The 114,241-nt window shown below is 62.4% G+C and carries 109 protein-coding genes and 1 pseudogene (1 of these 110 cut by a window edge); 51 read left to right on the top strand and 59 right to left on the bottom strand.

Going from position 1 to position 114,241, the window contains the following annotated elements; genetic code table 11:
- Window positions 1-34: the start of a hypothetical protein gene (locus CK227_RS36480; protein WP_142877206.1), read on the bottom strand. Its footprint begins 245 nt before the window's first position; only the first 34 of its 279 coding nucleotides appear in the window; the start codon lies at window positions 32-34; its stop codon lies beyond the left edge, outside the window.
- A 155-nt stretch (window positions 35-189) separates the two neighbouring features.
- Here CK227_RS36480 and CK227_RS37900 point away from each other — a divergent pair, with 155 nt between their 5' ends.
- The 3 genes from CK227_RS37900 (at window position 190) to CK227_RS32780 (ending at window position 1,286) form a co-directional block, all read left to right on the top strand.
- Complete coding sequence (locus CK227_RS37900) at window positions 190-324, top strand: hypothetical protein (protein WP_280951258.1); 135 nt, start codon at window positions 190-192, stop codon at window positions 322-324.
- 50 nt (window positions 325-374) lie between these two features.
- Complete coding sequence (locus tag CK227_RS32785) at window positions 375-896, top strand: hypothetical protein (protein ID WP_245318375.1); 522 nt, start codon at window positions 375-377, stop codon at window positions 894-896.
- An 87-nt stretch (window positions 897-983) separates the two neighbouring features.
- On the top strand, window positions 984-1,286 hold the full coding sequence (locus CK227_RS32780; protein WP_095775909.1) for a YdhR family protein: 303 nt from the start codon (window positions 984-986) through the stop codon (window positions 1,284-1,286).
- A gap of 881 nt (window positions 1,287-2,167) precedes the next feature.
- On the opposite strand, the gene CK227_RS32775 is transcribed toward CK227_RS32780, so the two are convergent.
- The gene (locus CK227_RS32775) at window positions 2,168-3,604 is read right to left on the bottom strand and encodes a S8 family serine peptidase (protein WP_095775908.1); all 1,437 of its coding nucleotides are present in this window, start codon (window positions 3,602-3,604) and stop codon (window positions 2,168-2,170) included.
- Between the two features lie 186 nt (window positions 3,605-3,790).
- On the opposite strand from CK227_RS32775, the gene CK227_RS32770 reads away from it, so the two are divergent.
- The gene (locus CK227_RS32770) at window positions 3,791-4,108 is read left to right on the top strand and encodes a hypothetical protein (RefSeq protein ID WP_095775907.1); all 318 of its coding nucleotides are present in this window, start codon (window positions 3,791-3,793) and stop codon (window positions 4,106-4,108) included.
- Window positions 4,109-4,135: 27 nt separating this feature from the next.
- Here CK227_RS32770 and CK227_RS32765 read toward each other — a convergent pair whose 3' ends face one another.
- Entirely contained in the window at window positions 4,136-5,842 is a 1,707-nt protein-coding gene (locus tag CK227_RS32765) for an adenylate/guanylate cyclase domain-containing protein (RefSeq protein WP_143750555.1), read from the bottom strand.
- A gap of 219 nt (window positions 5,843-6,061) precedes the next feature.
- On the opposite strand from CK227_RS32765, the gene CK227_RS32760 reads away from it, so the two are divergent.
- Window positions 6,062-7,252: a YcaO-like family protein gene (locus CK227_RS32760; protein ID WP_179296575.1), complete on the top strand. Its 1,191-nt coding sequence runs from the start codon at window positions 6,062-6,064 to the stop codon at window positions 7,250-7,252.
- A gap of 844 nt (window positions 7,253-8,096) precedes the next feature.
- On the opposite strand, the gene CK227_RS37585 is transcribed toward CK227_RS32760, so the two are convergent.
- From CK227_RS37585 to CK227_RS32695, 14 genes are all read right to left on the bottom strand, one after another.
- Window positions 8,097-8,225: a hypothetical protein gene (locus tag CK227_RS37585; protein ID WP_348628982.1), complete on the bottom strand. Its 129-nt coding sequence runs from the start codon at window positions 8,223-8,225 to the stop codon at window positions 8,097-8,099.
- Between the two features lie 373 nt (window positions 8,226-8,598).
- Window positions 8,599-9,510, bottom strand: a complete 912-nt coding sequence (locus tag CK227_RS32755) for an ABC transporter permease (RefSeq protein WP_095775904.1) — start codon at window positions 9,508-9,510, stop codon at window positions 8,599-8,601.
- Complete coding sequence (locus tag CK227_RS32750; RefSeq protein ID WP_095775903.1) at window positions 9,507-10,607, bottom strand: ABC transporter permease; 1,101 nt, start codon at window positions 10,605-10,607, stop codon at window positions 9,507-9,509. The genes CK227_RS32755 and CK227_RS32750 overlap by 4 nt, the downstream gene beginning before the upstream one ends.
- Window positions 10,604-12,127, bottom strand: a complete 1,524-nt coding sequence (locus CK227_RS32745) for an ABC transporter ATP-binding protein (protein ID WP_095775902.1) — start codon at window positions 12,125-12,127, stop codon at window positions 10,604-10,606. The genes CK227_RS32750 and CK227_RS32745 overlap by 4 nt, the downstream gene beginning before the upstream one ends.
- A gap of 4 nt (window positions 12,128-12,131) precedes the next feature.
- Window positions 12,132-13,229, bottom strand: coding sequence for a BMP family ABC transporter substrate-binding protein (locus CK227_RS32740; protein ID WP_179296576.1), 1,098 nt, complete (start codon window positions 13,227-13,229; stop codon window positions 12,132-12,134).
- 27 nt (window positions 13,230-13,256) lie between these two features.
- On the bottom strand, window positions 13,257-14,636 hold the full coding sequence (locus CK227_RS32735) for an amidohydrolase (protein ID WP_095775900.1): 1,380 nt from the start codon (window positions 14,634-14,636) through the stop codon (window positions 13,257-13,259).
- A 1-nt stretch (window position 14,637) separates the two neighbouring features.
- Window positions 14,638-15,297: a glutathione S-transferase family protein gene (locus CK227_RS32730; protein WP_095775899.1), complete on the bottom strand. Its 660-nt coding sequence runs from the start codon at window positions 15,295-15,297 to the stop codon at window positions 14,638-14,640.
- Window positions 15,294-16,139 carry an aromatic ring-hydroxylating dioxygenase subunit alpha gene (locus CK227_RS32725; protein ID WP_095775927.1) on the bottom strand — a complete coding sequence of 282 codons (846 nt, stop codon included), beginning with the start codon at window positions 16,137-16,139 and terminating at the stop codon, window positions 15,294-15,296. Before CK227_RS32725 ends, CK227_RS32730 begins: the two co-directional genes overlap by 4 nt.
- A complete protein-coding gene (locus CK227_RS32720; RefSeq protein ID WP_095775898.1) occupies window positions 16,139-16,789 on the bottom strand; it encodes a Rieske (2Fe-2S) protein in 651 nt (216 codons plus the stop codon). The genes CK227_RS32725 and CK227_RS32720 overlap by 1 nt, the downstream gene beginning before the upstream one ends.
- A gap of 170 nt (window positions 16,790-16,959) precedes the next feature.
- On the bottom strand, window positions 16,960-17,229 hold the full coding sequence (locus CK227_RS32715) for an acylphosphatase (RefSeq protein WP_095775897.1): 270 nt from the start codon (window positions 17,227-17,229) through the stop codon (window positions 16,960-16,962).
- 233 nt (window positions 17,230-17,462) lie between these two features.
- Window positions 17,463-17,663 carry a hypothetical protein gene (locus tag CK227_RS32710; RefSeq protein ID WP_095775896.1) on the bottom strand — a complete coding sequence of 67 codons (201 nt, stop codon included), beginning with the start codon at window positions 17,661-17,663 and terminating at the stop codon, window positions 17,463-17,465.
- A gap of 70 nt (window positions 17,664-17,733) precedes the next feature.
- Entirely contained in the window at window positions 17,734-18,168 is a 435-nt protein-coding gene (locus tag CK227_RS32705; protein ID WP_095775895.1) for a peptidylprolyl isomerase, read from the bottom strand.
- A gap of 174 nt (window positions 18,169-18,342) precedes the next feature.
- Window positions 18,343-18,675 carry a hypothetical protein gene (locus CK227_RS32700; RefSeq protein ID WP_095775894.1) on the bottom strand — a complete coding sequence of 111 codons (333 nt, stop codon included), beginning with the start codon at window positions 18,673-18,675 and terminating at the stop codon, window positions 18,343-18,345.
- A 655-nt stretch (window positions 18,676-19,330) separates the two neighbouring features.
- The gene (locus tag CK227_RS32695) at window positions 19,331-20,236 is read right to left on the bottom strand and encodes a LysR family transcriptional regulator (protein ID WP_095775893.1); all 906 of its coding nucleotides are present in this window, start codon (window positions 20,234-20,236) and stop codon (window positions 19,331-19,333) included.
- Window positions 20,237-20,355: 119 nt separating this feature from the next.
- Here CK227_RS32695 and CK227_RS32690 point away from each other — a divergent pair, with 119 nt between their 5' ends.
- The 11 genes from CK227_RS32690 (at window position 20,356) to CK227_RS32640 (ending at window position 32,045) form a co-directional block, all read left to right on the top strand.
- Complete coding sequence (locus tag CK227_RS32690; RefSeq protein ID WP_095775892.1) at window positions 20,356-20,778, top strand: DoxX family protein; 423 nt, start codon at window positions 20,356-20,358, stop codon at window positions 20,776-20,778.
- Between the two features lie 96 nt (window positions 20,779-20,874).
- The gene (locus CK227_RS32685) at window positions 20,875-21,693 is read left to right on the top strand and encodes an NmrA family NAD(P)-binding protein (protein ID WP_245318374.1); all 819 of its coding nucleotides are present in this window, start codon (window positions 20,875-20,877) and stop codon (window positions 21,691-21,693) included.
- 906 nt (window positions 21,694-22,599) lie between these two features.
- On the top strand, window positions 22,600-23,589 hold the full coding sequence (locus CK227_RS32680; protein WP_095775890.1) for an ABC transporter substrate-binding protein: 990 nt from the start codon (window positions 22,600-22,602) through the stop codon (window positions 23,587-23,589).
- Window positions 23,590-23,740: 151 nt separating this feature from the next.
- Entirely contained in the window at window positions 23,741-24,553 is an 813-nt protein-coding gene (locus tag CK227_RS32675; RefSeq protein ID WP_245318373.1) for an ABC transporter permease, read from the top strand.
- A gap of 13 nt (window positions 24,554-24,566) precedes the next feature.
- Entirely contained in the window at window positions 24,567-25,370 is an 804-nt protein-coding gene (locus tag CK227_RS32670; RefSeq protein WP_095775888.1) for an ABC transporter ATP-binding protein, read from the top strand.
- A gap of 10 nt (window positions 25,371-25,380) precedes the next feature.
- Complete coding sequence (locus CK227_RS32665; protein WP_095775887.1) at window positions 25,381-26,985, top strand: GMC family oxidoreductase N-terminal domain-containing protein; 1,605 nt, start codon at window positions 25,381-25,383, stop codon at window positions 26,983-26,985.
- A gap of 143 nt (window positions 26,986-27,128) precedes the next feature.
- Window positions 27,129-28,403 carry an NAD(P)/FAD-dependent oxidoreductase gene (locus tag CK227_RS32660; protein WP_095775886.1) on the top strand — a complete coding sequence of 425 codons (1,275 nt, stop codon included), beginning with the start codon at window positions 27,129-27,131 and terminating at the stop codon, window positions 28,401-28,403.
- A 44-nt stretch (window positions 28,404-28,447) separates the two neighbouring features.
- Window positions 28,448-28,864 carry a RidA family protein gene (locus CK227_RS32655; protein ID WP_095775926.1) on the top strand — a complete coding sequence of 139 codons (417 nt, stop codon included), beginning with the start codon at window positions 28,448-28,450 and terminating at the stop codon, window positions 28,862-28,864.
- A 4-nt stretch (window positions 28,865-28,868) separates the two neighbouring features.
- On the top strand, window positions 28,869-29,543 hold the full coding sequence (locus CK227_RS32650; RefSeq protein WP_095775885.1) for a DUF1028 domain-containing protein: 675 nt from the start codon (window positions 28,869-28,871) through the stop codon (window positions 29,541-29,543).
- 25 nt (window positions 29,544-29,568) lie between these two features.
- A complete protein-coding gene (locus CK227_RS32645) occupies window positions 29,569-31,059 on the top strand; it encodes an aldehyde dehydrogenase (protein ID WP_095775884.1) in 1,491 nt (496 codons plus the stop codon).
- A 50-nt stretch (window positions 31,060-31,109) separates the two neighbouring features.
- Window positions 31,110-32,045, top strand: a complete 936-nt coding sequence (locus tag CK227_RS32640) for a LysR family transcriptional regulator (protein ID WP_095775883.1) — start codon at window positions 31,110-31,112, stop codon at window positions 32,043-32,045.
- 12 nt (window positions 32,046-32,057) lie between these two features.
- Here CK227_RS32640 and argE (CK227_RS32635) read toward each other — a convergent pair whose 3' ends face one another.
- Window positions 32,058-33,224, bottom strand: coding sequence for an acetylornithine deacetylase (gene argE, locus CK227_RS32635; RefSeq protein WP_095775882.1), 1,167 nt, complete (start codon window positions 33,222-33,224; stop codon window positions 32,058-32,060).
- Window positions 33,225-33,505: 281 nt separating this feature from the next.
- On the opposite strand from argE (CK227_RS32635), the gene CK227_RS32630 reads away from it, so the two are divergent.
- Window positions 33,506-35,575: an NAD(P)-binding protein gene (locus CK227_RS32630; RefSeq protein ID WP_095775881.1), complete on the top strand. Its 2,070-nt coding sequence runs from the start codon at window positions 33,506-33,508 to the stop codon at window positions 35,573-35,575.
- Between the two features lie 343 nt (window positions 35,576-35,918).
- Here CK227_RS32630 and CK227_RS32620 read toward each other — a convergent pair.
- A pseudogene (locus CK227_RS32620) lies at window positions 35,919-36,053 on the bottom strand (transposase); the annotation flags it as partial.
- Window positions 36,054-36,437: 384 nt separating this feature from the next.
- Here CK227_RS32620 and CK227_RS32615 point away from each other — a divergent pair.
- From CK227_RS32615 to CK227_RS32590, 6 genes are all read left to right on the top strand, one after another.
- Window positions 36,438-38,879 carry a response regulator gene (locus CK227_RS32615; protein ID WP_095775880.1) on the top strand — a complete coding sequence of 814 codons (2,442 nt, stop codon included), beginning with the start codon at window positions 36,438-36,440 and terminating at the stop codon, window positions 38,877-38,879.
- A gap of 5 nt (window positions 38,880-38,884) precedes the next feature.
- A complete protein-coding gene (locus CK227_RS32610) occupies window positions 38,885-39,271 on the top strand; it encodes a response regulator (RefSeq protein ID WP_095775925.1) in 387 nt (128 codons plus the stop codon).
- Between the two features lie 255 nt (window positions 39,272-39,526).
- On the top strand, window positions 39,527-39,919 hold the full coding sequence (locus tag CK227_RS32605) for a response regulator (protein WP_095775879.1): 393 nt from the start codon (window positions 39,527-39,529) through the stop codon (window positions 39,917-39,919).
- Window positions 39,919-41,661, top strand: a complete 1,743-nt coding sequence (locus CK227_RS32600) for a YaiO family outer membrane beta-barrel protein (protein WP_095775878.1) — start codon at window positions 39,919-39,921, stop codon at window positions 41,659-41,661. The genes CK227_RS32605 and CK227_RS32600 overlap by 1 nt, the downstream gene beginning before the upstream one ends.
- A 2-nt stretch (window positions 41,662-41,663) precedes the next feature.
- The gene (locus tag CK227_RS32595) at window positions 41,664-42,701 is read left to right on the top strand and encodes a HEAT repeat domain-containing protein (RefSeq protein ID WP_095775877.1); all 1,038 of its coding nucleotides are present in this window, start codon (window positions 41,664-41,666) and stop codon (window positions 42,699-42,701) included.
- Window positions 42,698-44,125 (top strand): glycosyltransferase family 2 protein, encoded by a 1,428-nt coding sequence (locus CK227_RS32590; protein WP_179296574.1) that lies wholly within the window; start codon window positions 42,698-42,700, stop codon window positions 44,123-44,125. The genes CK227_RS32595 and CK227_RS32590 overlap by 4 nt, the downstream gene beginning before the upstream one ends.
- An 8-nt stretch (window positions 44,126-44,133) precedes the next feature.
- Here CK227_RS32590 and CK227_RS32585 read toward each other — a convergent pair whose 3' ends face one another.
- From CK227_RS32585 to CK227_RS32545, 9 genes are all read right to left on the bottom strand, one after another.
- Entirely contained in the window at window positions 44,134-44,505 is a 372-nt protein-coding gene (locus tag CK227_RS32585) for an Hpt domain-containing protein (RefSeq protein WP_095775876.1), read from the bottom strand.
- Between the two features lie 70 nt (window positions 44,506-44,575).
- A complete protein-coding gene (locus CK227_RS32580; protein ID WP_245318376.1) occupies window positions 44,576-45,193 on the bottom strand; it encodes a DNA ligase in 618 nt (205 codons plus the stop codon).
- Window positions 45,194-45,393: 200 nt separating this feature from the next.
- Complete coding sequence (locus tag CK227_RS32575; RefSeq protein WP_095775874.1) at window positions 45,394-45,732, bottom strand: hypothetical protein; 339 nt, start codon at window positions 45,730-45,732, stop codon at window positions 45,394-45,396.
- A 17-nt stretch (window positions 45,733-45,749) separates the two neighbouring features.
- Window positions 45,750-46,310 carry an ATP-binding protein gene (locus CK227_RS32570; RefSeq protein ID WP_179296573.1) on the bottom strand — a complete coding sequence of 187 codons (561 nt, stop codon included), beginning with the start codon at window positions 46,308-46,310 and terminating at the stop codon, window positions 45,750-45,752.
- Window positions 46,311-46,313: 3 nt separating this feature from the next.
- Window positions 46,314-48,680 (bottom strand): SpoIIE family protein phosphatase, encoded by a 2,367-nt coding sequence (locus CK227_RS32565; protein WP_095775922.1) that lies wholly within the window; start codon window positions 48,678-48,680, stop codon window positions 46,314-46,316.
- Complete coding sequence (locus tag CK227_RS32560; RefSeq protein ID WP_095775873.1) at window positions 48,677-49,855, bottom strand: class I SAM-dependent methyltransferase; 1,179 nt, start codon at window positions 49,853-49,855, stop codon at window positions 48,677-48,679. Before CK227_RS32560 ends, CK227_RS32565 begins: the two co-directional genes overlap by 4 nt.
- Window positions 49,852-50,373 carry a ubiquinone biosynthesis methyltransferase UbiE gene (locus CK227_RS32555; protein WP_095775921.1) on the bottom strand — a complete coding sequence of 174 codons (522 nt, stop codon included), beginning with the start codon at window positions 50,371-50,373 and terminating at the stop codon, window positions 49,852-49,854. The genes CK227_RS32560 and CK227_RS32555 overlap by 4 nt, the downstream gene beginning before the upstream one ends.
- A gap of 160 nt (window positions 50,374-50,533) precedes the next feature.
- On the bottom strand, window positions 50,534-52,183 hold the full coding sequence (locus tag CK227_RS32550) for a bifunctional diguanylate cyclase/phosphodiesterase (protein WP_095775872.1): 1,650 nt from the start codon (window positions 52,181-52,183) through the stop codon (window positions 50,534-50,536).
- Between the two features lie 396 nt (window positions 52,184-52,579).
- Window positions 52,580-53,722 (bottom strand): helix-turn-helix domain-containing protein, encoded by a 1,143-nt coding sequence (locus CK227_RS32545; RefSeq protein ID WP_095775974.1) that lies wholly within the window; start codon window positions 53,720-53,722, stop codon window positions 52,580-52,582.
- Window positions 53,723-53,954: 232 nt separating this feature from the next.
- On the opposite strand from CK227_RS32545, the gene CK227_RS36475 reads away from it, so the two are divergent.
- Window positions 53,955-54,257, top strand: a complete 303-nt coding sequence (locus CK227_RS36475) for a hypothetical protein (RefSeq protein WP_142876677.1) — start codon at window positions 53,955-53,957, stop codon at window positions 54,255-54,257.
- Between the two features lie 115 nt (window positions 54,258-54,372).
- The gene (locus tag CK227_RS32540) at window positions 54,373-54,624 is read left to right on the top strand and encodes a hypothetical protein (RefSeq protein ID WP_095775973.1); all 252 of its coding nucleotides are present in this window, start codon (window positions 54,373-54,375) and stop codon (window positions 54,622-54,624) included.
- Between the two features lie 798 nt (window positions 54,625-55,422).
- On the opposite strand, the gene CK227_RS32535 is transcribed toward CK227_RS32540, so the two are convergent.
- Window positions 55,423-56,544: an FAD-binding oxidoreductase gene (locus CK227_RS32535; protein ID WP_095775972.1), complete on the bottom strand. Its 1,122-nt coding sequence runs from the start codon at window positions 56,542-56,544 to the stop codon at window positions 55,423-55,425.
- A gap of 236 nt (window positions 56,545-56,780) precedes the next feature.
- On the opposite strand from CK227_RS32535, the gene CK227_RS32530 reads away from it, so the two are divergent.
- The 5 genes from CK227_RS32530 to CK227_RS32510 all read left to right on the top strand — a co-directional run bounded on the left by CK227_RS32530 (window position 56,781) and on the right by CK227_RS32510 (window position 63,501).
- Window positions 56,781-57,680 carry a LysR family transcriptional regulator gene (locus CK227_RS32530; protein ID WP_095775971.1) on the top strand — a complete coding sequence of 300 codons (900 nt, stop codon included), beginning with the start codon at window positions 56,781-56,783 and terminating at the stop codon, window positions 57,678-57,680.
- A gap of 89 nt (window positions 57,681-57,769) precedes the next feature.
- On the top strand, window positions 57,770-59,848 hold the full coding sequence (locus tag CK227_RS32525) for a hydantoinase/oxoprolinase family protein (RefSeq protein ID WP_095775970.1): 2,079 nt from the start codon (window positions 57,770-57,772) through the stop codon (window positions 59,846-59,848).
- Window positions 59,849-59,852: 4 nt separating this feature from the next.
- Window positions 59,853-61,838 (top strand): hydantoinase B/oxoprolinase family protein, encoded by a 1,986-nt coding sequence (locus CK227_RS32520; RefSeq protein ID WP_095775969.1) that lies wholly within the window; start codon window positions 59,853-59,855, stop codon window positions 61,836-61,838.
- Window positions 61,835-62,137: a (2Fe-2S)-binding protein gene (locus tag CK227_RS32515; RefSeq protein WP_095775968.1), complete on the top strand. Its 303-nt coding sequence runs from the start codon at window positions 61,835-61,837 to the stop codon at window positions 62,135-62,137. Before CK227_RS32520 ends, CK227_RS32515 begins: the two co-directional genes overlap by 4 nt.
- Window positions 62,134-63,501 (top strand): FAD/NAD(P)-binding oxidoreductase, encoded by a 1,368-nt coding sequence (locus CK227_RS32510; protein WP_095775967.1) that lies wholly within the window; start codon window positions 62,134-62,136, stop codon window positions 63,499-63,501. Before CK227_RS32515 ends, CK227_RS32510 begins: the two co-directional genes overlap by 4 nt.
- Window positions 63,502-63,539: 38 nt before the next feature.
- Here CK227_RS32510 and CK227_RS32505 read toward each other — a convergent pair whose 3' ends face one another.
- Window positions 63,540-64,865: an FAD-binding oxidoreductase gene (locus CK227_RS32505; RefSeq protein ID WP_095775966.1), complete on the bottom strand. Its 1,326-nt coding sequence runs from the start codon at window positions 64,863-64,865 to the stop codon at window positions 63,540-63,542.
- Between the two features lie 223 nt (window positions 64,866-65,088).
- Between CK227_RS32505 and CK227_RS32500 the strand changes: the two genes are divergently transcribed.
- Window positions 65,089-65,565, top strand: a complete 477-nt coding sequence (locus CK227_RS32500) for an Lrp/AsnC family transcriptional regulator (RefSeq protein ID WP_038644676.1) — start codon at window positions 65,089-65,091, stop codon at window positions 65,563-65,565.
- A gap of 76 nt (window positions 65,566-65,641) precedes the next feature.
- On the opposite strand, the gene CK227_RS32495 is transcribed toward CK227_RS32500, so the two are convergent.
- The 8 genes from CK227_RS32495 to CK227_RS36955 all read right to left on the bottom strand — a co-directional run bounded on the left by CK227_RS32495 (window position 65,642) and on the right by CK227_RS36955 (window position 74,361).
- On the bottom strand, window positions 65,642-67,297 hold the full coding sequence (locus CK227_RS32495) for an ABC transporter ATP-binding protein (protein WP_095775965.1): 1,656 nt from the start codon (window positions 67,295-67,297) through the stop codon (window positions 65,642-65,644).
- On the bottom strand, window positions 67,294-68,145 hold the full coding sequence (locus CK227_RS32490) for an ABC transporter permease (protein ID WP_095775964.1): 852 nt from the start codon (window positions 68,143-68,145) through the stop codon (window positions 67,294-67,296). Before CK227_RS32490 ends, CK227_RS32495 begins: the two co-directional genes overlap by 4 nt.
- Window positions 68,142-69,092 (bottom strand): ABC transporter permease, encoded by a 951-nt coding sequence (locus tag CK227_RS32485; protein ID WP_095775982.1) that lies wholly within the window; start codon window positions 69,090-69,092, stop codon window positions 68,142-68,144. The genes CK227_RS32490 and CK227_RS32485 overlap by 4 nt, the downstream gene beginning before the upstream one ends.
- Window positions 69,093-69,178: 86 nt before the next feature.
- Window positions 69,179-70,789 carry an ABC transporter substrate-binding protein gene (locus CK227_RS32480; RefSeq protein ID WP_095775963.1) on the bottom strand — a complete coding sequence of 537 codons (1,611 nt, stop codon included), beginning with the start codon at window positions 70,787-70,789 and terminating at the stop codon, window positions 69,179-69,181.
- 64 nt (window positions 70,790-70,853) lie between these two features.
- Window positions 70,854-71,576 (bottom strand): HAD-IA family hydrolase, encoded by a 723-nt coding sequence (locus CK227_RS32475; protein WP_095775962.1) that lies wholly within the window; start codon window positions 71,574-71,576, stop codon window positions 70,854-70,856.
- A 237-nt stretch (window positions 71,577-71,813) separates the two neighbouring features.
- Entirely contained in the window at window positions 71,814-73,187 is a 1,374-nt protein-coding gene (locus CK227_RS32470) for an aspartate aminotransferase family protein (protein WP_095775961.1), read from the bottom strand.
- A 13-nt stretch (window positions 73,188-73,200) separates the two neighbouring features.
- Window positions 73,201-74,040, bottom strand: a complete 840-nt coding sequence (locus CK227_RS32465; protein ID WP_095775960.1) for a GNAT family N-acetyltransferase — start codon at window positions 74,038-74,040, stop codon at window positions 73,201-73,203.
- Window positions 74,041-74,220: 180 nt separating this feature from the next.
- Entirely contained in the window at window positions 74,221-74,361 is a 141-nt protein-coding gene (locus CK227_RS36955; RefSeq protein ID WP_179296578.1) for a hypothetical protein, read from the bottom strand.
- Here CK227_RS36955 and CK227_RS32460 point away from each other — a divergent pair.
- Window positions 74,360-75,028, top strand: coding sequence for a haloacid dehalogenase type II (locus CK227_RS32460; RefSeq protein ID WP_095804220.1), 669 nt, complete (start codon window positions 74,360-74,362; stop codon window positions 75,026-75,028). The two genes, CK227_RS36955 and CK227_RS32460, sit on opposite strands and share 2 nt — an antisense overlap.
- A gap of 16 nt (window positions 75,029-75,044) precedes the next feature.
- Complete coding sequence (locus CK227_RS32455; protein WP_095775958.1) at window positions 75,045-76,319, top strand: FAD-binding oxidoreductase; 1,275 nt, start codon at window positions 75,045-75,047, stop codon at window positions 76,317-76,319.
- A gap of 35 nt (window positions 76,320-76,354) precedes the next feature.
- On the opposite strand, the gene CK227_RS32450 is transcribed toward CK227_RS32455, so the two are convergent.
- From CK227_RS32450 to argE (CK227_RS32425), 6 genes are all read right to left on the bottom strand, one after another.
- A complete protein-coding gene (locus CK227_RS32450; protein WP_095775957.1) occupies window positions 76,355-77,815 on the bottom strand; it encodes an NAD-dependent succinate-semialdehyde dehydrogenase in 1,461 nt (486 codons plus the stop codon).
- 17 nt (window positions 77,816-77,832) lie between these two features.
- Window positions 77,833-78,876, bottom strand: coding sequence for a tartrate dehydrogenase (locus CK227_RS32445; RefSeq protein ID WP_095775981.1), 1,044 nt, complete (start codon window positions 78,874-78,876; stop codon window positions 77,833-77,835).
- Between the two features lie 10 nt (window positions 78,877-78,886).
- Window positions 78,887-80,350, bottom strand: a complete 1,464-nt coding sequence (locus CK227_RS32440) for an aldehyde dehydrogenase family protein (RefSeq protein ID WP_095775956.1) — start codon at window positions 80,348-80,350, stop codon at window positions 78,887-78,889.
- Window positions 80,351-80,517: 167 nt separating this feature from the next.
- Window positions 80,518-80,871, bottom strand: a complete 354-nt coding sequence (locus tag CK227_RS32435; protein WP_095775980.1) for a cupin domain-containing protein — start codon at window positions 80,869-80,871, stop codon at window positions 80,518-80,520.
- 23 nt (window positions 80,872-80,894) lie between these two features.
- The gene (locus tag CK227_RS32430; protein ID WP_095775955.1) at window positions 80,895-81,818 is read right to left on the bottom strand and encodes a glyoxylate/hydroxypyruvate reductase A; all 924 of its coding nucleotides are present in this window, start codon (window positions 81,816-81,818) and stop codon (window positions 80,895-80,897) included.
- An 11-nt stretch (window positions 81,819-81,829) separates the two neighbouring features.
- A complete protein-coding gene (gene argE / locus CK227_RS32425; protein WP_095775954.1) occupies window positions 81,830-82,954 on the bottom strand; it encodes an acetylornithine deacetylase in 1,125 nt (374 codons plus the stop codon).
- A 247-nt stretch (window positions 82,955-83,201) separates the two neighbouring features.
- Here argE (CK227_RS32425) and CK227_RS32420 point away from each other — a divergent pair, with 247 nt between their 5' ends.
- Window positions 83,202-84,101: a GNAT family N-acetyltransferase gene (locus CK227_RS32420; RefSeq protein WP_095775953.1), complete on the top strand. Its 900-nt coding sequence runs from the start codon at window positions 83,202-83,204 to the stop codon at window positions 84,099-84,101.
- 496 nt (window positions 84,102-84,597) lie between these two features.
- Here the strand turns inward: CK227_RS32420 and CK227_RS32415 are convergent, their stop codons facing one another.
- Entirely contained in the window at window positions 84,598-85,527 is a 930-nt protein-coding gene (locus CK227_RS32415) for a LysR substrate-binding domain-containing protein (RefSeq protein ID WP_095775952.1), read from the bottom strand.
- A gap of 123 nt (window positions 85,528-85,650) precedes the next feature.
- On the opposite strand from CK227_RS32415, the gene CK227_RS32410 reads away from it, so the two are divergent.
- The 9 genes from CK227_RS32410 to CK227_RS32370 all read left to right on the top strand — a co-directional run bounded on the left by CK227_RS32410 (window position 85,651) and on the right by CK227_RS32370 (window position 96,268).
- Window positions 85,651-86,691 (top strand): aromatic ring-hydroxylating dioxygenase subunit alpha, encoded by a 1,041-nt coding sequence (locus CK227_RS32410; RefSeq protein WP_095775951.1) that lies wholly within the window; start codon window positions 85,651-85,653, stop codon window positions 86,689-86,691.
- Window positions 86,688-87,815: a 2Fe-2S iron-sulfur cluster-binding protein gene (locus CK227_RS32405; protein ID WP_095775950.1), complete on the top strand. Its 1,128-nt coding sequence runs from the start codon at window positions 86,688-86,690 to the stop codon at window positions 87,813-87,815. The genes CK227_RS32410 and CK227_RS32405 overlap by 4 nt, the downstream gene beginning before the upstream one ends.
- 47 nt (window positions 87,816-87,862) lie before the next feature.
- The gene (hisC, locus tag CK227_RS32400) at window positions 87,863-88,984 is read left to right on the top strand and encodes a histidinol-phosphate transaminase (protein WP_095775949.1); all 1,122 of its coding nucleotides are present in this window, start codon (window positions 87,863-87,865) and stop codon (window positions 88,982-88,984) included.
- Window positions 88,981-90,474, top strand: a complete 1,494-nt coding sequence (locus CK227_RS32395) for an FAD-binding oxidoreductase (RefSeq protein ID WP_095775948.1) — start codon at window positions 88,981-88,983, stop codon at window positions 90,472-90,474. Before hisC ends, CK227_RS32395 begins: the two co-directional genes overlap by 4 nt.
- A 22-nt stretch (window positions 90,475-90,496) precedes the next feature.
- Window positions 90,497-92,512 (top strand): DUF2817 domain-containing protein, encoded by a 2,016-nt coding sequence (locus tag CK227_RS37895; RefSeq protein WP_095775947.1) that lies wholly within the window; start codon window positions 90,497-90,499, stop codon window positions 92,510-92,512.
- 73 nt (window positions 92,513-92,585) lie between these two features.
- Window positions 92,586-93,383 (top strand): transporter substrate-binding domain-containing protein, encoded by a 798-nt coding sequence (locus CK227_RS32385; RefSeq protein WP_095775946.1) that lies wholly within the window; start codon window positions 92,586-92,588, stop codon window positions 93,381-93,383.
- Between the two features lie 77 nt (window positions 93,384-93,460).
- Window positions 93,461-94,174 (top strand): ABC transporter permease subunit, encoded by a 714-nt coding sequence (locus CK227_RS32380; protein WP_095775945.1) that lies wholly within the window; start codon window positions 93,461-93,463, stop codon window positions 94,172-94,174.
- Complete coding sequence (locus tag CK227_RS32375; protein WP_095775944.1) at window positions 94,171-94,896, top strand: ABC transporter permease; 726 nt, start codon at window positions 94,171-94,173, stop codon at window positions 94,894-94,896. The genes CK227_RS32380 and CK227_RS32375 overlap by 4 nt, the downstream gene beginning before the upstream one ends.
- A gap of 607 nt (window positions 94,897-95,503) precedes the next feature.
- Complete coding sequence (locus CK227_RS32370) at window positions 95,504-96,268, top strand: SDR family NAD(P)-dependent oxidoreductase (RefSeq protein WP_245318383.1); 765 nt, start codon at window positions 95,504-95,506, stop codon at window positions 96,266-96,268.
- A gap of 153 nt (window positions 96,269-96,421) precedes the next feature.
- On the opposite strand, the gene CK227_RS32365 is transcribed toward CK227_RS32370, so the two are convergent.
- A complete protein-coding gene (locus tag CK227_RS32365) occupies window positions 96,422-97,306 on the bottom strand; it encodes a GntR family transcriptional regulator (protein ID WP_095775942.1) in 885 nt (294 codons plus the stop codon).
- A gap of 165 nt (window positions 97,307-97,471) precedes the next feature.
- Between CK227_RS32365 and CK227_RS32360 the strand changes: the two genes are divergently transcribed.
- From CK227_RS32360 to CK227_RS32340, 5 genes are all read left to right on the top strand, one after another.
- Window positions 97,472-98,524, top strand: coding sequence for an ABC transporter permease (locus CK227_RS32360; RefSeq protein WP_245318382.1), 1,053 nt, complete (start codon window positions 97,472-97,474; stop codon window positions 98,522-98,524).
- Entirely contained in the window at window positions 98,521-99,306 is a 786-nt protein-coding gene (locus tag CK227_RS32355) for an ATP-binding cassette domain-containing protein (RefSeq protein ID WP_095775941.1), read from the top strand. Before CK227_RS32360 ends, CK227_RS32355 begins: the two co-directional genes overlap by 4 nt.
- Window positions 99,307-99,401: 95 nt before the next feature.
- Window positions 99,402-100,316, top strand: coding sequence for a sugar ABC transporter substrate-binding protein (locus CK227_RS32350; RefSeq protein ID WP_095775940.1), 915 nt, complete (start codon window positions 99,402-99,404; stop codon window positions 100,314-100,316).
- Window positions 100,317-100,387: 71 nt separating this feature from the next.
- Window positions 100,388-101,413, top strand: coding sequence for a zinc-binding alcohol dehydrogenase family protein (locus CK227_RS32345; protein WP_095775939.1), 1,026 nt, complete (start codon window positions 100,388-100,390; stop codon window positions 101,411-101,413).
- 101 nt (window positions 101,414-101,514) lie between these two features.
- Window positions 101,515-102,678, top strand: a complete 1,164-nt coding sequence (locus CK227_RS32340) for a mannitol dehydrogenase family protein (RefSeq protein ID WP_245318380.1) — start codon at window positions 101,515-101,517, stop codon at window positions 102,676-102,678.
- 125 nt (window positions 102,679-102,803) lie between these two features.
- Here the strand turns inward: CK227_RS32340 and CK227_RS32335 are convergent, their stop codons facing one another.
- Genes CK227_RS32335 through CK227_RS32330 form a run of 3 tightly spaced genes read right to left on the bottom strand, consistent with a single transcriptional unit; the run spans window position 102,804 to window position 104,819 of the window.
- Window positions 102,804-103,343, bottom strand: a complete 540-nt coding sequence (locus CK227_RS32335) for a dihydrofolate reductase family protein (RefSeq protein WP_095775938.1) — start codon at window positions 103,341-103,343, stop codon at window positions 102,804-102,806.
- A 1-nt stretch (window position 103,344) separates the two neighbouring features.
- Window positions 103,345-103,656: a DUF1611 domain-containing protein gene (locus CK227_RS36470; protein ID WP_143750554.1), complete on the bottom strand. Its 312-nt coding sequence runs from the start codon at window positions 103,654-103,656 to the stop codon at window positions 103,345-103,347.
- Window positions 103,650-104,819 carry an MFS transporter gene (locus CK227_RS32330; protein ID WP_095775937.1) on the bottom strand — a complete coding sequence of 390 codons (1,170 nt, stop codon included), beginning with the start codon at window positions 104,817-104,819 and terminating at the stop codon, window positions 103,650-103,652. Before CK227_RS32330 ends, CK227_RS36470 begins: the two co-directional genes overlap by 7 nt.
- A gap of 80 nt (window positions 104,820-104,899) precedes the next feature.
- On the opposite strand from CK227_RS32330, the gene CK227_RS32325 reads away from it, so the two are divergent.
- On the top strand, window positions 104,900-106,303 hold the full coding sequence (locus CK227_RS32325) for a PLP-dependent aminotransferase family protein (RefSeq protein WP_143750553.1): 1,404 nt from the start codon (window positions 104,900-104,902) through the stop codon (window positions 106,301-106,303).
- Window positions 106,304-106,648: 345 nt separating this feature from the next.
- Here CK227_RS32325 and CK227_RS32320 read toward each other — a convergent pair whose 3' ends face one another.
- The 5 genes from CK227_RS32320 to CK227_RS32300 all read right to left on the bottom strand — a co-directional run bounded on the left by CK227_RS32320 (window position 106,649) and on the right by CK227_RS32300 (window position 109,620).
- Complete coding sequence (locus CK227_RS32320; RefSeq protein ID WP_095775935.1) at window positions 106,649-106,897, bottom strand: DUF982 domain-containing protein; 249 nt, start codon at window positions 106,895-106,897, stop codon at window positions 106,649-106,651.
- 25 nt (window positions 106,898-106,922) lie between these two features.
- On the bottom strand, window positions 106,923-107,243 hold the full coding sequence (locus CK227_RS32315; protein ID WP_095775934.1) for a DUF982 domain-containing protein: 321 nt from the start codon (window positions 107,241-107,243) through the stop codon (window positions 106,923-106,925).
- A gap of 84 nt (window positions 107,244-107,327) precedes the next feature.
- On the bottom strand, window positions 107,328-107,558 hold the full coding sequence (locus CK227_RS32310; RefSeq protein WP_095775933.1) for a hypothetical protein: 231 nt from the start codon (window positions 107,556-107,558) through the stop codon (window positions 107,328-107,330).
- A gap of 58 nt (window positions 107,559-107,616) precedes the next feature.
- The gene (groL, locus tag CK227_RS32305) at window positions 107,617-109,245 is read right to left on the bottom strand and encodes a chaperonin GroEL (RefSeq protein WP_095775932.1); all 1,629 of its coding nucleotides are present in this window, start codon (window positions 109,243-109,245) and stop codon (window positions 107,617-107,619) included.
- A 60-nt stretch (window positions 109,246-109,305) separates the two neighbouring features.
- Window positions 109,306-109,620, bottom strand: a complete 315-nt coding sequence (locus CK227_RS32300) for a co-chaperone GroES (RefSeq protein ID WP_095775977.1) — start codon at window positions 109,618-109,620, stop codon at window positions 109,306-109,308.
- Window positions 109,621-109,961: 341 nt separating this feature from the next.
- Between CK227_RS32300 and CK227_RS32295 the strand changes: the two genes are divergently transcribed.
- On the top strand, window positions 109,962-110,309 hold the full coding sequence (locus CK227_RS32295; protein WP_095775931.1) for a hypothetical protein: 348 nt from the start codon (window positions 109,962-109,964) through the stop codon (window positions 110,307-110,309).
- Between the two features lie 263 nt (window positions 110,310-110,572).
- Window positions 110,573-110,887 (top strand): DUF982 domain-containing protein, encoded by a 315-nt coding sequence (locus tag CK227_RS32290; protein ID WP_095775930.1) that lies wholly within the window; start codon window positions 110,573-110,575, stop codon window positions 110,885-110,887.
- A 498-nt stretch (window positions 110,888-111,385) separates the two neighbouring features.
- Here CK227_RS32290 and CK227_RS32285 read toward each other — a convergent pair whose 3' ends face one another.
- The 5 genes from CK227_RS32285 to CK227_RS32265 all read right to left on the bottom strand — a co-directional run.
- On the bottom strand, window positions 111,386-111,619 hold the full coding sequence (locus CK227_RS32285; protein ID WP_179296579.1) for a hypothetical protein: 234 nt from the start codon (window positions 111,617-111,619) through the stop codon (window positions 111,386-111,388).
- A gap of 118 nt (window positions 111,620-111,737) precedes the next feature.
- A complete protein-coding gene (locus tag CK227_RS32280) occupies window positions 111,738-112,247 on the bottom strand; it encodes an Hsp20/alpha crystallin family protein (protein ID WP_095775929.1) in 510 nt (169 codons plus the stop codon).
- Window positions 112,248-112,334: 87 nt separating this feature from the next.
- On the bottom strand, window positions 112,335-112,802 hold the full coding sequence (locus CK227_RS32275; protein ID WP_095775928.1) for an Hsp20 family protein: 468 nt from the start codon (window positions 112,800-112,802) through the stop codon (window positions 112,335-112,337).
- A 307-nt stretch (window positions 112,803-113,109) separates the two neighbouring features.
- Complete coding sequence (locus CK227_RS32270) at window positions 113,110-113,904, bottom strand: HdeD family acid-resistance protein (RefSeq protein WP_245318378.1); 795 nt, start codon at window positions 113,902-113,904, stop codon at window positions 113,110-113,112.
- 210 nt (window positions 113,905-114,114) lie between these two features.
- Window positions 114,115-114,241, bottom strand: a 127-nt coding sequence (locus CK227_RS32265) for a L,D-transpeptidase family protein (protein ID WP_143750518.1), incomplete at its 5' end; no start/stop codon positions are given.

Below are 114,241 nucleotides of genomic sequence, written 5' to 3'. Positions count from 1 at the left end.
CTAGTGTCGTTTGCATCACGTTACGCCTGGTCATGGTAAACCTCCGTTGGCCGGGTTGCTCGAATGACGATCACCGTGACGGCAGAAGGCGGGAAGGCGCCAGGGCAGCTTCGGAAGCGCTCCGCTTCAGATTGTGAACTGGCCTTAGTCCTCCGCAAGGCCTAACTTGCGGCAAAGGAGCGCTCAGCGATGACGCGACGGCCTTACGGACTGCTCTGCCCGATCTCGCGCGCCTGCGAGTTCCCGGAGCCGCGCTGGACGATCCAAATCCTGACCGAGCTCTGGAACGGCTCGACCCGCTTCAATGACATTCGCAGGGGGTAGGCAACATCTCGTCCGCCCTCTTGTCGAGGCGGCTCAAGGAGATGGAAGCGTTGGGCCTGGTCGAGCGCGTGGAGGACGAGGCGTCGGGCAACGTCGCCTATTTCCGCACCGAGAAGTCGATCAAGCTCGAGCCGGCGATGAACGCGCTGGCGGAATGGGCGCAATGCAACATCGAGGCCGAGATCGCGCTCGCCGACGTGGATGTTTCGACCCTCATGTGGTTCGTGCGGCGAAAGATCGACCTCGCTGAACTGCCGCGGCGGCGCGCCGTCATCCGCTTCCATTTCCGCGACGATCCCCCACCGAAGTGCCCCCACTACTGGTTTGTGGTCGAGCCGGGCGCGGACTTGCCCGAGCTATGCTCGCTCGACCCCCGCCGAAACGTCGACCTTTACGTCGAGACCGGCGTTGTTTCGCTGGGGGCCATCCTGGAGGGCCGCTCCAGCATCGAGCGTGAGAAAGAAAAGGGCGGCCTTTTCCTGAGCGGCGACCCCGGCCTTGCACGCAGCATGGACCGTTGGCTGCGAACCTTGGTCTATGCGGCGCTCGAGGGAATCGTCCCGCTTTCTTGAAAACCACACTGAGGTTGCAGGCTCACGCGCGGAGGGTCGTTCGTAGCCGCGCAACGCCTACTACAGAGGAAATAAGGGAGGGAAGACATGTCGGCCAAAATCCTGCAAATCAACTACAAGCTCACCGGCCCGAGGGCCGAGTATGAGCGAGAAAACCTGCCCTATGCTCAACCCATCGCGGACCTACCTGGCCTGCGCTGGAAGGTCTGGATCATAAACGAGGCCCAAAGCGAAGCCGGAGGGATCTATCTTTTCGACGATGGCGCCACAGTGCAAGCCTTCTTGGACGGGCCAATTATTGCGGAGATGAAAGGTGATCCGACGTTGAGCATCAAGGCGTTTGACGTGATCGCGGGACTCACGACCATCACACGTGGCCCGGTGAAGTAGTGTTCTCGGAGGTTAGGATGGCGCAAGCGTCACTTAAGATAACGGGACGAGCGCCTCCCGCTGTCGCGCGTAGGTAAAGCCAGTTCAAGCCAATTTGAGGTTGTCGAGAACGGTGACATCTATGGGACGGCGGCATGTTGCAGCATGTGGCGAGAGCATCGCCAAGCCTGGAGGCGTCGCGCTGCCCCGCTGTGGTGCGAGACCAGCTCGGTAGTCGGCTCCGAGAGTCCGGTTAGAGGCGCAAAGGGGTCACCCGCAATCCGGTCGCGAAGGCCGGCTTTGGGCCAGAAGCGGATCTCTCGCAGTGGAATTCCACAACCGATATTCTCCGACTTTGATGGCAGCTTTGCGCCGAATGTCGGCCGTTGAAGTGAGCTCTGCCGACGCCTGAAAGCGGACATTGACTGCGACCAGGCTGGAGGTCGCGGTTGCGCCACGTGTCGCGTTGAGTTCGGCCCTCGGAAAATCAGTTCTGCGCCCCTGAAGGGGACATTCGAGAGTCACCTCGCTCTGTGGAACACCCTCGACAACCGTGTGGCGTGGGCCTAGCATGGGCTCATCGGGCGGAGACCGGCAATGCTCAGTCGGCGCGACTTATTCTCACGGTTCCTTCGGGGTCTCGGAGCCATATCGGTTATCAATTTCGGGGCGGTTGCTTCCGCACTCGCCGGCTCGCGACCCCGGTTGCGCGTTGGAGCTGCCCTCCAGGCACCTGTGTCGTGGGCCGAGGACTGCTCATTCGTCATCGGCGTTCGGTCGAGCCTGCAAAATTCGGATGATCCGATGTCGCCAAACAATGTGCGGACCGCACTCTGCCCGTTGTGCAACAGCTATGTCCACATCACTGCGACCGAGGCGACACGCGTCCCGTCACCAACAGCTTAGGGCTTCGTAGCGATTGGATCTTGCCTGGCAACGCTGTAGTCACTCGGCTTGTCGCTCCCCGGAAGCTTGCCAGGAATAAGCGCAGACGGATCGAAAAGGGCGCTCTTGTCGGGCTTTGGAATTCCGTACACCAGCAAGCCCGAAACGTGTGCGGCTGCAAATGAGGTTCCCGAGCAAACATTTGTCTGGCCATTCGGGTTCGCGACGTTGCCAGGCCATAGCGATCGGATCTTTACGCCGGGCGCAGCGAAATCAGGCGGTCCTATCTGGATGCCACTAGTCATGTCGATGTTGCCGTTTCCATAAGCGGAAAAGTTCCAGAACACGTCCGTCTTCCTCACCGCAGAAACGGTGATCACTGCTCCAGTCGGAGTGCCCGTGGAAGGAAACCGGTATCCGCCAGCACGAGCGGGAGAGATGGTCTGCACGTATCCCGAGCCGCCAATGACGTCGGTATTTCCGGCAGCAACCGAAATAAAAAGCTGCTTGTTTTGCGCAAGGTCCCGCAGAAGGGCTTCAACCTTCGATTCCGGACTGGGCTCTGTCGTTCCAGACGTTGCCCCGGGTATATACAGCGGATTGTAATAGGCTCCAAAGCTCACGTTCACAACATCGCCTGCTGCGGCGTATGTCTTGACATACTGAAGGGCCGTGAGCGCATTGCTTAACAGGTCGACCGGATATGATGCGGTAAATATTCGCAGCGCGCGTATCTTGATCCCCGGAGCCACTCCAATCAGTTCTAGATTGTTTCCTTTTTTTGCGCCGATTATCCCGGCCACCATGGTTCCGTGTCCGATTGGATCGGCGGCCGTTTCGGAAACGCAACTCGCTGTGCAAAGTCGCTGCTCGACGATCTGCAATTCGTTGGCGATATCTGACCCAGGGCCGATGCCGCTGTCGACAATCCAAACGGTTTTCGTCAGCGCGCTCGCATCCACAGGACTGGGGTTGACCCGCTTGATGTTCTTAGGGAGAGACTCCGTAGTGGAGATGGCTTTTTGATCGTCTTCGTCCCCGCACTCGGAGCCCATGCCGAAAATCAGCGAATTTGAGCTGATCTCGCCTACTTCGAGGATTTTCTCTTCAGCCACCCGAGCGCGGGCGGTCGCGGCTGATATGGGAAGTGTGAGCGCGCTGAGCGAATACAGATTGCCTACGTTATCGGAGAAATACTTATCGCCTCCGTTTTGATCGATGAAGGCTTCCCCGAGAATTGTTCGCGCTATCTGGTTGACGTCAGCCTCGGTGTAATCCTTTCCGCTTTTGAGCCATATGATTGACGTGTTGTCAGCCTTGGCCTGCATCTCGGAAATCACGGTGCCAGGAATAGGCTCCAGCGGGGTCCCGCCAGATGACTCCTCACCTGCGTTCGCAAGCGGCGCGTTTGCAAGGATCAGGCATGCGACGAACAGAGTCGGTAAGCAGCGCATGCCAATCTCCAACCGGGCCGATTGCCCAAGTCGCCAATTCACAATAGAGTAATTTGAAAAGGTGGGCGTGGCAATAATGTCTCACCGTCCTTGCCCGATTTCTCAAGCGGCGGCTTGGGGGATATTTCAGCGGGGCGCTCGTTTGACGGGCTCATGGTGTCTGCCGGTTACAGATAGGGGGATTTGATGGCACGGGCGAGGGCAAAACGTAATCGGCAGCAGACGGAAATCGCGCAGGCCATAATCGCGGAGTGGTTTCGAGTACTGCCGGAAAGTTCCGGGTCCATCGGAGCCATGGACGAGTACTCACTCACTGCGGCCTTTAATGACATTCTTGACAGGCCAGCACTGGCCATAATCGATGATCCGACCGTCGTGAAGATAGTCGTGCCGCTGCCCCCGGCGGGCATTGCAACGCGTGACCAACTCAGTGACTACCTTGCACGCAATCAGGATTTCGTTGCCGGAATGAGCGCGGCAGCCCTCTTCGGCTGCGGTCGATAGAGCGCGGATACCCTGTGAGGCCGGCTTCTATCTGGGAAGGCCGGCCTTCTCCATGTCTCTCGCGAACGCGGCCAGCAGGGCTTCATCCGCAAATGGCCTGCCGTGCGACCACTCCGTCACCGTGAATTTCGGGTCCAGGTCCAGCACACGGCTCGCCGCCTGAAGCGCTTCACTGACCTTGTCCTGACGCACCAACGCGACCGTTAAAGCAAGCCACGCTCTAACGTAACCGGGATGCGATGCGACGACCTCGCGGCAAATCAGTTCAGCCTCTTTGGCTCTCCCCACCGCCAGATTGGAGAGTGCAAGATTGGCCGATATCCAAGGCGAGACATGGTGGCTCAGCGAAGCCGCGCGATTGTAGGCCCGAATGGCGGCAGGGTAGTTGCCGAGCAGATCCATGAGCGCGCCCTGGTATCCTACGATTTCTGGACTGTGACCCGCGACCGCGACGGCATCATCCATGGCCCGCTGCGCCTCCTGAGGCTTCCGTTGAAGCAATCGCAAGAATGCCAACAGAGCCAGCACGTCCGAATGGCCGGCGTCAATGCGCGAGGCACGCTCGTATAGAAGTTCGGCCTCGTGGATCGCTTCCTCGTCGTTCTCTGCCCAGCCCAGACGCACCTCGTCGAGATAGCAGAACCCGAAAGCCACCAGGGCGCACAGGTAGGTGGGATCCATGGTCAGTGCACTGGAATAGAACTCCTTCGCCCGCCGATGCCCCTCCCGTGTGTATCGGCGCTCCTCGTCATGACCTCGCTGAAAGGTCTCCCACGCCAAACCACTGCGTGTTCCACGTTTCCAAATCTGCGCCTGTTCCCCGTCGGTCAGCGCCAATTGCAAGGCAGATACGACTTCCGAGGCAATCTGGTCCTGGGCATCGAAGCTGTCGCGAAGATCGTAGTCATATCGCTCGGCCCAGATGGTCGCGCCGTCAGACACCGAAATCAGCCGAGGCATGATCCGGAGATGCTGGCCGCGCGTGCTGATGCTCGATCGCAAGACATAATGGGGCTTGCCTCGCGCCACGGCGGTCGCATCTCGAACCGAGATCGAATTGGTGAGCCGCGCCAAGACAAGATGAATCTCATCTTGCAGAGACGACGCGACGAACCGCGCCGATTGCGAGTCGTCTTGCGGCTCAAACGGTTGAATTTCAACAATCGGCTTTACAATATTCTCTCTATATTGCTGGATGTTCCTTAGAAAGTCGGAGGTATACTCATCCGATTTAGAACTTACAACACAATATATGTGAACGCTATCGCTAATATTCTTCAGGCGCTTAGAGCCAATACTTTCGGTAACCACCGAAAACCCATCAGGAAATCGCCGAACGACATCGTCGGACATAAGTATCTGGCCGGGCGCTGCTACTCCCTGAATGCGGGACGCAACGTTGACTGCATGTCCATAGATGTCGCCATCGATTTCAAAAACCTCTCCGAACGCAATTCCAACCCGCCAGCGACTATCTTGCAGCCTATTTTCGAGAAGCGCTGATTGTGCTGCTATGCCAGCAACCGCTGCATCCGAAGCAGACTCGAAAGCTGCCAGGACGAAGTCACCCGGAGTTGAAACTATCCGTCCGCCATTTGCCTTGAGCGCCTTCACAAACGCGTTGCGCGACGTGACGAGATTACGGACGCCCGTCTCGGGGTTCCGGAAGACGGACTCGCTGTATCCGACCATGTCACCGGCAAGGATGAAGAGTTCTTTCCGCGTCTCGGCCACGATCGTATCGGACGCCGTGGGCTGGGCCAGAGTTCCACCCGAGGCGGCCTCGCCAGATACTATCGTTTGCACGTCAGCCCGAATTGTTGGTTATGTTGCACCGCAGAAGTCATCCTACCTACAAATCGGCGTATTAGCCAGTTGGAATGCAGCGTCGGCATGCCCGGGACATCGCCGGCGAAGCTCCACATGAGGTCGCGAAAGGCGCCGAGGTTCCCTTTGATCACGTTCGCCAGCCCGCCTGCAGTACTGCCGCTGCCCACGGGATGTCCCTTTCACGTCGCCGCCGCCGTATTGGCACCGGACCACACCGGCCGCCGACGCCTGGTTTCTGGGCGCGCCCGGACCGCAGACGGGGCCTTCAGTCGGACGGTGATGGAAGGCATCGAGCGCAGCAGTGCCGTATATACCGGTCGCGAACAGGTCGTGGTGGCCACCTTCGATGAGATGCAAGGTTCGGCAATAGATCCTCGGGATCTCTTGAAGTATTCGCCCCGACAGTTGGCCCATGCGGAGGTTTGGAACTCCAGCGCTGATCGAGACCAATGGATACCCGGGCCTTTCAACACTGGGCGAGCGATATCATGGTTGGAGATCGAGCATGTCTCAACAGGAAATCGAGGATATGCGCCGGCAGCGTATTGTCTGCTTTCATACCCGAATTGTTACGATATCGGATTTTGTTTGGCAGACAGTTCGGGGCTTGCCGCTGGCCTAAATAGAGAAGAGGCGACGCTACGTGCGGTTCTCGAGCTTGTTGAACGCGATGCGGTATCCATATGGTGGTATAATCGCCTTAAATTGCCGGAAGTCACGATACCGCAAAGTCAGGAAGAGTTGGTGAGGTTGTTTCGTAGCTGGTTGCGGACACTTCATCGGAAGCTTCATTTGATTGACCTAACCAATGATCTTGAGATCCCGGTTGTCGCAGCGCTGGCATATGGCGAGGATGGCAAAGGATTCTGGTTTGGTTCCGCTGCTGGCCCGGATCTGCATCAGGCCATTGAGGGTGCTCTGGGAGAGGTCTGCCAGTTCATGCTTTCCGCCAATTTCGCACGGCCGATGTCTGCCGCAAGGCAGGCCATCCCACCGAATTTCGTCGCTTGGGCTGCTGCCGCGTCGTTGCGACGAAACCGCCATTTGACGCCCTCAGGTCGGCTTGACCATCGCCGTGAGCACGCCGGGCCGGAGGACGTTCTCGGCAAACTCAGGTCAAAGGCCGTTGACCTGTTCGTTGTGTGCTTGTCCCGCGACGATGCGCCAACCGTCGTCCGCGTCCTCGCACCTACGCTTCGCCCGATCTGGCCCCGATACGCCGAGGGCCGGCTGTTCGAGGTTCCGGTAGCCATGGGCGCGCGCAAGAGACCTATTTCAGAATCGGACCTTAATCCGACGGCTATTTTGTACTGACCTCAGCCCGCGTTGTCGAGGAGTTCACCGGCTTTGGACAGGTCACGCACTCGGACCGTCAGCGTGTTGCTCACTTGGTAGCGACGAGTTTCGTCTTTTGCGTGCCCTCGCGCTTTTTCAGATAGCCGTAGCGTGCCGGGATCGGGGCGAGACGGGCGCGGCCCGCGATCTGCTCGCGCCAGTTCATGAGTGGTTCACGGAAGGGCGCGTGACTTGCCGGACCCAGAGGCGTTGCTCGCTGGGCGCCGAATAGCTGCTCGGGCGCCCCTTTTCCTCGATCAGCCCGTTGTAGAGATAGACGACGTGGCTCGCGACCCCAATGCGTTGGGCATCCATCCACACCGCCTCGGCGGGCTCGCGCGTCGAGAAGAGGTAGTTTTCGTCCTAGACCGGCGTCTTGGCATGCAACAGCCACATGTTGTTGGTGCCCCTTGCGAAGCTTGCCGGCGGGGTAGCCGCCGCGACGACCGGAATGCCGCCCAGCGGGTCGGACAACTGGCGTAGAGGATGTGCGAGGATCGGCAGACTGTCTAGCTGCCGCCTCCAAATCGTGGTCAGTTCGAACAAGAAAGCGTGGCAAACCCGCCCGTGCCGATAACGCTCGTTGCCCATGGCCGGGGGTGTCGGAGGAAGAGAAGCGAGGATACGAAAACGTCGCGTTTGCCAAGGCCGCCGATTCTCAGTTGCCCTCTATCATTTTCGCCGGCTCCAACTCCATCGACGCCTTCACCGCACGCAGATCCGCCAGCATGTTCGCCCACATGAACCGCTTCTCCTGATCCGTCATCACCTTGAAGCGCGCCGAGCGCCTTCATCCTCGTTCGCCTTCGGCGCGTCCAGGCCTTCACCGTGGCGGGGCGATTAGCCCGTCGATGATCTCGCGATGGGCCTTCAGCGTCGTAAGCGTCGCCTCCTCATCCTTGCCCATAAGTCGGCTATAGCCGACGACGTCGGCTGCAAGAATGGCAGCCATTCTACGGTTGACGCGCTCCACAGTTCTGCCCACTCTCGTCGGACGTCCTTCGCTATCCTAAGTCACAAAACGGTCGATAGGGAGTACCAAGGCGTCGACTTTGACGCGCCTTCAAATCCGAATTTCGGTGTCCTTTTCGTCCACGATATCCAACCATTCCTGCTTGACAGGTGACCTACTGCTTCTGGCCCAACGCGGTCGGCACTACGTTGGAGAAAAGGTCGGCTTTCCAGCCCCATCATCCCGAAAGCGGACGTTCAGCTGTCGGCCCCAATGCGGCCGCGCTCATAGCGCCGTGGTTAAAATGCATTGATTGACCCGCTTTGGGATAAAGCTGAGCCACAACTCGCATGGAAACTAAATTTAGCTGTTGTTAATGCTCGAAGGGGTGACCGAGCGAGGCGATGCCGTTGAGCTGCATCATGCGGCGGTCTGATGAAATGATGCCGAGTACGATGATCGTGACCAGGTAGGGCAAGCTTGAAAGCAGTTGCGACGGCACGTCCAGTCCCGTTGCCTGCGCGGCGAGAGCCAAAAGCGACACCGCGCCGAAGAGGCATGCACCCAGGAAAATCCGACCGGTGAGCCACGTTCCGAAAACGACGAGGGCAATGGCAATCCAGCCGCGCCCGGCGATCATTCCATCTGCCCAAAGCGGCGTATAAACCACTGCGGCGTAGGCGCCGGCAAAGCCTGCCATCGCGCCGCCGAACGTGACTCCGGCGAGGCGGACGGCGATGACCGGATAGCCGATGGCGTGCGCCGCCTTAGGGTTTTCACCGACGGCCCGGATGACGAGCCCGGCCTTCGTATAGGCAAACATCGCCCAGATGGCCAAGGTCGCCGCAAGGGAAAGCCAGACGACGACATCCTGCGTGAAAAGCCCGCCGACGACCGGGATATCGGAAAGCCAGGGCAAGGCGAGCTTTGGAAGCCCCCGGACAGTAAGGCTTTCATAGGTCTTGCCGAACAGCGCCGAGAGGCCCTGGCCGAGGATGCCGATGGCGAGGCCAGTCGCCACCTGGTTTGCACGAAACCCGAGCGTGACGATGGCAAAGACGAGGGACAACGCCGCGCTGCCGGCGCCCGCGGCGAGGAAACCCAGGAAATGCCCGCCGCCATGATAGACGATGATGAAGGCGAGGACCGCGCCGAATGCCATCAATCCTTCCACACCGAGATTGAGCACCCCGGTGCGTTCGGCCACCAGCTCGCCCAGCGACGCGAGAAGAAACGGCGTTGCGGCCGCGAGCATGCCGGCAAGGACGAACTCGACGGCGTTCATGATGGGCTCCGGTGGGCGGGACGGCGCCATTCGAGACGGTAGCGCACGAAGGCAGCGGCGATGAGATAGGCGAGGAGCAGGCTGCCTTGGAAGACGCGCACCGCGGCGACCGGCAGATTGGCCGACACCATGGCGTTGTCGCCGCCGATATAGAGCGCTGCCATGATGAGCGCGGAAAAGACGATGCCCAGGGGATGCAGACCGCCGAGATAGGCGACGATGATAGCCGCGTAGCCATAACCCGTCGAGATCGAGCGCTGCAGTTGACCGATAGGGCCGGCCACCTCGGCCGCGCCCGCCAGTCCCGCGGCGAAGCCGCCGATGAGCAGAGAGAGCCAGATCGCCCGTCCCTCGGCGAAACCGGCATAGGCGGCAGCACGCGGCGCGAGCCCGCCAACCTGCAGTTTGTAGCCGGTGAAGCTCTTCTGTATGAATGCCCATGCCGCGATGGACAAGGCAAATGCCAGAAGCAGCGAGACGTTGACGCGGGTGCCGGGGATCAGGATCGGCACCATCGCATCGTACTGGAACATCACGGATTGAGGAAAGTTGAAGCCATTGGGATCCTTCCACGGGCCAAGCAGCAGGTAGTTGAGCACCTGTACGGCAACGAGGCTCAGCATCAGGGAGACAAGAATCTCGTTGGCGTTGAGCCGGACGCGCCAGAAGGCGGTTATCGACGCCCAGAGGGCGCCGCCTATGGCCCCGAGGAGCAGCATCGATGGCCAGATCCAAAGGCCCGTTGCCAGCGGAAACCATACGGGAATGGCCGAGGCGAAGATGGCGCCGAGGATAAACTGGCCTTCGGCCCCGATGTTGAACACCTTTGCGCGAAAACCAATCGCCAGCCCCTGCGCGACGAGAAGCAGCGGTCCTGTTTTGAGCAGCACTTCCGAGAATGAGGCCCAGGACAGGAACGGCTCGAGGAGCATCGCATAGACGACTGCTGCCGGGTCCCGGCCGATCAGCACGTAGAGCCCAAGATTGAAAAGGATCGCCACGGCGAGCGCGGCGGGAGGGGCAAGCAGCGTAGCAGCGAGCGAGGCGTGCTCCCGGCGCACAAGGGCCGGGAGGATAGACACTGGAAAAGCGTTCATGCGGGAACCTGACCGGCGGTTGCAGATGCTCCGATCATGTATCGCCCGATGTCCTCCGGCCTGGTGTCGTTCGTGACCAGCGGCGGGCTCAGCCGGCCGTGATGGAGCACCTGGATGGAATCGCAGAGTTCGAAGAGTTCCTCCAGTTCCTCGGAGATGACGAGGATCGCCATGCCTCCGTTGCGCAGTGTGACGAGGCGCCTGCGTATGGCGGATGCGGCACCGATGTCGACGCCCCATGTCGGCTGCGCCACGAGCAGCAGTTTCGGGGACAGCATGATCTCGCGGCCGACGATGAATTTCTGCAGATTGCCGCCCGAAAGCGCGCCGGCCTCCGCGTCCGGGCCGGGCGTGCGCACATCATATTGCCGGATGCAGTCATTGGTGAACGCCGTCGCCCGCGCCTTGTCGACCAGACCGCGTCTCAAAAGCCCGAGCGGATGAGCCGTCAGCAGGCTATTGCGGACGAGCGACATCTCGGGTACCGCGCCGCGACCGAGCCGGTCTTCAGGGACGAAGGCAAATCCGAGTTTTCTGCGCGAGGCCGCGTCGAGCGCGCTCACATCCTTGCCCATCATGTGGATATGGTCGCGCTGTCCCTTCGGCAGCAGCGTCTCGCCGGAGACGAGCGCGGCGAGCTCGCTCTGCCCATTCCCCGAAATGCCGGCTATGCCGAGGATTTCGCCGGAACGCAGCGTGAGGTCGACATCTGAGAGCGCAACGGCAAAGAGGTCGTGGGGCCGATAGTCCAGGCCGATAATCTCGAGCCGCTTTTCCCCCCGGGGCATGGGAAGTGCCGGCGCTGGCTCCGGCATGTCGCGGCCGATCATCATGCAGGCAAGGTCGTGCGTATCGTGATCGCGCGGGTCGACGTTTCCGGTCACGCGCCCGCCGCGCAGGATGGTCGCCCGGTCGCAGACTGCACGGATTTCGTCCAGTTTGTGCGAGATAAACAGGACGGAGACGCCGCCGTCGCGTAGCCGGCGCAACGTCTCGAAAAGCTTGCCCACCGATTGCGGGGGCAGGACAGAGGTTGGTTCGTCGAGGATCAGCAGCTTCGGATTGGTCATCAGGCAACGGATGATCTCTACCCGCTGCCGCTCGCCTACGGAGAGCGCATGCACTTGGGCGAGTGGATCGACCTCCAAGCCGAACTCGTCCCCGAGCGCGCGGGTGCGCTCCGCCAGGCGGGCTTTCCGGCCTGGCACGACCAGTCGAATGTTCTCCACCACGGTCAGGGTTTCGAAGAGCGAAAAATGCTGGAAAACCATGCTGATCCCCTTACGCCGCGCCTCCGCGGGGGAGGCAAGGCGCAAGGGTTCGCCGTCCCAGAAGGCGGTTCCGCCGTCTGGCTGTTCGACGCCGTAAATCAGCTTCATCAGCGTCGATTTGCCCGCCCCGTTTTCCCCGAGGATCGCGTGAATCGACCGTGGAGCCACGTCCAGATCGATGTCCTGATTGGCATGGATCTGGCCGTATTTCTTGGAGATGCCGCGAAGCGACAGGAGCGAAGCAGTCATAGGATCACTTCGGCAGAGGGGTGGTGACGCCCTTGACGTGCCAGTCCATCGCGACAATCTCGGCATCCGTGAGCGTAGCGCCGGCGGGGACGCCATCGCTGCCATCGGCTTTGGCGATCCGTCCGATGAATGGCGAGAAACCGCCATTAGCGATCTTGGTCTCGACCTCCTTGATCCTGGCCATCATGTCGGCGGGCACGTCCGGGCTCCAGTCGACGACCTCGACGACCTTGTCGCCGACGCCGAGGAAGGCGTTGGCACCCTTGAACGTGCCAGCGAGATGGGCGTCGACCGAGGCCTTGAAGAAAGGCGACCAATCCGTCGCGACGCAACCGAGATAGGTTTTCGGAGCGTATTTCTTCATCGAGGAATTGAGGTTGAAGGTGTAGATGCCGGCCTCCTCGCAGACCGCGATGACCGACGGCGTGTCCTGTGCATTGGAGAAGATCACGTCGCATTTCTGCGCCAGCAAGGCCTTGGCGGCTTCCTGTTCCTTGGCCGGATCGAACCAAGAGTTTACCCAGACGACCGAGACCTCGATATCAGGCTTCACCGCCTGCGCGCCCAACGTGAAGGCGTTGATGGAGGTGATCAGTTCTGGAATGGCGAAGGCAGAGACCGAACCGAGCTTGCCGGTCTTGGACAGCGCGGCAGCGGCCATTCCCATCAGATAGGTACCCTGGAAATACTTGGCGGCGAAGGGCGAGAAGTTCGGCGCCACCTGAAAGCCGGAGGCGTGCAGCACGGTGACGCCGGGATTGCGGTGGGCGGCCTGGAGGGCGCCGTTCTGGTAGCCGAAGGAGCCGGCGATCAGGAATTTGTTCCCGTCGGCAACGGTCTTGTTCATGATGCGGTCGGCATCCGGGCCTTCCGCGATGTTTTCGATGATCGTGACTTTTACCTTGTCGCCATAAGCGGCCTTTACCGGCTCCAGGCCGTCGGCAAGCGCCCGGCCCCAGCCGACGTCGCCGACCGGCGAGGGGACCACGAGCGTGATGCCCAAGGGTTCGTCGGCGGCGAGCGCGGAGCGACCGCCCAGCACCGCGGCGAGGCCGGAGGCGGCGGCGGCCTTCATCAGTATTCTGCGGTTGAGATTTTTCAGCATTTAGGTTCCCCTGTTTTCAAGTTTCTAGATTTGAACCGAGGCAAGTGCCGCCTCGGCGTCGGCGAATAGCCGCCCCTCGTCGAGCCCGGTGAACTCGCCTTTCGACCAGACGACACGGCCGTTGATCATGGTCAGGTCCGTCGGCATGCCGATGCCGACCTTGGCGATCAGGCTCAGCGGATCGTGCCGGGTGCCGACATAGTCCATGCGCCGGGTGTCGATGGCGAAGAGATCGGCGGCCATGCCGGGCGCAAGCCGGCCGATGTCACCTCGGCCCAGGAGCGCCGCGCCGCCCGTCGTGGCATAGCCGAGGAAGTCGGCCGGCGGCGGGACAGGATGCGCACGCGTCGATGCCGCCAGGCACTGCAGCATGTAGGCGGAGTGGATGCAGTGCATCAAGTTGGAATTGTCGTTCGAGGCGGCACCGTCGCAACCGAGCCCCACACGGAGGCCGAAGGCCGACATGGCCGGAATGTCCGTGACTTCCGCGCCAACCAGATAGACCGGTTCTGGGCAATGGGAGACGCCGGTTCCGCTTGCAGCCATCTTGCGCAGTTCGTCGTGGGTCAGTTCCCAGCAATGGGCATAGAAGGCGTCCGGCCCCGCGAAGCCGAGTTCCGCGCAGTAGTCGACGGTCCGCATGCCGTACCGGGCCTCGATAACCCGGCTTTCGCCTTCGCCGACATGCGTGTGCATCTGGACGCCCCGATCTCGTGCCAGCGCCACCGATTCCACAAAGGTTTCGCGGTAGCAGTTGACCGGCTGGCAAGGGGCGACGACAAGCTGGCGCATGCTGAACGGGCCGGCGTCGTGATAGGTGTCGATAAGGCGGGCGCAATCGGCGATGAACTCGTCAGTCGTTTCCAGCATGGCGTCGGGAATGGTGGAGCCTTCCGACTTCGGCAGAGTGTTGCCACCGCGGCCCGCATGGAAGCGCATGCCCAGGAGGTCGGCGGCCTCGAATTGGCGGTCGATCAGCCGCTTGCCGGCATGGCGTGGAAAACAATACTGGTGATCGAACGCCGTGGTGCAGCCGTGCTTGATCATCTCGGCCATCGCGGTGACCGAGGCGTGGTAGAAGCAGTCTTCGGTCAGCCGCGAAAAGATCGGATAGATGCGGTCGAGCCATTCCATCACCGACAACTTCGTCCAGTCGAGATCCGCTCGGTTGCGCACGAAACACTGGAAGAAGTGGTGGTGGGTGTTCACGAGCCCAGGATAGACGAACCAGCCAGCGGCGTCGTGCGTGATGGTCCCGGCGGGCAGCGGTCCTTTGCCAAGACCTTCGCCAATCGCCCTGATCGCGGGGCCATCGGTCAGCACGTCCACGTTGCGCCGGACACCAAGGCCGTCGCCCGTGTCGACGATGACTGCCACGCAATTCTCAAAAAGGTAGCCTGCCACGTCAGAACCCACTGGTTTCAGGGAGGGGTTCCGGCTTCAAATCGTGCAACCGGTGGATGCCGGGCATCTCGATGAAGCCTTCTATGCTGCGTACGGCACGGGACCAGAGCCGGATCGTGGGGTAGGGATCGAGCGAGACGCCGCCGTCCGGCGCCAGCGCCACATAGGGAAAGCAGGCGATATCGGCAATCGTCGCCCGTTGCGAGGCGAGGAACCGCATGCCACGGATACTCTGTTCGACGAGACCCGCTTCCAATTCGCGCAAGGCTGCGGTTCCCTGTGCCTGTAGGCCGGCGATATCGCCAGGACGCAGAAGCATCTCGTGGAGGCGCGCGCCTCCGAGGCTGGCCGTCAGCCGATGCGAGAAGGAAAGCCATTGCTGGACACGCGCTGCTTCCTCGGCCGTACCGCCGCCAAGCCATCGCGGGTCGACCTTTGAGGCGAGGTAGACGAGCATGGCCGAAGATTCGGTTAGGATCAGGTCGCCATCCTGCAGAATTGGAATGGCACCGGCGGGATTGAGCGCCAGGAGTTCGGCACCGCGATGCTCGGCGCCGGGATGGAAATCGACCGCGCGGATGTCGATCCGCACATCCGTCAGCGCCGCCATCAGGCGAACCTTGTAGCAACTGGGCGAAAGAATGTAGTCGTAAAGCTTCATTGCGCCACCAGTTGCGCGCCATAGGTATAGCCGTGGCGCTTCAGCCAGCGCCGGTAGGCGACCGAGGTCAGATCGGCCCGGGTCGGGATCTCCATGCCGGGGTCAAGCGGCAGCAGCCGGGGGATCTGGTTTTCGAGGATCGACCTGTCTTGCACGAAGATGGTCTGCTGGAAGTGGATCAGGTCGGTCATCGACGTCTCATCGTCGAAGAGCGCCATCCATGGCCAGACGTCGCACAGGTCTTCCGCGAGCGGCTGGACGAAGAGGGTGATCACGTCCCATTCACCGGGACGCGGCGGGCAGGTCTTGTAGAGGATGGAGCAGGTTGGCGCCGGCACGCGGTACATGTATTCCGTGGTGACGCCCCCGCTTGCCGATTTGGCGGCCTGCGGCTGGTAGAATTTCACTTGCGTTGCCCAGACCTCGTCTTCGTCCTCGCGTATGTCGACCTTGTAGTTCTGAACTTCCGTATGCGGCTCGGCACCAAGGATGTCCGTGTGCACAAAGGGAAAGTGCGCGATGTCCAGAAAGTTTTCCACCGCGCGCAGCGGCGAGCAGCGCACCCGGACCACGCCGACATCGACAAGCCGGCGGCCGAGTTGGTCGGCCTCGGGAATCGCAAAGAGCGGCTTCCGCGGTTCGCCGAGCGACGTCCATATATGGCCGTAGCGCACGCAGACGGGCAGCATGCGGCCATCGGCGGATGTAACCCTGACGGTTCCCTCGGCGTCGCGTCCCACCTCGACCGGCTCGCCCATGAGGGCCGTCTTGCGCCCACTCACATCCAGTTGGCTGAAAAGGCCGACCGGATACCATTCGTCGACCATTGCGTTTGGGATCATCATGCGATCCCTTTCCGCTGAATATGCTCGGCCATGCGCCGTAGGGCCTCCGCTGCCCGTGACGCGGCGATCCGCTCCGGTGGGCTGGCGTCACCCTCCACAAGGACATGAATCAGCGCCTGTTCGTCTTCCAGCGAGGCAACCAGCATCCGGATCGTCTGTGAATTGTTGGCAAATCCGACAATGCCCCCGGGGGAGGCATCGGTGCCAGCGGCCGCCTCTATCGCCGCAATCCCGGCACATGCCGTCAGGGAGCGCAGCGGAGCGAGACCGTCAAGTCGCGGAGGACGAGTTGCCGATTGATCCGCGGCAATCCAGATGATCCCGTCGCCTTCTTCGACCTGCCGCGTCGCGACCCGGATCGCCTCCGGCGGTGTCAGGCCCGGATGGGCCGGGATGCGCACACAGTTTCCGGCTTGGGCATAGCTCCAGCCATGATAGATGCAGGAAAGGGCCTCGCCGCGCACGAATCCATGGGACAACCGCATGCCGCGATGCGGGCATCTATCCGCGAATGCCGACACGCCCCCGGACTGGCTTCGCCAAAGGGCAATCGGTCCGGTCGGCGTCCTTGCCGGAATTACGGTTCCCACCGGCAAGTCGGCGGAAAGGGCGACTGGCGTCCAAGAGCCGGTCGTACGTGACTTCATGCTTCAACTTTCCGAACAGGATCGACATCTTCTGAATGCAAATTCGTGGCCGACGACCTCCTACCGGCGTTGTCACGTTTGCACAATGTTTTCGCACTGGCAATAATGACTAAAAAAAAGGCAAGACTGGTCCAATGCGCCGAGGAGCCGGTCCCTGCATGAGGTTCAAGCTAGCCGGTTTCTCCCTTGATCGGCGCGCGGTGGATTGCCTCGACCCAGACATCGATGGGACCGAGGGAACATCCCATTTCCATCATATCGATCAATTCCACTGGGCCGGCAACGTCGAGTTCGATCCGGCCGGTACTGGTGCTGGATATGGTCTGCACAAGCCCGAGCTTGGCGGCATGGCGCCGGATCCACGGCACGAAGGAGACAGCATCGACGTCGCCAAGGATCGTCATACGCTCGCGCGAGGCGCTCTTAATTTGCTCCGCCATGAAGGACCTAACACATTAGCCTAGTCGGTCATGCAACACAATTTCTCACGAGCAAATGGGCGCCGGCAATTTTCCGTGGATCCGACCGGGCAATTGCGACATTTCATCACCGGGAGGCACCGACGCGAAAGGGATATCTTGCCGGCTCCTGTCTTGGAGGCGGAAGACCATCTCCCGCGCGACAGGCGCCCGATGTGTCGGGCCGGGGCCGCAATCACCGCGGAGGCAACGCCTCACGCGGCGATGAGCTTGATGATACGCACGGCTCGAAGGCGTGCGACCGCGCGGCCATAGACAGCCAGATTGGTGTGCCCGTTCAGTCGGGAGAGATAGAGAATGCCATCCGGTTCGTCCGGATGATCATCGAGAGCAACGGACCACGCACGCGCCAGGGTCTGGTTAGTCGCCTTGGCGACGTCCGCAGGAATCCCCATGACCACCGGCCCGTCATCTCGCAAATCAGCAAGCCCGCGAAGCCGACCAATTCTGGGCCGGATTCGTGCCTTACGCCGCCTGAACGATCTCGACCAGTTCAACGTCGAACACCAAATCCTTTCCGGCCAATGGATGATTGCCGTCGAGCTTGACGCTGGCGTCGTCAACTTCGACGACTGTTACCGGGATGGGGCGACCGTCGCGGGTTCTGACCTGCAATCGAGTGCCGATATCAACGTTGATGTTGTCTGGCACCTTGGCGCGGTCGATGGTCATGACCGCTTCGGGGCGGTGAGGGCCATAGGCGGCGTCGGCTGGAACGGTGACGGTGCTTTTCGCACCCACCTCCATGCCCTCGACATGGGTTTCAAGACCGGAGATCACTTGTCCTTCACCCAGTGTGAACTGCAGCGGTTCGCTGCCGGAAGAATCGAATTGAGTGCCGTCGACTAGGCGTCCATTGTAGTTGATACGCACGGTATCGCCATTCTTGGCCTGTGTCATAGCAGTCATCCTTTCGGAAGTTCTTGAGGGGCCGGCCTAAGCTCACGGTCCCGTTCTCGATCATCCGCGCACTCGGGGTGCACGGCGCGAAGCTCTAAAACTAGGGGCTTGGCTACCGATGTAAACCCAGAATGCCAATTTGAGCTATTCGATGGCCGTGGCTCGGTACGAAATTCAAGTCGGAGAGCGTTTTCCGTCTGGTGGGAGTGCCTCCTGGAGCAGCGTCAGGTTCTCCCTTAGGACTTCAATCGAGAATTCGATCTTGGTCACCAGACCAGGATAGGCTGGGCGATCCTTCTCCTGCAGCGCGATTGTCAACTCCCGGATTTGCTTCTCCGCCGTTTCAAGCCGTCCCGCCATCCGCTCGGAATACAGGCGCACCAGGAACCCCACCTGTGCGGCTTCAATGAGCCGCTGGCGACGGCGCCGCTGACGCTCGGCTGGGGACATCGGAGCGCTGCCCTTCAGTCGGCGGCCTCGCTTCCGTTTGGGCGTGTCGTCGGCCATGGTATTTTCGCGATTATCGTGCGTCACGAAAACTGAATCTGATGACGCCGACCGTCAAGAGGGGGTGTTGCAATTTTGCGAGCAAGGACTGGACGAACTCGTTGAGAACGTAGGTTTGCCTTTGCGGTAAGGATTCAAACTGACCTCGTTCACCTCTAGCAAGGATCTGCTCGCGTCAGGTGCTGACCTTCGGAACGTGCCCCTGTAAGCGACCGCTATTGGGCCGAAAAAGCGGACTGGCGAGTTCGAGGCTCGGAAGGCCAGAAGCGGACCTTCAGGCTCGTCGCGCGTATCGACTTGATCTGACCCGAAGCAAACTCTCGCAGGTGACGTCCGGCATGACCGCTTCGCGCCCCATCCTCGCCGTTCCCGGGCCTGAAAACGGCCATTCGTTTCGATTGCCCGTTTTGCTACGCTACGGAGATCGACGGCGGCCCCGGATAGGGTTGCGAGCAACCGGATACCTCCGAACTTGATACGGAATGGTTCTGTGCATGGGCACGGCGTTGGGGAGACAGAAGGCGGAAAGTTTGAGGACATCTCATGTCGGACGTCAAAGGTCGCCGGTTTCAGTGCCGCATTCTGTTGGGTCGCCGACCGGCAGACATAGCTTCAGAATGTTGATTTCGACGGCGGCACGGAGATGTTCGTCTCGCTACTCCATATACGGCGCCAGCACATCTTCGATCCATTTCATGAATGCGCGGACCCGGCGCGACAGATTGCTCCGATGTGCCACGACGAGGGACACGGCGAGCGCCCGGCGACGAAAATCGGGTAGGATCTCCACAAGCGTGCCACTCTCCAAGTATCGACCAATCCCCAAGAGCGGCGCTTGTATCAGGCCGAGGCCGGCGAGGGCAGCGGCTTCGTAGGTCTGCGCGCTGTTGACGTGCAGCGCACCTGGCAACTGAAGCGTCGCGTAGCTGTCGCCGTCCGGATATTCCCATCCATGGGGCCTTGCGCCCAGTGTCGTCGAAAAATGAATTGTCCGATGTTCCTGACGCTGGAGATCCTCTAGCGATCGAGGGACGCCAAAGCGCGCGAGATAGGCGGGACTGGCAGCGTTGACCATACGCAACAGGCCCAGTGGGCGGGCAATCAGCGTCTCGTCCCTTATGGGGCCAAGCCGCAATACGCAGTCGAACCCCTCTTGAACCAGATCCACCTGTCGATCCGTGCTCGACACCTCCAGCTCCAACTCGGGATGTGTCGCCATGAAATCCGGCAAGGCCGGCACGATCGTTGTGCGCGCCACCTCGGTCGGAAGATCGACCCGCAAACGCCCACGAAGTGCCACGCGATCGCCTGCGAACATCGAGTGCAGGTCATCGACTTCAGCAAGCAGATCGCGGGCACGGGCATGAAATGCGCGGCCGTCCTCAGTCAATTGCACGCTGCGCGTCGTCCGGTGCAGGAGCCTGACACCGATATCTTCCTCCAGCTTCCGGACCGCCGTTGAGGCCCTCCCTTTTTGGATACCCAGGCTATCCGCCGCGCGGGTGAAGCTCCCCATTTCCGCTACCGTTATGAAAATGAGGATGGGTTCGAGATTCTGCATTTTCGTGCCTCGGTATTGTGTCCCAAAAAGAGAACAGTTGGTTCGTTTTCTCGGTGTTTATCACGCCTAAGAGGCACAGTAAGCTTCGAATATGGGATCCTCCCATCGGAGAATGACAAGTGTCCGAAACTATGAACCTGCGTCAGATGCCTAAAACTGTGGCCCTGCATGGCGCCCTGTGGGCGGGCCGGATCATGAGCGCGTTTGTCGTTGTCGCTCTGGCGGCAGACGGTACCATTCAGCTTTTCGCGCCGGCACAGATCGCGAGCACGTTGCAGGAAACCGGGTTCTCGATGGACCTGACCCATGTCGTGGGTCCGATCATACTCGCCTGCGCCATCCTTTACGCCATCCCGGCTACCACCGTGCTCGGCGCGATCCTGGTGACGGGCTTTTTGGGAGGTGCCATCTGCGCCCATGTCCGCATCGGTGAGTTGGGGTCGGCGCCGGAAATAATCTCCCTGCTTCTGGGTGCGATGACATGGGGCGGCCTCTACGCGCGCCATCCCCGTATCCGGGCCATTCTGCCGCTCATCCGTTGAACCAACCGGGGCAGTGCAGTCCCTCAACATCAGGAGAAACACATGTTTTTAGTGACGGGAATTACGGGAAATGTTGGCGGTGCCGCCGCAAGGCATTTGCTGGCGCAAGGCAAGAAGGTACGCGCGCTGGTCCGCGACCGCGCCAAGGCGGCAAGCTGGGCGGACCAGGGCGTCGAACTGGTCGACGGCGACTGGAACGATGCGACCGCCATCGAGCGGGCGCTCGAGGGCGTCGACGGCGCGTTTATCATGTTGCCGGCCGTCTGGGCACCTTCGCCGGATTTCAGGGAAGCCAAGGGCGTCATCGCGAACTATGTCGAGGCGCTCACCAAGGTGGCGCCGCCGCGGATGGTCGCACTCTCGTCGATGGGCGCGAACAGGACCAGCGGGCTGGGGATGATCACGGCCCTGTCGCTTCTGGAGCAGGGCTTTCGCGACCTGACACTGCCGATCGCATATGTACGGGCCGGCGGGTTTTTCGAAAACTTCCTCTACGGCTTGCACGTAGTCCAGGGCGGCACGCTGCCCGTCTACTACAACCCGACAAATCGGAAATCGACCATGGTCGCGACCAACGACATCGGCGCTGAGGTTGCAAGGCTTCTGAGCGGGCCGGCGTGGTCGGGGCATCGGGTCATCGAACTCGGTTCGATGGTGAGCGCGGATGAGGTCGCCGCGCAATTGGGTGAAGTCATGAAGCTCGACGTCAAAGCCTTTGCCGTCCCGCGGGCCGAGTGGCCAGCAGCATTCGAGCAGTTCGGCATTCCGAAGGGCCAGACAGGACCAGCCGAAGCGATGTTTGAGGCCGTCAACGCGGGATGGATGGCCCTCGGGGTCCAGGGTACGGAGCACGTAGCGGGTACGACGTCCGCACGCGATGTATTCGAGGCTGCCCGGAACGCCGCCAAGACGTAAGACCTGGACGGATCAGGCATGAGACGGATACTCCCCCGCTTCGCGTCGGAAGCGGGGGAGCCGCTCACAGTTCAAAGCAACGCGAAGCTCCTCTACTCCCGCCTGACTTCCTGAATCTCCGCAGAATCCAGTAGTTTCCGATGCATGCATCCGCTGGTGCGAAATTCAAGGCATCTTCAAGCTGAGTTCGAACCGATGTTATAAATTGGATGCGGCTTTGAAAGATATGAGCAAAACTCTGAAGACATCGGTCAGGCTTAACCTTGTCTTCTGATCTCGACGGCTTCTTCCCACATTATTGGGTAAGTTTTTGACTCTTGTGTGACGTCAGGTATACGGTGCTGACTTCCGGCCTCGACCCCATTGGCGCGCTGACATTGCTAGCCGTCCGCGGCTGGTGCCGCGGTGATCTTCGTGAGCGAGCCAAAATGCCCATCGCCGCGGTCTGGCAAAATAGCTAATGCTGGATGCGATCTGCCTCGATCCCACAAGCGTGCCGGCCTTCATCAGCGAGCACACGGAAGAAGGCGTTGGTATTGATGTCGCCATTGAATGCGCGAGGGCAGGTCGCGGTCTAGAGGCCAGGTCAATAGCTAGCTTCGCCAATTCCAGGAGGCGACCGTCGTTGACCTCTCTGAAAGCGACGATGAGGTCATCGGGATCGTCAGCCCGTCTCACGCCAAAGTCTGTGGGTGGCGCAGACGCAGCAGTGCCGGCTTGGTTAGGCCCAGCCTAAGCAGAATTATCGAAAATCATTATTTGTGCATCGCACACAGCGTGCTTTGCTCCATCCGCCGGCTGAAAGAGAACAAAAAGAACGTCAGGTGGCAGCCTTCGGCGATGCGTCCGAAGCGGGTTGTTTTGGTGCGGACAGCGCCTGCCCTCAGAAAAAGACAGGGGAACATAATGACGACAATAATCTCGAAGTTTCGCCGTGCCGCGCTTGCGGCCGGCATTGCCCTCAGCGCGCTTTCGGTGAGCCTCCACGCCGAAGCCGGCAGCTTGAAGCTGGGCATGACGACCTGGGTCGGGTACGGCCCGCTCTTCCTTGCGCGCGACATGGGCTACTTCAAGGAAGGCGGCCTCGATGTCTCGCTCGAAGTCATCGAGGAAGCATCGATGTACATGGCGGCCGTCGCCGCCGGCGAGCTCGACGGCAGCGCCTCGACCATCGACGAAATCATGAAGTACCGTTCCAAGGACGTCTGCTTCAAATCGGTCTATGCCCTGGACGACAGCCATGGCGGCGACGGCGTCCTGGCGCCCAGCAACGTCAAGAGCGTCGCTGATCTCAAAGGCATGGAAGTCGGGCTGAACGAAGGCTCGGTCTCTCAGTTCTGGTTCAACATCCTGCTCAAGCAGGCCGGTCTCAGCCAGGCCGATGTGAAGATCACCAACATGACCGCGGATGATGCCGCCGCCGCCTTCATGGCCGACCGCATTCCCGTTGCCGTCACCTGGGAACCGCATCTGACGCTGGCCAAGAAGGAAAACAAGGGACAGGTGCTGATCGACTCCTCAAAGACACCCGGCCTGATCGTCGATGTGGTGGCGCTGAACTGCGATTACATCACGAAGAACCCCGGCGATGTCGAGGCGCTGGTGAAGGGGCTCTACAAGGCCAACGAGTTCATCAAGGAAAATCCCGAGAAGGCTTACGAGGTGATGGCCAAGGGCGTCGGCGGCTGGCTGAAGGAGCCGAAGGACTTCGCCTCCTCCGCCGCGGGCGTGAACTTCTATGGCAAGGAGCGCAATGCCCAATTCTTCGCCGGCGGCGAGGGTGGTGAAGCCGGCAAGCTGATCAAGCTCGGCGGTGATATCTGGGGCGGCTTCGGCAAGCTCAAGATGGACATCAAATACGACGACCTCGTCGATACGTCTTTCCTTGCGAAGTGATCTGGCCCTGCGAAGTAACCTATCCTGGTAAAGTGAGCTCGCTGGACCGCGGGCCGAGCCTCTCGCCTGCGGTCCATCCAGCCCAAAAGGTTTCCCTGTGACACTGGCACCGAATGCAACGTCTCCCATCAGCCATATCGTGACCACGAGCGTGGAAAAAAATCAGCCCGGTCGATCCGCCTGGAAAGCCATCACCACGCCTTTTCAGGCCGTGTCGCGCCCTCTCTCCATCACGCTCAGCGTCCTGGTCTGGGGCGCGGTCATCGGCGGCTGGTTTGCCTTGACCTATTCCGGAGCGGTCAAGGAAATGTTCCTGCCGCGCCCGGAATCCGTACTGTTCACCACCATCAGCATGGCGCTTGACGGGTCGTTGTGGGAGCACGTGCTCGCCAGCGTCCAGGTGGTGCTGATCGGCTTCGTCATTTCGAGCGTCGTGGCGGTGCCGCTCGGTTTGACGATGGGCACCTACCGCATCGTCCAGGCGGCGCTCGACCCGCTCGTCAACTTTATCCGCTATCTGCCGGTGACGTCCTTCGTGCCGCTTTTCATCTTGTGGATCGGCATCGGCATCGAGCAGCGCGTGGCCGTGATCATCTTCGGCATCTTCTTCCAGCAGCTGGTGATGATCGCCGACAGCGCCCGCGGCGTTCAGCGCGACCTCGTCAACGCTGCCTATACGCTCGGCACGAAACGCGGCGACACGGTCTTCCACATCGTCTTTCCGGCCACGCTTCCGAACGTGCTCGACGTGCTGCGCGTCACCATGGGCTGGGCCTGGACCTATCTCGTCGTTGCCGAACTCGTCGCCGCCCGCAGCGGGCTTGGATACATCTCGCTCAAGGCGATGCGCGGCTTCCAGGTCGACGTCATCTTCATGGCCATCGCCATGATCGGCATCCTTGGTCTTTGCACCGACCAGTTGTTCCGGGGCATTCGCCGCCTCGTCGCTCCCTGGGCCAATTGAGGAGTTTGCCGACATGGACGCCCTGACACTCGCGACGAAACCGAAGAGTTCCGACATCGCCATCGACAATGTGGTCCTGCGCTACGGCAAGGGCGACAACGCGGTGCTGGCGCTGGACGGCATCTCCTTCCATGTCGTGCCCAATGAGTTCTGCGTGATCGTCGGTCCGTCCGGCTGCGGCAAATCGAGCCTGCTCTATCTCATTGCTGGCCTCGAGGAGCGCACCGGCGGCATGATCTCGGTCGGCGGCAAGCCGGTTACCGAGCCAGGTCCGGATCGCGGCATGGTGTTTCAGGCCTACACGCTGTTCCCCTGGCTGACGGTGGCGCAGAACGTCGAATACGGTCCCAAGCGCAAGGGCATGTCGGCGGCCGAGCGCAGGGCCATCGTCGAACATTTTCTCCATGAGGTCGGCCTGGCAAAATTCGCCAACCATTATCCCTCGCAGCTGTCGGGCGGCATGAAGCAGCGCGTGGCGATTGCACGTGCGCTCGCCAACGATCCGCAGGTGCTGCTGATGGACGAACCCTTCGGAGCGCTCGACAGCCAGACACGCCACTCAATGCAGAAGCTTTTGCTGAGGATCTGGGACCATTCCAAGAAGACGGTTCTGTTCGTCACGCATGACATTGACGAGGCGATCCTGCTGGCGGACCGGGTGCTCGTCATGTCGGGCCGGCCCGGCCAGATCAAGAAGGAAATCCGCGTCGGCCTCCGGCGCCCACGCAGCATGGATCTGGTCATGGAGCCGAGCTTCATCGCCATGAAGCGGGAAATCCTCGAGCTCTTGAAAAACGACGAAGACGAAGAGCACTAGCAGGCATGGCATGAGCATCGCGACCGCGGAATTCGACTACATCGTCATCGGCGCGGGCTCGGCCGGTTGTGTCCTGGCCAACAGGCTGAGCGCTAGCCCCGCCAACCGCGTCTGCCTGATCGAAGCCGGCGGTAGCGACGACCGCACAAGGGTGCGGGTACCGGCCGGCATTCTCTCGCTCTACGGCAATCCGAACTTCGACTATGGCTACAAGGGCGTGCCGCAGCCGCTGCTCAACAACCGCCGCATACCGGTCAACCGGGGCAAGCTTCTTGGCGGGTCGAGTTCGATCAATTCGATGGTCTATATCAGAGGCGCCGCGCAGGACTATGATGAGTGGGCGGCACTCGGCTGCGCAGGGTGGTCCTATGCCGACGTGCTGCCGGTGTTCAAGCAGCTCGAGCGCAATCTCCTGTCGCAAAACCCGGCCTATCATGGCTTCGAGGGCGAACTGCTGGTCGACAATCCGCGTGACCCCAACGCCGTATCCAGGCTGTGGGTAGAGGCGGGTCGGGGCGTGGGCCTGCCCGAAAACCGCGACTTCAACGCCGATGGCCAACTCGGCCTCGGCATCTACAATGTGACCCAGAACAGGGGGGAGCGCTTCTCAGCCTACACTGCCTTCGTCCGGCCGGTTCTCGGCCGCCCGAACCTCCAGGTCCTGTCAGGCGTCGAGGTGCTTGACCTGGCGATCGAAAGCGGACGCGCCACCGGCGTCAATGTGATCAGGGACGGATCAGCCCAAAGGCTGACGTGCCGCGCCGAAATCGTGCTCAGCGCAGGCGCGATCGGATCGCCGCGCATCCTGCTTGCTTCCGGCATCGGCCCAGCCGACGAGCTGAAGGCGGCGGGGGTGGAACCGGTCATGAACGTGCCGGGCGTCGGCAAGAACCTGCGCGACCATGTCGACGGAATGATCACGATGCGATCGAACAGCGCCAGGACGCTCGGCCTGTCGCTCGCCAATCTGCCAGCGATGCTGGCGGCGCCTTTTCAGTATTTCGTCCGCCGCAAAGGCATGCTGACGACCAATTACGTCGAGGCCGGCGGCTTCGCCAAGACGAAATATGCCGGCGATATTCCCGATGTCCAATTCCACTTTGTCCCCGGCTATCGCAGCCATCGCGGCCGGCTTGTCGAATATGGCCACGGCTATGCCGTGCACACCTGCGTGCTTCGGCCCGGAAGCATCGGTGAAATCACGCTCGAGCGTGACGGCACCCGCCGCAACGTGCTGATCGATCACCGCTTCTTCAGCGACGGGCAGGATGCACTGACCCTTGTCGAAGGTATAAAGGTCGCGCGTTCCATCCTTGCTTCGCCGGTTTTCGCCGACATCCGCGGACCGGAAATCCTGCCCGGACCCGATGTCGTCACCGACGACGAGATCCTCGCCTATCTGCGTGCCGAAGCCTTGACCGTCTATCACCCGGTCGGCACGGCCAAGATGGGCAACGACACCATGGCGGTGGTCGATCCCGTCAGTCTCAAGGTGCGCGGCTTCGACAATCTGCGTGTGGCGGACGCCTCGATCATGCCGACGCTGATCGGCGGCAACACCAATGCGCCGTCCATGATGATCGGCGAAAAAGCGGCCAGGGCGATGCTGTCGTAGCCGCGCGTCGGCCCGTGTCCCGGCATTTAGGGACAAGCTAACCACTGCCACGTGAAATCGTAATTTTCGCTAATCAGTCCCTCCAGTACACCAGCGATCTGACCTCCTCGCATCAGAAACTCTTGGGGGGAAAGGACGCAGAAATGTCGGTGGAAAAAATAGACACGCTTGTCGTCGGCGGTGGCCAGGCGGGAGTGGCTATGTCGGAGCATCTGAGCAAATGCGGCGTGCCGCATCTTGTCCTTGAGCGTGGCCGGATCGCCGAGCGCTGGCGTTCGCAGCGATGGGACTCGCTCGTCGCCAATGGCCCGGCCTGGCATGACCGTTTCCCAGGCATGGAATTTCCCGTGACGGGTCCTGACGGCTTTCCCTCCAAGGAGGAGGTTGCGGACTATTTCGCCGCCTATGCAAGGCAGATCAATGCGCCGATCCGCTGCGGCGTCGAGGTCAAGCTCGCGCAAAGAAATGTCGGTCGACCCGGGTTTCGCGTCGAGACGTCGGCCGGGGTGATCGAAGCCAGCAGCATCGTCGCGGCGACCGGACCTTTCCAGGTCCCCGTCATCCCCGCCCTTGTCCCCGGCGATGCCGGCATTCTGCAGATTCATTCCAGCGCGTACCGCAATCCCGGGCAGTTGCCAAAGGGCGCGGTGCTGGTGGTCGGGGCAGGATCGTCAGGTGTGCAGATCGCCGATGAGCTGCAGCGCTCGGGGCGGCGCGTCTACCTCTCGGTCGGCCCGCACGACCGCCCGCCGCGTGCCTATCGCGGGCGTGATTTCTGCTGGTGGCTTGGCGTTCTCGGCAAATGGGATCTCGAAACCCCGGGGCCTGGCACGGAGCATGTCACGATTGCGGTGAGCGGCGCGCGTGGCGGCGAAACGATTGATTTCCGTCGGCTGGCGGCGCAGGGGCTTACCCTGGTCGGCATGACAAAAGCATATCAGGACGGCATACTGACCTTCGCGCCCGATCTGGCGAAGAACATTGCCCGCGGTGACGCCAACCTGATGTCGCTGCTGGACGAGGCCGATGCCTATGTCGCGCGCAACGGCCTCGACCTTCCGCAGGAGCCCGCGGCCCGTCGGATCGACCCGGATCCGGACTGCTTGACCAACCCGCTTCGTGACCTCGATCTGGCGGGCGCCGGGATAGCGGCGATCATCTGGGCGACAGGCTTTGCCGTCGACTACAGCTGGTTGAAGGTCGATGCTTTTGACGAGAGGGGCCGGCCAAGGCACCAACGCGGCGTCTCGGTCGAGCCTGGGATCTATTTTCTCGGCCTGCCTTGGCAGTCGCGAAGAGGGTCGAGTTTCATCTGGGGCGTCTGGCATGATGCCAAGCATGTCGCCGACCGAATTTCGACGCAGCGCAAATATCTGGCCTATCACGCTGCGGCGCAGCGCGAGACGGTGGACGCCTGACCGACGCTGACAACAGCCACGAGCCCGATCTGATGGAGACCTGGATGGCGCATACGAGAATCCGCAAGTTCAACACCAAGGACACCTATCCCGAGCAGAAGCTCGACAATGATCTGTGCCAGGCGGTCGTCACGCGGGGCGGCCGGACGGTCTATCTGCGCGGCCAGTGCCCGCAGGATCTCGACACCGCCAAGAATATCGGCAGCCACGATCCGGCCGAGCAGACGCATAAGGTGATGCAGAACATCAGGCAGCTCATCGAAGAGTGCGGCGGCACCATGGAGCATCTGGTCAAGGTGGTGGTCTACATCACCGACGTGCGCCATCGCGAGGCAGTCTACCGCACCATGGGCGAGTATATCAAAGGCGTGCATCCCGTTTCGACCGGTCTCGTCGTCTCGGCCCTGGCGCGGCCGGACTGGCTGGTCGAGATCGACGGCACCGCCGTCATCCCGGATTGATCTCATGACCTTTTCCATTGTCGCGCGGTGCAGCCGCACCGGCATGTTCGGCGTCGCGGTGTCGTCTTCCTCACCGGCGGTGGCGGCGCGCTGCGCCTATGCGCAAGCGGGCGTCGGCGCGGTCGCCAGCCAGAACGTCACCGATCCGACGCTCGGCGCAAGAGGGCTCGAACTGCTGGCGCGGGGCGCCTCTGCCGCCGAGGCGGTCGCCATCCTGAAGCGCACCGGCGCTTATAGCGACTACCGGCAGGTGCTGGCTGTCGATGCCGCCGGCACCACCGCCATTCATTCAGGACCCAGGGCGCTTGGCATCTGGGCGGAAGCGCGTGCGGACAATGTCGCCTGCGGCGGCAACATGCTGGCCCATGAGGGCGTGCCGCAAGCCATGGTCGACGCCTTCCTCGCCTCTGAAGGGCACCTCGGCGACCGCCTGATCGCGACCATGCGCGCCGCGCTGAAGGCGGGGGGCGAGGCGGGTCCGGTGCATTCGGCTGGAATGAAGCTGGTGCGCGAGGTCGCATGGCCCGTCGCGGACCTGCGCTGCGACTGGACCGACGGCTGCCCGATCGAGGAACTGGCGGCCTTGTGGGACCGCTACAAGCCCCAGCTCGATGCCTATGTGACCCGCGCGATCAATCCGTCCGACGCGCCGAGCTACGGCGTGCCGGGCGACGAGTAGCCATCACGCAGGGGGAGGCATCCGCATGAGCGAATTCAGTCACAAGGACTGGATCGGCAAGGCATCCGCGATCCGGTTTCGCGACAGGGCGTTCATCGATGGTAAGACGGTTGCCGCGCGTTCGGGCCGCACCTTCGCCAGCATCAATCCGGCCACTGGCGAAACGCTCGCCGAGGTGGCGTCCTGCGGCGAGGAAGATATCGATCTCGCCGTTGCCGCGGCGCGCCGCAGTTTCGAGGCTGGTGTCTGGTCACGCGCGAGCCCGGCGCACCGTAAGGAGGTGCTGTTCAGGCTGGCGCGGCTGCTGCGCGAAAACCTGCAGGAGCTTGCCCTGCTGGAATCGCTCGACATGGGCAAGCTCGTCACGGATGCCGCGACTGTCGATGTCCCGGGTTCCGCGGCGATCTTCCAGTGGTATGGCGAGGCCATCGACAAGATCTATGACGAAGTGGCGCCGACCGGCGGCAGTGATCTGGTGCTGGTGCGGCGCGAGCCGCTCGGCGTGGTCGGTGCCGTGGTGCCGTGGAATTTCCCGCTCGACATGGCCACATGGAAGTGCGCGCCCGCGCTGGCGGCGGGCAATTCGGTGGTGCTGAAGCCCGCGGAGCAGTCGCCTTTCTCGGCGCTCAGGCTGGCGGAACTCGCCATGGAGGCGGGGCTGCCCGCCGGTGTGCTCAACGTTGTGCCCGGCCTTGGCGAGACGGCCGGGCAGGCGCTTGGCCGTCACATGGACGTGGATTGCCTTGCCTTCACCGGATCGACCTCGGTCGGCAAGATGTTCCTGCAATATTCGGGTCAGTCGAACATGAAGCAGGTCTGGCTCGAAACAGGCAGCAAGAGCCCGAACCTTGTCTTCGCCGACTGCGGCGACCTCGATGCGGCGGCCGACATGGCGGCCTTCGGCATCTTCTTCAACCAGGGCGAGGTCTGTTCGGCCAATTCGCGCCTGCTCGTGCAACGCGGCATCAAGGATGCCTTCGTGGAGAAACTGGCCAAGCGCGCGGCGGCCGCCCAGCCTGGCGATCCGCTCGACCCTGCCTCGAAAATGGGCGCCATGGTCGATGCCCGCCACGCCGCCAACGTCATGCGCTTCGTCGAGGCCGGCAAGAAGACCGCGCGCCTGGTTGCCGGCGGAGATCGGGTCACGGTCAACGGTCGCGGCAGCTTTATACAGCCCACCATCTTCGATGATGTTGCCCATGACGACCCGATTGCCAGGGATGAGATATTCGGACCGGTGCTGTCGGTCATTGCCTTCGACGATGAGGAGGAGGCCATCCGCATTGCCAATGACAGCCCGTACGGGCTGGCCGCGTCACTATGGACCGACAGTCTTTCGCGCGCGCACCGCGTTGCCGGCCGGCTCCGCGCCGGCACCGTTTCCGTCAACACGGTCGATGCGCTGAGCCCGATGACGCCGTTCGGCGGCATCAAGCAATCGGGCTTTGGCCGCGACCTGTCGCTGCACGCGCTGGACAAGTACACCGCGCTGAAAACGACATGGATCAAGTACTGAGGCGGAGCGGGCGCTTGATCGCAGCGCCCAAACCGGCAACATAGAAGCCCATGCCGCTACGCTTCACCCTGAGACAATTGGAATATTTCGTCGCCGTCGGCGAAGCCGGCTCCATTACCAAGGCGGCCGAGCAGGTCAATGTTTCGCCGCCTTCGATTTCGGCGTCCATCGCGCAGCTCGAGGCCGAATTCGGCGTCCAGCTTTTTGTCCGCAAGCATTCGCATGGCCTGTCGCTCACGGCCGGCGGGCGTGTTTTCCTCAAGGAGGCCGCCAGGTTGCTGGCCGACGCCGACGCTCTGCACGATATCGCCGGCGACATCGCCGAGAAGGTGCGTGGGCCGCTGGCAGTCGGATGCCTGCTGACCTTCGCGCAGATCGTCATGCCGACGCTGCGCGCGAAGTTCGAGCGCGCCTATCCCGAGGTGCGGTTCCGGCAGTTCGAACGCAACCAGGGTCAGTTGCTCGAAATGTTGCAGCGAGGTGAAATCGATGCGGCGCTGACCTATGATCTCGAACTGTCGCAGGACACGACGTTCGAACCGCTTATGCTGGTGCCGGCCTATGTCATGCTGCCGCAGGGGCACCGCTTCGCCGGCAAAGCTTCGATCACGACGGAAGAACTGGCCGACGAGCCCATGGTGCTGCTCGACCTGCCATACAGCCGCGAATATTTTCTCTCGGCCTTCCAAATGCGGGGCATCCGGCCGAACATTGCCGAGCGCACCGGCGACATCGCGGTGATGCGGTCGATGGTTGCCAATGGCTTCGGCTACGGCATCGCCAACATGCGGCCGCTCAACACCCTGGCGCCGGACGGCAAGCCGCTGGTCTTCGTGCCCCTGGAAGGGGATTTGCGGCCTCTGACCATGGGGGTCGCATTGCCCAACGCCGAGCACCGCACCCAGACGGTACAGGCATTCATCGATCATTGCCGCCGCTTCGTTGTCGAACAGGGCGTGTTCGGCAGCGGACGGGTCGTGGAATAGCAGCGGCCTTTGTCAGGCGACTTTCAACTGTTGTCCGGCAAGCCGCCGCAGCAAATTGTCGAGCATGTCGTCGCAGCGGCGCATCTGTTCGATGCTGACGAATTCGTCCGGTCTGTGCCCTTGCGCCATCGAGCCCGGCCCGCACACGATGGTCGGCGTGCCGAGGTCGCGGCTGAACAATCCGCCTTCGGTGCCGAAGGCAACCTTGATGGTGTCGTTGGCCCCGGTCAATGACTTGACGAAAGCCACAGCCTGCGAATTCGCCGGCGTGTCCAGACCCGGATAGGTGTTGGTGATATCGATGTCGATGGCCGCCTCCGGCGCGATCGCTGAAGCGGCTGCGGCAATGCGCGCTGCCTCTGCGCGCAACCCATCGAGGATTTGGTCGGGGTTGTCGGCCGCGACATTGCGGATCTCGAAGTCGAGCTGGCACAGGTTCGGCACGATGTTGAGCGCAACGCCGGCATGCATCTTGCCGACGTGGACGGTCGTGTAGGGAATGTCATAGTCACCGTCGCGCGCGCCATCGCTGGCCAGACGGTCCTGTTCCCGGCGCAGTGCGGAGACGAAGTCGCAGCCGAGATGAATGGCGTTGAGCGCCAGGGGAGCGAGCGCCGAATGGCTTTCGCGTCCCCTGCAGATGGCGCGCGCCGCAAGCTTGCCCTTGTGGCCGGTCGCGACCTGCATGTTGGTCGGCTCGCCGACTATGCACAGCAATGGCCGATGCGGCGCCGAACGCAGCATGTCGATCAGGCTGTGCACGCCGATGCAGCCGATCTCCTCGTCGTAGGAAAGCGCCAGATGCAAGGGCGTTTGCAGGCCCATTTTCGAGGCCTTGAGACAGGCGGCAAGCGCGCAGGCTACAAAACCCTTCATGTCGGCCGCGCCACGGCCGTAAAGCTTGCCATCCCGCGCGCTCATCTCGAAAGGCGGCAGCGTCCAGTCCTGTCCGTCGATCGGGACGACATCGGTGTGGCCGGACAGCATGACGCCGGCCGCCTCGGCCGGCCCGATTGTGGCGAACAGGTTGGCCTTGTGGCCGTCCGCGCTGCGGATGATCTGGCATGCAATGCCCCGCGTCGCCAGCAGGTCTGTCACGTAACCGATGAGGTCGAGGTTCGAGTCCCGGCTCACCGTCGGGAATGCGATCAGCTTTTCAAGGATCTGGATGCTGTCCATGCGTCTCACGTCTCGTTGGCCGTGTGCGCTATCTAGCATCGCGTGGCCGCGGCCTTGAAGTCGCATTTGGCTCAGCCGGGATTCTTCGGATGCTAATCCAGGCGGCGGGGGGGCGGATTAGGCGCGTCCTAATCGGCACAGAAGAAATCTGTAGTTTTCCGGCACGCGCCGCAACTTATGAGTAGGTTCACGGCGTCTACCCACCGGGCAGACCGGCTTGCGCCAGGTTTGAAACCATCACCGCGCATGCCGCGACGCGACGCTGGCAGGAAGGAAGCACCATGCGTGATCCACGCTACGACATTCTGTTCGAGCCTGTGAAGATCGGTCCGGTGACCGCCAAGAACCGCTTCTACCAGGTGCCGCACTGCAATGGTGGCGGCTATCGTGATCCGTCCGCCGCGGCCGAGATGCGGCGCATCAAGTCGGAAGGCGGCTGGGGCGTCATCTTCACCGAGCAGACCGAGATGCACCACACCTCGGAGATCACGCCCTTCATCGAGCTCAGGCTTTGGGACGACGCCGACATCCCAGCGCTGGCGAAGATGGCCAAGGCCATGCACCAGCATGGCGCGCTGGCCGGCATCCAGCTCGCCTATTCCGGTATCAACGGCCCGAACCTCTACACCAAGGAAGTGCCGCGCGGACCGTCGGCCTTGCCGATCCGCACCTTCACCAACGATCCAGTCCAGGCACGCGCCATGGACAAGCAGGATATACGTGACCTCAGGCGCTGGCACCGCAATGCCTTCAAACGCGCGAAGCTGGCGGGTTTCGACCTAGTCTGTCTCTATGGTGCGCATGGCTTCGGCATTATCCAGCACTTCCTGTCCACCGCCACCAACCAGCGCAGCGACGAATATGGCGGCCCGTTGGAAAACCGCTCACGGCTGATGCGCGAGCTGATCGAAGAAGGCCGCGACGCCATCGGCGACACTTGCGGCCTGACGCTGCGGCTGTCGCTGGACGAGATGATCGGCGAACTTGGCTTCGCCAATTCCGAAGTGCGCGACATGATCGAGATGAATGCCGACCTGCCCGACCTCTGGGACTTGGCGCATGGCGCCTGGGAGGATTGTTCGGGGCCGTCGCGGTTCAAGGAGGAGGCGGCGCAGGAAAGCCTCGTGTCCGGCATCAAGACGCTGACGTCGAGGCCGGTCGTCGGCGTCGGTCGCTTCACCTCGCCGGACGTGATGGTCAGGATGATCAAGTCCGGCACGCTCGATTTCATCGGCTGCGCCCGTCCATCGATCGCCGATCCCTTCCTACCGAAGAAGATGGAGGAGGGACGGATCGAGGACATTCGCGAATGCATCGGCTGCAACATCTGCATCACCGGCGACATGACCATGTCGATCTCGCGCTGCACGCAGAACCCGACCTTCATGGAGGAGTGGCGCAAGGGTTGGCATCCGGAGCGGATGCAGGCCAAGGGCGACAGCGACAGCGTGCTGATCGTCGGCGCCGGTCCCGCCGGGCTTGAGGCCGCCCGCGCACTCGGCCTGCGCGGCTACCAGGTGGCGATCGCCGAGGCAGGCACCGAGCTCGGCGGCCGCGTGTCGCGCGAGTGCCGCTTGCCTGGCCTCTCCGCCTGGGGTCGCGTACGCGACTATCGCCAGTATCAGCTCAGCCAGATGTCCAATGTCGACGTCTATTTCGAAAGCCGATTGTCGGCCGAGGATATCCTGGCCTTCGGGTTTCAAAACATCGCCATCGCCACTGGCTCGACCTGGCGCCGCGACGGCGTGGCGCGCGCGCATGTCGTGCCTATGCCGGTGGAACCAGCCATGCCGATCTATACCCCGGACGACCTGATGGGCGGAAATGTTCCGACCGGCAAAGTCGTGTTGTTCGATGACGACCACTACTACATGGGTGGCGTTCTGGCAGAGCTCATGACGCGCCGCGGCGCGAAGGTGACGCTGGTGACGCCGTCCGCCTATGTATCCGACTGGACGCGCAACACGCTGGAGCAAGGCGCCATCCATCGCCGGCTGGCCGAGCTCGGCGTCGAGATCGTGCTGAACCGGACCGTGACGCGCGTCGTGCCGGGAGGCGTTGCCACCGCCTGCGCCTACACCGGTGCCGAACGCGACATTGCCGCCGACGCCGTGGTGCTGGTGACGTCGCGCCAACAGGACGACCAAGTCTGGCGCGACCTGAAAGCGCGGCGCGACGAATGGGCCGACAATGGCATTCGCTCGATCAAGGTCATAGGTGATGCCGAGGCGCCAGGTCCGATTGCCTGGGCGACCTACGCCGGCCATCGTTTCGCTCGTGAGATGGACGAACTCGATATCGGCGACGCGCTGCCGTTCCGGCGAGAAGTGACGGCTTTGGCGGCGGGGTAGGCCGATGACATGGCTTGATAGGAATGACGTCGCCACAAGCCGATAGTGTTTCGCGCTAGCGTGTCGAAATCTGATGTCGGGATCAATCGCAAGACAATACGGAACGATACGGGAAACTCTCTAATTTTGGCCCACGAAAAACGCAATAGAATCAACGTCCTTACCATGTCCTCCGGGCCCACCATTATCTTTATTTATCAATGGCTTACGGGTAGGTTCGCCAAAAGGTTCGCCAAGCATCGGCTTGTGGGTCACCAGCCGCACGACGCGATCCATACCCTGAACCGCCAGACGAACCTGCGATGCCGGCCGCAGGAAAGCCGTGCTGCGGACCCGTCGACAGCTCGCGCACCCATTTGCGCAACACATTCTCGTGGACATCGAGGTCGCGGGCGGCCTGGGCCACTGCAACGCCCCGGTCCTTGATCAATCTCACCGCCTCAAGCTTGAACTTGCGGCCGAACTTCCTTCTTTGCATTCCCACTCTCCAGTTCCGTTAAACACCTTGTCTCGGTGTCCACGAAACCGGCGGCAGGCCAGAGGAGCCCCTCTCGGCATTGAGCGGAGCAGGGGCTTCCAGAAAAAAGGTGCCAGCTGTAGTAGTCCGTGAGCCGGTAGGCAGGCTTGGACGTATCAACCCTCACGGCGGCGCGGCCGAGCACGTCGGGGCCATAGTCAGTACGCGGCGCCGAAGATCAAGCTTCAACTTGGTGCCCGATAAGCGCCCGGTACGAAGACGCCTGCCATGTGGCTGCCCATGTCGCCTCTGCTCGGCGTGCCGGCCCTGCGGACTGATGCGCAGCTTCTTTAGATATCGGATAGGATTAGCCGATATTCATCGGAAAAAAGGAGCCGGAAAGTCATGACCGAGATCTGGCAATCACTCCTCGCCAATCTTGCTCTGGTCTCCGTCCTGGTCGTCGCCTGGGACCTTGTGGCCGATTTCACCGGGCGTCTCTCGCCGCGAATACAGTCGCTGCTTCTGGGCGCGGTCATGTGCGTGGGGGCGGTCTTTTCAATGGCGACCGCCTTGTCTGTCTCTGGCTTCGTGGTCGATCTGCGCGCCGCCTTTATCGGCGCCGCGGCGTTCTTCGGCGGGTGGCCGGCAATGTTCGTTGCCACGATCGGCTCCATTGCCTATCGCCTCTATCTTGGCGGGCAGGGGGCCAATGTCGGCGTCATGGGTATCCTGATCACCGCCGTCGTCGGCCTGGCATGGCACCACATTGTCGCGGCCCGGTCGCGCACGATGCTCGACATATTCGGCTTCGGCGTGTCAGTTGCACTCGCCGGGCTGATCACGCTCCTGGTCATACCCCCGCAAGTCGTCACAGGCCTGATCCAGCAAAGCACGTTCCCGTCCCTCCTGTTCCGCTTCCTTAGTACCATGGTGATCGGCATCCTGCTCGACCGGCAACAGCGGCGGCGCGATCTCTCCATGTCCAACATGATCTATCGGGCCATGGTTCGTGAACTGCCGGACTGCCTGAACATAAAGGATGTGGACGGCCGCTTCATCGCCGCCAATCCCGCCACCGCCGAAATGCTGGGGGCCGCTTCAGTCGAGGAGCTCATCGGCAAGACCGATTTCGATTTCTATTCGAAGGACGTGGCCGAGCGCTTCAGGCAGGACGAGATGGGCGCACTGAAGGCCGGGCAGACATTGCGCATCGAACAGCCTGCGGTGTTTCCGGATGGCAAACAGGGCTGGCTTTACACGCTCAAGGCGCCGTTCCGCGACGAGGTCGGCAAGATCACCGGTGTCATCACCTACAATCGCGAGATCACCGAGCAGAAGCGAAACGCTCAGCTCAAGAACGATTTCATTTCGACGGTCAGTCATGAGCTGCGCACCCCATTGACATCCATCCGAGGCTCGCTGGGCCTGATCGCGGCGGGCGTGGCGGGCGAATTGCCGCCGAAGGCCGCCAACCTCGTCAATATCGCTCACACCAATAGCGAGAGACTGGTTCTTCTCATCAACGACATCCTCGATATGGAGAAGATCGAGTCAGGCGTCATCGCCTTCAAGATCAAGCAGATGCCTGTGCGCCCGATCATGGAGCAGGCCATTGCCGCCAGTTCCAACTACATGGCCGAGAGCCGGATACGCATCGTCCTGGTCGACGATGCCCCGCGCGCCGAAGCCAACATCGATCCGGACCGCCTGCACCAGGTGATGGCCAACCTTCTGTCGAACGCGATCAAGTTCTCGCACGCCGACGGCACCGTGATGGTGAAGCTACAGCGTCGTGATCGCGACATGTTGCGCATCTCGGTGATCGATCAGGGGGCGGGTATCCCCGAGGCGTTTCGCAGCCGTATATTCGGCAAGTTCGAACAGGCTGACGCGTCCAGCACCCGCAAGAAAGGCGGCACCGGCCTCGGCCTCAGCATCGTCAAGACCATCGTGGAAAAGCTGGGCGGCGCCGTTTCCTTCGAAACCGAGGAAGAGAAAGGAACCTCGTTCCATGTCGACCTTGCCGAAGCCCGCAGGCTCCAACCGAGGCCGTATCCGCCACCGCGCCCGCCACGGGAGCCCGATGGCCGCCTACGGGTTCTGATCTGCGAAGACGAGACCGACGTCGCGGCGGTGATTGCGGCACTCCTGGACGCGGAAGGCTTTTCCAGCGACGTCGCCCCGGACATCGCCACCGCGAAGGCGCTTCTGCAGTCTCGCGATTATGTGGCACTGACACTCGACATCAAGCTGGCGGAAGAATCGGGCATCAAGCTCTTCCATGACATCAGGGCGTCACCGGTGAATTCCGACATTGCGGTCATCGTCATCTCCGCCGTCGCCGATGAGGCCAGGCGCTCGCTGAACGGCACCGCCGTCGGCATCGTCGACTGGCTGGAGAAGCCGGTGGATTCGGGGCGGCTTCACGCCGCTCTTGCCAAGATCGTCGCCGGCAGGAATGAACAGAGGCCGAAGATCCTCCATGTCGAGGACGACGAGGGTGTGCTAGCCGTGATGTCGGCGGGACTGGGCTCGGACGTCTCGATCATCTCGGCGAAAACGCTGCAGGAGGCACGGCGGGCGGTTGCGAAGCGTCGCTTCGACCTGGTCATCCTGGACATAGCACTTCCAGACGGATCGGGACTGGACCTGCTCGCCGATCTGCCGCTGGAGACCGGAGTGATCGTGTTCTCGGCGGCGGAACCGGACCAGAAACTCGGCGATCGGGTGCAGGCGATGATGACCAAGACCAGGGCGTCGGAGATCGATGTGGCAAAGCTTGTCAGAACCATGTTGGCCTCATCGCGCGATGGCACCAGACCCGCCGCCCGCGCCAAGGAGTGACGATCATGCCGGCAAGAATCCTCTATGTGGATGACGACCACGATATCCGCGAAATCGCTCAGATGTCGCTGGAGCTCGAGCCGGAATTCGAGGTGCGGTCCTGCTCTTCGGGCGCCGCGGCGCTGACCGATGCCGCCGCATGGCATCCCGACCTCATCTTGCTCGACGTGATGATGCCGGACATGGACGGGCCGGAGACGCTGAAGCGCCTGGCTGCTTCACCGCTGACGGCGTCGATACCCGTGGCCTTTATCACCGCGCGCACCCAGACGCATCAGGTCGAGCGCTATCTCGCCATGGGAGCGGTCGGGGTCATTGCCAAGCCTTTCGATCCGCTGGCGCTCGCCGGCGAAGTCAGGAAGCTGCTTCCGGAGCGACCCGGGCAGGCATAGCCGCCGGGTCGAAGGCAGCGGCAACAAGCCTGTCAGCAACCTCCGTTTGCCGTTTACGGCACCTGTACCACACCCCAATATTCATCTACTGATTGTATCGAAATACGGCAGTCGCGAATCGGTTTTATTTATGATTGCGCGGCATCGGCCGGCACGGGAGACCCGCACCGGCGTTGGCATGGACCACATTGGCGGATGTCGGTTCATGAGTTGATCACTCCGGGGGGCAACGAGGCGTGAACCGGAGCCGGACAGGTGAATGGAGCGAAGGCAAGAGTTCTGATCTGCGATGATGATCCCCTGTTGCTTGAACTGATGGAATTCAGGCTGAGGGCGAAGGGATACGAGGTCATCACGGCAGTGGACGGTGCCGAGGCACTGGCGAAGGCGGAACAGGACGGACCCGATATCATCGTGCTCGATGCGATGATGCCCAAGGCCGACGGCCTGGAGGTGTTGGCTCGCCTCAAGGGCGACCCGGTTCTGTCGGACACGCCGGTGGTGATGCTGACCGCCCGCAAGGCCGAAAGGGACATCGTCTCGGCCCTCGAGAAGGGAGCCGACGACTATCTGGTAAAGCCATTCATCCCCGAGGAACTGCTGGCCCGGCTGGCGCGTCTGATCGCGCGCAAGACTGGGAAACGCTGATGAGGCGCAGCCGGCGCGCAGCGCTTGCCGCATGCCTGATCCTGGCAATCGCGGCCACTCCTGGTGCGGTGCTTGCGCAGACGGTCGATGAGCTCTACGCGTCCGCCGTGAAAGCCAGGCAGGCCCGGCATTTCGACGAGGCGGTGGATCTGCTTCGGCGCGCACTCGCGCTCAAACCCGACAATGCCGACGCCCTGGTTCAGCTCGGTTTCGCCGAACTCGGCCGCAACGATCTGGCGGCGGCGCACGACGCCTTTTCCAAGGCGCTTTCCCTTGCTCCGGCCTATCAAGATGCAAGCTTTGGCCTGGCCGAGATCGAGTTCCGTTCCGGCAATCTGGATGCCGCGCTGCCGCTCGCCGAATCGGTGGCGCGCGCCCAGCCCGGCAACACCGACGCCGCCGCGCTTGTGGAGAACATCCGCAAGGCCATGCAGGCCGCCGGCGGTGAGGCGAGGAAGGCGTCGGTGGCGGCGCCGAGGGCGAAACCACGGCCCGATCCCGTCGCCGGCCTGATGGAGCAAGGTCGACGGTTGCGAACAGCGGGAAAGCTGCCCGAAGCGGAGAAGGTCTATCGCCGCGCGCTTGGGCTGGCGCCGAAGAACACCGACATCTTGGTTGCCCTTGGCCTTATCCTGGGCTCCAGCCAGCGGTTCGACGAAGCCGGGCATTTCTTCGACCGGGCGCTGGCCATAAAACCCGGCCTTCTCGACGCGCGGATCGGCAAGATCCGCCTGGCGATTTGGCAGGGCGACGTGCCGGGCGCCCGCGCGCTGGTCGATGACGTGTTGGCCTCGTCGCCGGACAATGTGGAGGCGCTCGACCTCGATGCCAAGGTCGCCCTGCTCGAGGCCGACTACACGCGGGCCGGACAGTCGTTCCAACGCGTGCTTGCGATCGATTCGCGCAATGCCGAGGCGCTGGTGGGGATCGGCGATGTGCGCCGCGCCCTAGGCGACGACGATGCAGCGCGGCAGGCCTACAGAGAGGCGCTCGCCATCGAGCCCGGCTCTTCCGACATCGAGCAAAGACTGGCCGTGCCGCCCCCGCGCAGATGGCGGCTCGACCTTGGCACCGAGGTGAGCGATCTCACCAACGGGCTGAGCGACTGGACCGACAGCTCGGCTGGCCTTGCTTATCGGCTGTCGCCGCGCACGACGATTTCAGGCCGCACCCGCGTGGCAACCCGCTTCGGCCGTACCGACGTTCAGATCGAGGGCCGCATCGACGAGGCCTTCTCGCCTGCCTTCTCCGCCTATGCGCTCGCCGCGGCGACGCCGGATGCCGATTTCCTGGCGCGCTATGCGATCGGCGCCGGCGCGTCCTTGCAGGTCATGGCGGCGGCGAAGGCGTTCGGCCCTTTGTCGCTCAACATCGACACCCGCTACGACAATTTCACCAACACAAACGTCACCAGCGTCTCGCCCTGGGTGCAGGGCTATATCTTCGACGGCCGCCTGGGGCTTTCCGCCCGCTGGGTGCATGCGGCCGACGATATCGGCACGCGCGCGGACGGCTATGTGCTTTGGGTCGACCTTGCGGTGACGCAGCGCTTCAACCTGTTCGGCGGCTATGCGGACGCCCCCGAAATCTCCGACGGCACGCTGGTGCCGACGCGCACCGTCTTCGGCGGCATCTCCTGGGACGTCAACGATCCGCTGACGGTCCGCGCCAGTATCGCACATGAGCAACGCCCGACATTCGACCGAAGCATATTCGGGCTCGGCCTGACCGCGCGGTTCTGATCATGTGGTACGTCTGGGATCTTTCCATTTTGCTCAGCGCCGTTTCCCTGGTGATCATGCTGTTCCTGATCGTCCGGCGGGTGCTGCAGGAACGCCGAGGCAGGGTGCAGATCGATCAGCGGCGCCAGCTTCACACAGCACTGATCGCCTTCACCGAAAACCGGGACCGCGAGGCCTTGAAGGTGGTGGTGCTCGCGGTGCCGGCGGGCGTGGCGATCAATGCCGGCTTCGAGTTCATTTCGCTGCTTCGCGGCGAGGAGTATGACGACGTCCTTGCCGCCTTCAACGAATGCGGCCTGCCGGCGCTTGTCGGCAGCCAGCTGGAAAAAGGCAACGGCGCCGAGCGCATCCACGCGGCCGAGATGCTTGCGGCGCTGCGTTCGGAAAACGCGGTGGCGAGCCTGCTTTCGGCGCTCGACCGTGACCGTTCGCGCGAGGTGAGGATCGCCGCCGCCATCGCGCTCTGCGATCTCGGCAGCCTGCCGCCGCTCGATATCGCACTGGGCAAGGTCGGCGTGGTGGGACAGCGCTCGCGGCGCCTGATCGAGTTGTTCAGGCGCTTTCCGCCGGCGCGCTTCGAGGAGCTCAGGGATCATGCCGCGCGCACCGACGCGGTGCCCTTCATCCGGGCGGCCGCGATCGACGCGCTGGCTCGTGCCGCCGGGTTCCATTTCGCCGATTTCTTCGCCCGCGCCACCGGTGATCAATCGCCCGAGGTCGCCGCCGCGGCGCTGCGCGCGCTGGGCCTCACCGGGCACGCCGAGGCGCCTGCCATCCTGGCAAGCGCGATGGCCAACGGCGACTGGGACGTGCGCGCCGCCGCCGCCGATGCCGCCGGGCGCCTCGGGCTCGCCGGGCTCGCCGCGCCGCTCTCCGCGCTGATGGACGATGAGGCGTGGACCGTGCGCTATGCCGCCGCCAACGCCCTGCGCTCGTTTGGCCAGCCGGGAGAACGGCTGCTGCGCGACATCGCTGCGAGCGAGGTCTCGCGCAGCCAGCGCACCGCCTCGCTCATCCTTGCCGAGGGGCCGGCCGCATGATGTCCGACTGGAGCCACGAGATCGTTCTGGCCGCTTCCATCCTGTCCTGGTTCATCATCGGGGCGGGGCTGGCGCAGACGACGATTTATCTGTTGCAACTCATTATTGCCGCCTACGCGCTTTCCAAGCGCCCGCCGGTCGCGCGCTCGGCGCTGCTGTGGCACCGCTATGGCGATGTCGCGCCGCCGATCGCGCTCCTCGTACCCGCCTATAATGAGGAATTGAACGTGGTCGAGAGCGTCCATTCGATGCTGGCGCTCGAGTATCCAAATTTCGAGGTGATCGTCATCAACGACGGCTCAAAGGACCAGACGCTGCGGCGCCTGATCGGGGCCTTCAAGCTGGTGAAATTCCATCGGCCTTATGAGGAGGCGCTGGCGCACAAGCCGATCCGCGGCCTCTATTCCTCGCCAATGACCGAGCGGCTGTTCGTGGTCGACAAGGAAAACGGCGGCAAGGCCGATGCCCAGAATGCCGGCATCAATGTCTGCCGCGCGCCGCTTTTCTGCGTGATCGACGGCGATTCCATCCTCGAGCCCGACGCGCTGATGCGCGCCGCCCAGCCCTTCATCGACGACCCCGAGCGCACCATCGCCGTCGGCGGTACGATCCGCATCGCCAACGGATCGAGGATCGAAGCCGGCAGGGTGCGCGAGATCCACCTGCCCAACCGCTTGCTGCCGTTGCTCCAGGTCGTCGAATATCTAAGGGCCTTTCTCATGGCCCGGCTGGCCTGGAGCCACATCAACACGCTGATGCTGGTGTCCGGCGCCTTCGGCATGTTCCGCCGCACGGAGGTGGTGGCGGTGGGCGGCTTCACCATGGGCTCGATGGGCGAGGACCTCGACCTCGTCATCAAGCTGCACCGCCACATGAGAGATGCCGGGCGCAAATACCGCATCCAGTTCATTCCGGAGCCGGTGTGCTGGACCGAGGCGCCGGAAACACTGAGCGTGCTCGCACGGCAGCGCACGCGCTGGCAGCGCGGCGCGCTCGAGTGCTTCTTCCGCCACCGCGCCATGCTCTTCAACCCGCGCTATGGCCGCGTCGGATTCCTGGGCTTCGGCCACATATTGATTGTCGATGTGCTAGGGCCGGTAGCGGAGGTGCTGGGCTACATCCTGATCCCGGCATTCTGGCTGCTCGGCATCCTGTCGACCGAGTATCTGCTGGCCTTCACCTCGCTCATCTTCACCTATGGCGTCTGCGTCAGCGTGTGCTCACTGGTCCTCGAAGAGGCCGAGCTGCAGCGTTTTCCGCGCGCCAGGGACCTGGCGGTGCTGACGGCGGTGGCGGTGATCGAGAATTTCGGCTACCGCCAGCTCAACAATTTCTGGCGCGTAAAGGGCTGGTGGCAATATCTGCGGGCCGACCAGAGCTGGGGCGAAATGACCAGGACTGGCCTATCCGGTGCGAAGAAATAACGCCCGCTTCATTTCAGCGTTTGCTCAATCTCCGCGATGAGCGCATCGAGCGCGGCTTGGGCGGCTCCTTCATCCGGCTGTTCGATTAGCAGCGTTTCCAGCGCCGACGCCCGCGCGCCGATATCCGGAAAGCCGAATGTCCCCGCCGCACCCGCCAGCGAGTGCGCGATCCTGACCAGCGGATCACCCGCCCCGCGGGGCAAAGGACCGCCCTCACATGCGATGACCTTCAGCTGCCCGAGCTGATCGGCGCATCGGGCAAGGAAGCGTTGCCGCAAGGGGGCGAAAGGATCGTTTGAGATGGGGTGGTGCTCCAGCGGGATGTCGAAAGTATTCAAGCAGAAAGCGGCGTAGGTTTGAACTGCTTGCTTCTCGCGCACGACCTCCTGCTCGAGGACATTGCTGGTGCCGGCGCTGAGGCCGCGGTTGCGCCAGAAGCGTCGTCGATGCTCAGAAATCGGCTTCCTCGAAGTATTTGGCCTTCAACCATGTGTTCGACGGTCCGCTCGTGTAGCTGCTGTCGGCGCGCTTCGAGATGATGCTCTTGAGCCCCACATTCTCGATGGCGCGAAAGATCGCTGGCGCACTGCTCTCGAAATGCTCGCTGTACTGGATCTTGCCGAGGCCGTGCTCAACCAATTGCCATAGCGCCTGCTTGCGCTGCAGCAGGGGCAAGGAGACTAGATTGCGACCGTCCAGATGGAGGATGTCGAACGCGACGAACGCGAGCCGGTTCGGTTCGTTCCAGATCGCGGCTTCCAGCGAAGGGTAATCGTGAGCGCTCTGCTCGTCTGGCACAATGACATCGCCGTCGATAATGGCGGCCCGGCATGGCAGCTCGACAGCCAGCGCGATGGGCCAATATTTGGTGGTCCAGTCACGGCCGTTCTTGCTGTAAAGGCGCACGCTGCCTTTATCGATGATGATCTGCGTGCGGTAGCCATCGAGATTGACCTCGTGAACCCATCCCTCATCTCGGGGCGGCTCCTCGACCCGAGTCGGGATCTGCGGCGGAATGAACTCCAGCCGGCCGCCGGTCACCTTGGCACGCTTACTCAATGACGCCACCTTTGATCGCGCAGCGGCGGCTAATCGGCACAGGCAGCCCGACATCCCCCCAACATGGACGCCTGCCGCCTGTGCCGAGCCCCCGCCGGGCAATTGCCAGCATCTGCGCACCAGGCCGAATTGTCGTTACCTTCGCATCCAAATACTTGTCATGGAGTACATATCTCACTCGGTGCGTCGTAGGCTGATTTCGGGCGACCTTAGTCCATCAAAAGCACCAGGGCGGGATGCAGCTTCTTCAGGTTCGGCAATGATTTCGATTGCCAGGGTATGTCGGGCGTTCCACGCACGACGAGCCGAACATCGGGATGTTTGCGCACCTCGATGGTGAATTTCGCCAGCAGGTTGATGCCGGAAGAGTTGAGAAAGTGAAGGTCCTTCAGATTGAGCGTGATGGAAGCGGGATTCGAGGCAAGGACGCTGGTTGCCAAAGCCGTAATAGGCGCACCGGCCTCGGAACTCGCGAGCCGCATGGCGCCGTCGAAAAAAATATCGCTTCCTTCAATCCACACGCGATAGTCGTCTGTCTTGATTTCCATGGCCTGGTTCGTTTCTTCTAGTTGTGCGTTTGCGAGATCGGAATGGAGGCGTATGTCTCCAGGCAAATCCGATCGCTTTCGTCGGCCGGGCTGAATATCCAGGCCAGGCGTGCGCCATAGTCGCTCATCAACGTCAGCAATCCGAGTCCGGAGCCTGACACGTCGGGGTTCGCGGCATTCGCTTCAATTCGCTGTATCAGCAGGTCCCTGGGGTCGCCAACCGTGATGTCCGCCAGGAGGCTTTGGAACCCGGACGCGTTTTCACCGTCGACGTCATTCGACACCTTGATCTTGAAGCACTCCGAATCCATCGACGTCTCGATCACGATCTCACCCGGCGCGCGGAACTTGACGGCATTTTCGATGAGCTCGTTGACCAGATATCCGATGGAGTGCCGCACTTCTCTGTAGTCATTGCGGGACGCCTGAAAGCGCAAAGCGAAAAGATCGGCGATGAAGTCCGACGTCGTGGCACAATGACGCCAGCTCAAGTCGAGAGGTCCGTCGAACAGCCGCACGCGACTGACGCTTTCCATCATCCCGATTGCAATGTCAGGGGTCCCGAACAGCGTTGTCATTGCCTAGGTGTGCCTTATGATCACGAGGGTGATGTCGTCGTGGATCTTCTGGATTCCGATATGGGCCATCAGATCCTCGACGATCCCGGTTTTGATTTCCTCGGCGCTCCCGCCCTGACGTTTTCGTGCGCTCTGGCAGAGGCGCTCGAACCCGAACAGCCTTTTGTCCTGATCCTCCGCCTCGGTCACACCATCGGTGTGCAGCACGATCACGTCGCCACTCTCGAACGGGATGTCACGCGTGTCGATGAACTTCGAGATGTCATTCTCAAGGCCAACCGGCAGACCCAGATCAAGCGTATCGATGCGTTCGACTTCCCCGTCAGCGCGCACGATGAGCACGTCCTCATGCTGACCGGATAGCGTTACGCGCTCATCCTCGAAGTCGAGGAAGGCCAGCGAGAGATGCTTATCGGTCTTCGTCCGCTCGATGTTCTTGTAGATCGCTCTGTTCAGCCGGTCCAGGAACTGGTGCGGATTCCGCTCGTTGGTCTCCTGCAGCGCGCGTGCAACGGATTGGACCATCAGCATCAAAACGCCGCTTTCGAGACCATGACCGGTCACGTCGCCGATGCCGATCTTGACCCGTGACCCATTCTGCAGGACGTCGTAGTAGTCACCGCCGACCTCGTCGGCCGGCCGCATGTAGGCTGCGATCTCCAGTCCCGGAATCGCTTCGAGTTCGAATGGTTTCGGCAGGACCATCATCTGGATCTGCCTGGCAACCGCGAGCTCGGCGCCGAGGCGGACGTTCTCGTCCCGTAGCTTTTCGTTGAGTGCGGAAATCTCCTGATTGGCGTCCCCGAGCTCCCTGGTGCGTTCGTCGACGAGTTGCTCGAGGTTTTCGGTGTGAAAGCTGATCTGCTCAGCCATCCGGTTGAAAGCGATCCCCGCCGCTCCAACCTCGTCACGCGTCGGAATGCTCACGCGGACTGAATAGTCCTTGGTCTGGAGCCGCTGGGCGGCACCGGCAAGCGCCCTGAGGCCGGCGGTGATCCGCTTCGAAATTCCGAGGACGGCCGCGAAAACAATCAGAAGCGAAACGATGATCGCACCGATCTGAAAGAGCAGGATACGATTGGTTGCGCGCGAAATACTCACCTGCGCCGCGAACAAGGACGCATAGATTTCCCGTTCGGGGACGACGATCCCGACCGACATCGTTTCGGACTTGATCGGTCCCGAACTCCACAGGTTGGTCGGCTTCAATCTCTTGAGGACGACGATGTAGGGTACGCGCTCGCCCTTGTTGTCGAGCATGATATGCTGAATGACGCCGTCATTATTCTGGTCGAGAGGCAGTGACGCGATTGCCGGCTGCACACTTCCCCGCAAAGACCTCTCCAGGCCGGTGACGCCCTGCGTGCCCGCGTCGCTCGATGAAGTCAGGCCGATGATCGCCTGGCCCGACGGATTGATCGCCACCACGTTGCCAGTCGACATCGTGAGGAAGCCGAACCCGGTTTCGGCGATCTTCACCCTTTCGACGACTTCCGCGAGCTGGTCGAGAGTGATGTCTGCTCCCGCCGTACCGGCGATACCGGAGCGATCGCGCGTCCACAGCGGCTGGAAAAAGCTGACGATCAGCTTTCCCGTGATTGCGTCGGTGTAAGGCGCAGTCTGGGTAATGTCGTCAGGGACCGGACGCGACGCCGGATCCCTGGCCCACTGCTGCCATGACCCATAGATCCCCGGAAAAAAGAACTCCCAGAATTCCGACTTGTTGTGGCCTGGATAGAGCCGGTCGAAGGTCTGTGCCTGGTTCGTATACGGCACTGTCCTGAAGATCGGCCGTTCTTTTGGACCAATATAGTACATCTGCAGTTTGGACGACCCGCTGGCCATGAGAGTCGGCGCGACGAGATCGATCACCGTGCTGTCGTCTATTTCCTTCTGAACGCCCGGCAGCGGAGTGTGGTCGGCACCCAGCAGGTAGCCCCAAACGCTTACCACCGAAGGCGCGCCCGGCAGATTCTGCGCCCAATCGCCCCGCGCGTCGTAGACGACCTTCACGGAGCCGGGCGCCTCATGCGACAGCGTCGCTCCAACCTGTTGCTGCCTCGTCGGATCGTCGATCTGGGCCTGCAGCACACCGGCCAGCGCCTTGACGTCCCCATGAACCCGATCGAGCAACAGGTCGACGCTCAACGCCGTCGATTCGGCATAGGATCGAATGTATTCCTGGTTTGCGGTCGTCAGGCCCTCACCGACTTCCGATGTGGCATCGCGCGACAGCTTCTGAACGTTCCAAAGCGCCAGGCCACCGCTCAGCAGGAGGTCGAACAATACGGCGCCGCCAACGACCAATACGAATTTTGCCCGAAAGGAGCGCAGGCCGAAGCGCGGGGCGGGCTCATTGTCGGCTTTCATTGCGGCCGTCGCCCCGATGCGACCCAGATCGGCCAACCCGCGTAACCCTTGGGGTGGAGCGCTGCGAAAATGTGGTCCTGGAAGCCCTGCCGGAACCGTGCGACGAACTCTGGTCCGTCGCCGCGTCTGGTCGCCATCTCGCCCGCATAGACATCCGCCCAGGCCGCAATGATATCAGCGAAATCCTGCGGATCGCCGTCCATGTTAGTGACCATGAAGGTCTCGACACGGATGTCTTCGAATCCGGCTTCCATGAGATAGCGCCGGCTCTTGGGCCCAAGCTCGACGTCCATCTCGAAATGCCCGAACAGCTTCGCCACCTCGTTGTAGGTCCAGCGAATGCTTTCGGCGCGCGGCTCGCCGAGGCAATGCGAATTCTTCTCGTTGGTGATGTAGACCCGACCGCCCGGCTTGCATATGCGGTAGAGCTCCTTGAGGATGAGTTCAGGCCGATTGAAGATCTGAAGGGAATGCCGGCAGGTCACCAGGTCGAACTGCGCTTCGTCGAGCAGCATCTCGGACGCATCGCCATAGGTATATTCGATGCCCCGGATATCGAACTCCCGCATCACCTGTCGAGCATAATCCAGGCTCGATTTGGAGTGGTCGAGGGCGACGATCCGCGCTGGCTGGAATTCCTTCTGCACGAGCACGGCGAAATCACCGATCCCGCAACAGATGTCGGCCATGACGATCCCCTGCCTCATGCCGTGTCGGGGCAAGATTGCGCGCTCGTGGCGCCAGGTCATCTTTGTCTGTGAGCGCAGGATAGGTACGAATCCGCCCTCCTCGAGGAAGCCCTGTCCCGGATAGAATTCGCTGTCATATTCCTCGATCGTTATGTTCGGTTCGATTCCGCTCAAGCGACCGAATTTTCGCGAGGTCCATCCGACGACGCTTGACGTGATGACCACGAATTTGAGATCGGGTCGAGCGCGGCAAGCGTCAATGATGATCCTTGAAAAGGCATGAAATGCAGCGTTATTCATCTGCGTGAGACGTCTGACATTGACGTAGAGAACGCCGCGCACGCGGTCGATCGCGCCACGAAGCAATGCTATGCTGGGCCCAAGCTCATCGATCGCCTGAGGCCGGACCACTCCCGATATGGAGAACTCCTGGTTGTTGGCGTCGTATTGCGCCTTGAAGCGTGGGAGAAGGTCGTAAGGGCTCAATGTCGCAGGCCCTCGAGCGGAAGATCCACGACGAGCCTGATAGCATTCCCGTCGGCTTCCTCGACCCTGAGTATCGCATTGTAGTCGACAGCCAGTTCCAGGAGCACGATCTCCCGACTGGGCGCAAGATCCCCGGACACGGAATTGAGGTAGCGCTCCCTGGCCTCGGTTCCCGTGGCTTGCGACATGGCTTCTTCGTAGAATTGGCGCTCCTCCGGGACACAGGGGAATGTCAACTCGATCCTGTCCGTCGCGCCATGGCGGGACACCCTACATGCCAGCTCGCCGTCGCCATGGCGGCTACGAAACGCGACTTCCAGCAATTCGTTGAAGGCAGAGGAAAAGAGATTTGAATGCCGGACCGAGTCGGACCTGTTTTGACTGATCATCCGGGCCATGTATGTCGAGACATAATCGCAGTGTCTCCATGCGGAGACGAACGTTTTGATTTCCATCTCGATCTGGATCATGGGCGCAAAAGTCGGCTCGCCAGCCAGCTCATGATGAACAGGTTCCATCGGCATCCTCCCCTTGTTCCATCAGTACTGAGCCCCGCGGCGAAAATTTCGCCGCGCGCCGTGATTAAGTCACTCTTGCACCGACTCGATGAATTGCGCGGTATCCGCCTCGATCGCTTCCACAAATCTCCACTTCAAGGTTAACAAAGGGTGCAAGGCGCTAAACCGCCCGATTTGCTTCCTCCATCGTTCGTACCACCCTCAACGGGGACCGTCTGATGAAATTGCCGGTTGCCTCGGCTCCGAGCGGCCGTCCCAGGAAATTACCTTGCAGGCTATCGCAATTCTCCTTGATCAGCCACCGGGCCTGTGCCGACGTCTCGACTCCCTCGGCTGTGACGCTTATTCCCAGGCCGTGCGCCAGATTTATGATCGATCGCACGATTGTTTGGCTTTTGAGATCGGTATCCAGGTCGGCAATGAAGTACTGATCTATCTTCAATGTGTCGAAAGGAAAGTTCTTTAGGTAGCTCAACGAAGAATAGTATGTTCCAAAATCGTCGAGCGATATTCGTATTCCCAAGACGTTCAGGGTATTTAACGTGTCGATATTGTCGATCGTCTTCTCGAGGAGGACCGTCTCGGTTATCTCGAGTTCAAGCCGGTCTGCTCGGATTCCAACCGCATCGATGATCTGAGCGACTGTATCCGTCAGCGAACCGCTAAGGAACTGGGCCGGCGACAGGTTCACTGCGACTGTCAGCGAGGAGGGCCACGTCAACGCCTGGCGACAGGCTTCCTCGAGCACCCATCGTCCGATCTCGTCCATCAGGCCGTCGGCCTCGGCGATCGGTATGAACACGCTGGGTGGAATGATCCCGATCTCCGGGTGCCGCCACCGGAGCAGCGCTTCGAAACCGGTCACCGACGCGGGAGACCGAATGAGCGGCTGATACTCCAGATAAAGTTCGTCCCGTTCCAGCGCGGTTCGAAGCCTGCGCCTCAGATTCTCGCGCTGCTCGAGCAAGAGCAGCATCGAACGGTTGAACGTTCGAGCGCAGCCGCGGCCATCCGTCTTGGCTGCGTAAAGAGCAATGTCGGCGGCTTTCATCAGCTGCTCGCCATCGGTCCCGTGCTCCGGCCCGAAAGCAATTCCGATACTCGAGCCGACGAAGACGGAAATGCCGTTGATGACGAACGGCTCCTTGAACGCGTCGACCAGCGATCCCGCAAGGCGCTCGGCTTCCGCGGGCTGGTCCTTTCCCAGTTGGATGACGGCGAATTCATCGCCGGCATACCGGTACGCGGATTCGCCGTCCTGCAGCGCGTCGCGGATACGACCCGCCGCGAGCTGGAGAAGCGTGTCGCCCGCTCCATGGCCGAGCGTGTCGTTGACCGCTTTGAAATCGTCGAGGTCGATTTGCAGCAGGGCAGCCTTGGGTTTTGCTCCGCCGGCGGCCGCCAGTGCAAGTTGCAGCCGGTCGCCGAATCGCCGGCGGTTCTGCAGCCCGGTCAGCACGTCGTGCGTCGCCTGGTGGAGCAGAGTTACATGCTCTTGCTCCTCCGCGGCGCTCCGCCCGCCGCGCCCCCTTGATTCGATGATTCCCACGCCATTCGCAGTGCCGAAGACGAAAACGGATCGGGGCGCTTTGCCCGGTGACCCCGGCAGGTCGATGTTTGCCGGAGTGCCGCCCTGGAACACCCGAAGAAATTCGTCGCGAAACCTCGAATCGAGGAAGCTCGGGTAGATCTCCCAGATGGCAGCGCCGGGCGCCACGGCGCCTCCATACATGCCTTTGAGCACAGCCGCGTGGTGCGTCAGTTGGAAGTCGCGGTCATAGAACGACAAAAGTTCGGTCGTGTTCGCCAAAAGGTCGGCGAGAAGCCCTTCGCCGGCACGAGGACCATCGCTCGAGGAAGGCCCCTCACTCTCTGTGCCGACGCCTGATGCCTCTGGGTACAAGAGCCACCTCCATAGGCAATGCGAATCCACATCCCCCAGTCCAGAAATAGCATAACTGTCAAGCTTGGCAAAGTTTCAACTCGCAGTCCTAACAAGTTCCTCATGCGGCTTAGTTGCAATGCATGCTCCGCTGTGATTGGCGGCGATAACGATGAACAGTCCGGTTGGTTAATAAATCGGGAATTGGCTATATGATTGATGACGTGGTGGACGCAGCACGAAATATTCTGGTCCATGAGGCGGCGTGGCCTTCCCCGCCCCTGTCTTGAGCCCGCCCCACCTCAACCATCGCCGATCCTGTACTCAGTGTCCGAGCGCTTTGAGCCAGCCTTCAAAGGAAGAGGCCTTCTCGTGTTCAGCAAGCGAAACAGAGTGGGCGGGGCGCGGCAACACCACAGTACTGCGGCCTTCGCGGGGGCTGTAACCGAATTCCTTGCTGAATGCTCGGCTGAAATTAGCCGCTGAACTGAACCCGAAGGCCTCGGCAATATCAACAATCCGCCGGCTGTCCGCCGGATCGCTAAGCGCAACATGGGCTGCCAGAAGGCGGCGGCTTTGTATGTAATGAAGAACACCACCGCTCGGTTCGAACAATTGATAGAGACGGGAGCGTGATACGCCGAGAGCCCGGCACATTGAATCCGGCGTCAGATGAGCCGCATCCAGATTGTTTTGGACGTATCGACGCGCTCGCTCCATCAGCGCGACACTCGCCAATTGTTCAGCGGCCGCAGCATGTTCCGTCGGAGGCGCGAGGCAGGCAATGATCATGCTGCGCGCTGCGTGTACGATGCGGGGCAGATCTTCAGCCGTCAGACTGCGCAGTCTTGCTTCGACGCTATTGACGTAGTCGACCAAGAGGTCGGCAAAGTTGCCGGACAGAATTGAATTGTTCTTTGCGTCGAGGGTTGACGCCGCATCAGAGAACAAATCACGCGGCAGATAGAGAAAGAGACTTTCCGAGTCCGTTACCCTCCCGCGAAACGGATAGCCAAGCGATCTGATCTCCAATTTGCCCGACAGGTTTTCCGCAACGCGGCGATCCACCTCCGTCCACGACCGGCCAGTACGTGGCAAGACGATATACCAGTGATCGATCGAACTGGATCGGAGCTTCGCGGCGGAACGCATGTAGCTATGTGCCGGCGCGCGCTGTTGAACGATCAGCATGCCGCCGAGATTCCAAGCCGTGTGGTCGGCGGGAAAGCCATCGTCCGGCAATTTGTCATCCGGCAACCTGACCTCGACAAGCGGTGTCATATGCGCTTGCCATGCGGCGAATTGATCCTCTGGCGCCAGTTCGAGCGTTGAAAAGGACAAAGGTTCGAGCGCCGGCCCGAGCGGCGGAGCAGCCTCATTGTGAGGTGGACCTTCGCGCGGCCAACGACGCCGATCAAGGTCCCGCAGCTGCCGCGCAGGGGCCTCGTCTTGCCTTTTAGTGTCCATCGCGTGGTGCCATATCCGAATCGGGTATGCCCATGCCCCCCACAATCATGTGGTGTACGTCAGGCATCTGGCAAGACTGCGGAACCCAAGTCGACAAAAAACGGCGATCACGCTGGATCGCAGCAAGAAATGCATTCCGAGATAAGTTTCTGGATGCGAAGATAACGACACTCTTCGACTCGATGCGTATAGATTCTGGCATGGTGAAATATTAGTCGAGGAGGCTACCGACATGAACGCAAAGCTCAACAGTGAGGCTCGCCGCAAGATAATTCTTGATGGATATGGCAACAACGAGCCGTTGAAAGTTATTGCGGAAAAGATCGGATGCTCACTGGCGAGTTTGAAAGTCACCGCCAGTAAACTCGGCTGCACTCGAACCGCGAAAGAGGCGGCGGATTTTCGGCGAGGATTTCATGTCCCCGAACACAAGCGGCAAGATTACTACCAGCTTATGATTGCTGGTCAGTATAAAGCTCGTGAGTGTGCGCTGATTTTGGGACTCTTAACAGAGGAATCATCAGGCGGCAGATAAACTTATTCCAATACACTGTGGGCGATATTATCACGTAAGGATTCCATCACGTCAGCGGTTTATCAGTAAAAGCCCGCCGCCAAGCACGGGGGCAGGCCCTGAAAGGTTCGCACAGATGCTGCGTCGGCGTTTCAATCACACCTGCCTGAGCCCCCTCGACCTGGCTAATTGCGAGCGCGTGTTCGATCAGGTCTGCGCGGATGAGAATCTCGACCCTTTGGACCCGGACGCAGAAATCTTGGCGGTGATGGTTGTGGCCATTTTTCGAAATGCGCACACCAGCGAGCGCGAACTTCTGGAGGCGGTCAGGTCTCGTCGGCAAAAGGCTCCGGGAACCGAGCACCAGAGCAATTCCAGGAAAGTGTGAAGCGGTTGCCGGGCTTGGGATCATGGTACTAAGCGCGTGGGATGTGGCTGATGATCTGGCAACGGGGAGATTGCAGGCTATTCTCCCGCGTTGGTCATCGCCGCCTGCTGACGTGGTTGCACTGCTTCATGCCCGCCATGGGCGGTCGAATGGATTCCTGCAAGCGCCCAGGGGGAGCTCTAAACTCACCTCCGTGGCGTCGGTGATAATGTCCGCTTTCTCGCATGGTCTTCCCCCTGAAGCTGCCAGTCGGATACCCGGCCCCATCTCGGCCGTTTAGTGATAAGGCTGCGGACTGAACCGTCCAATAGAGCTGACTGTGTGCCGCGATACCGTGACAATACTTTTGGGAGACGAGGTCCAGTGGCGACAGCGGTCACAAAAAACCCGGTTGATCTCGATAGGTCACAGAACCTCAAAATATTTTCGTCGAAAATTTCCTTTTAAAATCAGCACCGTACGTTCGTGGCGGGCGCATGCCGGCTTACAGTGTTCAAAACAGGGAAAAACCCAGCTAGATCAATGGCCTAGCTGGGTTGGAAGCAATCGAGTGGCAATGAGGGGGCGGTGACAACCGTAAAAATGGCGACTCTTCCCGCTCTCCGTTCTTCATTACGCATCAAGTGTCTCCGACGGTTCTGCGTTTCCTTTCCAACGGTCCGACTGAGCTGACAGGTTGCATCTGAAGTAAATGCCGGACTGTCTCGCGGAGGGTTTTGACGTACTAAGGCGTGCAAATCGGTGGGTCGGAAAGGAGCGACACCGGAACGTGACGTAGATCGGGCAAAGACGCTCTCGTCAATTCAGGCGGTGGTTGAAGCGATCGATCCTGAGATCATCGAGCGGCGTTTCGCAGCGGTCGGTCACAATGAGTTCGGCCATGGCGTCGCCAACGCCGGGGCCGAGCTGGAAGCCGTGCCCACTGAAGCCGAAGGCGTGGAATAGCCCTGGCGTCGTCGCCGAGCGTCCCATCACCGGCTGCATGTCCCTGACATAGCCCTCGCAGCCGGACCAGGTGCGGATGACCGCGACCTTTGCGATCGCCGGCAGCAGCCGCGCCACTGCCCGCAACTGCGTCGGCAGGCGCATGGGGTCGGCGCTGGCATGACCCGGATCGAGGTCCACCGCCACCCGTTCGGCCGCTCCGCCGAAGACGATGTTGCCCCGTTCGACCTGGCGTAGATAGGCGCCATGGTCTTTGTCGCGCGTCCAGATGCCGACCACCGGCAGGATCCGATGCGGCAGCGGTTCGGTCACGCCCATTTGCGGACCGCGGGCGTCAAGCGGGACTTCTTCGCCGAACCCAGCGGCGATGCGCGCGCCCCAGGCTCCGGCGGTGTTGAGCAGGCACTCGGAGGCGAATGTGCCCATCGAACTGGTGACAAGGAAACCGGAGCCCGTATAGGTGATCTTCCCGACCTCGGCTCCCTCGATGATTTGCGCCCCCAGTTTGCGGGCCGCTGCGGCAAAGGCCGGCGCTATCAGCCGTGGATTGCCGCTGCCGTCATGCGCAGAGAATGACGCGGCGATCGCGTCGGCGCCGAGGCCGGGAAAGCGGGCGCTAATCTCGCGTGGGCCGAGTTCTTCCAGGTCGAGGCCCCAGGGCTGCGCGGCTTGGGCATAGGCCCGCATGTCGGCAAGGCTTCCTTCATCGAAGATCAGCCGGACATGACCGGTGGCGCGGAACTCGACGTCGCGGCCAAGCATCTTTTCGGCTTCGCCCCACAGTCGGAGCGAGCGGTGGGCGAGTGGAAGCTGGGACAGATGGCGTCCCGTGCGCCGGATGTTGCCGAAGGAGGCGACTGTCGCTCCGGTGCCGACCCGGTTGCGCTCGATCAGCGTCACGCGCGCGCCGCGCCGGGCGAGGAAATAGGCCGAAGCCGTCCCCATCAGTCCGCCGCCCAGCACGATCACATCCATGGTTATTCCCTAGAGCATGATCCCGAAAAGTGGGAACCGGCTTTCTCGGACAAACGGTTTCCGTTTGTCCAGAGATCATGCTCCAACAAAGAGCTGGATGATGGCTATTCGACCAAATGTCATCCTCATCCAGCGCGGAGCGGACAATCCCTGAAGGCGCCGATCTTGTCGGCACCGCTTGATTGCGTCAAAGATGCGTTTGGACAACAGCCATAAGCTTAGCCTATGGAGTGGCAATGCGTGCCCGTCAGCTCGAAGTGTTCATCGCCGTCATGCGCGCGGGCACCGTGACCGCCGCGGCGCGGATGCTGAACATCTCCCAGCCCGCGCTCAGCCAGATCCTGCTCCACACCGAGGACGAACTCGGCTTCACGCTGTTCGAGCGGGTGAAGGGCCGGCTGCGGCCGACCCCGGAGGCACTCGAGATCTTCGCCGATGCCGAGAGGCTGTCGGCGGGGCTGGAGGGCTTGCGCCGCAAGACCACCGACCTACGTTTGGGCCGGACGGGGCTGGTGCGGGTCGCGGCCTCGCCGCCGCCGGCCATGGCTATCTTGCCGCGCGCATTCACCAGCTTCCGGGCGCAGCATCCCGATATTTTGCTGCGTTCCCACAGCGCGCCGATCGCCGCAATCGTCGACATGTTGCGTGCCGGCGATGCCAGCCTCGGCGTGGCCTTGGACGACCGGCTGCCTCCCGATATCGATGCGGAGGTGATCGGCAGCGTCGGCTTCGCCTGCCTGCTGCCCGCCGGGCATGAATTGGCCGGGAAAACCGAGTTGAGCCTCGCCGATCTCGCCGGGGAAGAGTTGATATCCTATCGCGGAAACACCCGCCCCGCCGACGAGTTGGCCCACGCGGCCCGCGCGCAAGGTGTGGCGCTTTCGCCGTCGCTCGAGATCGACGTCTCCATCTCGGCGGTCGGCTTCGTCCAGGCCGGCCTGGGTGTCGCCCTGGTCGACGCGCTGCTGCCCTGGCACCAGTTTGCCGGGCTTGCAGTCAGGCCGCTCGCGAATGGGCCGGAATTTCCGGTCGCGCTGCTCACGTCGCGCACACGGGCTCTCTCGCGGGCCGATGAGATGATGCGCGACCAGATCCGCACCGCCTGCTCCGTCGTGCTGGGCGGTGCCAGGGCATAAGCAAGACTTATATCGTTCCTCGTCATACGTCTTGGACCCTGGCAATCGTGTCGTGTCAGCTTTGGTTGGCAGACAGGAAGGGACGCATCATGGATGGTGTCATCACGGCCAACGAGGCGCGGAACGAAACCGACTGGAAGGTCGGCGTCGATATCGGCGGCACATTCATTGATTTCTGCGCGCTGGAAGCCCGCTCCGGTCGCGTCGCCTCGCTGAAAGTGCTGACGACGCCGGAGGATCCGGGCGCCGAGCTGATGACGGGCCTCACGCTTCTGGCCGAACGCGAAGGCTTTGATCCTGCCCGTATGACGCGCTTCGTGCACGGTACGACGGTTGGCATCAATACGATCATCCAGCGCAAGGGCGCACCGCTCGCGCTGTTCACCAATGCCGGCTTCGAGGACGTCATCGAACTGGCGCGGCTGCGCATGCCGGACATGTATTCGCTGTTCTGCGCGCGGCCGGATCCGCTGATCTCGCGCGACATGGTTTTCGGCATCCCGGCCCGCATGCGTGCCGATGGGAGCGAATCCCGGGCGCCGGACATGGCGGCGGTGGAAAGGGCGGTGGCAGTGGCAAAAGCAAACGGGGCGCAAGGCATTGTCGTGTCCTTCCTCCATTCCTGGCGCAATGCCGCCCACGAAGTTTCAGTGAATGCGACGATCGCGCGTCTTGCGCCCGACCTCTTCGTCTTCTCCTCGGCCGAGGTCTGGCCGGTCATCCGCGAATACGAGCGCAGCTCGACCGCCATCCTCAACGGCTATGTCCATCCGCGCGTCTCCGGCTATCTGACGGCGCTGGAACAGCGGTTGAAAAGTCGCGGCGTGCCGGCCCGTCCGATGCTGACGAAGTCGAACGGCGGATTGATGAACGCTGCCGAGGGCAAGCGCGCCTGCGTGAATATGCTTTTGTCGGGAACGGCCTCCGGTGTCATCGGCGCCGCGTGGCTGGCGCGTCAGGCAGGCGAAGACAAGATTCTTACACTCGACATCGGCGGCACCTCGGCCGACTTCGCGCTCATTATCGGCGGCGAGGCGCAGTTCGGCACCGGCGAGCTGATCGGCGAATTTCCTCTCCATATCCCCTCCGTGTCGGTCAGCTCGATCGGTGTCGGCGGCGGCTCGATCGCCAGTGTCGATGCGCAGGGGGTGCTACGGGTTGGACCGGAATCGGCCGGTTCGGCGCCGGGACCGGCCTGCTACGCCCGTGGCGGCGAGAGGCCGACGGTGACGGACGCCATGGTGGTGTGCGGATGGCTCGGTCACAGCGAGATGGCCTATGGCCAGCTCAGAATCGATACCCGCCTGGCGCATCGCGCGGTCGGCGAGCTTGCCACCCGGCTCGGCCGCCCCATCGAGCAGACCGCGCAGGCGATCCTCGATATCGCGGTGTCGGAGATGTTCGTCGAGGTCGAGAAGCTCGCCTCGCGCGCCGGCGTCGACTTGCGCGACTTCACGCTGATGCCTTTCGGCGGCGGCGGGCCGATGCTCGGCGCTTTTCTTGCCCGCGAACTCGGTATGAAGCGCGTGATGGCGCCGCGACGCCCCGGCGTGGTGTCGGCGCTCGGCGGACTGGTGGCGGATTTGCGCGGGGATTTCATTCGCACCATCTTCACCCCGCTCTCGGGCGTGTCGCTCGCCGGAATTCGCGAGGCCTTCGAGGCGCTGGCGCAAGAGGGACGCGACTGGCTTGCGGCGCAGGGGCACGACGCGGCCGCGGACCTCACTTTCTCCTGCGACATGCGCTATGTCGGGCAGAGCTATGAGATCGAGGTTGTCCTGTCGCCGCAATGGTTGGCAGATGGTGATGCGGTCGCCATCGCGCAGGCCTTCCATCTCACCCATCAGCAGCTCTACGACTTCCACGACGTTGATGGCGAGATCGAGCTCGTGAACGTCCGGCTGTCCGCAGTGGGCGCGGGGCCGAAGCTCTCCCTCCCGGAGACCGACGAGATCAACGCTCCGGCAATCCCGGCGCGCCGTCTTCCCGTCTACACGGGCGCGAGCGTCGAGACCGTCGACCTCCACAACCGGGAAACCCTCGTGCCGGGCAGCACGTTCCACGGGCCTGCCGTGGTCGTTCAGGAAGACACCACCTTCGCCATTCCTGCCGGAGCGCAGGCAAGGGTTGACCGCCATCTCAACCTTCTGCTGACCTTCGCGGAGTAACGCCATGTTTGACCGGACAAACCTACAGGTTCTGGCGAACCATGCCCGCGCGGCCGCCGAGAACATGGCGCACACGCTGCATCGCACCGCGAACTCCGCTTTCGTCAAGGAGACGCAGGATTTCACGGTGATGCTGATGGACCGTTCAGGCGCGACCTTCGCCGTGCCGATGGAACTCGGTGCCACCTGGTACCCGGGGCTTTCGTATCACCGCGCGATCGCGATGGTCGACGACTACCGGCCGGGAGATGTCGCCTTCACCAACGATCCCTATTCCGGCCACGTCGCCACGCACGCGCCAGACACGCATCTGTGGAAGCCGGTCTTCGTCGACGGCGACATCGTCGCCTGGACCGGTGGCCATATCCACAACACCGACATGGGTGGCGCGGTGCCGGCTTCGCTCAGCCGGGCGCTGACTGAAATCCATCAGGAAGGCATCCGCTTTCCGCCCATGAAGCTGGTGAATGAGGGCATCTTTGACGAGTCGATCCTGCGGATCATGAGCACCAATGTTCGCAAGCCCGACCTCAACATCGGCGACATCAAGGCGCTGGTCGGTGCGCTCAACACCGGCGAGCGCAAGATCCAGGCAATGGTGCGAAAGTTCGGCAAGGCCGGTTTCATCGAAGGCGTTTCCGCGCTTCTCGACCAGGCGGAAGCGCAGGCGCGCGACGTGCTGCGTTCCATGCCCGACGGCACATGGGAATTCTGCGATTATGCCGACGAGGATTCCGCCGAGGCCAATCCGTGCCGGCTGAAGCTGAGGCTGACGATCAAGGGCGATGCGGCGGTGCTCGACTTCACCGGCTCCGATCCGCAGCTCGGCTCCTCGCTCAACGTGCCTTCCGGCGGCGACCCGCGACACACCATGCTGCTGGTGGGTGTCTACTACGTGCTCTATACGCTCAACCCCAAGATCCTGCTCAACACCGGCCTGACTCGGCCGTTCACCTGCATCACGCCTCAAGGTTCGGTGCTGAACCCGGTCCATCCCGCCGCTGTCGGCATGCGCTCGCTCACTTGCGCCCGACTGCGGTCTGTCATCTTCGGTGCTTTCTCGCAGGTGATGCCCGAGCGCCTGCCCGCGGCGCCGGCCGGCAACAACTGCATCGTCAACGTCATGACTACTGACGAGCGCACCAGCCGTACTGTCATCACGGCGGTGAACCCCGTGGTCGGCGGCGGCGGCGCGATGCCGCATCGCGATGGGACCAATGGATCAGGCGCGGATGCCGCCTATCTCAAGAACACGCCGATCGAGATCACCGAGACCGAGACCCCGGTCGAATTCGTGAAATATGGGCTCGCCAAGGACAGCGGCGGCGCGGGCCGTTGGCGCGGCGGGCTGGCGACAGAGATGGCCTTCCGCGTCTTCGCTCCTGATTCCAGGATCACGGCCCGCAACCGCGATCGCAGCTTCTTCCGTCCCTGGGGCGTGCTGGGCGGCAAGGCGGCCGGCCTGTCGGACATGATCGTCAATCCAGGGACCGAGCACGAGCGGCGGCTGGGCAACATTGATACCACGGTGCTGCAGCCCGGCGATGTGCTTGAGATCCGCTCCGCCGGAGGCGGCGGACGCGGCGATCCACATCAACGCGAACCCTGGCGGGTCGCACAGGATGTGCGGCGCGGCTACGTCTCGACGACAGCTGCCGAGCACGACTATGGCGTCGTCATCCGTGGCGGCGAGATCGACGAGCAGGCAACGGGGCAACTGCGTGCGCGGCAGGAGCCGGCCGCCGGCCACTTCCATTTCGGTCCGGAGCGCGACGGCTACGAAGCGCAGTGGACGCCGGACGCCTATGACCGGCTCACTGCCATATTAATTGGTTTGCCGATCCATTGGCGGTTCTTCACCAAGACGGAGATTTTCCGCCGCATGAAGGGGCGCTGGGGACCGGAGGGCGTCCAGGCGGCCTTCGATGCTGTCTGCAAACGCTTCCCCGAACTGCCGCGTCCGCGCCCCGTGCGAGAGGCCGCGGAATGATCATCGCCGGCCGTATCGTCAGGCTGGCCGAGTTCGACCGGGCAGAGGTGCATTTCTATCTCGACGGGCAGATGTGCAGTGCATTGGCGGGCGACACCGTGCTGACCGCCATGCTGGCTTCAGGCCACGTATTGCGAAAATCCGAGTTCGGGCCCGAGTGGCGCGCCGGGTTCTGCCTGATGGGAGCCTGCCAGGATTGCTGGGTGTGGCAGGACGAGGGACCACGCCTGCGGGCGTGCTCGGTCCTTATCGTGGAAGGCCTGCGGTTACGCACGACGCCGCCGGAGAGCTGGCCATGAGCGAGACGACGCCGCCTCGGATCGTGATAGTCGGCGCTGGCCCTGCCGGCATAAGGGCCGCAGCCATGCTGGTCGAGGCTGGGCTCCATCCGGTGGTGATCGACGAGGGGCAGCGCGCGGGCGGGCAGATCTATCGCCGTCCGCCTGCCGGATTCGCTCGCACCGCGAAACAACTCTACGGATCGGAGGCGGCGAAGGCCAGCGCGCTGCATCAGCTCTTCGACCGGCTGGCCGAAGAGAGGCGCCTTACCCATTGCGCGGGAAGCTCGGTCATCGCCGTGCAGAAGGGTAGGCTGCATGTGCTGGGGGAGGGCGGCGTGCAGCTAGTCAGCTATGACCGCCTGATCCTTGCCACCGGCGCGTCCGACCGTGTCGCTCCGGTCCCGGGCTGGCAGAACGCCGGCGTCTACAGCCTCGGCGCGGCCCAGATCGCGCTCAAGGCGCAGGGCGTGGCGCTTGGGCGGCGCATCGTCCTAATCGGATCGGGGCCTTTGCTGACGCTGGTCGGCGCCCAGCTCGTCAAGGCTGGAGCCGATGTGGCGGCGGTGCTGGACACTTCTCCCTGGCATCAGCAGATGCGAGGGCTCTGGCAGCTTGCCGCCCGACCGCTGGTGGCGCTGCGCGGTCTGGCCCTGCGAGCAAGGCTCGGCGGCCGCTACCATGCGGGCGTGACGCTCGAGCGGATCGAGGCTGACGAAAAAGGTGTCACGGCGATGCGCTGGCGCGACGCCAGCGGCTGGGAGCACTGCACTCCTTGCGACATGATAGGCATGGGCTGGCACCTGCGGGCGGAGACGCATCTGTCCGACCTGGCGGGATGCGCCTTCACCTATGAGGAACAGTGGCGGCAATGGCTGCCGAAGACCGACCAGATGGGGCGCGCTGGCAACGGGACCTATCTCGCGGGCGATGGAGCTCGTCTTCTGGGAGCAGACGCTGCGGAGATCGCAGGGCGTCTGGCGGCAGCGGCGTGCCTTGCCGATCTTGGATTTCCAGCGCCTTCCACCGCGGCCGATCTGCGCGAGCTTGCGCGGCTCGAGCGCTTTGCCCTTGGCATGGCTTGCGCCTTTCCCTGGCCTGCCGCGATGATGCGGGCACTCCCCGACGACGCGGTCGTCTGCCGCTGCGAGAACGTGACCGCCGGAGATGTACGCGAAAGTGTGGATTTCGGCGGCGGCGAAGCGAACAGGGTGAAATCGCTGTCGCGCGTCGGCATGGGGCGATGCCAGGGACGCTATTGTCAGTTGGTCGCCGTCGAACTCATCGCGGCGCAGACCGGCTGCACGCCTGGTGCTGTCGGCCGGTTGCGCGGGCAAGCGCCTGTCCGCCCGGCGCCTGTCGGCGCTTTTCTGCGGGACGGCTGATGCGGTTTCACAGCGATCCGGAGTGCCGGAACTTTGGGTTAGAAGTCGGCAACCTTTCCCCAGACCGAAGTGTCGAAGCGCCTGGGATCATAGGATTGCGGATCGACGATCGGTTGCGACCCGGTCATCAGATCGGCGACGAGGTGCCCGGCGCCGGGCCCGATGCCGAAGCCGTGTCCCGAGAACCCGGCAGCCAGGAAGAAACCCGGAACGGTATCAATCTCGCCGATAGCGGGCACGCCATCCGGTGTGCTGTCGATGTAGCCGGCCCAGGCCGCGCTGATCCTGGTCTTTCGAAGTTCGGGCAGAAGTTCGAGTGCCCGGGCATGGGTCAGGCGGATAGTAGCCTGGTCCGGGGCCGGATCGAGGATGCGCATCCGCTCCATCGGCGTCGGCTGGTCGAGCCGCCAGCGGCGGAGCGTTTCGTGGCCCGAGCACATGCCCTGCAGGCCGCCGGGCGCGAGGCTGCGCCACCGCTTCAGGAACATGGGCAGGAACTGCGAGGAGAAGTGCAGCTGCTGCGGCGTCACGTCCACGCGGCCGCGTCCACTTATGGCGAGCGTGTAGCCGCCGTCGCCGCGTCGTGTCGCCGAAATCCTTGCCGTGTGCAGCGCATCCGGCAGTCCCTCGGCGCCGGGCGAGACCGACAAAATGGAGGAGCGGATCGACGCCTGCGGAAAGCGGAAACCGAACTGCCGGCAAAAGGAGGATGCCCAGGCGCCGCCGGCCAGCACCGCCACCTTGGTCCGGATCGTCCCGCTTTCGGTGATCACGCCACTCAGGCGTCCGCCCTCGGTCTCGATGCCACGCGCGGCACAATTCTGGTGCACGGAGCTTCCGAGCTCGAGGATGGCCCGGGCGACCGCGGGCGCGGCCCGCGACGGATCGGCGGTGCCGTCGGTCGGCGAGAAGACACCGCCCTTCCAGGTCCGGCCAGTGGCTCGACCCCGCTCGCTGGCCTCGGCGCTGTCGAGCATGTGCGTGGTGACACCGGCCGTCCTGGCGAAGTCACGCCAACGCACCCAGCCGGCCAGTTCGGCATCGTCATTGCTGAGATAGAGCAGGCCGCAGCGGCGGAAGCCGGTGTCTTGGCCGCTTTCCGTCGCGAAGCTGTCCCACAACTCAAGGCTTCGGGTCGCCATCGGCAGTTCGCGGGCGTCGCGGTTCTGCTGGCGGCACCATCCCCAGTTCCTCGAGGACTGCTCGGCGCCAATGCGGCCCTTTTCGACAAGCGCCACCTTCAGGCCGCGCCGTGCCAGATAATAGGCCGCGAAGATGCCGACGATGCCGCCGCCGATCACCACCGCGTCCGCGGTCCGCGGCGGTTCGCCAGATGTCTCGATTTGCTGCAGTGGTACGCGCATGGTCTCTCTGCCTTGACGCGCCAATCTACCGTGTTGTGCAGGCAGCCGCTGCCGCAGTTGAAGTTGAAGCAGAATTTTATTCCGGCAGCCCGGTCGAAATCGGGAGCCACTGCGTTTCAAAGCGCTGTCCACTTGGATGGACAGGCCAACGGGCTGTGGTAGTGTCAATGCCTACGAGCAAGGCAGCATTTTGTGCTGCGGCATGCGTTCTGCGGAGACGGCCATGAAACTGGATCGGATCGACATCAAGATTCTACACGAATTGCAGAAGAACGGCCGCATCACCAATGTGGAACTGGCTGATCTGGTGCATCTGTCGCCGAGCCCGTGCTTGATGCGGGTGAAGAAATTGCAGTCGGAAGGCTACATCGAAGGCTATTCCGCGCAGGTCAATATCGGCAAGCTCGGCCAGACGCTGACCGTGTTCACCGAAATCACCTTGAAGAACCATCGCCAGGTCGACTTCGCCCGCTTTCTCGCCGTTGTGGAGAAGATTGACCAGGTCATCGAATGCCACCTCGTGTCGGGCGGCTACGACTATTTGATGAAATTCGTGACCGCCGGCATCGCCGAGTACCAGACCATCATGGAGCGGCTGACCGACATGGATATCGGCATCGACAAGTATTTCAGCTTCGTGGTGCTGAAGTCCCCGATCGTCAAGGCGCACATGCCGCTGCCCAGCCTGTTTCCGAGGTGAGGCACTGCCGCCTATAGTTTTTGCTTTGATGCCTGTCCTTGCCCCAGAACCGCTGCACACTTCTGGGCGAAATGCATCAGCGGTGACCGTACTGGCTGACCAGCTCGGGGTCGCGGACGAGGCCATCGAGCCATGTCGGATCGAGCTTCGGCACGGAGGAGAATAGAAGCTTCGAATAGGGGTGGATGGGCGCCTTCAGTCTGTCGGGCGTGATCTGCTCCACCCGCTCGCCATTGTACATGACCATGATTTCGTCGCAGATCGCTTCGACGACGGAGAGGTCGTGGCTGATGAAAATGTAGGAAAGACCCAACTCGCGCTGCAACTCCTTGAGCAGTTCGATCACGGCGGCCGCCACCACCGTGTCGAGCGCCGAGGTGATTTCGTCGCAGATGATGAGCTTGGGCCCGGCCGCCAGAGCGCGCGCGAAGTTCACCCGCTGCTTCTGGCCTCCCGAGAGCTCCGACGGGCGACGGTAGCGCAACGTCCGGGGCAGGCGAACCATGTCGAGCAGTTCGTCGACGCGCTTCGAGCGCGCCTGCCGGTCGAGCTGGTGATAGAAGGCCAGCGGCCGGGAGATGATGTCCTCCACCGGCTTGGCCGGATTGAGCGCGGTATCGGCATACTGGAACACGATCTGCATCTCGCGCAGTTGGTCCTGGCTGCGTTTGCCTGCGGCGCGCTCCAGTAGCCTACCGTCGAAGACGATGTCGCCGCCCGCCGCCGGATGGATGCCGGCGATGACGCGCGCCAGCGTCGATTTTCCGCAGCCGGATTCGCCGATGACGCCAAGATTGCGCCCCTTCTCGACGACCAGGCTGACGGAATTGACAGCGCGGACAAGCGGCAGTCCGTCGGCCCGCAACGAGCCATAGCCGGCGGTCACATTGTCGATACGCAGCAACGGCTTCGTGCCGGCATCCGCGTCCGCATGTGCTTGCCGCGGTTTCGGTTCGAAGGCAGCCAGCAGTTCGCGCGTGTAGGGGTGCTGGGCAGCCGAAAGGATCTGAGCCGTGGTGCCGGCCTCCTGCACTTCGCCGCCCTTCAGCACAACGATGTGATCGGCGATCTGGGCGACGACCGCGAGGTCGTGGGAAACGTAGACACCCGCTATCCCACCGGCCCGCATGACCGACTTGAATGCCTTCAGCACGTCGATCTGCGTCGTCACGTCGAGTGCCGTCGTCGGCTCGTCGAAGATCATCAGCTTGGGATTGCCGATCAGCGCCATCGCAGCCGACAGCCGCTGCAGCTGCCCGCCTGAAACCTGGTGCGGATAACGGGCGCCGATCCCTTCCGGGTCCGGCAGCGACAACGCCCGGAACAGCTCGACCGCGCGCTTTCGTGCCTGCTCCGGCGGCATCAGCCCGTGGATGCGCGTAACCTCGATCACCTGCTCCATGATGGTGGACGAAGGGTTGAAGGAGGCGGCGGCACTTTGCGGAACATAGGCGATGTCGGTGCCGCGCAATTTGGCGCGCTGCTTTTCGGCAAGCGCGGCCATGTTCTTGCCGTTCACATTGATCTCGCCGCCGGTGATCCGGCAGCCGGGCCGCGCATAGCCCATGAGGGAGAGCGCGATTGTCGTCTTGCCCGAGCCGCTCTCGCCGATCAGGGCGACGATCTCGCCGTCGGCGATGTCGAGGCTGACGCCCTTGATGATTTCGACGACGCGTCCGGCGTCGGTCGTCGCCTCGATCCTCAGGTTCCTGACCTCGACGAGATTGGTCATGCGTCCCTGTCCCTGATCTTCTGCGGCAGATTGTCGATCAGCAGGTTGACGCTGATGGTGAGGCTAGCGATCGCCAGCGAGGGAACGATGACAGCGGGAGCTGCGAAGGGCAGGCCGCCTATGTTCTCGCGCACCAGCGCGCCCCAGTCGGCGAGCGGCGGCTGCAGGCCGAGCCCGAGGAAGGACAGGCCGGACAGCAAGAGCACGATGAAGACGAAGCGCAGGCCGAAGTCGGCCAGCACCGGGCGCATGATATTGGGCAGGATCTCTGACCCGATGAGATAGGCGGTGCTTTCGCCGCGGACGCGAGCGACGGTCATGAAGTCCATGGTGTTGATGTTGACGGCGAGCGCCCGCGCGAAGCGGTAGGCGCCCGGTATGTAGATGACGGCGAGCGTCAGGATCAGCGCCGGGATCGACGAGCCGACCGCGGCAACGACCACAAGGCCGAACAGCTTGCTGGGAATGGAGTTCATGGCGTCGAGGAAGCGGCTGAGGCAGGTGTCGAGCCAGCCGCCGGTGACGGCCGCGATCATTCCCAGCACGACGCCGGAAAAGCAGGCGATACAGACGGAGGCGAGCGATATGCCGACGGTGTAGCGCGCACCCATTAGCACCCGCGAGAGCATGTCTCGCCCCAGATAGTCCGAGCCGAGCCATAAGCCCTGACGCATCGGGCCGAAATAATCGTCGTCGACGATGTCGCCGATCGAATGGGGAATGATGGTGGGCGCGAAGATGGCGATCAGCGTCCACGCCAGGATGACCAGCGAGGCGACGACACCCACGAGGTTGTAGCTGTGGCCCAGCAAGGACCGTTGGGAAGCTGCCACGCGGGCCATCGTCATCTGAGCCTCGGGTTGGACATGATGGCGATGATGTCGGCGATCGTGATGAGCAGAAGGTAGCCGAGGCAGAAGATCATCGCGCAGCTCTGGATCAGCGGCAGGTCGCGGGTCGCGACCGCATCGACCATCAGCTTGGCGATGCCGGGATAGTTGAAGATCGTCTCCACGATGATGACGCCGCCGACCAGATAGGACAGCGACAGCGCAACCGCGTTGACGATCGGCCCGAGCGCATTGGGAAGTGCGTGCTTGAGCACCATGCGGCCGCGTGAGGCGCCTTTGAGCAGCGCCATCTCGACATAAGGCGTGGACAGCGTTTCGATCACCGCGGCGCGGGTCATGCGGATCATCTGAGCCGAGATGACGAAGGTCAGCGTGATCACCGGCATGGCATAGATGCGCACGAGGTCGGTCAGCGTATGCGCCTCATTGACCGAGGACAGTGCCGGCAGCCATTTGAGATAAACGGCGAAAAGCAGGACCGCGAGGGTCGCGACCATGAATTCGGGCACGGAGATGACGCCGATCGCAAGAATGGTGACGGTGCGGTCGTAGAGGGAACCGCGCAACATGGCGGCGGTGATGCCGAGCGTCAGCGCCAGGGGCACCGAGAGCAGCGTGGTGATGCCGGCGAGCTCCATGGTGTTGACGAAGCGCCCGCCGATCAGCGCCGCGACCGGCATCTCGTTGGCATAGGAAGTGCCGAGATCGCCGTGGAGCAGGCCGAGAAGCCAGCGTAGGAAGCGCAGGATTGCCGGATCGTTGAGATGCATGGCCTCGCGCAGGCCGGCGACGGCTTCGGGTGTAGCCGCCTGGCCGAGCAGGATCGACGCTGTGTCGCCAGGCAGCATGCTGGTGGCGAAAAACACGGCGAAAAGGACGATCAGAAGTGTAACGACCGCGATTGCCAGCCGCTTCAGCACGAGGTTTAGAACCCCAGACGTCATGGAAGCGCTCCTGCGGTTGCGTTCGGCCAAGCCATGTTGCGCAATCGGTGCCAGGGACCGGCGGTCCGGTCCCTGGCAGGCGCCTCTCAGGCTTCGAGCCAGAGATATTCCGCCATTGCGTAGCCCATCATGCCACCGAGCGGGTTCGCCTCCAAACCCTTCACCTTGCTGGAGAGAGCATCCACGTTGGAAATGTAGGCCGGGATGATGGTGCCGGCCTCCTCGGAGACCATGGTCTGCATCTGGCCGTAGATTTCCTTGCGCTTGGCCTGGTCGAGCGAGCCGCGCGCCTCGACGAGCAGCTTGTCGAACTTCTCGGACTTGTACTGGCTTTCGTTCCAGGGCGCGTTGGAGGCGTAGAGCAGCGAGAACAGGATGTCGGGCGTCGGGCGCGGATTGATGTTGCCGAAATGGATCGGCGCCTTGAGCCAGTAATTGTCCCAGTAGCCGTCGGACGGCACGCGCTGGACATCGAGCTTCATGCCGATATCGGCACCGGCGGCCTGGATGATCACCGCCATGTCGATCGACGACGTCGCGGCATCGGACGCGACCACGGGGATGGACTGACCGAGCAGGCCCGACTTCTGGAAGTGGAACTTGGCCTTGTCCGGGTCGAAGGCCTTCGGCTTGAGGTCGGCATTGTGGAAGATGTTCGCCGGCGAGACAGGCTGGTCGTTGCCGATTTCGCCGAGGCCGCGCAATGCCGATTTGACGATCTGCTCGCGGTTGACGAGGTATTTCATGCCAGCGACGAAGTCGGCCTTATTGCCCGGATCCATGTCGAGCCGGATGTTGAGGTCCGTATAGTTGCCCGAGGTGGTTTTCGACAGTTCGAAGCCTTGCTGTCCGGCAATGAGCTTCATCGCGCGCGGATTGATCGAGGCCGCAAAATTGATATCACCGGAGAGCAGGGCGTTGACGCGGGCGCTGTCGTCGCTGATGGCGATGAATTCGAACGAATCCAGGTGGGGCTTGCCGGATTTCCAGTAGTTCTTGTTCTTGGTGACGACCGAACGCACGCCCGGTTCGAACGTTTGCAGCACGAAGGCGCCGGTGCCGTTGCCCTTGGAGAAGTCGGTGGTGCCGTCCTGGACGATCATGAAGTGATGCAGCGCCAGGATGGTCGGAAGGTCGGCATTCGGGTCGGCGAGCGTGATCTCGACCGTGGACTTGTCGACCGCCTTGAAGCCGGTCATCTGCGCGGCGATCTTGGCGACCTTGGAACCGACCGCTTTGTCGAGATGGCGCTTCAGCGAGAAGACAACGTCTTCGGCGGTGAGGTCCTTGCCGTCGTGGAAGGTGACGCCCTTGCGCAGCTTCACTGTCCAGGTCTTGGCGTCCTTGCTGTCGAAGCTTTCGGCCAGCTCCATCTGCGTGACGCCGTCCTTGTCGAGGAAAGTCAGGCGGTTGTAGAGCGAGCAGCAGCGGACATAGTCGGTCGACAGCGACGCCTTTGCCGGATCGAGCGTGTCGGCGGTCGAGGAGGACCAGCCGGCGGCCTTGAAACTGCCGCCGGAAACCGGCGTGGCGGCGACGGCATTGGTGGCGCGGCCAAGCACCACGCTGCCCGCGGCGATCGCGGCGCCGCCGGCCAGCAGCAGCTTGAGGAGTTCGCGGCGGCTCGCGCCCCGCCGAATGGCATTCTCGACCATGGCATCGTCTGCGCTGGTCCAGTTCGTGATCTTGTCGGTCATATCATTCCCCTTTCTGTTTGTTTTTCCGGATTGCTCGTCTTGCTGCGGCTTTCCGGGCTTGGGCTCAGGTTCGTTGCTTCAGGTTTTCCCGCACGGCGGCGGCAAGGGCCGCCATTGACGTGAAGTGGTAGTCAGGCGCGGTGAAACGCTCGGGCTCGATCGTGCCGCCGTAACCTTTCTGGGCATGCCGGCGCTCGATCCAGCAATTGGTCATGCCAAGCGCCCGGGATATGCCAATGTCGTGGTACTGGCTTTGCGCGACGTGCAGGATGTCGTCCTTGCTGTCCCCCTGTGAGGCCACGAAATCGAAGACCTTCTGGAAGAAGGCCGGGTCCGGTTTCTCCGTGCCTGTATCGTCGGCGGTAAAGGTAGCGAAAAAGGGCGAACCGAGCTGCTTCTCGAAATGATCGAGCGCCCAGCGCCTTGCATTGGTCATGGCGATCAATCTGTGCGACTTCGCAAGGTCCGCCAACGCCGCCGCGCTGTCGGGGAAGCTTTGCCAGACGCTGGCCGAATCCCGCAGGCGGACGCCGTATTTCTCCTCGGCCGGCAGGCCGAGCCGCAGCGCGATAACTCTGTAGACACGTGCGAGATCGTCGGGAAACAGGCCCGCATCGGGCATGTAGCGGGCCTGCCGGTAAAGGGCCAGCGCCTCCTCGCCATCGATCGAAACGCCGGCCTCGGCGGCAATTCCCGCCAGGCAGGTCGTGATCCCGCCTTCGAAGTCGATCAGCGTGCCGACCACATCGAAGGTCATGTATTTGAATTCGCTAAAGCCCCTGGCCAAGACTGGCTCTCCTCTGCGTACGGCCGAATTGCATGTGTTGAACAGAACAAAATTCCGTGCTGTCGGGGGCGTTGGCCCTTTTTGAAGGCCCGGAAATCCGGGCTTTCTGGCCTTGTCTTATAAGCAGTCTGGCACTTCCCCCGCGCTGGATTCGCCGAAAAGGCGTGAGGGGGCGGCACAAAATTGCGAAATCGTCTGCCCCGGCGATATTTCGAGACACGACATATTTCGCCGCCATCATGCCAGGGCCTGGCGGACGTCTGGATCGTCCAGCGTCTGGTCGAGCGTCCGGCGCGTGCGCTCGATGATCGCATCGATGTCGGCATCGGTGCAGCAGAGCGGCGGTGCATAGCCGATAACCCCATGCGCAAAGGCACGGATGATGAGGCCATTGTCCCACGCCCTGTCGAAGACCCGCCGCGCCGGCATGGCCGACGCCGGAAGCGGCGTCTTCTTCTGCTTGTCGACCACCAGTTCGATCGCGGCAAGCATGCCGCGGCCGCGCACGTCGCCGACGAGGGGGTGGTCGGTCAGGCTTGCCAGTCCTGCCATCAGGCGGGCGCCGGCCTTGACGCCATTCTCCAGAAGGCCGTCTTCGTAGAGCTTCAGCACCTCGAGCGCGACGGCGGCGCTGACGGGATGGGCGGAATAGGTGTAGCCGTGACCGACGGCCGAGGCGCCCGCGCCATCGGCGATGACGTCGTAGACATGATCGGCCATGAACACGGCGCCCATGGGAACATAGCCCGAGGTCAGACCCTTCGCCGTCGTCATGAAATCGGGAACGATGTCCTCATCGGTGCAGGCGAACAAAGGCCCCGTGCGGCCGAAACCGGTGATCACCTCATCGGCGATGAACAGGATGCCGTACTCCCGGCAGAGTTCGCGTATGGCCTTGATCCAGCCTTTCGGTGGAACGATGACGCCACCCGAGCCCTGGATCGGCTCGGCATAGAAGGCGGCGACCCGCTCCGGCCCGATCTCCTCGATCTTGGCCTTCAGCGCGGCGAGCGATGCGGCGATGATCGCGTTGCCGACCTGGCCGACCGGGTTGCGGTAGGGATAGGGGGAGGGGATCTTGTGCTGCCATTCGAAGGGAATGCCGAAACCGGCGTGAAAGGCGGGCAGGGCGGTCAGGCCGGCGCCGACCACGGACGAGCCGTGATAACCCTGCTCGATGGAAATGAACTGATCGCGTTTCGGCTCGCCCCTGGCATTCCAGTAGTAGCGGACGAACCGGATCGTGCTGTCGACCGCGTCCGACCCCCCAAGGGTGAAAAAGACGTGGTTGAGGTCGCCTGGCGCGCGCTCGGCCAGTTCCGACGCGAGGCGGATGGCCGGCTCCGAGCCGAGGTCGAAATAGGCGGTGGCGTAGGGAAGCTCTCGCATCTGCCTGGCCGCTGCCTCGACGATGCTGTCATGGCCGTAGCCGGCATTGACACACCACAGCCCCGCGAAACCGTCGAGAAGCTGCCGGCCGGACGCATCGGTCACGGTCGCGCCCTTCGCCGATTTCAACACGCGCACGCCGTGCGCCTCATGACCACGGTATGAAGAGACAGGGTGGATGAGATGGGCGCGATCGAGTTCGATCAGGGAATTGGCGAGCATTGTTGTTCTCCGACTATCCCAGCGCCTGGTTGGCGAGGGCGTAAACTTTTGGCCTGGGCTGCTCCGCAACCGTCTTGGGCGGACGGTCCATGGCTATGCCGCCGCCGACATGGGTGAGGCCGATTTCCTCGAGCCAGCCGGCGATGCCGGTCCCGCTGCCGGTATCCACGCGCAGGAAGGCGCCGGCGCGCGGGGCGGCGAAGAAGCCGATCAGGGCCTTCGCCTCGTCGATACTTCCCGCGATGACCGGACCAATCACCTCGCCGCGTCCGAACGGCCGGATCGCGGCATAGGCCTCGATGGCGCCGTCGCGGCGGATGACGGCGAATTGGCCGCGCTCGGCCAGCGCATCGATCAGTGCTTCACGGTCGGCGCCATAGGCGTCGCGGTCCAGCGCCTTGATTTCAGGCAGATCGCCGATGCTTGCGGCCTCTACGCCATCGGGCTCGCCAAGCTCCGCAACCTTGCCTTGATGCTGCAGAATGGCGCCGGAGGGCACGAACCCCAGTTTCTCATAGAGAGGCATGCCGTCCGCCGTCGCGACGAGCCGCAGCGGACGGTCCCCGGCCAAGGCGAAGGCCTGATCCATGAGCCGGCGCCCAAGCCCCTTGCCGCGCGCGTTCCTGTCGACGATCACCATGTTGATCATGGCGCAATCCGCGCCGTAGGGCGTTACCAGGATAGTTCCGGTGACGCGGCCCTGATCGTCGAGCGCGACCGCACCGTTCGAGAGCTGCAGCGCCATCTGCCAGTCCTGCGGGCGATGTGGCCAATTCTCCTGGCGGGAAAGCACTACGGCTCCCTCGATATGGTCGGGCCCGAAGGCTCGGAGTTCAATGTCGCCCTGCGGCATGAGGCATCCTTCCGTCTGACGACAAGTTTCGGCCATCGGCGTGCCGCAGATCATCTGAAGGCTTTGGCTTGGACAGTATCTTTCGCCGTAGCGCGAGGGGTGTGCCGCATCTTGTGCTGGCACCGTCCGCGGCGGGGGCGCTTCACGCCGCGCGCGGCGCAGCTATCGGCATGCCAGATGCTACAGCGTGCCAAAGCGGATGGCGGATACGGAACTTTCTGCTTTCGGAAGGGCGATTTCGGTCAGGTCGCCCGCCGCCTGCCGCTCTATGATGAAAAACATCCCAATGCGGATGTGCTTCCACCGGAGATCGACGGACATGGCTTCCTTCAGGCCCAAATACATCACCTTCGACTGCTACGGCACGTTGACTTTTTTCCAGATGGCGGAAGCGGCGCGCGACCTCTATGGCAGCCGGCTCGACGAGCCGCGCATGCAGGAGTTCATCAAGAACTTCGCGGCGTACCGGCTCGACGAGATCATGGGTGACTGGAAGCCCTACGCCGACGTCGTCCACAACGCGCTCGAACGCGCCTGCAAGCGCAACGGCCTCGCCTTCAGCCCGGGCGACGCAAGGATGGTCTACGAGCGCGTGCCGACCTGGGGACCGCACGCCGACGTCCCGGCGGGCCTGGCGAAGGTCGCCGAGGAAATTCCGCTGGTCATCCTGTCCAACGCGATGAACGCTCAGATCATGTCCAATGTCGAAAAGCTCGGCGCGCCGTTCCATGCCGTCTACACGGCAGAGCAGGCGCAGGCGTACAAGCCCCGCTTCCGGGCTTTCGAATACATGTTCGACATGCTGGGCTGTGGCCCGGAGGACGTTCTTCACTGCTCGTCCTCTTTCCGCTACGACCTGATGTCGGCACACGATCTCGGCATCAAGAACAAGGTCTGGGTCAATCGCGGCCACGAACCGGCCAACCCGTATTACGGCTATGTCGAGATATCGGACATTTCGGGTCTTGCAGGCGTCGTCGGTCTCTGAAACAGGCGGATAGCCGATGAAGTTCGTCTCCTACTGGCACGACACGGCCCCCGTCTTTTCCGGCGGGGCGCAAGGCCCGGTCGAGGGGCACTACGATGCCGCCGTCATCGGCGGCGGCTTCACTGGTCTCGCCGCCGCGCGCCAATTGGCCAAGGCCGGCGCCAAGGTGGTCGTGCTGGAGGCGGAGCGGGTCGGCTGGGGCGCATCCGGCCGCAATGGCGGGCACCTCAACAACGGCCTCGCCCACAGCTACCTCTCCGCCAAGGCGGAGCTCGGCAAGGAACGCGCAATCGCCCTCTACCGGGCGCTGGACGACTCCGTCGACACCATAGAGGCGCTGGTCGCGGAGGAAGGCATCGACTGCAATTTCCGCCGCGCCGGCAAGCTGAAGCTCGCCTCGAAGCCGCAGCATTTGGCATCAATCGCCCGCAACTTCGAGGTCCTTCATGCCGAGGTGGATCCGGATACGGCGCTGCTGTCGGCGGCGGATCTCAAGTCCGAGATCGGCTCGCCCTTCCACGGCGCGATGCTGTCGAAGAAGAGCGCCATGATGCATATGGGGCGTTATGTGGCTGGTCTCGCCACATCAGCCGCCCGCCACGGCGCCGTGATCCACGAGAATGCGGCGGTCACCGATCGCAAGCAGGCCGGCGGCAGGCACCAACTGACCACCTCGCGTGGCCGCGTCAGCGCCGACAATGTGCTGGTGGCGACCGGCGCCTACACCACTCCGAATTTCGGCTACTTCCGCCGCAGGATCATTTCCGTCGGCAGCTTCATCATCGCCACGCGGCCGTTGAGCGACGTCGAGATTGCCGCGACCATGCCGGGCAACCGGACATGCGTGACCTCGATGAACATCGGCAACTATTTCCGGCTTTCGCCCGACAGGCGCCTGATCTTCGGCGGCCGCGCGCGCTTTTCGGCGACATCGGACCAGCGCTCCGACGCCAGGAGCGGACAGATACTGCAGGCAGGCCTCGCGGCGATCTTCCCACAACTCGCCAAGGTCGAGATCGATTACTGCTGGGGCGGGCTGGTCGACATGACCAAGGACCGCTTCCCACGCGCCGGCTACCATGACGGCGTCTGGTACGCGATGGGCTATTCCGGCCATGGTGCGCAGCTTTCCACGCACCTTGGCATGATCATGGCCGATGCCATGCTCGGCCGCGAGGACCGCAATCCGCTGAAGGGACTCGAGTGGCCTTCCATTCCCGGCTATTCCGGCAAGCCCTGGTTCCTGCCGATGGTCGGCCTCTACTACAAGGCGCTTGACCGGGTGAGGTAGGCAGTAGGCAGAATCTCCCAATTCCCTGCTGCCAATTACCTACTGCCTATTCCCATGTGGAAGCTCTTCATCTCGAGATATTCCTCGATGCCGGCCTGCGCGCCCTCTCGCCCGAGGCCGGACAGCTTGACGCCGCCGAAGGGGGCGACCTCCATCGAGACCGAGCCGGTGTTGAGACCCACCATGCCGAATTCCAGCGCCTCGCCGACGCGCCAGGCGCGTTTCAGGTTTTCGGTGTAGAAGTAGGAAGCAAGCCCGTAGGGCGTGCCGTTGGCCAGCGTGATCGCTTCTTCTTCCGTCTCGAACCGGAAAAGCGGCGCGACCGGGCCGAACGTTTCCTCGCCGGCGAGCTGCATGTCCTTTGTCGCGCCGGTCAGCACCAGCGGCGCGACATATTGAGGGCCGTCCGGCAAAGCTGGCCTCTCGGTAATAGTCGTTGCACCTTTGGCGAGCGCGTCCTCGACATGGCGGTTTATCTTCTCGACCGCTGCCATGTTGATCATCGGCCCGATGGCGACGCCGGGCTGCGTGCCGGGTCCAACCGTCATGGCGTTGACACGGGCGGAAAGCTTCGCTGCGAAGGTTTCATAGACTCCGGACTGCACGAGGATGCGGTTGGCGCACACACAGGTCTGGCCGCCGTTGCGGAACTTGGAGACGAGAGCGCCCTCGACAGCGAGGTCGAGATCGGCGTCGTCGAAGACGATGAAGGGTGCGTTGCCGCCGAGTTCGAGGCTGAGCCGCTTCACGCTGTCGGCCGCCCCGCGCATCAGCAGCGAACCGACCCGCGTCGAGCCGGTGAAGGAGATCTTGCGCACGGTCTCGTTCGCCATGATCTCATTGCCGATCTCGGCCGGCATGCCGGTGACGATGTTGATGACGCCGGCGGGGATGCCTGCCCGTTCGGCAAGCACGCCGAGCGCCAGCGCCGAATAGGGCGTGAACTCGGACGGCTTGATCACCACCGTGCAGCCGGCGGCCAGCGCCGGCGCGACCTTGCGGGTGATCATCGCGTTGGGGAAGTTCCACGGCGTGATGATGCCACACACACCGACCGGTTCCTTCAGCACGATGATGCGCCGGTCCGGCGTCGGCGAGGGGATGGTGTGGCCATTGATGCGGCGTGCCTCCTCCGCAAACCATTTGACGAAGGAAGCGCCGTAGCGGATCTCGCCCCTGGCCTCGTCCAGCGGCTTGCCCTGTTCGGTCGTCAGGATCAGCGCAAGATCGTCCAGATGCGCAAGCATGAGGCCATGCCAGGCCTCCAGGAGGCCGGCGCGCTCAGCGTTGGTCTTTTTCCTCCAATCCCCATAGGCGGACGCTGCGGCCTCTACGGCCGCGCGAGTCTCCGGACCGGCCATATCGGGCACCGTGCCGATCGCCGCCTGGGTCGCTGGATCGACAACATCGACCGTCTTGCGGGAGCCGGCAGCGACCCATTCACCGCCGATCAGGCCGACTTCGCGGAAGAGACTTTTGTCTTTGAGGTTTTTCATCGAGAACGACCTTGCAATCAGGAGAGCGCGGCGACGACGGCGGCCGTGATGGCCTCCGTTCTGTCTTTGCCCGGAGTGGTTCCAATGCCGCGCGCGGTTGTCGCTTCGACCGCTTGCATGACCCGGCCGGCGGCGGCCGCTTCGCCGAGATGGTCGAGCATCATGGCGCCGGACCAGATGGCGGCGATCGGATTGGCGATGCCCAGATGCGCGATGTCGGGCGCCGAGCCGTGCACCGGCTCGAACATGGACGGCGCCGAGCGATCGGGATTGATGTTGGCCGAGGCGGCGTAGCCGAGCCCGCCCTGGATCGCCGCGCCGATGTCGGTGAGGATGTCGCCGAACAGGTTGGAGGCGACGACCACGTCGAGGCTCTCCGGCGCCATGATCATGCGCGCGGCGAGCGCGTCGACATGATAGCTGGTCACGGCTACGTCAGAGTATTCCGCGGCCAGCTTTTGCGCGATCTCGTCCCAGAACACCATCGAGTATTTCTGCGCGTTGGACTTGGTGACGGAGGCGAGCTTGCCGCGCCGTGTCCGCGCCTGCTCGAAGCCGAAACGCAGGATGCGCTCGACGCCGGCACGGGTGAAGATCGAGGTCTCGACAGCGACCTCGTCCAGCGTGCCTTGATGCACGCGCCCGCCGGCGCCCGAATATTCGCCTTCGGTGTTCTCGCGGATGCACAAAATGTCGAAACCTTCCGCCCGCAGCGGGCCTGTCACGCCTGGCAGCAGGCGGTGCGGCCGGATGTTGGCATATTGCACGAATGCCTTGCGGATCGGCAGCAGCAAGCCGTGCAGCGAAACGGAATCCGGCACTTCCGCCGGCCAGCCAACCGCGCCTAGCAGGATCGCGTCGAAGCTGCGCAAAGTCTCAATGCCGTCCTGCGGCATCATGCGGCCGGTGTCCTTGTAGAATTTGCAGGACCAGGGGAACTCGGTTCCGGTCAAGGCAAAGCCGGCCTGCCCGGCCGCTGTCTCCAGCACGGACCAGGCGGCGGCGGTCACATCGCGTCCGACGCCGTCACCGGGGATCAGGGCGATCGAATAGGACTTCATCGGCATCTCTTTACAGGCTGATCAGGACGCTCTTTGTCCTGCGGTTGGCGAGATAGGCTTCGCGGCCAAGGTCCTTGCCGATGCCGGAGCGCTTGTAGCCGCCGGTGGGCAGAATATGGTCTCGCGAGCGGCTGTAGCGGTTGACCCAGACGGTACCTGCTTCGAGTTTGCGTGCGAACCGGATCGTGCGGGACAGGTCCGAGGTGAACAGGCCGGAAGCCAGCCCATAGGTCGGATGGCTGGACAGCGCCAGCGCCTCGTCCTCGGTCTCGAAGGTTTGGACTGTCAGGACCGGGCCGAAGATTTCCTCGACGATCGCCGGATTGGCCTGATCGACATTGGCGATCAGCGTCGGCTCATAGAAATAGCCGGGGTCGTCCATAACGTTGCCGCCGCTCAGGCATTCGCCGCCGGCCCCGATCGCGGCCCGCACGATGCCGTCGATACGCGCCCGCTGCCGTTCCGAGATAACAGGTGAATAGTGCGTCGCCTCGTCCCAGGTCGGGCCGGGGCGTGCCGCCTTCATCTTCTCCAGGATCGCGGCCGTCAGCTTGTCGGCGACGCTTTTCTCGACGATCAGACGCGTGCCGGCCACGCAGGCCTGGCCGGCGTTGAAGGTGACGCTGCCGGCGATCGCCGTCGCCGCCTTGTCGAGATCGGCATCGGCAAAGACGATCTGCGGGCTCTTGCCGCCCAGTTCCAGCGTCATCGGCTTGACGCCGGTGCGGGCGACGTTCTCCATGATGGCCGAGCCGGCGCGGGTAGAGCCGGTGAAGGAGACCTTGGCGATTTCGGCATGGCCGGTCAGCGCCGTGCCGGTCGTCGGCCCATCGCCCAGCACCACGTTGACGAGCCCTGCCGGCAGGCCTGCCTTCACCGCGAGTTGCGCCAAACAGACAGCGGAAAACGGCGTCATCTCGGAGGGCTTCAGCACGACCGCGTTGCCTGCGGCCAGCGCCGGGCCGAGCTTCCAGCCGGCCATCGAGATGGGGAAATTCCACGGCGTTATCGCGCCGACCACGCCGTGGGGCTCGCTCATGATCATGCCGAGAGTGGTGTCGTCGGTAGGCACCAGCTCACTGCCTTCCTTGTCGGCGAACTCAGCGAAGAAGCGGATCTGCTCGGCGGTGACGGCGATGTCGCCGGCGATGAGCTGGCCGACGGGCCGGGTCGAGCACAGCGCCTCGATCCGAGCCAGCGTTGCCGCTTCCGCCTCGATCAGGTCGGCCCAGGCGTGCAGCGCCCTTGTGCGCTCGCGCGGCCTGACGCCCCCCCAGTTGCTGGCCTTCAGCGCCGCCTTGGCGCTTTCCACAGCGCGGTCGACGATATCCGCGTCAGCCACGGGACAGTCGGCATAGACCTTACCGTCGGACGGACGGCGCATCTCGATCGCACCATCGTCCGCGATAAGCTCTGCGCCGATGAAATGGCCAATCGGGAGGGGAACCGTATCCGGATCGAAGCTCAGGCTCATATCGAGGCTCGGTTCATAGGGTGACCGCTTTCCAGCATTGACTGGAGCGTAGCGCGTACTGCCAGGCAGCATGCGCTGTTCGGTGATCCGTTGCCGATGAATGTTGTGTGCTCGAGGCAAGAGACGGCAAATTCTTCGGCGCAGGCCAGTACGTCATGCAGGTTCCGCTATCCGACCGTCACGTAGATCTTGCGCACCGTCTCGATGGTCTTCCAGACACCGGTGAAACCAGGCTTCATCACGAAGCTATCGCCGGCGCGGTAGGTCACCGCCTCGCCGCCATCGGGCGTGATTTCAATCACGCCCGAGAGGATGTGGCAGAACTCGAAAGTGTCGCCCTTGATTGAGCGCGTTTCCCCAGGCGTCGCCTCCCAGACGCCGGTATGGACGAGGTCGTCCTTGGCGACGTCCTGCGCCCAGGTCTTGAAGGCGGGGTTGCCGGCAATCAGCCGTTCAGGCAGCGCCCCGGATTCGCGCGGGGGAAATGCAGGGCTGGTATCGACGGTCTTGAGCAGGGACAAGGGATGGCCTTTCAGCTTGGATTTCAATAGCCGCGCGACCGGTCGACGAGCCCGATAGGGTCGAGCCCGTCGCGGTGGCGGCGGATGTTTTCGATGACGGCCAGCGCGGCTGTCACGGGTTGGGTGACGCTGGCGACATGCGGGGTCAGCACGATCTTTGGATGCCGCCAGAAAGGATGGCAGGCCGGCAGCGGTTCGGGATCGGTCACGTCGATCATCGCCGCCGAAAGGTGGCCGCTGTCGAGAGCGGCGACAAGCGCCTTATGATCGAGCTGCGGGCCCCGGCCGGTGTGGACGAGGGCCGCGCCCTTGGGCAGTTTCGCAAACAGGCGGGCATCGAGGAAACCGCGTGTCTCCTCGGTCAGCGGCAGCAGGCAGACCAGTATGTCGCTGGCCGCGAGCATCTCCTCCAGCCCGAGTTCGCCGTGATGGCAGGTCACGCCTTCGATCTGCCGTGGCGAGCGGCTCCAACCGGCGAGCGGAAAGCCGAAGGGCTTCAGGCGGTCGAGGACTGCCTGGCCAAGCTGCCCGAGGCCGAGCACGCCGATCCGGCGCGACCCGGCCTGCAGCTGGGGGACGTCCCGCCATTCGCCGGCGCGCTGCTGCGCCAGATAGGCAGGCAGGCTGCGATGCAGGGCGAGCACGGCCAGCGCCACATACTCCTGCATCATGCGCACGATGCCTTCCTCGATCGTACGCACGATCTTCACCTGCTCCGGTACGCTATCGAGGCGGAACTGGTCGACCCCGGCGCCAATGGAAAACAGGATCTCCAGGTTCCTGTAGCGGGCGAGGTCTTCTGGCGCGGTCCAGGTCATGAGATAGCGCACGGCGTCGGGATCGACCGTTGCGGGGTCCATCGTGAAGGGGACGTCCGGCAGCTCCTTGGCGAAGGCATCGGCGAAGATCGCCCCGCGCCGCGCATCGGAATTGAACAGGAATGTCATTCCGGTTCCCTTCAAGCCGCGCAGCGGGCACCCAGCGCCTCGATCAATCGCTGGCAGGTGGCGAGTTCGCTGGTGAGTATGTATTCGTCCGGCTTGTGGGCGCGGTCGATGTCGCCCGGTCCGCAGATGATCGCATCGAACCCGGCGGCCTGGTAAAGCCCGGCCTCCGTGCCGTAGCTGACGGCGGCAAGCGGCGCCTCGCCGGTCAAGGCGTGCAGCAGTCCCGCAAGCGGCGCATCTGGCGGCAGCGACATCGCCGGATAGGCGCTCAGCGGCGCCCATTCGATGCGAAAGCCGTGGGCCGCAAGGGCCTCTGCTCGCGCCCTTACAGGCGCCAGCAGGCTGGCGGGGTCGACGCCGGGTATGGCGCGCGCCTCGAGGTCCAGCGTGCAGGTGTCGGGGATGATGTTGACCTGATGTCCGCCAGTCACCACGCCGGCTTGCAGCGAGGAGTAGGGCGGCTCGAAGGCAGGGTCGAACGGACCGTGCGTCAGCTGTTCGGCCTCGGTCACGGCCGCGCTCAGCGCATCGGCCATGGCATGGATGGCGTTGAGCCCAAGATCGGGTCGGGAGGAATGGCCGGAGCGCCCGTTGATGATCACGCGGGCGGCCGCCTTGCCCTTGTGGCCGCGCACGGCGCGCATGCCGCTCGGCTCGCCAACGATAACGCCGAGCGGCTTCGCGCAAAGTCCGGGAAGGCGGGCGATCAAATGCGGTACACCGCGGCACCCCACCTCCTCGTCATAGGAGAAGGCGAGATGGATCGGCCTGGCAAGGTGCATTTTCGCCAAGAGAGGCACCGTCGCGAGCACCGCGGCAAGAAACCCCTTCATATCAGTGGTGCCGCGTCCATAGAGCCGTTCGCCCTCCTTGCGCAGCGCGAAAGGGCTAGAACTCCATTGCGGCTCGCTGGCGGGGACGACGTCCATGTGGCCGGACAGAATATAGCCAGGGACGTTGGCGGGGCCGATCGTCGCGAACAGATTGGACCGGTCGCCTTCCGGCCCTCGGAGCAGGGCAGCCTGCGTCCCGTGCTCTGCGAGATAGGCCTCGATCCAGCCGGCGATATCGCCGTTCGGCTTGCCGGCGACCGACGGAAAGGCGACAAGTCGGTCCAGGATGTCGAAGACGTCCATTCCAGCCCTCAAAGCATTTCGGGTTTGGCATTTCGGGTTTGCCGGGATCGATGCCGTCGGCTACTCGATTTCGGCAGAGGATGTGCGCGTTCTTTCGCGATTGCGTGCCGAAAGCGGAAGTGTTTCAGTTGAATCTAGCGTTGCCGCATGGCTTTCGAGCAAATCGTATCGGTCTGCTTGTTTAGCGTTGGCAGCCGGAAAGTAGCCAGCGACACGTCGCCTTCTAGTACGATAATCTTTCAGGGGCATGGAATTGAAGCCGTCCGGAAGCTTGAAAATCGATACCTTCTCGATGCGGATTGGCGACATCGAAGGCGTTGAGCTGGACCGCTTGCATGCACTCTCGCTCTCCGTGGGATGGCCGCATCGCGCTGAAGACTGGCAATTCCTGCGGCAGTCGGGACACGGGTTCGTAGCGCTCGATGAGATCGGCCGGGTTCTTGGTTCGGCCATGTGGTTCGCGCATGGTACCGATTTCGCGACCGTGGGCATGGTGATCACCTCGCCGCGACTTCAGACGCTGGGGGCGGGGCAATGGCTGATGAAGCGGGTTTTCGAGAACGTCGTCGGCTGCGATCTGCGTCTCAATGCAACGCGCGCGGCAAGGCGGCTCTATCTCTCGCTCGATTTCCAGCCGGAGAAGACTGTCTATCAATGCCAGGGCGTCGCCCGCCTGGAGACGACGGGTCGCCCGGCGGACATTCTCGATGTCAGGACCTTGGACCCAAAGGATATTCCGGCAGCGATCGCGCTCGACGCGGCAGGATTTGGCGTGAGGCGGGCGGCGCTCATCGAAAGGCTTTTCGCACACTCGGCCGGCTATGGTCTTTTCAAGGATGGCAGGCTGAGCGCATTCGCGCTCTGCCGGCCATTCGGGAGGGGCCACGTCGTGGGGCCGGTCGTGGCGGAAAGCGACGCCGATGCCGTGGCGATCGTCCGGCCACACGTCCATGACCATTTAGGGTCATTCCTGCGGATCGACACCCATATGGACACTGGCGAGTTCGCCACCTTTCTGTCGCACGCTGGAATGCCAGTCTTCGACACGGTGCTGACCATGTCGCTGGGCAAACGCCTAACCGATTTTGCCGTCGGCGGTGCGACCAGACCGGAGAGCTATGCCCTGGCAAGCCAAACTCTCGGGTAGGTTGTTATTCGACTTTGCGTCAATCGGGCCGTCCGGGTGGTGTCTATCATCGCCCCGTTTGTTTTCAAATTCTTCGGATTCGACGCCCGGTACTACAGGGTCCTCGCTGCCGCTGTCCTGCTCACGACGTTAGTCTTTAATGCGCCTGAGGAGCCAGTCGGGACGCGTTCGGGATTGGACAGGCGCACAGCGGGTTGAAGGCGGCGATGGCGGCAGCGAGCGTCAAGACGTTGCCGATGATCGTCCGTCAGAACTCGGGGAGGGCGAGCAGTTTTGCCCTTGTCGTGGATCATCGAGGTTGAATTGATGTGGCGAGAACGGACATGGCGGCGCGGCTTCAGGCTGCTGGCCGAGGTCGAGCGTCGGCTAAAACTCGATCGCGAAGGGCGGATGTGCGACGGGGCTTTTCCGACCACTTGGGTCTTTCAGACATTCAGTCAGCCGACCATCCGACCTTCGGTCTTTGTGAGAACAGAACGGAATGTGCGTCCCGAGATCAGCGCTCGGCTAAACCTGCCAAGGTTGCGCCAAGCCGCTTGGAAATTGAAACAATCCAGGTTCGCAGCTCCGGCCCAAAAGGTTTCTCCAGCATCGCCCGGTCCCAGGCCAGGAAATAGGGCTCCGGCAGCCTGATACGCTTGTCGAACGGCGCCACAAGCCTTCCCGAGGCGATGTCGTCGGCGGCCATCGACAGTTGTGCCAGCACGAAGCCCCTGCCGTTGGCCGCAGCATCGATCGCGGCGCTCGACAGGGAAAAGGCGACTTCACCTGATGTCTTGCGGTGCACCGCGCCGATGCTTGCCGCCCATTCCGCCCATGTAGGCGGCGAGCGATGGTCGCGCGCCCATTCGATACTGAGAAGTGGCAGATCGAGGATATCGGCGGGCTTACGGACCGGATGTTTCGCCAGCAGCGCGGGCGAGCAGGCCGGCACCACCCAGTCGGTGAACAACTCGGTGTAGTGCTCGAAATCACGATATTTGGTGCCGTAGGAAATGCGGAAGTCGACCTGTTCGGCGCTCAGCCTTGGCTCTGTCTCGGCGCCGACCAGCCGCACGGTGGCGCCGGGATGGCCGATCTGCCAATCCAGAAGCTGCGGACCGATCCATTTGCTGGCGAGCGACGGCAGGCAGGAGATGGTCAAAGTGTCGGCGAACCGGGCCCGTTCGATGACATCCTGGGCCTCGCGTATCTTTTCGAAGCCGATGGAAACCGCCGCGTGGTAGACGCGGCCCAGCGCTGTAAGGGCGACGCTCCTGCCGCGACGTTCCAGAAGCCGTGCGTCCAAGGCATCCTCGGCCTTGCGAATCTGCTGGCTGACAGCGCCAACGGATACACCGAGCTCGTTTGCCGCGGCCGTCACGCTGCCACGCCTGCCAAACGCCTCAAAGGCCTGTATCGCACGCAGCGGGGGCGTCTTGTTCACCTGGGCAACCGTCCTGGGGTCAGCTTGGTTTAGTTTTTCTAAAATAGAACGCAGATGCAAGCCCTATGTCGTCCCCGGTCCGCAAGATAATCGTTTGGGCGTTCACAAGCCCGGGAGGACGCCATGTTTCTTCGAAACTGCTGGTACGTTGCCGCATGGGACCATGAGATTGCCGACCGGCTGGTGCCAACGCGGATTCTTGGCGAGGACATTGTCCTCTACCGCCGCACCGACGGCGCGGTGGCTGCACTCGAAGACGCTTGTCCGCACCGCAAGCTGCCGCTGTCGATGGGCCGCATCAAGGGCGATACGGTCGAATGCGGCTACCACGGCCTGACCTTCGACAGCGCGGGAACTTGCACGCGGGTGCCGGGCGCCGAAAAGATACCGCATGTCGCCTGCGTTCGTTCCTATCCGATCGCCGAGCGCTACGGCTTGCTCTGGGTCTGGATGGGCGAAGCGTCAAAGGCCGACCCCGCGCTGATTTTCGCCGTCGACCATTGGGGCGATCCGGCATGGGGCGTCAATCGCGGCGAGTCCATGGCACTCGATTGCAACTATCTCTACATGACCGACAACCTGCTCGACCCCTCGCATGTGTCGTGGGTCCACCAGTCGTCCTTCGGCGGGGTCCAGGCCATGGAGGATGTACCGCTCGAAACCACCGTGGGCGCCGACGGCGTGACCGTATGGCGCTGGGTGGTCGATGCCGCGCCGGCGCCCTTCTATGCGCCTTTCCTCAAATTCTCCGGCAATTGCGACCGCAAGCAGCACTACGAGGTGCGCTACCCCTCCAACGCGATCATCAAGGCGATCTTCGTGCCCGCCCGCACCGGCGGCGAAGGCAAGCCGCTGCACGAGGACGTGTTCCTCATGGACAGCTACAATTTCATGACGCCGGTCGATGAGAACCAGACCAAATATTACTGGTTCCAGATGCGCAATTTCGCCCCGGACGATCTGGAGGTTTCGCGCCAGTTCGCCACCTCCGTGCGCGGCGCTTTCGATGAGGATCGCACCGTGCTCAATGCGGTGCACAAGGGCATGGCCAACAAGCGCACACCCAATCTCGATCTCAAGATCGATGTCGGGCCACTGCGCTTCCGCCGCAACCTGGCCAAGCTGATCGCCAGCGAGGGTCAGCAATTGGCGGCCGCCGAATGAACGCATTCACCGCTCGCGACACTATCGCAAGAAGCGGATTTCGCGACCTGAAGGTGGTCGCGAAGGTGCGCGAAAGCGCCATCATCACGTCGTTCCATATCGAGCCGGTCAATCCAGAGGACTGGCGCGACTTCGAGCCAGGGCAGTTCCTGGTGTTCAAGATACCTATGCCGCAGGGAGCCGGCGAAAAGGCATATGTGCTGCGCAACTACAGCGTCTCCTGTTCCCCGACCGCTAGGGGTCGCTACCGGATCAGCGTGAAGCGTGAAGCAGCACCCGCGCCGGGTCTGCCCGACGGAGCAAGCTCGTGCTTCCTGCATGACCGGATCGACGTTGGCGATGTACTCCAGGCCGAAGGGCCACGCGGCGATTTCGTGCTCGACAAGGCCAGCAGCCGTCCGGTGGTGCTGCTCAGCGGCGGCGTTGGGCTGACGCCGATGGTATCGATGCTGCATGCGCTGGCTGCAATGCCGGATCGCCGTGCCGTCTTCATTCACGCCTGCGAGAACGGCGATGTGCATGCCTTGCGTGATGAAGTCGCGGGCCTTGTCGCAACACGGCCTGGTCTGCGCGCCCACTATTGTTACCGGTTTCCGTCAGAGCGCGACAGGGCCGACGGGCACTTCCACAGCGAAGGCATGATTTCAAAGGATGTGCTGCAGCGTCTGCTGCCGATCGACGACTATGATTTCTACCTTTGCGGCCCCCCGCCTTTCATGCAGGCGGTCTACGCCATGTTGCGCGGGCTTGGCGTGCCGAAGCCTCGCATCGCATACGAATTTTTCGGCCCGGCAACAGTGCTGGAGCCTGATGCCGCCCGAGCCCCTGCCGCGCTGGCGCAGCAGGCACGGATCGAGCCGGCGGGCGAGGTGGCCACTGTGGAGTTTCGAAAATCGGGACTTACGGCGGTCTGGGATGGCAAGGTGGCATCGCTGCTCGACTTTGCCGAGGACCAGGGCCTGGCGCCGGAATTCAGCTGCCGGTCCGGCATCTGCGGGACATGCAAGTCGCGGCTGGTTTCGGGTGAAGTCGCCTATTTTGAAGAACCCCTGGACGAGCTGGGAGCAGGCGAAGTGCTGCTGTGCTGCTCCAGGCCGAGCGGATCAGTCGTCCTGGATATTTGACAAGATCTTGATGCCGCGTCTGGGCGCGGGGAAACGGAAGTCGGGATTTGGAACAGTCGGTCAAACCAGCGTCGAGCCTGCCGCTCAATCCGCATATCGCGGCCTTGCCACCTTACAATGCAGGCATGAACATCGCGATGGCACGGAAGCTGAGTGGCCGTCACGACATTGCCCGGCTGGCCAGCAACGAGAACCCGGATGGCTGCTCTCCAGCCGTCATGGCCGCATTGTCCTCCTCATCCTTCGAACCATGGCGCTATGCCGATCCGGCCTGCACGGCGTTGCGAGCAGCACTTGGCGAAAGACTTCGTGTCGATCCCGGGCTGATCGTTGCCGGCAACGGCTCCGAGGAGATGATCGCCGCCATCTCGCGCGCCGTCCTGGTGCCGGGCACCTCTGTCGTGACCACGGTGCCGAGCTTCGGCTTGCATGAGATAGAGCCCCTGGCGGCAGGGGCCGATGTCATCAAGGTGGCGATGACACCCGACATGGGGTTCGACCTTGCCGCGCTTGAAACGGCGATCGCCGCCAGGCCGCGTCTCGTTTTCATATCCTCGCCCTGGAATCCGGTTGGGCCGGGGCTCGACCATTCCAGCCTGCAACGGCTGATCGGCGCGGTACGGCCAGGCACCCTTCTTGTCCTCGACGAAGCCTATTTCGAATTCGCCGATGCCGGCGCGCCCGACGGCATCGAGGTCCTGCGCGGCAGCGGCATCGACCATGTGGTGCTGCGGACGTTCTCGAAAGCCTATGGCCTGGCGGGGCTGCGCGTCGGCTATGCCGTCTGCTCCGGCCTCGAGCTGGCAAGAGTGATTGCCGCCGCCAAGACGCCATTCAACGTCAACGCGGCGGCGCAGACCGCGGCCATCGCTGCACTCGCCGACGAAAGCTGGATGAAGGCGTCGGCCGACCGCGTCAGGGCCGAGCGCGTGCGCACCGCCGCCGGGCTTGCCGGCCTTGGCCTGCGGGTCGCGCAGTCGCAGACAAACTTCCTTTTCTTTGACTGCAAAGGCGACAGTTCGAGCCTTGCCGCTGCCCTCCTGGAGCAGGGGATCATTGTCAAGGCGTGGCGCGAAGCCGGTTATGAGCACTATCTGCGCGCCACTATCGGGCTGCCGGCTGACAATGACCGGCTGATCGCAGCGCTTCAGGGGTTGATGGCGCAATGAGCGGCCTCGTGTCTCCAAGGCAAACGATACCGGACGAACGGGCGGTCCCGCTTTTGGTTGTCGACGCGATGCGCGAGGCCGTTGGCGCCGCGAACGTACGCACCAGTGACGCGGATTGCGGCGCCGGCATCGTCGTCACGCCTTCATCGGCCGCCGAAATCGCGGCGGTGGTGCGCATCTGCCGCCAGAACGAGGTTCCGGTGGTGCCGCAAGGCGGGAAGACCGGCCTGGTCGGCGGCGACGTTTCGTGGCCAGGCGAGATCGTTCTTTCCATGGCGCGCATGAACCGCATCGAGCGGCTCGATCCGCTTGAACGCGTGGCGGTGGTCGGTGCCGGCGTCACCCTCGAAGCCTTGCAGACGGCCGCGCGCGAACACCGGCTGGAGCCGGGCATCGACCTTGCCGCGCGCGGCTCGGCGACGATCGGCGGCATGGTGTCGACCAACGCCGGTGGGGTGATGGCCTTTCGCAACGGCGTCATGCGCCACCGCGTGCTTGGCCTCGAGGCCGTGCTGGCCGACGGATCGGTCTATTCCGACCTGACACGGGTGGTGAAGAATTCCGCCGGCTATGATCTGAAGCATCTCTTTATCGGCGCCGAGGGCACGCTCGGCATCGTCACCCGAGTGGCCGTCAAGCTCGATCCTTCACCGCGCGCCACAGCGACCGCGCTGTTCGGGCTGCCATCGGTCGAGGCGGCCCTGCGGACAACTCGGCTGGCGCTTGAATCGGATGCCGGGCATCTGCGCGCGGCCGAGGCGATGTGGACCTCGTATTTCAGCCTGGCCGCCGCCGCGCATGAATGGTCTGAACGCAGTGTGCCGCTCGATCAGCCGCTGTTCCTGCTGCTGTCGCTTGGCGGCGCGCGCGAAAGCGCGCTGCGCGAGGACTTCGAGCGGATCTATTTGGAGACGATGCAGCAGTATCCCGAAGCGACCGGCATCATCGCCGACTCGCGGCGGCAGGAAGACGACCTGTGGCGGCTGCGCGAGGACACCAGCGTGCTCTACCGCGCTCATCCCCACGCGCCTTCCTTCGACGTGTCTGTCCCATTGTCGGAAATTCCGGCCTATCTCGACAGAATCCTGCCCGGGCTCGCCGCCGTCGAACCGGATCTTGCACCCTATGTCTTCGGACATCTCGCCGATGGGAACCTGCACATCATCCTCAACCGGAAGGGCCCGCTGGCGCCTGACGTGGCGATCGCTGTCGAGTGCGTCCTCTATCAGCAGCTCGGGGAGATTGGCGGTTCCTTTTCCGCCGAGCACGGAATTGGGTCAAAACGCATCCATTCCCTGCTGGCGACAGCTGACCCGACAAAGCTCGACGCGATGGAGCGCGTGAAACGAGCGCTGGACGAGCGGTCGATCATGAACCCCGACAAGGTGCTTCCCCGCGATGCCTGGTTCGTCCGGTCCTCAAGCCCATCCCTTTCCGGCAATGAGAACCGATTGCCCCTCAAGAACGCGAGCGACCTCGACGATGAGTAGCCCCATGCCGCAACCGCAGGGAATGAACGGATTGACCGCAACCACCCGACGTCCCGTGGAACCAGCGACGCGCCATGATGAGCCGGCACTAGCCTATCCCGGCGACTTTGCCGCCTTGCGCCAGGGCTTTCGCGAAGCGGCGGAGCGGGCGGGCGCAGAACTGTCCGAGTATGTCCATCCGCTGAACGGACCGGATGGCGAGACGCTGGCGACAGATGTGGCGCTGCTGGGCCGACGCGATGCGCGCAAGCTGATCGTGGTCATCTCGGGCACGCATGGCGTCGAGGGACCGTTCGGCTCGACCTGCCAGACCGCCTGGCTTGGCCAGAAAAACCTGCGGCGCTTGCCTGACGACATCGCGATCCTTGCCATCCATCTCATCAATCCCTGGGGCACGGCGTGGTTGCGGCGCGTCAACGAAGACAATGTCGACCTCAACCGCAACTTCATCGACTGGTCGGCGAGTGCTCCGGTCAACAACGGCTATGCCGGTCTCCACGACGCCGTGGCATACCGCGAGTGGGAAGGGCCGGATCGAATAGCGGCTGAGGAGAAGCTCGCCGCGGCGCGCAAGAGGCTTGGGCACGCCGGGCTGGCGGCGATTATCGAGGCGGGCCAATATGAGTTCGCCGACGGGATGTTCTATGGCGGCGGCGGCCCTGTCTGGTCGAATCGGACGTTGAACGAAATCCTGAAGACCTTTGCCGCCAAGGCGCGGCAGGCTATCGTCTTCGACCTGCATACGGGAGCGGGGCCTTACGGTTATCCGGCACTGCTTTCGGTGGCGAGTTCCGAGCATGCCGGTCTTGCCTGGGGCAAATCCATCTTCGGGCCAGCGCTGACGACCGTGCTGACAGGCCCGGGCGCCAAGACAGGCACCGGCATCGCGGCGATGGCGACTGGCTATGTCTCGGACGCCGTGCGCAAGGCAATGCCGAACGCGCGCGTGCTGCCGCTTGTCGTCGAATGCGGCACCCTGGAGGGGCCTGCCGTCATGGAAGCGGTGCAGGCCGACAACTGGCTGCATCTGTTCGGCAAGCTCGATTCGCCGCTCGGCAAGCGGATCCGGGAGACGCTGCGCTCGGCCTTCATTCCGGATGATCCGGATTGGCAGCGCGCCTGCCTGTCCAGCAGCCTGCGCCATTTCGACCGTGCGCTGGCGGACCTGAAGGCGGTCGAGCTGGATCAGGACGAAGCCATCAAAGGCGAACCGTCGTCACCCACCGTTCGCGCTGAGGTTGCCGATCCGGCGCCCGCTGACGAAGCAAAGATCACGACGCCGGCCGTACAGATCGACGAGCTTCACAAGAGCTTCGGCTCGCTTCTGGTGTTGAAGGGCGTCAATCTTACCGCTCACGCCGGCGAAGTGATTTCCATGATCGGCTCGTCAGGCTCGGGCAAGAGTACATTCCTGCGCTGCATCAATCTTCTGGAACAGCCGGACGGCGGAAAGGTCGCCATCGACGGCGAGGTAATCAAGATGAAGCCGGTGTCGAACGGCCGTCTTGGTCCGGCCGACATGGCGCAGGTCGAGCGTATCCGCGCGCGCGTCGGCATGGTGTTTCAGAACTTCAATCTATGGCCGCACATGACGGTGGTGGAAAACATCGTCGAGGCGCCCCGGCACGTGCTGAAGGAGCCGCGCGAGAAAGCCATCGAACACGCGCACGCCTTGCTGAAGAAGGTCGGGCTCGCCGACAAGCATGCCCACTATCCCGGCCAGTTGTCCGGCGGCCAGCAGCAGCGGGCGGCGATCGCCCGCACGCTGGCGATGCGGCCCAAGGTCATCCTCTTCGACGAGCCGACTTCGGCGCTCGATCCCGAGCTGGTCGGCGAGGTGCTGCGGGTGATCCGCCAGCTGGCGGAGGAAGGCAACACCATGATCCTCGTGACGCATGAAATGCAGTTCGCGCGCGAGGTCTCCCACAAGGTTCTGTTTCTCCACCAGGGAAAGGTGGAGGAAGAGGGTGCGCCAGCGGAGCTGTTCGGCAGTCCGCGCTCCGAGCGTCTGCGCCAATTCCTGGCCCGGACACTGTGAGGAAGCCGCATCCTCGAAGCGTCCGGTTCGGACCGGACAACTGCAATGAAGACCAACAACAAGGGGAACTGACATGAAACTGAAAGTCTTGACGCTGCTCGCCTTTCTCACGGGAACCATGGGCAGCGCATTGGCGGCCGAAGGCGAGCTGTCCATCGGCACGGAAGGCGCCTACCCGCCATGGAGCATGTCCGACGCGAACGGCAATGTCACCGGCTTCGACGCCGATGTCGGCGCCTTGCTCTGCACCAAGCTTGACGTGAAGTGCCATTTCGTCGTGCAGGCGTTCGACGGGTTGATCCCGGCACTGAAGGCCAAGCGCTTCGATGTCATCATCTCGGGCATGTCGATCACCGCCGACCGCAAGAAAGAGATCAATTTCAGCGCCGGCTATGCCGAACTGGCCAACATGTTCGTGGCGGCCAAGGGTTCGGATCTCGCCGCCATCACTGATGTCGACACGCTGTTGAAATCGCTGGACGGCAAGAAGGTGGGCGTGCAGGCCGGCACGACCCACGCACATTTCGTCGAGAAGCGCGCACCGAATGCCGATCTCAAGACCTATGACACGCTCGACCAGATGCAGATCGACCTGGCGAGCGGCCGCATCGATACCGCTTTCGCCGATCAATCCGCCTTGCAGGACTTCCTGGACAAGCCCGATGGCAAGAATTTTCAGCTGATCGGCGTCGAGATCAAGAGCACCTTCGATCCGACGCTCGGCGAAGGCATTGGCGTCGGCATCGCGCAGGACAACACCGAACTCAAGGCCAAGATCGACAAGGCGCTTTGCGAGTTGATCGCCGACGGCTCGGTCGGCAAGGCCAGCCAGAAATGGTTCAAGACCGACATCTCCCGGTCCTGCAAATAAACGCTGAAAAGCTCTCGCATGCGTCCGGGCTGCCGGGCGCATGCTTCTCATTCACGCGGCACATCTAGGGAACTCAGATGGAATTCGGTCTCTGGCAGGTTTGGGAAGCGGGTTGGGTCACCGCCATCCTGCGCGGCGCGTCGATAACGATCCTCGTCGGTCTCGTCAGCATGGCGGCCGGTCTGGTGATCGGCATCGTCTGCGGTCTCATCAAATGGGCCCGGATATTTCCGCTTTCACTGTTGGTCGATGCCTATACATCGCTGGTGCGTGGCGTGCCCGAATTGCTCATTATCTATCTCTTGTTCTTCAGTTCGGTTGAATTCGTGACCAAGGTCGTGACAGCGTTCGGCTATGCCGGTGTCGCGGAGAGCGGCTATGCGTTCGTCATCGCGGTCATCGCCATCGGCGCGATCTCCGGCGCCTATTCGACCGAGGTCGTGCGCGGGGGGCTCGGCGCGATCCCCGATGGGCATATCGAGGCCGCCCGCGCGCTGGGACTGTCGGGTTGGCGGATCTTTCGCCGCATCATCGCACCGCAGATGCTGCGCATCGCGGTTCCCGGCATCAACAATGTCTGGCAGACGACGATCAAGGATACGGCCCTGGTTTCCGTGGTCGGTCTTCAGGAGTTGATGCGCGTTTCCTTCATCGGCGCGAATTCCACGCGCCATCCATTTATTTTCTACCTGATCGCGGCGGCGGTTTATCTGCTCATCACCCTTGTAAGCCAGGCCGGCTTCGACGGGATCGAACGCCTGGTCAGGCTGCGGACGAGAAAAGCAGTATGATAGACCTCATCCAGCTTGCAGTTCCCGTTCTGCTGAAGGGCCTATGGGTCACGGCAGCGCTGACCTTCGTTTCGGTGCTGATCGGCTTCAATCTGGGCCTCGGTCTGGCACTGATGCGGCTGTCGTCGAACCGGCTGTTGTCAGGTTTCGCCAAATACTACAGCAATGTCTTTCGCGGGACTCCGCTGCTGGTGCAGATATTCCTCTTCTACTACGGACTTGGCCAGCTTTCGCTGATCAAGGACAATGCGGCTTTGTGGTGGGTGATCAGCGACGGCGCACGCTGCGCCGTGCTGGCGCTTGCATTGAATACGGCCGCCTACACGTCAGAAATCCTGCGCGGCGGATTGATGTCGGTTCCGGTCGGTCTCGTCGAAGCAGCCCAGGCGTGCGGCATGTCGCGCATGCTGCGGTTCCGCCGCATCGAGTTCCCGCTCGCCATCCGCCAGGCGCTGCCGGCCTATGGCAACGAGCTGATCCTTGTCGTCAAAGGCACCAGCCTCGCCTCGACGATCACGGTGCTCGAAATCACCGGTTACGCCAAGCGGCTGATGAGCCAGACCTTCGCGATCTTCGAGATATTCGCCATTGCCGGGGTGCTCTACCTGGTGATCAACCTGCTGCTGATCGCGATTGTCCGCGTCCTTGAACGCTTTCTCATGCGGCACGAGACGTCTTCTCGTCGAAAATCGGTAGCGCTCACCCAGGTCGATCTACCGTGATTTCGTCACATCTTAAGATTGGCTGTTTGATCTGCCCGCTCTCTGCAACCCATCATCATCGATAAGCCCGGGACCGCGTCGGCCTTAGGGTTCGCGACCCGAAAGGTTGCCCCTATCTCATTCGTCCACCGTCCCCTGGAGAATGCAATCGTCGGCCAAGGGCGATCTCGGGCCCAAACTACCGCATTCTCTTTGGGCTGCTCCGAAAGCGGGCCGTCCGTGTCCGGCCACATTTCGGCCAATCACAAAGTGAGTCCTGGGCCACTCGGGCTAAATTGGTATGTCGAGCCAGTAATCAATCTCGTTCGTTGTTTTCGGGTTCGCCAGACCATACGAGATCGTACGAAGGATATGGGCTGGCTAACAATTCGCTAAACCATTGATTTTCCTTAGAAAGATCACACTCTTGCATAGTTCGGCCTGTGGTCTCATCCTAGTCGGATGAAGTCTGAGGAGAAAGCTTCCGGCAGCAGAGCGGACACCACTGAGCGACCGGTTACGGCATTTCGAGAACGCAAAGTGGCGCGGAATGTTGCGAGCAAATCTTCGCAGCACGGCCGCCAAAGTGCGTGGTGAAGCAGCGGCCGCGCAACCAGGGGAGCCTGATTTGACCTTGCCTTCGTCTACCAACAAGCGTGCGCTGATCACAGGGGCGGGTGCTGCCGACGGCATCGGCTTTGCCATCGCGCGGCAGCTTGGCCTTGCCGGTCATGCCGTTTTCCTGAGCGGTGCCAGCGCGCGTGTACTCGATCGCGCCGCCGAGCTTTGCGCCGAAGACATCAATGCCAAAGCCGCGGTCGCCGATCTCACCATCGCAGTCGAAGTCGCGCGGCTGCGGGCGGACGTCGGCGCTGTCGACATCCTGGTCAACAATGCCGGCATGGGCTCGCTGGCATCGCCCTCGGCCGACAGGGCGTTTCTCGCCATGACGGAGGCCGACTGGGACCAAGGGATTGCCGTCAGCCTGAAGACCGCCTTCCTGGTCACCCGGGCGTTTTTGCCGGCGATGGTAAAGGCAGGCTATGGGCGTATCATCAATGTGGCGTCGGTCACCGGGCCATTGGTGGCTTTCGAAGGCACATCAGCCTATTCCGCCGCCAAAGCCGGCATGGTCGGCCTGACGCGCACGCTGGCGCTCGAAGTGGCAAAAAGCGGCATCACGGCCAATGCCGTGGCGCCCGGCTGGATCGAAACAGGTTCGTCGAGCGAGATGGAACGGCAAGCTGCCCTGCACACGCCACCGGCGCGGGCCGGGCGACCGGACGAGGTTGCCGCAGCGGTGATGTTCCTGGCATCGGAAGGCGCGAGCTACGTCAACGGCGCCCTGCTGGTGGTCGACGGCGGCAACAGCCTTCAGGAGCGCAAGGGCTGACTCCGAGACGACCGGTCGTTCACGATCGGGTCGGGTTTATGGAAAGCACTGGAAACGGCATCGCCAATGCATTCGCCGAGGCTGAAGCGACGGTCCACCAACTTCCTGACGGATGCATCGATTCCTCAGCGGAGCTTCCGCCATCCACAAAGTTCAGACCAGCGAGCGCATCAGCGTTGCCTTTGCCGAAGCGAGATGCGCCTGGCAGGCCCGTCTGATGCGCTCGGGATCGCGGCTTTCGAGTGCATCGATATAGGCCAGATGCTCCAGAATCGCAGCTTGGTTGCGCTGCTGTTCATCATGCTTGTTCCACTGATAGTGGTAGTGAAAAATGAAGCTGATGATGTCGTAGAAATCGTCGATGAAGCGGTTCGGAGAAGCCTCGTTTATGAGCCGATGAAAGCGGTTGTCGAGGCCGGAGAAGTCGTGATAGCGGCTTTCAATCCGCTTCAGCAATTCGGTATGTGCGACCTTGAGCGCGGCGAGCTTATCCCACAGCGGAGACGTGTTGGGTTGCCGTGAAAAGAGATGCGCCGAGCGCAGCTCGAACATCACCCGGATCTCGAACAGCTCAAGAGCGAAATCCTCCGTGAAGCCCTTGAAAAGCCAGCCGGTGTTCGGCCTTTTCTCGAGCAGCCCAAATCGGCTGAACCGGATCAGGAACTCACGAATACCGTTGGTCGCGACACCGAACTGCCGGGCAAGTTCGAGCTCGTTGATACTGGTGCCAGGCCTGGTGTCACCCCGCAGCATCCACTCCATGAACTGCTGTTCGACATGGTTGGCCCGCGACGTGGTTTCGGCGTCGGGATAGTAGTCGCTATCCTCGACCGCGCGGCCTGCCGTCCGGACGCCGCCGCGCTCCGCGACGAGTTCGCGGTGGGCAAGTTCTCCCAGAACCTTTCGAACGGTCGTACGGCTCACTCCCATCCGCCGTCTCAGCTCATTTTCGGAGGGGAGCTCCCCGCTTATTTGTCCATCCCGCAGCATGGTGGCGGCGCGGTTGAAGGCCTTTTTGTACACAGTGTCGGTTCGCATCGGTTCTTCCTCGGAGCAATACCTTGTCCTTTCTAGCATGAACTTTATCCATAAAAAACAACTTGACCAAGTGATGGTGGTTGTTTTTTATCGATAAGAAGAAGCTGAAATACAGCAAAAGTTTTACGGCGAGGGCTCGCACGAGCTTTCAGCGGGGAGGAGACTTTGCCTGAATCGGGAAACACCGGCACCACTGCCGGCGAGGCCGCATTGCCGGAGTCCGGGAAGCAGGAAGCCGTTCCAGGCCTTGCGCTTGGGCTGGCCCTGCTGAGTGCTGGTCCGGTCGTCATCCTGGTGCTGCTGATCGTCTTGCTTAGCTTTCTGTCACCCTATTTCCTGACAGGGCGCAACCTCAGCAACATCCTCGCCCAGACCGCCGTTATCTCGGTTGTCGCAATGGGGCAGCATCTGGTCATCCTGACACGCGGGATCGATCTTTCCGTAGGCTCGAACGTTGCACTGGCTTCCGTCGTCGGCGCGCTCAGCTTTCACGCCGGTGCTCCCGCAGTCGCGGTGATCGCGGTGATGGTTGGCTGCGGGGCGGCGGTCGGGGCCATCAACGGGCTTTTCTATGTCTTCGGCCGGTTGCCGCATCCTTTTATCATTACGCTGGCGACATTGAGCATCGCCAAGGGCCTGGCGCTCCAATTGGCCGATGGGCGCGCCATTCCTGGAATGCCGGAGGCCATCGATGCGCTGGGCCGCGAGGCGGTCTGGGGTCTGCCGGGTTCGGTCTTCGTCGTTGCCGGCGTTGCAGCGGTCCTTTTCGTCATGGCCAAGACGATGGTCTGGGGGCGCTGGATCTATGCCGTCGGCGGCCGACCTGACGCCGCCGTGCGCATGGGCATTCCCGTGTCCTGGGTCCTGGTTTCGGTTTATGTGATCTCAGGGCTGTGCGCCGGCATCGGCGCGGTCATCCTCGCCGGCCGCACCGACGCCGGTTCGCCCTTGTTCGGCAATCTGCTGGAACTGGACACGATCGCGGCGGTGATCATCGGCGGTGCCAGTTTTCTCGGCGGCCGCGGCCATCTTGGCCATGCCTTGATCGGTGCCATCATGATCGGCGTCATCCGCAACGCGCTGAATCTGCTTAACGTCAACGTCTTCTTCCAGCTCATCGTCATCGGCGTGGTCATTGTCATAGCTGTCGAGTCCGACGTGCTGCGCAACTACCTCGAAGGGCGTGTGCGCGTCATGCAGGCCGGGAGGCAGTCATGAGTGCCGTTGCGGCCAGCGTCGATCATACAGCCTCTGCCGACCATCCTGTGCTGGCGGTGCGAGGCGCGACCAAGCGTTTCGGCTCGGTCATGGCGCTGGACGATGTCAGCATTGAGGTCCGGCGCGGCGAGATCCTCGGGCTTCTCGGCGACAATGGCGCCGGCAAGTCGACGTTGACCAAATGCATCAGCGGGGTGCACCAACTCGATGCTGGCGCGATCCTTCTGGACGGTGCGCCGACGCAGGTACGCTCCCCCGCGGATGCGCGCTTCGCCGGCATCGAGACCGTCTACCAGGACCTGGCGCTGTTCGACAATCTGACGCCTGGACAGAACTTCTTTGCCGGTCGCGAACTGGCCTGGCCGTCATGGCTTCCGCGCGGCCTGCGATTTCTTCAACAGCGCAAGATGGATGCCGAGACCCGCGTTCTGCTGGCAAACCTTAAGGTCACCTTGCCGCGGCTCGACGCCGTCGTTGCCATGATGTCGGGCGGCCAAAGGCAAGCCATCGCAGTGGCGCGGTCGACCGTTTTTGCCCGCAAGGTTGTGATCCTCGACGAGCCGACCGCAGCACTTGGCCTGCGCGAATCACGCCAGGTGCTCAACCTCGTTGCTGCCCTGCGTGACCAGGGCAACGCAGTCATCCTCATCACCCACAATATGGAGCATGTCGTCGAGCTTGCCGATCGCGCCGTGGTGCTTCGCCAGGGCCGCAAGGTTGGTGAACTTGTTCCGACCAAGGACAACAAGCAGGAGCTGGTTTCCATGATCGTTGGAGCCTGATCCGTTCGAGATTTGGGGGCCGTTCCGGTCCGCAAATGCCTGAAGCGACTTCCGCCGGAAGACGCCTCAAATTCCAAGGGAGGAATGGAATGCCAATGAACCGAAAACTGTTCGCTGGGCTGGCGATCGCCATTGCGTTTGCGATGCCCGCTTCTGCCGCCGACAAGACCAAGGTCGGCTTGATTACGAAGTTCCCGGTGCCGTTCTACTCGACCATGGAGGACGCCGCCAAGAAATACGCGGCCGCCCATCCCGAGATCGAACTGGTCACCGGCCAGGGCCAGGCAGCAACCGACATTGAGGGTCAGATCGCTCTGATCGAGTCCATGATCACGCAAGGCGTCAAGGGTCTGGCGATCACTCCGGTCGATCCGACCGTTGCACCGGCGCTGGACAAGGCCGTCGCTGCAGGCATCAAGGTGGTTCTCGTCGACAACAGCATCCCAAACTGGAAGGGCCAGACCGCACTGGTCTCGACCAACAATCTCAACGGCGGCAAGATCGCCGGAGAGTACCTGAAGACCGTGCTCAAGAGCGGCGACAAGATCGGCATTCTGCAAGGCGTCCCAGGTGTGCCGGCGCTGGACGACCGGGTCGCCGGGATGATGGAGGGCCTTGGCGACGTCAAGGTCGAGGTGGTTGGCAAGGGCGCAACCAATTGCACGCTCGAACTTGGAACGTCAGTGACCGAAGACATCCTGACCGCCAATCCCGACCTCAAGGCGATCTACTCGGCTTGCGGCCCGCCAATCCCGGGAGCCGTCAAATCGATCAGCAATGCGGGCATTGCCAACGACAAGATCATCCTGGTCGGCTTCGACGCCTGCTGCGGTGAGATCGAAGCCATCAAGTCGGGCGCGGAAGATGCCAGTGTTGCACAATTTCCGGCAAAGATGGGCGAGCTGGGCATCGACACTGTCGTCAAGGCGATCCGTGGGGAAGCTGTGGAGGCAAATGTGGATACCGGCGCCGGGCTCGTGACGCTGAAGAACGTCAAGGACTTCGAATAGGCGCCCACACCTCGGCCCGGCGGCAGCCCAACCGCCGGGTCTTTTTTGGAACATTTCAGGAAGATGCCCGAATGAAAGCGCTCGTATGCCGAAAGCCCGGCGAATTGATCTTCGAACATCGCCCGGCGCCGGGGCGGCCGGAAGCCGGATGGGCATTGATCAACATCAGCCATGTCGGCATCTGTGGCACCGACTACCATATCTTTGAAGGCAAGCATCCCTACCTGGCCTATCCGCGGATCATGGGGCATGAACTCTCCGGCACCGTGGAGGCGGTTGGTCAAGGCGTCGCCATCGAGGCCGGAGAACGGGTCGTCGTAAATCCCTATTTCGCCTGCGGCAAATGCATTGCGTGCCGTCACGACAAGCCCAATTGCTGCGTGTCGATAGAAGTGTTGGGCGTTCATCGCGACGGTGGCATGTGTGAACAATTGTTGGTGCCTGCCGGCAACCTTTACCCGGCCGCGGGACTCTCAGCCGTTGACGCGGCAGCCGTGGAATTTCTGGCGATCGGCGCCCACGCGGTGAGGCGCTCCAAGCTTGCTGCTGGCGTCCGTACGCTGGTCATCGGCGCCGGGCCGATTGGATTGGGTACGGCATTGTTTGCCCGTCTTGCAGGCCAGGCGGTGACGATCATGGACATGAGCAGAGAGCGGCTCGACTTCGCCGAACGCCAACTCGGTTTTCCTGTCATCGACAATGCATCGGCCTCGCCTGTCGAGCTGGTGCGGGAGCGAACCGATGGTGACGGTTTTGACCTCGTCTTCGACGCGAGCGGCAGCAAGGCCTCGATCCAAGCCGCATTCAGCTACGTGGCCCATGGCGGCGCCATGATATTGGTCAGCGTCATCAAGGACGAGGTTAGCTTCTCCGATCCCGAATTCCACAAGCGCGAAATGATTCTGATCGGCAGTCGCAACGCGACGCACGCCGACTTCCAGCACGTCATCGCCTCGATCCACGCCGGAAAAATACCAATCGACCAACTCGTCACCCACCGCACCACCCTGCATGACAGCCCCCGCGATATCGCGATCTGGGCTCGGCAGAAATCCGGCCTGATCAAGGCCGTTATCGGCGTGGCGGAACTTGGCTGACTTCAGCAAACGCGGATTGTCGGACCCGCAGCAGACGGATCATATTTGGACCGGCGGCCGATGCGTACCCTCACCAAGCTTCTAGAGAACGAGGAAGATCGTTGACCAACGAAATCGTCACGCCCATTTTCCAGTTCGGCACGAGCCGCTTTCTGCAGGCGCACGCAGCGCTCTTCGTGCACGAGGCGCTGTCGGCAGGCGATGCGGTCGGACCCATCACGGTGGTCGCGATCAGCGGCTCGGCGAGCGGCCGAGCCCGTTTGCAGGGGCTCGCCCGCGATGAGGGCTACCCGGTTGTCATCCGCGGGCTGAAGAAGGGCCACCGCGTCGAGCATGAAATCCGCGTGAAGAGCATACGGCGCGCGCTTGATGCCGAACTTGACTGGTCGCGGTTGACCACGCTGTTTGCGGAACAAGCGGAATTCGTTGTTTCGAACACGACGGAGGCGGGCCTCACCATTCCATCCGATCTCGTCGTCGACCTCACCCACGCCCGCGGCCCGGCGCCGGCGGGATATCCGGCAAAATTGCTCGTTCTGCTCGCGCACCGATTTGCGGTGTCGGCAAGGCCCGTCGTGGTGCTTCCAACCGAATTGGTTCCGCGCAATGGCGACACGCTGAAGGAAGCGTTGATCGCTTTGGCCAAGCGAAGCGGCGCCTCCGACGCCCTTTTGTCGTTCATCGCCGACGATTGCGTCTTTGCCAACTCGCTGGTCGACCGCATCGTCTCGTCGGCCATCGAGCCCGTCGGGGCAGTCGCGGAGCCATACGCGCTATGGGCGATTGAAAAGCAAGCTGGGCTGAGGCTGCCTTGCCGTCACCCCGCGATCGCGCTTGTCGATGATCTCGACCGCATCGAGAGACTGAAGCTGCACATCTTGAACCTCGGTCACACGGTGCTCGCACAATACTGGATGGCCGATGGGCTGAGACCCAACCTGACGGTGCGCGAAATGCTGGAAGTCGATGGATATCGAAGCTTGCTGACGGAGATCTATGGTTCCGAGGTCGTTCTTGGCTTCAAGGCCCGGGGCCTGGAGCAGGAAGCGACAGCATACGTAGCGACCACGCTTGAGAGGTTCGACAACCCTTTTCTTGATCATCGTCTGAGCGACATCGCCGCTGGTCACCTGACCAAGGTTCAACGGCGTATCGGCGGCTTTCTTCAGTGGGTGCCGGAGGAGCACCGTCGACAGTCGCCATCTCTCGAGAAGATTCTCTCGGCCGTCGACCAGAATGCGGATCGCCAAAACGTCGTCCCATAATTGCATCTGTGCTGTCGTATTGGCTCGGCTGGTTGTGCGATCAAGGGTATCGCAACAACCCAATGGATCTGGGGGCGAGGCTAGGCGCCGCCCACAGATAGCAGCTTTCGCTGTTCGGATGGCAGTCAGTGCGGTCGATATGTGAGCGCCACGACACCATTGGCGAAGCGGTGCGTGCGGACGAGTTCCATGTTTATTTTGTCCGCATCGATGTCCGCAAAAGCGCGTTTGCCCTGACCGACCTTGGTAGGCAAGACTAAAAGGTCGTATTCATCGACGAGGTTGTTGTCCAACAGCGTTCTGTCCAGTTCCGTGATACCGTATTTCAGGATATGCCCGCCGGCCTGCCTCTTGAGCATGGCAAGTCCTTCGGCCACATCGCCTTTGATAAGAGATGCATTCCACCCGACCTCGTCGAGCGTCGTTGACGCCACCAGCTTCTTCAGCCCGTTGATTCGATCCATGTAGGCGCTTCCGGTCGCGTTAGGCCAAACCGGAGCGAAGTACTCATAGGCTTTGCGGCCGAGAAGGAAGAACTCGACATCGTCCAGCTTCCGAAGGGCAAACGCCCTGACCTCGTCGTCGAAAAACCGTGACGCCCAGGTCATCGGCGACTCGACGATGCCGTCGAGTGAGATGAAACTCGAAACCAGTAGTTTTCTCATGTCAGTCGCTCCTTATGTTGGATGCCAAAACACGGGCGGACCCATCAGGATCGCGCCGTCTAAATCTGTCCACCTGCCGTCGGCGAGGAATGCTCGATTGCGTCAACCATCGCCGGTCCCGCCGCCCTTTTTGCGAAACGGATTGGCTACGGCGCCTCAGCGCGCCGGTAGCGACCGGCGCATGAACGTCGCTGTGGCGAACATCGATCAACCGGCGCCCCTGGCGCGTTGCGGCCCGATTCCGTTCAGGGATCGCATCCAGCCGGTCATGAAGTCCGCAGACAATATCGGAAAGAAATTGGCGCCTCAGCATTCACGGCCCCCTTTCGTTGTGGCGAGATGGAGGAGCGCTACGAGCGTGATAACGCCAGCTGTCGCGACGAACGCCGCGCTGAACCCGACCGCTGTCGCAAGGCCGCCGAACGCAATTCCGCCGATACCGAGGCCCGCGTCATAAGCGCCGTTCCACAGTGCGCCGGCGCCATCCACCTGCGAGGGAGCCGCGCGGGCGAGCAGCTCGGCGAGAGTCGCGGTTTGCAGCACGCCGAAGGCTATCCCGCTCAAGAGCATGCCGCAGAGCACCTCTGCCTCGCCCGTGGCCGCCAGGCCGATTGCGGCGACGACACACGCGGCCAGGCCAGCGAGCATAGGCAGGCGCGTGCCGTGCCTGTCGACATGCCGTGCCGAAAGCCAGCGGGTAACGGTTGCGCCCAAACCCTGAAGCAGCAGGCCCAGCATGATCGTCCCGCTGGTCGCCTCCGGATGGGCGAGAGGAAGAAAGGTGACCGCTGCGCCGACAAGGACCGCGCCGCAGCCGAGCGAGAGTGCCGGCCCGATCGCCACGCCCAAAGGCGGAAGGCAATGGGCCTCGTGCGTTTCGATCTTCCGCTCGGAAGGAAGAACCGGGGTCGCGGCAATGGCGGCAAAGGCAAGCGCCGCCGCGCAGACGGCTGTCCCCGGTGCACCGAGATTCGTCAGCACCCAAGGGCCGAGGGGAACGGCCACGATCGCCGGAACCGCAGACGCGACCCCAGATATGCTCATGGCTTCGGCACGCCGCGACGGCGGTGCCATTTGGGCCGAGAGACCGGAGGCGGCGACGAGCAGCACGCCAAGTGCAAGCCCGCGACCTGCGCAATTGAGGAGCAGCAGCGCGAGCGAAGCAGGAAAGGCCGTAAGGCAGCCTAGACCGAGCAAGCCGAGGGCGACCGCAAGCGCGCTCTTACGACCGGCGCGGTTGATCACCTGTGGCGCGGCAATTTCGCCGACGATGGTGGCTGCCATCAAGGCGCCGGTTGCGGCGCCTGCGCCGCTGGTCCCTCCGATAGCCGACGCATGCGCGGGAATGGCCGACAGAAGCAGATAGAAGCTGCTCATTGTCGAAAGCATCACGCCTGCAATGCTCAGCATGGGAGCCGTCAAAATCGGCTCAGGAGCGGTTCGCGCCCGCGGTGCGGTAAGTGTGGTTGTCGCCATGGTCTTGTCCTCACAGATGACGAGGCCTGGCTTACCGTGCTACTGGTCTTGACGACATGGCCAGTTGTTGAGGAATTTTGTTGACCAGTTTGAACGCGGATATCGCTCTCAGCCTTGACCGCTCCATCGATGAGAGCCTCGGCAGTCAGCTGCGCCGCGGCCTGCTGACCCGAATTCGAACCGGGGCCTTGCGCCCGGGCGTCCTCCTTCCCTCGACCCGCGCGCTCGCCGCTCAACTGGGTGTCTCGCGCCCACTTGTGGTCGACGCCTATGCGCAACTCGCCGCCGAGGGATTCCTGACCGTGCGTCAGGGCGCACGGCCGATGGTCGCCGCCGGCTTGGCGAACGTCGCCGCCTCGGCAGAGCAGCGGTCCGCCGATGAAGTGATCCGCTACGATCTGCGGCCGGCCATGCCAGACGTAGGGCATTTCCCGCGCAAGGCCTGGCTGAGCGCCGTCAGGCAGGTGCTCCAGACCCTTCCGGCGAGCGATCTCGGCTATGGCGACCTTCGCGGGAGTTCGGTCCTCCGGGCTGCGCTCGCCGATTATCTCGGCCGCGTGCGCGGCCTCATCGCCGACCCCTCACGCATCTTCATCACCAGCGGCTTTGCCGAAGGGCGCGCCCTGGCCTGTGTTGTCCTGCATGCCGTCGGAGCGCGCAGCGTTGCGGTCGAGGATCCGGGCTACAGCGATTGGGTCGCGGTCGACAAAGCCGGGCTCCTCCGAGTCCCCGTGCCGGTGGACGAGGATGGGATCGACGTCGACCAGCTCATCGCGACCGGCGCCGATGGCGCGCTGATTACTCCGTCGCACCAGTTTCCGGTTGGCGGCGTGCTCAGCGCGGTTCGGCGACAGCGCCTGGTGAAATGGCTTCATGAAACGGACCGCTATATTCTTGAAGACGACTATGATGCGGAGTTCCGCTACGATCAGGCGCCGGTCGGGGCACTACAGGGCCTCGCTGCCGATCGGGTCGTCTATGCAGGCACCGCAAGCAAGACACTGGCGCCGGCGCTGCGCCTCGGCTGGCTCGTGGTTCCGCCGCAGCTGATCGCACCGATGAACCGCGAGCTGCGGCGCTGGAGCGAAGGACCTCCGCGCATCGATCAGGACGCACTTGCGCACCTTCTGCAGTCAGGCGCCTATGATCGGCACTTGCGGAAGATGCGCCGTATCTACCGTGATCGCCGCAACAGTCTGCTGAGCTGCTTGAGGGACGAACTCCCGGACGTCGAGGTTGAGGGCGCGGCAGCGGGTCTCCACGTAACGGTGCGACTGCCCGCGACCATCGGTCGAGCCGGTGAAGCCGACATCGTCGCGCTTCTGCGAAAACGGGGCGTGGCGACCGAAGCGCTCGGACGATATTCTCAAACCGCGGCCGGGCCACGGCGCTTGTTCATCGGCTACGGCCGAATTCCCGACAGCGCGATTGCTTCCAGCGTCCGCTTGCTCGCGCAGACCATCCGTGACGTCTCGCCCCAGTGAAGTCCGGTGATCGCGGTCGGTGCAACGTGCATTTCTGCCCCATACACGCTCAATTCTTCCAGTTTGAATTGAGCGCTATCGCGTAAGTCCATAAGTTGTAGGCGAAATGATTTTGGGGGCCTTTTCGTCAGTCCTGTCCGGCAAATGATGGCACTCGTCAGCTCATGACTCGCCGTTTTCTAAAGGCTTGGGAACGATGTTTGCGATAGGCGGCGACAACGACGTGCAGGCTGGTTCCGACCTGGGCCGCCGGGTCATATCCGCTCCTTGCAGATCCGACGGAGGCGTGCAATCGGTCAGATTGCGTCGCTCGCAAAGCAAAGACTTACCTCAGCGCCGGGCTCACTATGAGACCTGGATCAAACCTGCACGACGGGCCGCCTTCAAAAATGCCCGTCTTGCTTGTTGCGGAGCCCGCCATCCGTCCAAGGCGTCGCGGCAAGTGCGGCGGGCAGCTCGATAGCTTGGTCCTCTCGCCCATTCCGACCATTGGTCATGAAGGCACTCAAGTGCTTCCCAACTGCTGGCAACCACCCGCTCCCTCGAGGGTCTCACGCGCAGTCTCACTGGTTCGGAAAATCGAATATCCCTCATAGCTTTGTGCGCTCCCGCAGACCGATTACATCGACTTGTTGTAGGGGCCTCTCGAAGCCGCTCCGAAAGCGCCAACTGCCTCGGCCGCGACGATGTCGCCTGCGGCCTGTACAAGCAAATCCATGCGGCGGGCGAAGGCAACAAATGTGCTGCGAGCGGTTTCGGCATCCACCTCGCCGGCGAGGGCTGCCCGACAGGCATTGAGCGCGACGCCATGAGCAGAGTTTCGCTTCGATGGCGGCCATTCATCCAACAGGACGAAGGCGTCTTTTACGCTTTGAATGTCGGTCGGAAACCCAAGACCCACCAGCACCCTCACGGGATGCTGAAATTGATTGTGTTCCATATTTTCCTCCGTTTCACGCGATTAGCTCAATCGATCGGAAGCCTTTCCCACGGCGCGTGCGCGATAGATTGCGGGCGTCGCGCCTTAGCCTGCCGAACTCCCGTTTCCAGGAGGACCTTTGCTGTCGGTAAGATTCCGCGCGGCCAGAAACATCACCGTGTATGCTGCTTTGCGCCGGTCCCAACCCGCGGCCTCCGCTCTGTCGAGCAAGTCGACCAGTATCGGGTCAAGCGCAACCTTCAGGTCTGCTTCGTAGTTCAGATCGGTGGCCGCACGCGCCGGCGGCGGGATTACGTTCAAGTTCATCACGTTCATGGCTCTACCCATTTGTCAGGGTGTCCGGGCCCACCGGGCGCGGACACAGCCGTTGCCATCAGAAGTCCATGCCACCAGCCGGCATTGCCGGAACGGCGGGTTCCTTCTTCGGCTTCTCGGCAACCATCGCTTCCGTCGTTACTAGCAGGCCGGCAACCGATGCCGCATCCTGGAGTGCGGTTCGCACCACCTTCACCGGATCGATGACGCCCTCGTTGTAGAGGTCGCCGAACGCGTTGGTCTGTGCGTTCCAGCCCCAGCCGAACTCCGGTTTCTCACGCAACTTGCCGACGATGATCGAGCCTTCCGCGCCGGCGTTCTCAGCGATCTGGCGCACTGGCGCTTCAATCGCGCGGCGCACGATCTCGATACCATGCTTCTGGTCTTCATTCTCGGCCTGCACCCTGTCCAGTGCCTTGGCCGCACGCAGAAGCGCCACGCCGCCACCCGGCAACACGCCTTCCTCGACCGCAGCGCGCGTCGCATGCATGGCATCGTCGACACGGTCCTTGCGCTCCTTGACCTCGACCTCCGTCGAGCCGCCGACGCGGATGACGGCGACACCGCCGGCGAGCTTGGCCAGCCGCTCCTGCAGCTTTTCCCTGTCGTAGTCGGAGGTCGTTTCCTCGATTTGCGCCTTGATCTGGCTGACGCGACCCTGGATCTCGCTCCTCGAGCCGGCGCCGTCGACGATGGTGGTGTTCTCTTTCTCGATCACCACCTTCTTGGCGCGGCCGAGCATCTCCAGCGTGACGTTCTCCAGCTTGATGCCGAGATCCTCGCTGATGGCCGTGCCGCCGGTCAGAATGGCGATGTCTTCCAGCATCGCCTTGCGGCGGTCGCCGAAGCCGGGCGCCTTGACGGCGGCGACCTTCAGCCCACCTCGCAGCTTGTTGACGACCAGGGTGGCCAATGCCTCGCCCTCGACATCCTCGGCGATGATCAGCAGCGGTTTGGACGATTGAACGACGGCTTCCAGCACCGGAAGCAGCGCCTGCAGATTGGACAGCTTCTTCTCGTGGATCAGCACATAGGGCTCTTCGAGTTCGACGCGCATCTTGTCCTGATTGGTGATGAAGTACGGGCTGAGATAGCCGCGATCGAATTGCATGCCCTCTACGACTTCGAGTTCGGTCTCGGCGGTCTTGGCTTCCTCGACGGTGATGACGCCTTCGTTGCCGACCTTCTGCATCGCTTCGGCCAGGAAGCGGCCGATCTCGGCGTCGCCATTGGCCGAGATGGTGCCGACCTGGGCGATCTCGTCATTCCTGGTCACCTTGCGGGCGTTGGTCTTCAACTCCTGAACAATCGCTTCCACGGCTTTATCGATGCCGCGCTTCAGGTCCATCGGGTTCATCCCCGAGGCGACGGCCTTCGCACCTTCCTTGACGATCGCCTGGGCAAGCACCGTTGCAGTGGTGGTGCCGTCGCCGGCAAGGTCGCTGGTCTTCGAGGCGACCTCGCGCACCATCTGGGCGCCCATGTTCTCGAACTTGTCCTCGAGCTCGATCTCCTTGGCGACGGTGACGCCGTCCTTGGTGATGCGTGGAGCGCCGAACGACTTGTCGATGACGACGTTGCGGCCCTTGGGGCCGAGCGTCACCTTCACCGCATCGGCGAGGATGTTGACGCCGCGCAGCATGCGCTCACGGGCGTCGGAATGGAATTTCACTTCCTTGGCAGCCATTGGATCATTCCTTCAATAGGCAGCTTCATTGACTGGGTTGCTGTGGCGCTGAAGCATCGATCAGGCGGCTTTCTTGATCGTCGCGGCCCGGTCGATCACACCCATCACATCGGTTTCCTTGATGATCAGCAGATCCTCGCCGTTGAGCTTGATCTCCGTGCCGGACCACTTGCCGAACAGGATGCGGTCGCCGATCTTGACGTCGAGCGGCGTGAGCTTGCCGCTCTCGTCGCGGGCGCCCGGGCCGATGGCAATCACCTCGCCCTCCTGCGGCTTCTCCTTGGCGGTATCGGGGATGATGACGCCGCCGGCCGTCTTCTCCTCGGCTTCGATGCGGCGGACCAGGACACGATCATGCAATGGACGGAACGTCATATCGTTCTCCTTCGGGACAAACAGATTTTTGAGGTTCCTCCACACCGGACCGGCAATATCGGGCCGGTGCGGGGCGCCACGACCCTTTTTCAGGCATCGCGCGGATATCGAGCTAGTTTTGGAATTTTCGAGTTTCAAGGGGTCGCTGGAAAAATTTTGGCACTCTGCATACAAGAGTGCTAGTGACATGAATTCATGCAGCTATTTTCGCTAGGACGCGCGACTTTCAGATCTTGAAATTCCGCAGGGACCCTACGAAATTTTTCGGCGCTGGAGTCCTGAAAAAGGGCTCGAGCGCAAAACCGATGCCAAGGAGATTTGTTAGGAAGTGGAGACTATCGATGGAACGAACTTTCCCGAAAAACATCCCCTCGATCGCCCCTGAGGCCTCTGATCCTTCGCTTGACCGCCTGCTGTTTCCGGCGCGGCACTTTAGTCACCCCAATGAGGTGGTGGGCGACCGCACGCTCGACACTCAGGAAAAGCGCGCCATTCTTGCCTCATGGGCTTCTGATGCTTGCGCCGTCGACTCCATGCCTGCGCTGCGAAAGCCACCGGGCGCTGCTAGCCCGGTGACGTTCGACGCCGTGATGGATGCACTTCGCCGACTGGACGACAGTCGCGCCGAGGTAGGCTGTGACCGCGAGGAATGGCAGGCTCGAGAACGCCCGCAAAGACTTAACGCCTGAACGCGCGACAGGAGAGACGCCCTTTGTTGTTGTCACGGTGCTTTGAAGAAGGTTCTGGCTGTCTGGTTGCCAACACCCCTTGAACCTAAAAGAGGTGTCTCCAATCTCTTTACTATGTCCGGCGGCGGCTTGGCGGATCTCAAGTCGAACTCTGCCCTGTTTGCTATGGTATTCGCCCAAGCTCGTCGACTTGCCGGAACTGAGATCCTTGCCACACGCAGGCGAGGCAGGATCGGTTGTCACGCAGTTTGAAGGGAGGTCACATGGAAGATGGAATGTTCAAACAGACGATCTTCGTACGAGACGATGGCTTCGCTCTCAGAAGGATCGCTTGTGTCATGGATGCGATAGAGTTTCTTGAGGAATGGCCCCTCGAAAGGCGCGGCCTGCTTCACGCAGCGGCGAGTGACACTTGCTACTCGGCATATGATGGTCGAAAGTCCGTCGATGCGGCACACAAGACATTCACGACTTGGGCACGCAGGGTCGGTGTCATTGAGGATATTCCCGTGGCGCCGCCTTGGATGACAGGGCCTAAGATTAGCGCTGCAGACCATCCTACAGAAATTGACGGTTGATTTCGCTTGCGGCGGCAGGTCGTACCGCCGCCGCATCGGTCGACGCGTCACTAGTGCCATGGGGAGGAGGAGTACTGGGTAGCCAAGGATGCGGCGACCAAGAAGAGTGAGGTGGTGACCAAAAAAAACCGGACGGCACAAACTGACCGATGCCGGCAATAAGACGTATACAAGCAAGGCCAATGCCGACAAGGCATTGAAGGACCTGACTGCTTGCAAATGAACTGACAGGCTAGTGCAGGTCGCCCCTCCGCCTTCTCGTGGGCCGCCTACACGTCGGCCAGTAGTCGTCTTCGCAGTCTTTCAGGAACAAGGGCTCGAAGCTGGCAAGACACTTGCAGCGACGGCCTCGCGAACTGTCATGCCAACGACACGCCGTTGTCGGGCGAGGCCGCCCAAGTCCGCAAGCATCCTCGGACCTTAAACGGCGCGCTTGGAATCGCTGGAATAGCGTGGCGATCCATGCATCTCTGATCAACTACCGATGCCCGGATGCGCCTAGGCCGGATCTGCCACGTCGCCTTCGTCATCGGGCTCGATCAGGTCGATTAGCGCTGCCACCCGTGTTCCCGGCAGCGGTCGCCCCTGGCTCATCGGCGCCTCGTCACCAAAGGCCCAGGCCCACGCCTCTCTCAATTCCTCGAGCGAGGCACCGGACGCGATGATCTCCGCAATTGTCACGTCGTCTACAGGCCCGAGGACCGAGACAACGTCTTGGCGTGTCATGGTTATCCTTTTCCTTCCGGTCGAAATACCCCCGAAGCAGATGGGCATTCAATGGACGTCATTTGACCATCTCGCTATCTGCGAGTGCCGGGGCTAGTCGAGCCCCGGCACTCCTTCGCGACAGTCATTTGCTGCCATTGATCGCAATGCGCTTGGCGTTTGCCTGCGCCTTTGTGGTCTTTGGCAGTGTCACGGTGAGCACACCATTCTTGAACGCGGCCGCGACCTTGTCATCTTCAACCTCACGGCCGAGACTGAAGCGCCGCTCAAAGCGCCCATAATAGCGTTCGCTGAACTGGCGATCCTTGTCCTCGGTCTCTGCCTTCTTCTCGCCGCGAAGCGTCAGGACACCATCATCCAGCATGACCTCGATGTCGTTCTCATCGAGGCCCGGGATTTCGGCCGTCACCCGGATTTCCTTATCGGTTTCCGAGAACTCCACGCTTGGCCAAGTCCCGTTGAGAGGGGGCACGCGGCCCAGAACCGAAGGTGTGTCAAAACCGCGGAACACCTCGTCGAATAGCCGGTTGACATTGCGGTGCAACGACAGGAACGGATCCATGTCGTCACCGCGATAAATGCTCGGTGCCTGGCTGCCGCCACGGCTCCAGGGAATCAAGTTCCGTACGCTCATTTGTCCTTCTCCTTTTCGTTTTATGGGTCGCATCCGGATCCCACCCACGACAGGACGGGGTGTCTTCTGCAGGCCGACCGCCAAAGATCAGGCCGCCGCGCTTTCAATGCGCTTGGAGGCCGCCTTTTTGTCGGTCTCGACATTAATCGCGATGCGGCGCGGCTTCATCTCCTCGGGAATTTCCTTCTTGAGGTCGATGATCAGCAGACCGTTTTCGAGTTTCGCCCCGACTATGGTTACATGGTCGGCCAGTTCGAATTGGCGCGCGAACGGCCTCAGCGCCAGGCCATGATGGAGGTACTGGACCTCCTCGTTCTCTGTCTTGGCGCCCTCGATCACCAGCATATTCGGCTGATGCGTGATCATAAGCTCGTTTTCACCGAAACCGGCCACCGCTAGGACAATTCGGTAGGTGTCTTCGCCGAGCTTGGCGATATCGTAAGGCGGCCAGTTGTCCGCATTCTGTGGCGAACTGGCGTTTTCGAGCAGGTTGAAGATGCGGTCAAAGCCGATGCTCGACCGATAGAAGGGGGAAAAGTCCACGTTCGTTCTCATAGCTACATCCTCCTTGGAGCAACATAGATACGAGGGAACGCCAAGAAGCCTGGCGCTCCCTGACACGTCGGCCCCTTGCACGGCGACCGACAAAGATGAGTTGGGAATCGATTTCCGCCGCGTCAAGAGCGACCGCCGCAATCACCGGCCAAATGACAACCAAACAGGCGCAGGCATTTGTGAGTTTTGCCAGGATAGCTGGGGTGCTGGCCAGCGGCTATTTCTGCAGTCTCGCGGCCGGCAACAGCAAGAAAAATCCCGATCTGGACGTTTCACAGATGTTGGGACCAGCCAAGCCGGTAAGCGTTCAACTCTTCCGCACATGCCAGGCCAGGTAAGCAATCGCGGCGCCAACACCAATCAATTCTATCCCCAACAGCAGTCCGATCAGCCATACGGCTGTCACCGGGATCCTGACCCACAGCGTCACGGAAAGAAGAATCCCGATCATCCCACTCCCCAGGACCCAGCCCCAGTTGGGGAAGGGGCGGATGGTGAGGGCGAAAACTACCTTCGCGATGCCCTCGATCATGAAGAAGACGATCAGCAGCAAGGTGATGGTCAGCAGTCCGTTTCCAGGATGGCGCAGAAAGAGAAGACCAATCAGCACAGCAAGGATGACGGAGATGAGTTGCAGCCAGAAATGAGGCACGTGGCCCGCGCCGATCAGGCTTATGCCTTGTAGGCCTCCGCTGACGATCAGCACCCAGCCGAGCAAGTTCACCACGGCAATCGACGAGATCATCGGAAAGGTCACTGCCAGAATTCCGGCTGCGACCAGCATCGCGCCCTCGACCAAATACCAAAGTGAGTACTGCCTGAGGGTCTGCCGCATCGCCTCGCGAAAGACGTCTGCTGCTGCATCCAACGAGATCGACCTGCCCTGCCTCCAAAAGCCGTCTGTGTCTACGACGGCCTCAAGCTGGGCCGCATGCGCTTTTGCGATTTTCAGGAGGGTTGTTGCCGTCTCCTGGGCTGTCCATCCGCGGGCTTGTGACGAAGCGACCAGTTCCTCGAATGCGGGCTCCAATGCGACCTCGCAGTTGACCTCCCGATCGGGGCTGTCCTCTGGCAGGATTGGGGGTTCAACCTTCTGGGACATGCAAATGAAGTGCATCGCGGACGAAAGGTTCCGACGCGCCTCGACGATTGATCATAATTCTGAAAATGCGGCCGGCTCATTCACCCGTGAGCGCCGCCCGCGGCGGCGAATGCCTTCCGACGCCGGAAGCGGCGTTTCGTTTACGGCGCGTCGCCCGCGCTGTTGCCAGGCCAAAGGACGACGCGAGAAGGCCGAGCTGGACTTCGCCTTCTACCCGCCGCCTGCGTTCGCCATCTCGTCCTTGAAGCTGACTTTCGTGCCTTTTTGCACCATGGAGGCGAGGTCCTCGGCATCCCAGTTGGTCAGCCTGATGCAGCCATGCGAGAAGGTCGCGCCG

Origin of the sequence: Mesorhizobium sp. WSM4308, assembly GCF_002294905.1 — a bacterium.
GTDB lineage: Bacteria > Pseudomonadota > Alphaproteobacteria > Rhizobiales > Rhizobiaceae > Mesorhizobium.
This window is presented reverse-complemented; position numbering and strand designations above follow the sequence as displayed.

What these genes read in the sequence shown, in the direction of transcription:
- CK227_RS37900 (WP_280951258.1), top strand. Translation starts at nt 190, where the DNA reads ATGACGCGACGGCCTTACGGACTGCTCTGCCCGATCTCGCGCGCCTGC.
- CK227_RS32780 (WP_095775909.1), top strand. Translation starts at nt 984, where the DNA reads ATGTCGGCCAAAATCCTGCAAATCAACTACAAGCTCACCGGCCCGAGG.
- CK227_RS32775 (WP_095775908.1), bottom strand. Translation starts at nt 3,604, where the DNA reads ATGCGCTGCTTACCGACTCTGTTCGTCGCATGCCTGATCCTTGCAAAC.
- CK227_RS32770 (WP_095775907.1), top strand. Translation starts at nt 3,791, where the DNA reads ATGGCACGGGCGAGGGCAAAACGTAATCGGCAGCAGACGGAAATCGCG.
- CK227_RS37585 (WP_348628982.1), bottom strand. Translation starts at nt 8,225, where the DNA reads ATGGCTGCCATTCTTGCAGCCGACGTCGTCGGCTATAGCCGACTTATG.
- CK227_RS32755 (WP_095775904.1), bottom strand. Translation starts at nt 9,510, where the DNA reads ATGAACGCCGTCGAGTTCGTCCTTGCCGGCATGCTCGCGGCCGCAACG.
- CK227_RS32750 (WP_095775903.1), bottom strand. Translation starts at nt 10,607, where the DNA reads ATGAACGCTTTTCCAGTGTCTATCCTCCCGGCCCTTGTGCGCCGGGAG.
- CK227_RS32745 (WP_095775902.1), bottom strand. Translation starts at nt 12,127, where the DNA reads ATGACTGCTTCGCTCCTGTCGCTTCGCGGCATCTCCAAGAAATACGGC.
- CK227_RS32730 (WP_095775899.1), bottom strand. Translation starts at nt 15,297, where the DNA reads ATGAAGCTTTACGACTACATTCTTTCGCCCAGTTGCTACAAGGTTCGC.
- CK227_RS32725 (WP_095775927.1), bottom strand. Translation starts at nt 16,139, where the DNA reads ATGATCCCAAACGCAATGGTCGACGAATGGTATCCGGTCGGCCTTTTC.
- CK227_RS32720 (WP_095775898.1), bottom strand. Translation starts at nt 16,789, where the DNA reads ATGAAGTCACGTACGACCGGCTCTTGGACGCCAGTCGCCCTTTCCGCC.
- CK227_RS32715 (WP_095775897.1), bottom strand. Translation starts at nt 17,229, where the DNA reads ATGGCGGAGCAAATTAAGAGCGCCTCGCGCGAGCGTATGACGATCCTT.
- CK227_RS32710 (WP_095775896.1), bottom strand. Translation starts at nt 17,663, where the DNA reads ATGGGGATTCCTGCGGACGTCGCCAAGGCGACTAACCAGACCCTGGCG.
- CK227_RS32705 (WP_095775895.1), bottom strand. Translation starts at nt 18,168, where the DNA reads ATGACACAGGCCAAGAATGGCGATACCGTGCGTATCAACTACAATGGA.
- CK227_RS32700 (WP_095775894.1), bottom strand. Translation starts at nt 18,675, where the DNA reads ATGGCCGACGACACGCCCAAACGGAAGCGAGGCCGCCGACTGAAGGGC.
- CK227_RS32695 (WP_095775893.1), bottom strand. Translation starts at nt 20,236, where the DNA reads ATGCAGAATCTCGAACCCATCCTCATTTTCATAACGGTAGCGGAAATG.
- CK227_RS32680 (WP_095775890.1), top strand. Translation starts at nt 22,600, where the DNA reads ATGACGACAATAATCTCGAAGTTTCGCCGTGCCGCGCTTGCGGCCGGC.
- CK227_RS32670 (WP_095775888.1), top strand. Translation starts at nt 24,567, where the DNA reads ATGGACGCCCTGACACTCGCGACGAAACCGAAGAGTTCCGACATCGCC.
- CK227_RS32665 (WP_095775887.1), top strand. Translation starts at nt 25,381, where the DNA reads ATGAGCATCGCGACCGCGGAATTCGACTACATCGTCATCGGCGCGGGC.
- CK227_RS32660 (WP_095775886.1), top strand. Translation starts at nt 27,129, where the DNA reads ATGTCGGTGGAAAAAATAGACACGCTTGTCGTCGGCGGTGGCCAGGCG.
- CK227_RS32655 (WP_095775926.1), top strand. Translation starts at nt 28,448, where the DNA reads ATGGCGCATACGAGAATCCGCAAGTTCAACACCAAGGACACCTATCCC.
- CK227_RS32650 (WP_095775885.1), top strand. Translation starts at nt 28,869, where the DNA reads ATGACCTTTTCCATTGTCGCGCGGTGCAGCCGCACCGGCATGTTCGGC.
- CK227_RS32645 (WP_095775884.1), top strand. Translation starts at nt 29,569, where the DNA reads ATGAGCGAATTCAGTCACAAGGACTGGATCGGCAAGGCATCCGCGATC.
- CK227_RS32640 (WP_095775883.1), top strand. Translation starts at nt 31,110, where the DNA reads ATGCCGCTACGCTTCACCCTGAGACAATTGGAATATTTCGTCGCCGTC.
- argE (WP_095775882.1), bottom strand. Translation starts at nt 33,224, where the DNA reads ATGGACAGCATCCAGATCCTTGAAAAGCTGATCGCATTCCCGACGGTG.
- CK227_RS32630 (WP_095775881.1), top strand. Translation starts at nt 33,506, where the DNA reads ATGCGTGATCCACGCTACGACATTCTGTTCGAGCCTGTGAAGATCGGT.
- CK227_RS32615 (WP_095775880.1), top strand. Translation starts at nt 36,438, where the DNA reads ATGACCGAGATCTGGCAATCACTCCTCGCCAATCTTGCTCTGGTCTCC.
- CK227_RS32610 (WP_095775925.1), top strand. Translation starts at nt 38,885, where the DNA reads ATGCCGGCAAGAATCCTCTATGTGGATGACGACCACGATATCCGCGAA.
- CK227_RS32600 (WP_095775878.1), top strand. Translation starts at nt 39,919, where the DNA reads ATGAGGCGCAGCCGGCGCGCAGCGCTTGCCGCATGCCTGATCCTGGCA.
- CK227_RS32595 (WP_095775877.1), top strand. Translation starts at nt 41,664, where the DNA reads ATGTGGTACGTCTGGGATCTTTCCATTTTGCTCAGCGCCGTTTCCCTG.
- CK227_RS32590 (WP_179296574.1), top strand. Translation starts at nt 42,698, where the DNA reads ATGATGTCCGACTGGAGCCACGAGATCGTTCTGGCCGCTTCCATCCTG.
- CK227_RS32575 (WP_095775874.1), bottom strand. Translation starts at nt 45,732, where the DNA reads ATGGAAATCAAGACAGACGACTATCGCGTGTGGATTGAAGGAAGCGAT.
- CK227_RS32570 (WP_179296573.1), bottom strand. Translation starts at nt 46,310, where the DNA reads ATGACAACGCTGTTCGGGACCCCTGACATTGCAATCGGGATGATGGAA.
- CK227_RS32565 (WP_095775922.1), bottom strand. Translation starts at nt 48,680, where the DNA reads ATGAAAGCCGACAATGAGCCCGCCCCGCGCTTCGGCCTGCGCTCCTTT.
- CK227_RS32555 (WP_095775921.1), bottom strand. Translation starts at nt 50,373, where the DNA reads ATGGAACCTGTTCATCATGAGCTGGCTGGCGAGCCGACTTTTGCGCCC.
- CK227_RS32545 (WP_095775974.1), bottom strand. Translation starts at nt 53,722, where the DNA reads ATGGACACTAAAAGGCAAGACGAGGCCCCTGCGCGGCAGCTGCGGGAC.
- CK227_RS36475 (WP_142876677.1), top strand. Translation starts at nt 53,955, where the DNA reads ATGAACGCAAAGCTCAACAGTGAGGCTCGCCGCAAGATAATTCTTGAT.
- CK227_RS32540 (WP_095775973.1), top strand. Translation starts at nt 54,373, where the DNA reads ATGCTGCGTCGGCGTTTCAATCACACCTGCCTGAGCCCCCTCGACCTG.
- CK227_RS32535 (WP_095775972.1), bottom strand. Translation starts at nt 56,544, where the DNA reads ATGGATGTGATCGTGCTGGGCGGCGGACTGATGGGGACGGCTTCGGCC.
- CK227_RS32530 (WP_095775971.1), top strand. Translation starts at nt 56,781, where the DNA reads ATGCGTGCCCGTCAGCTCGAAGTGTTCATCGCCGTCATGCGCGCGGGC.
- CK227_RS32525 (WP_095775970.1), top strand. Translation starts at nt 57,770, where the DNA reads ATGGATGGTGTCATCACGGCCAACGAGGCGCGGAACGAAACCGACTGG.
- CK227_RS32520 (WP_095775969.1), top strand. Translation starts at nt 59,853, where the DNA reads ATGTTTGACCGGACAAACCTACAGGTTCTGGCGAACCATGCCCGCGCG.
- CK227_RS32515 (WP_095775968.1), top strand. Translation starts at nt 61,835, where the DNA reads ATGATCATCGCCGGCCGTATCGTCAGGCTGGCCGAGTTCGACCGGGCA.
- CK227_RS32510 (WP_095775967.1), top strand. Translation starts at nt 62,134, where the DNA reads ATGAGCGAGACGACGCCGCCTCGGATCGTGATAGTCGGCGCTGGCCCT.
- CK227_RS32505 (WP_095775966.1), bottom strand. Translation starts at nt 64,865, where the DNA reads ATGCGCGTACCACTGCAGCAAATCGAGACATCTGGCGAACCGCCGCGG.
- CK227_RS32500 (WP_038644676.1), top strand. Translation starts at nt 65,089, where the DNA reads ATGAAACTGGATCGGATCGACATCAAGATTCTACACGAATTGCAGAAG.
- CK227_RS32495 (WP_095775965.1), bottom strand. Translation starts at nt 67,297, where the DNA reads ATGACCAATCTCGTCGAGGTCAGGAACCTGAGGATCGAGGCGACGACC.
- CK227_RS32490 (WP_095775964.1), bottom strand. Translation starts at nt 68,145, where the DNA reads ATGACGATGGCCCGCGTGGCAGCTTCCCAACGGTCCTTGCTGGGCCAC.
- CK227_RS32485 (WP_095775982.1), bottom strand. Translation starts at nt 69,092, where the DNA reads ATGACGTCTGGGGTTCTAAACCTCGTGCTGAAGCGGCTGGCAATCGCG.
- CK227_RS32480 (WP_095775963.1), bottom strand. Translation starts at nt 70,789, where the DNA reads ATGACCGACAAGATCACGAACTGGACCAGCGCAGACGATGCCATGGTC.
- CK227_RS32470 (WP_095775961.1), bottom strand. Translation starts at nt 73,187, where the DNA reads ATGCTCGCCAATTCCCTGATCGAACTCGATCGCGCCCATCTCATCCAC.
- CK227_RS32465 (WP_095775960.1), bottom strand. Translation starts at nt 74,040, where the DNA reads ATGCCGCAGGGCGACATTGAACTCCGAGCCTTCGGGCCCGACCATATC.
- CK227_RS32460 (WP_095804220.1), top strand. Translation starts at nt 74,360, where the DNA reads ATGGCTTCCTTCAGGCCCAAATACATCACCTTCGACTGCTACGGCACG.
- CK227_RS36955 (WP_179296578.1), bottom strand. Translation starts at nt 74,361, where the DNA reads ATGTCCGTCGATCTCCGGTGGAAGCACATCCGCATTGGGATGTTTTTC.
- CK227_RS32455 (WP_095775958.1), top strand. Translation starts at nt 75,045, where the DNA reads ATGAAGTTCGTCTCCTACTGGCACGACACGGCCCCCGTCTTTTCCGGC.
- CK227_RS32450 (WP_095775957.1), bottom strand. Translation starts at nt 77,815, where the DNA reads ATGAAAAACCTCAAAGACAAAAGTCTCTTCCGCGAAGTCGGCCTGATC.
- CK227_RS32445 (WP_095775981.1), bottom strand. Translation starts at nt 78,876, where the DNA reads ATGAAGTCCTATTCGATCGCCCTGATCCCCGGTGACGGCGTCGGACGC.
- CK227_RS32440 (WP_095775956.1), bottom strand. Translation starts at nt 80,350, where the DNA reads ATGAGCCTGAGCTTCGATCCGGATACGGTTCCCCTCCCGATTGGCCAT.
- CK227_RS32430 (WP_095775955.1), bottom strand. Translation starts at nt 81,818, where the DNA reads ATGACATTCCTGTTCAATTCCGATGCGCGGCGCGGGGCGATCTTCGCC.
- argE (WP_095775954.1), bottom strand. Translation starts at nt 82,954, where the DNA reads ATGGACGTCTTCGACATCCTGGACCGACTTGTCGCCTTTCCGTCGGTC.
- CK227_RS32420 (WP_095775953.1), top strand. Translation starts at nt 83,202, where the DNA reads ATGGAATTGAAGCCGTCCGGAAGCTTGAAAATCGATACCTTCTCGATG.
- CK227_RS32410 (WP_095775951.1), top strand. Translation starts at nt 85,651, where the DNA reads ATGTTTCTTCGAAACTGCTGGTACGTTGCCGCATGGGACCATGAGATT.
- CK227_RS32405 (WP_095775950.1), top strand. Translation starts at nt 86,688, where the DNA reads ATGAACGCATTCACCGCTCGCGACACTATCGCAAGAAGCGGATTTCGC.
- CK227_RS32395 (WP_095775948.1), top strand. Translation starts at nt 88,981, where the DNA reads ATGAGCGGCCTCGTGTCTCCAAGGCAAACGATACCGGACGAACGGGCG.
- CK227_RS37895 (WP_095775947.1), top strand. Translation starts at nt 90,497, where the DNA reads ATGAACGGATTGACCGCAACCACCCGACGTCCCGTGGAACCAGCGACG.
- CK227_RS32385 (WP_095775946.1), top strand. Translation starts at nt 92,586, where the DNA reads ATGAAACTGAAAGTCTTGACGCTGCTCGCCTTTCTCACGGGAACCATG.
- CK227_RS32380 (WP_095775945.1), top strand. Translation starts at nt 93,461, where the DNA reads ATGGAATTCGGTCTCTGGCAGGTTTGGGAAGCGGGTTGGGTCACCGCC.
- CK227_RS32375 (WP_095775944.1), top strand. Translation starts at nt 94,171, where the DNA reads ATGATAGACCTCATCCAGCTTGCAGTTCCCGTTCTGCTGAAGGGCCTA.
- CK227_RS32365 (WP_095775942.1), bottom strand. Translation starts at nt 97,306, where the DNA reads ATGCGAACCGACACTGTGTACAAAAAGGCCTTCAACCGCGCCGCCACC.
- CK227_RS32355 (WP_095775941.1), top strand. Translation starts at nt 98,521, where the DNA reads ATGAGTGCCGTTGCGGCCAGCGTCGATCATACAGCCTCTGCCGACCAT.
- CK227_RS32350 (WP_095775940.1), top strand. Translation starts at nt 99,402, where the DNA reads ATGAACCGAAAACTGTTCGCTGGGCTGGCGATCGCCATTGCGTTTGCG.
- CK227_RS32345 (WP_095775939.1), top strand. Translation starts at nt 100,388, where the DNA reads ATGAAAGCGCTCGTATGCCGAAAGCCCGGCGAATTGATCTTCGAACAT.
- CK227_RS32335 (WP_095775938.1), bottom strand. Translation starts at nt 103,343, where the DNA reads ATGAGAAAACTACTGGTTTCGAGTTTCATCTCACTCGACGGCATCGTC.
- CK227_RS36470 (WP_143750554.1), bottom strand. Translation starts at nt 103,656, where the DNA reads ATGCTGAGGCGCCAATTTCTTTCCGATATTGTCTGCGGACTTCATGAC.
- CK227_RS32330 (WP_095775937.1), bottom strand. Translation starts at nt 104,819, where the DNA reads ATGGCGACAACCACACTTACCGCACCGCGGGCGCGAACCGCTCCTGAG.
- CK227_RS32320 (WP_095775935.1), bottom strand. Translation starts at nt 106,897, where the DNA reads ATGAGGGATATTCGATTTTCCGAACCAGTGAGACTGCGCGTGAGACCC.
- CK227_RS32315 (WP_095775934.1), bottom strand. Translation starts at nt 107,243, where the DNA reads ATGGAACACAATCAATTTCAGCATCCCGTGAGGGTGCTGGTGGGTCTT.
- CK227_RS32310 (WP_095775933.1), bottom strand. Translation starts at nt 107,558, where the DNA reads ATGAACGTGATGAACTTGAACGTAATCCCGCCGCCGGCGCGTGCGGCC.
- groL (WP_095775932.1), bottom strand. Translation starts at nt 109,245, where the DNA reads ATGGCTGCCAAGGAAGTGAAATTCCATTCCGACGCCCGTGAGCGCATG.
- CK227_RS32300 (WP_095775977.1), bottom strand. Translation starts at nt 109,620, where the DNA reads ATGACGTTCCGTCCATTGCATGATCGTGTCCTGGTCCGCCGCATCGAA.
- CK227_RS32295 (WP_095775931.1), top strand. Translation starts at nt 109,962, where the DNA reads ATGGAACGAACTTTCCCGAAAAACATCCCCTCGATCGCCCCTGAGGCC.
- CK227_RS32290 (WP_095775930.1), top strand. Translation starts at nt 110,573, where the DNA reads ATGGAAGATGGAATGTTCAAACAGACGATCTTCGTACGAGACGATGGC.
- CK227_RS32280 (WP_095775929.1), bottom strand. Translation starts at nt 112,247, where the DNA reads ATGAGCGTACGGAACTTGATTCCCTGGAGCCGTGGCGGCAGCCAGGCA.
- CK227_RS32275 (WP_095775928.1), bottom strand. Translation starts at nt 112,802, where the DNA reads ATGAGAACGAACGTGGACTTTTCCCCCTTCTATCGGTCGAGCATCGGC.
- CK227_RS32270 (WP_245318378.1), bottom strand. Translation starts at nt 113,904, where the DNA reads ATGTCCCAGAAGGTTGAACCCCCAATCCTGCCAGAGGACAGCCCCGAT.